The sequence below is a fragment of the Actinomyces johnsonii genome (assembly GCF_006546835.1).
In the GTDB taxonomy this organism is placed as follows: Bacteria; Actinomycetota; Actinomycetes; order Actinomycetales; family Actinomycetaceae; genus Actinomyces; species Actinomyces johnsonii.
The window spans coordinates 1-115,343 of sequence record NZ_VICB01000003.1 but is presented as its reverse complement, the minus strand read 5'-3'; the positions used below and the strand labels follow the sequence as shown (position 1 = coordinate 115,343).

The window sequence follows — 115,343 nt, the reverse complement described above, 5'->3', positions numbered from 1 at the left end:
TCCTTGAGGGTGGCTCCGGAGCCGGTCTTGGTGCACTCGTAGACCTGGAACTGGGCGCCGTTGTACTTGGTCTTGTCGGCCAGCTCATCCGTACCGGTCTTGGTGACGACCACCTTGCCGTACTTGGAGAGCACGGGGGTGGTGGGGATGCCGGGGACGTCCGTGGTGGTGCCGGGGTTGCTGGGGTCCCAGGTGAAGTTGGGGCTGTCGTTGGGGATGAGCCCTGCAGTGTTGGACAGCACGCCCTCGAGGTCAACGGTCTTGGGGTCGAAGGTGGCGGTGAGGGTCGCCTGAACCTTGGTCTCGCCGTTGCCGTTGTGGCGCGCCTCGGCGGCCTTGCGGCGTCCCTCCTCGGTGAGTTGGATGGTCGCCCAGTTGTAGTCAGTGCCCTCGGCGATGATGACGGTGTAGTCGGTCGTCTCCACCAGAGGCGTCGCCTGCTGACCGTTGACGATCTTGACCACCGGGGCGAGGGCGTCCTTGTTGATGCGCTTGTCGAGCCGGTCGACGACCTCGTAGCGCTTGATGCGGGCTCCGCCCGGGTAGTCGACCTTCGGGATGGAAGTGGTGATGGTGTAGGTGATGTTCTGGCCGGAACCGGGGGCCGGCTTGTCCGTCACCTGCTTGTCCACACCTGAGAGGGTGTTCTTGGGGTAGACGTGGACGTTGTAGTTCCACTTGGTGGTGTCCTGCGGGTTGGTCATCGGCAGGGTGACGACGAAGTCCTCGGCCGGGATGACCTTATCCGGGGTCTTGGTCTCGCTGACGAGGTAGGCGCCGACCTCGGTCTGAGCGTCGGTGAAGGAGGCCAGACCGTTGGCGTCAGTGGTGATCTTCTGGGTGGTAGCGGACTTGAGATTCTTGGCCTGGGAGACGTCGCCCTTGAGCTTGGCCAGGGTCGCCCAGCCCTCGGGCGTGGTCAGGTCCACGTTCAGCTTGGTGATGGTGAACTCGACACCGGACACGGCCTTGCACTCGGCTGCGGGGTCCTCGTTACCGTCACCCTCCTTGACGCCGTTGGTGTCGGTCTGCTCGCACTTGTGGACGGTCAGCGACGTGGCCGCGTCGGGGTCGATCGTGGAGCCATTGGGGTCAGCGGGTGCCGCCGCGCCGGTCGGGGCGATGAGCGCGCCGGCGGCGAGCGTCATCGCAGCGGCGAAGCCGAGGCCTCGACGCATGGTGAGGGAGTGCATTACTGATCTCTCCTGTGTTGTGGGACTACTTAGGGATATGAGGTGACCCGCGCGCGACGGAGCGGAGTCGGGGTTCTCCCCGCGATCAGGCCGAGCGCCTGGACGAGGAAGCTTTTCTGGAGCGCAGTGCCAGCAGGGCGGCACCAGTGATGGCCGTGATACCGACGGCGACGTTCATCCCGATGCCGCGTCCACCGGACAGCGGCAGGGTGCCGATCTGGACGTCACGGACGGTGATCGTGTCGTCGGCCTTACCGGCTCCGCTACGCGAGACCGTCAGGGCCGAGCCGCCCGGATCGGGGTTGATGAGCTCGATTCCGGAGTCGGTCACCTTGAAGCGGGCGGGCTTGGCCATGAGCTGGTGCCCGGCCGGGGCCTTGGTCTCCACCAGCCAGTACTCGCGGTTGATAGCCAGACCGGTCGTGGTGAAGGTTCCGGTGCCCTTGCCGCCGGTGAAGGTCACGCCGTCGGTCAGGGGCTTGGCGCCCGGGGTGGCGGGATCCATTGGGTAGATGTCGAAGGCTGCGTCATCCAGGGGGCCCTGGCTGCCGGTCTTGACGATGGACAGGATGCGTTTACCGGCGTCGGGGGCGACGTTGGCGCAGGCGACGTCGTGGTCCGGACGGGTGTCGGAATCCTTGCCCTCCTGGGGCACGACCTTGTTGTAGAGGCCGTGGCCGGGAACGAGCCTGCCGCTCTCCGTGGTGCAGGACAGCAGGTCATCGCTGTAGCCCTCGACCGACGGATCGATTCTGACGGTGAAGGTCACCGTGTAGCGGATCCGCAGGCCCGAGTAGAGCCGCTCGTCGTCGGACAGGCGGTAGGAGCCATCGGGCTGTTGAGCGACCGTCCGGGTCGGTCCCATCTCGCGCTGGACCTTGACGGTCGTGGGGATGAGCCCGGGGGCGAAAGACGGCTTGTCGTTGATCGGCCCGGTGGCCGCGGTCAGCGAGCCCTCGTTGACGACGCTGACGGTGTAGACGACGTCGAAGGTGGAACCGTTGCCCGGCTGGGTCTTGATCTCCTTGGAGAACTTCAGCTTGCCCTCGGTGGACAGGCAGCCGTGGTTGTTCTCCTCGCCGTCGGTGTCCCCCTCCATGGCGATGGTGTTGACCAGGCCGGAGGGCTTGCCGTCGGCGCGCAGGTGGCCGCACTGGAAGTCGGACTCGGTGAAGCCCGGGGTGTTCTCTCGAACGGTGAAGGTCATCTGCATCGTGAAGGTTCGGCTACCGCCCTCGCCCCCGGACCTGGGGGCGGCGGCGAGCGCCTCACCGGTACCGGCCTTGATGAGGGTGATCGGGCCGTTGAAGGTGCCGGTGGCGTCGTTCCTGCCGGGGAGGGTCACGCCCTGGGCATCGACTCCCTTCTCCAGGATCCGCACCTTGTGCAAGTAGGTACCGGTGGGCATCTGTGGGGTGTCGGTGAGGTCGGCGACCACCGGGCTGGCAACAAGGGAGGTGTTGGTGACCGTGACCGTGTAGCTGGAGGTAAAGGTGCCGTCGGCGTTGCGGACCACGTCGAGCGGGGTCTTGGAGGCCTTGAACCGGGGGTTGGGGGGCAAAGAGCCGCAGGCCGCCGCCTCCTTGGGCTGGTGATCGCCCTCGGTGGTCACCGAGGCCTTGTTGTAGATGGCCTTGCCCTGGCCGACCGCTCCCGGCTCACAGGTCCCCTGAACACCGGGCAGCCCGGCGTCGGGGCCGGAAACGTTGAGCACAACCGTATAGGTGTGCCGCTTGCCGGCGGGTAGGGTGATACCGGTCTTGGCATAGGGGATACCGGCCTGAGGGGTCTCGGTGCCGGTGATGGCGTCGCCGGAGACACTGACCTTGTGGACGGTGACACCGTTGGGGACCTGCCAGGCGTCGTTGAGGTCGTAGGTGAGATCCGCCTTGGCCGAGGGGTTGGTGACGGTAATGGTATAGGTCTGGTCGAAGGTGTTCTTGCCGTCGACCTTCTCCGTGCTCTTGGCGACCTTGGTGAACGTTTTGGCGATACCGGCGTGGGGGACGACGGAGTTGACCACCTTGATCCGGACGCCGCCCTCCGTGGAGTCGGGCACGGTGAAGGTGACGCCGCCCGCATTGCCCTTCGTCGGGGCCACCGCGGTGGAGGCGATCTCCTTCTCCTGACGCCCCGGGTTGGCGACGACCTTGAAGGCGGCCGGATCCTTCCAGCTGACGCTGCCGTCTGCGGGGGAGCCCGGCTGCTTGAGCCCCTTGGCATCACGAGCGTCCTCGGTGACGGTGCAGGTGGCGCCCACGCGCTGGGCGGGCAGGTCCGCGGCATTGCCCTTGGCGTCCACCGTGATCTTGCCGGTGGAGGAGCCCTTGCCGTCGGGGCCCGGGGTACAGGTGTAGCTCAGCGCATAGGAACCGGCCGTGGCGGCATCGGAGGCGCCGTCGACGGTCTTGACCGCGCTGATGGGAGTCTGTTGGGGCTTCTGGTGCACGACGCAGGTGACGTTCCTGCCCTCACGAAGCACGAACTGGTTGTCACCGTTGACGGGAACATCGCTGCGGTCGTCGTCGGTGCAGACCCATGGGCCGTTCTGCGCGTAGCCCTCGGGGCCATTGCCCGTGGACAGGGTGTAGGTGCCGCCGGCGGTGTAGACCTTGCTGACGGCGGCGGTACCGCTGGCGCCGGTGATGGTCCTCTGTCCGAAGAGCCCCTCGGTGGCGGGCGTGGCGGACATGGTCCACTGCTCGGGCTTGGCGCTGCCGGCGTCGACGACGGTCACCAGGGTGAGGCGCCCCCGGCCGACGACGTACTCGTTGTGCCAGACGCACTTGATGGCGACCTCGTCCTGGTTCTCGGCGAGCTGGGTCTCATCGAGACGGATCGTGCGCTTGTTGAGGTCCACCGAGTCGGACTCGTCCAGACGGGTGGTTCCGTCACGGCGCAGCAGAGGGGTCCCCTGAGTCCCCGCCGTGCAGGTGACGTTGCGAAGGAACCATCCGGATGTCCAGACCTCGCCGGAGGCACGGTCGACGGCGGCCTGCGGGCTGGTTCCCGCCTCCTGCACCGTGGCGGCGTCATTGGGCGCCAGCAGGGTGTATTTCTGAGGGTCGACGGCCTCGCCGCCCCAGGTGGGGGTGAGGCTGGTGGGAGTTCCCCAGTTGTCGTGGCCGTAGGTGCCTTGGGGCGAGGCATTGAGGTAGGTGAACTGGGGAATCGTCAACGACCCCTGGATCGAGGGATCGGCCTTGACGTCCTTGGCGAAAGTGACCGGGCGCTCCTGCTCGATGGAGCCGTAGAGGCAGCCGTAGGAGGTGGCGTTCTCGCGGGTGATGAAGCGCTCCTCCAGGGTGGAGGTCTCGCTCTTCTCCATCTCGGCGCGGCACTGCTGGCTCGCGCCGTTGTTGACGAATCCCCACAGCTTGAGCTTGTAGTTGATGCCGGTGTTGGGGTCGGTCCAGGAGGTGTCCGAACGGTCGGAGCGGATGTCGAGCAGGTCGTCGGAGCAGGACCTGCCCTGGTAGTCCTGATGGGTGCCGGTCATGTACCCGTTGAACCAGACCAGTGAGCCGTTCTGGTACATGTAGACGTAGTTTCCGCCGTAACGGCCGACATTCCCATACCTGTCATAGGCGTAGGGGGTGCTCATCGTTTGCTGGTTAGTGTCATAGTCGCCGATGATGAGCTTGCCGTTGGAGTCGAGCTTTCCGGTGCACGTGTTGATCGTGTCGAACTCCTTCCAGGGGAAGTTCGCCTCAATCGTGCCTGCGGTGCGAATGTTGAAACTGCCGTGGTAGGCGGTTCCGCCGTCGGAGGGATTCGTGACCCGACTGCTGTCGGTGTAGATCGGGCTGTTGACGTGCCGCATCCGGCCGACGAGGAAGACCTGACCGGCCTTGATGCTCGTGGTGTTGGAGGGCTGGAACCCCAGCGAGGTCTGGGACTTGTCAGCGGCCTCTCCCTTGTAGACGCTGGGGCAACTGCTCTGATCCCAGCTGGGGCGCCCGTAACCGACCGCCGCGTACTGTCCGCCGCTGCCGTAGACCACGTCGGTGGAGTAGTACTGCGAGCCGGGCGAGTAGCGGATGCAGGCGCGCGTCCGCCCCCACTCCCACGGGTATGAGGTGTAGGTATATCCATCGCCCGCAATGTCGGTAATGGGATCGGCACTTTCGACGGTGCGCACATAGGAGATCTGCACGGAGGTGTCGCCGAGGGGAACATTCAGATCACCGGTGGATGCGTCCGCGGGCGGCGCCGTCCACGGGAGCGACACCATGGTCACCAGGACAATGGCAAGGGAACCGACCACCGCAAAGAATCTGCGCAGGAATCCTTCACGCCCACACCGTGGGCGGATTGATGATAGGGGCATGCCGTTGGAATCCGATCATGAGGGATAAAGGCGCGGGGGGCGCGACAACTTGACTGCCCTCGAATGTATAGCTCCGCACCAGCCACCAACACCCGAGAAGGCCCTGATGGGGCAACAATCGCGCATCATCGCACGTCACTGCCACTTTTCCCCGAAATCTCGCCGACCGGGCTAGATTTCAATTACGCATCATCGATGACGGGAAGATAAAAATAATATAGAGACGGCTACGGAGAGGCGCCGAAGGTTTCAGACGGGCATCTTTTCGACCGCACATCCTGCGTGCATCTGGTGTGCCCGCCGTGTTATTCGGGACCGCGCAAGGCTCGTCATGATCAGCCCGCGGTGAGGAAGCCCGTGGCAAGGAGGTGGCGGGCCGCATCGATCATCTCTGTGCGCAGCGCGGCCGCATCCGAGCCGGTCAGCCCGCTCAGCGCGGCGACCGCGGAGGCGACCTGCCCGACGCTCAACTCGCCGTCGGCCACTCCGGCCAGGGCGGCCATCGCCGTCGTGGCGCGGATCGTGCGCCCCAGTCCGCCGCCCTGGCGCAGCAGGATGACGGTGGGTTCGGCGGCTCCTGGAACCAGGTGGCGCTCCTCGGTCACGTCGGGCGCCAGCACCGGGTGCACGGCGGCGACGGCCTCGTCGTCGAGCCCTGCGAGCAGCTCTCGGGCGGCCAGGACCTCCGCGACATGGGGGCCCGGGGCTCCCCGACCGGAGGTGGTCACCTCCTCCAGGAGGCGCCAGGGCTCGCGGGGGCGCTGCGGACGGTGAACGATGAGGAAGCCGAAGCCGATGCCCTCCACGCCGCGGGCCTCGAAGTCGCCGATCCATGCCCCCAGGGCGGCGTCGAAGCCGGCGGCGTCGCGCTCGGGGGTGAGGCCGCCGTCGCGCAGCCACATGGTCGCGTACTCCACCGGATCCTGGACCTCGCGCTCGATGACCCAGGCGTCGAGGCCCTCGGGGATCCAGGCGGCGACGGCCGCGCGCCAGGAGGAGTCGGCCGCGCCGGGGGCGGTGGTGGAGCCGATGGCGGGATCACTGGCGCAGTCGTGGGCGCCTGCGCCCTCCGGGGAGCCGGGGCGGTGCTCCCAGTTGCCGAGCATGACCGCGGTGCTACCGGGTTCGAGGTGCTCGCCGAGCCCGGCCACGAGGACCGGCAGGACGGGGCCGCCGGCGTCGCGGTATTCCATGAGGGGCAGGCCGGCCTCGCGCACCGCGGGCGGGGTAAGGACGAAGGGAGGGTTGGAGACGATGAGGTCGAAGCGGCGGCCGGCCACGGGTTCCAGGAGGGAGCCGTGCAGAAGCTCCAGGCGGCCGGTCCCGTCCCCGGAGCCGGCGTCGGGACCTCCGGTGACGCTCACACCGGCAAGGGCGGCGTTGAAGGCGGTGAAGGCCAGGGCGCGGGTCGAGATGTCGGTGGCGACGACGTGCTCGGCATGACGCAGCAGGTAGAGGGTCTGAATGCCGCAGCCGCAGCCCAGGTCCAGGGCGGTGCGGACCCGCGTGCGCGGGGTCAGGCCGGCCAGGGTGAGGCCGGCGCCGCCGATGCCCAGGACGTGGTCGGCGGCAAGGGCCCGGCCGGTGACGAGCTCGCCCAGGTCGGAGGCCACCCACCAGCGGACCTCGCCGGCGTCGTCGATGGCCTCGTGGGGGCGCAGGTCGACGCGGGCGCGGACCCGGCCGGTCTCATCGGGCTCGCCGACCAGGCCGATCCGGCCGGCGCCGGAGGCGCCGGTGCGGGGCAGGGCCGCGTCGAGCGCGGTGGCGGGGACCGGCTCGCCGAGCATGAACAAGGCGGTCAGGACGGCCACGGGATCGGGGGCGGAGGAGCCCGCCAGGGCGGCGCGCACGGAGCGCAGGGCGGGCAGGCGGATCTCGCGTCGCAGGGCGGCGTCGGCCGCCTTCCCCAGGAGTGCCGCCACCGCCTCCACGCCCCAGCCGGACTCGGACAGGTCCGCCCGCAGGTCCGCCGCCTGCTCACCGGACAGGGCCGGGGGCGGGAAGGGCGACAGCGTTACGGGCTTCGGGGCGGAGTCGGCCCGGGTTTCGGACCGGGTGCTCGCGGGGCTCATGGCACCGACCGTAGCGCGGGGCGCCTCTTACGGCGGGCACCCCGCCGCAAGAGGATTCGGCGGGTCCAGCCCTTCGGGATCGCGCCGGGAGGGACGCGGGGGCGCTAAGGGACAGGGCGGAGCGCTCCCACGCTCCCTTGGACGCGCCCGCCCTGGCTCCTGGGCGGCTCCTCACAGGAGGCGAGAGGCCAACTCGGCGTACTGGCGAACCTTGACCTCGACGTCGTCGATATAGCTGACGAGCATGACCTCCTCGGTGCCGTGGTTCTCGGCGAAGGCGGACAGGGCCTGGGCGACCTCGTCGTAGGCGCCCACGATGATGGCGGTGTCGCGGTCGAGGTAGCGCTCGACCTCGGCGCGGTAGGCGGCATCGAGGGTGGCCGGGTCGCGGAAGCGCATGGGGCGGCCGGTGCGCAGGCTGAAGCGGGCGTCGGCGGCCACGAGGGCCTGCTCGTGGGCTTCCTCGCGGGTGGCGGCGGCGCTGACGCACAGGGCGGAGAGGGTCCGCCCGCCGTGAATGCCAGCGTGGGCACCACCGTGGGACGCGCCGTCGGGGAGCGCTCCCGGGTTCTCGGGGAGGTGGGCGCGATAGTGGTCCATGATCTCGACCTGCTGGCGGCCGGTGAAGAACTGGGCATAGGCGTAGTTGAGGTCGTGGGCGCCGGCCCAGGCGGCCGACTGGCCCGAGGAGCCCAGGAGCCAGACCTCCGGCATCTGAGTCGGGCGGGGCTGGACCTCGATGGAGGCGTAGTGGTGGGAAACCGGCAGGTCGTCGCGCAGAAGGGCGACCGTCTCCTCGATGAGGGTGTTGATGGCGTCGGGGTCGATGACGCGGCCCTGGTTGAGGGCTCCCGCCGCGCGCATGTCGCCGCCAGGGGCACGGCCGAGCCCCATGTCGACGCGCCCCGGGTGCAGGGCGGCCAGGGTGGCGAAGCGCTCGGCCATCTGCAGCGACCCGTAGTGCATGGCCATGACACCGCCCGAGCCCACGCGGATGCGCCCGGTGGCGTCCAGGACGTGCATCATGAGCAGGTCTGGCGCCGAGGACAGGAAGGCGCCGGTGCTGTGGTGCTCGGCGAGCCAGAACCGGTGATATCCGGACTCCTCCAGACCGCGCCCCAGGATGACGAGGTCCTCCAGGGTCCGGCGGACGTCGCCTCCCTCGAAGATCGGGACCTGCTCGAGGACGCTGATGCGGTTGAGACGAGGGCTCATGGCTTCTCCTGACCTGGTGTGCGGCTGTGGGCGGGTCCGGCCCGGACGGCTCGACGACGCCGGCCGAGGTCGCATGGGCGAGCCGCTTGCGTCGGCTGGGCGCCGGGCGCGCGCCAACGGCTCGGCCGGGTCCGGATGGTCGGAGCAACACCGGTGGGCGGTGGCTCATTCCACTCGGGGCCCTCACCAGGAGATGAGCATCCGGGGCCGGACCGCACTGGTCCCGGCCGGGGACGTCCTGTCCGCGCGGGGACCGCGTTCCGTTGTAGACGACTGCGGTCGGGGCACGTCATCCTGGTTGAAGGGGCGTCACTGAGACGACATCAGATAAGGTATTCCTTCTTAAACATAGGATAAGTTTTAGTTGCGCCTATGTGCTTCTCGTCTTACGGTTGGACCGACGGAGCCGCCCGGCGCCGGCACCGCGAGGGTCGCCGCAGGTCCGCATCGGCTCGCACCACATCCCACCGCGATTCGCATGATTCAGGAGGCACCCCATGGCCGTTCTCTCCATCGGAGACCAGTTCCCCGCCTACGAGCTCACCGCCGTCGTCCCCGGCAACCTCAAGGAGGTTGAGGCCAACAAGCCCGAGGACTACTTCACCACCGTCTCCTCGCAGGTGCCCGCCGGAACCTGGCGCGTCGTCTTCTTCTGGCCCAAGGACTTCACCTTCGTGTGCCCCACCGAGATCGCCGCCTTCGGCGATCTCTACCAGGACTTCAAGGACCGCGACTGCGAGGTGGTGGGTGTTTCCGTGGACAACGAGTACACCCACTACGCCTGGCGCCGTAGCCATGACAAGCTCCAGGACCTGCCCTTCCCCATGGCCAGCGACCTGAACCGCGAGCTCACCGAGACCCTGGGCATCAAGCGCGCCACCGGCGAGGCCGACCGCGCCACCTTCATCATCGACCCCCACAACGTCATCCAGTCCGTCTCGGTGACCGCCGACTCCGTGGGCCGTAACACCGAGGAGGTCCTGCGCCAGCTCGATGCCCTCCAGTCCGACGAGCTGTGCGCCTGCAACTGGCAGGCCGGAGCCGCCACCATCGACGCCCTGGGGCAGATGAGCTGAGCGGCCCGAGCCGCTACCGCTTCCATTCCCCGCACCCGCACGAAGAAACGAGAAGACATGAGCATCGACAACCTGCGTTCCGCCCTGCCCGAGTGGGCCAAGGACCTCTCCTTGAACCTGTCCACCCTGTCCCGCTCCTCCTCACTGACCGAGCAGCAGCAGTGGGGCACCTTCGTGGCCGCGGCCGCCGCCACCCGCAATGAGTCCGTCCTGGTCCAGGTCATGGAGGACGCCCGCTCCCACCTGTCCGAGGAGGCCGTCAGCGCCGCCCTGGGCGCCGCCTCCATCATGGCGATGAACAATGTCGCCTACCGTACGCGCCATTTCCTGGGCTCGGCCTACGACAACGAGCGCATGGGCCTGCGCATGAACATCATCGGCACCTCCGGCGGTGTGGAGAAGGTCGACTTCGAGCTGTGGAGCCTGGCGGTGTCCACCATCAACGGCTGCGAGAAGTGTGTGACCGCCCACGAGGCCACGGTGCGCGGCGAGGGCCTGAGCACCGAGCAGGTCTGGGAGGCCGTGCGCATCGCCGCCACCCTGACCGGCGTGGCCCAGGCGATCAGCGTCGTCGAGACCCTCGACTGACCCGGCCCCGAACTCGACGCGATAACGACGGCGGCCGCCGGCTCCTCATTGGGAGCGGGCGGCCGCCGGCTCTTTCGTGTCTACGCGCCAGTGCCGATCAGCTGCGGGGGTCGGCGTCAATGGCGCCCTGGGTGTCGTCGAAGATCAGGTTGGAGATCTCGACCTGGACCATCTCGACATGGGGGACGTCGTGCAGGAGGAGAGGATCGTCCGCGGAGGTCTGCAGGGCGAGTGTCCCGCAGCCGAAGAGCCGGTCGGTGACGTCCTTGTCGAGCTGGATGTCGGAGATGCGGGTCAGGGGCAGGTCGTGGCCGACGCGGCTGATGATGCCGGAGCGGGTGATGATGCGCTTAGTGGTGACCGTGAAGGTGCGCATGTACCACTGCAGCCACGGCACGAGCAGTAGGGGGATGCTCACGACGAGGATCACCACCCAGATCGCCAAGATGCCCCAGGGCTGCCAGTCGGCAGGCGCCAGGACCGAGGCGACGACGCCGACCACGAGCAGGAGGATCTCGACGACGAACCGCCACAGGAGGACCTTGATGTGGGTGTGCATGTGCCGCACCACGACCTCGTCGCGGCTCAGGAGCTTCTTCGACAGTGCCATGGCTCCATCGTGCCAGGGCAGCGGGGGTCCGCGCACCTGAGCCGGTCAGATCGGGTCGCTTCAGGGGAGTGCTGCCCACCTCCCCTGAGGCGACCGGCCTCCCCGGGCGCCGTGGGAACCCGATGCCCTCGCGATGGGCGGGCGCCCGTCCTCAGCCGGCCAGCACGCCCATGCCCACCGAGGCGACGACCGGGGCGATCCCCAGGATGACGAAGGCCGGCAGGTGGAAGGCGCCCAGCGGCAGGACGAAGCGGACCGCGAGGCGCTCGGCGGCCTCCTCGTCGCGGGCGTGTCTGCCTGCGCGCAGGCCCGCCGCCGTCGCCGCCAGGAGGGCGGCCGGTGAGGCCCCGTCCTCCCAACCGGGGCGCAGACAGGCCTCCAGGCGGGTGCGCCGTCGTCTCCAGCGCTCGTCGTCGGGCGCCTCCCAGGCCTCCTCCCAAGGGGCGCCTAGCAATAGGGCCCGGCCCACGACGCCGGCGCTCTCCTCTCCCAGGGCCTGCCCCAGAGAAGTAAGCACTGCGGGCACAGAGGCGCCGGCGCTCAGCGCCGCGGCCGCCAGGTCCAGGACGAGGGCCTCATCGACAACGTCGCTTTCCGCTGTAGCGGCGCGCACGAGGCGCCCGGTGACCAGGTGGCCCGCCACCATGAGCAGGACGCCCAGCCCTCCCAGGGCGCTGCCCAGCCCGCCATCGAGCAGAAGGTCCGCGGGGTCGGCCCCCACGAGCATCCCCAGTCCCAGTCCCACCACGGGCAGGCAGGCCAGGAGCCGGGCGGTGGTGCGGGGACCGGCCAGCGCGGCCCGGCGGGAGGCCTCGGCATGCCCGGACTCGGCCACACCGCCCGCCACGGCCTCGAGGATGTCGGCCAGAGGAGCCCCCAGGGCGCTCGACAGGCGGCAGGAGGCGATGGCCCCAGGGACCCCGGCGGCGGTTGCCCGCCGTTGCCGGGCCCGCTGCCCCCTCGGAGGCGGGCGCCAGTGCAGGCGGCCCTCCCTCCACCGGGGCAGCCACGAGTCGTGCTGGAGGTCCGCGAGCGCGTGCAGGGCCGGTGGGACGCCGTCGTCGTCGGGCTCGACGCCCTCGGAGAGACCGGAGCGCTGCAGAGCGCGCGTCCAGGCCCTCTGTGAGGTGGCACCGGCGCGCAGGAGGCTGGCGACCTCGGTGAGCAGCAGGGCGAGGTCCGGTTCGGGCGCGTCCGTCCGCCGGGAGCGCAGGGCGCCGAGCATCTCCCGCAGGGCCGGTGCGCCCGTTGCGGTCGACGGGGCGCCCTGGAGCCGTCCGCGAGGAAGTCCGCGGCGGGCCGGCAGCAGGAGCACGGCGGTGGCCAGGGCGACCAGAACCGCCGCGATCCAGGCGCCCGCTCCCAGTGCCCCGTCTCCCGCTCCGGCCGCAGTACCGGCCGCCGGGGCGGCCAGTGGGTAGGCCTGAGTGAAGGCCTGAGTGGAGAGCGGGGCGGGTGCCATGAACGCGGCCGCCGGCATGAGAGCGGTCGGGCCGGTCATGTCGCACTCCCCTCCCCCACTCCGGCCGACATTCCGGGACCGAGGCGGGAGAAGGTTTGCGGGCCGAGCCGGGCGCGCAGCGACGGCGCAGCCGGGCCGGGACTGATCCGGTCGTCATCGTCCACGCGGAGCGCCTCCTCGCACACCAGCACCGCACCGGCCGGCGTCGCCTCGCGCCGCAGCACGCCGATGGAGGCTACGTAGCGGCGCGCACCGGATGTCCCCGTCCGCCGGCGCAGGTGGACGACGGCGTCGAGAGCGCTGGCCGCCTGGGCGGCCACGGCGGCCTCGTCGAGTCCCGCGAGTGCCCCCAGGGCGGTCAGGCGGGCGGGGACGTCGGCGGGCGAATTGGCGTGCAGGGTGGCCCAGCCGCCCTCGTGGCCGGTGTTGAGGGCGGTGAGGACGTCGCGCACCTCGGGGCCGCGGCACTCGCCCAGGACGATCCGGTCGGGCCGCATGCGCAGGGCGGTGCGCACCAGGGAGGTCATGGGGACCGCACCGACGCCCTGGACGTTGGCGCCGCGCTCCTGGAGGTGGACGACGTGGGGGTGGTCGGGGCGCAGCTCGCAGGCCTCCTCGATGCACACGATGCGCTCGTCGCCCGGGACGAGCCCGAGCAGGGCCGCCAGAAGGGTGGTCTTGCCGGTGCCGGTCGCACCGGTGACCAGGCAGCTGGCGCGTCGGGCCACGAGGGCGGCCAGGACGTCGTCGAGTCCGGGGGCGATGGTGCCGGCCTCGGCGAGCTCGGCCAGGGTAAAGCCGCGTCGCCTCTTGGTGCGCAGGCTGATGAGGGTGCCGTCGGCGCTCAGGGGCGGCAGGACCGCGTTGAGGCGGGTACCGTCGGGCAGGGTGGCGTCGACGACGGGGCAGGCGTCGTCGAGGCGCTTGTGGGCGGATGCCGCCATGCGCACGGCCAGCGCCCGCGCCTGGGGCTCCTCCATGGAGGCGGCGGGGACGGGTTCGAGGCCGTGTCCCCGGTCGATCCAGGTGCGCCCGCCGCTGACGAGGACGTCAGTGACGCCATCGGTTTCGATGAGGGGTTGAAGGAGTAATCCGGCGCCGTCGACGTCGGCACGCACCCGTTGGCCGAGGCGGGCCATGCCTTGCTGACCGGTGGAGGGGCCGGCGGCGTCGTCGAGGGCCTCATCCAGGCCGGCGCCGCGCGCCAGGGCACTGCGCACCCGGGCGAGCTCGAGGCTGTCGGTCTCCCGGGGCCCGGGGTCCGAGGGGTGGTCGGGGTTTACCGGGGCCATGGTTCGCTCCCCCGCTCGGCGGCGCTCGCGCTGCCCGGTTCCGCGATGCGCTCGGCAGCGACCGGCGCCGAAGCGAGCACCTCGGGGGTGAGGACCCGAGTCAGCAGCTCTCGGGCTAGGGCGGTGGCGGCGCGCCTGGCGGCCGAGCGGGCACGGACCGGGTCCTCCCCGAGGGCGAGGCGCTTGGCCAGGACCCGATCGGTGGGGACTCGCCCCAGGACCGGGCAGCCGGTGATGAGCTCGAGGTCCTCGGTGGCGACGTCCTCACCGACCTGGCGCACCACGAGCCATACCGGCGGCGAGCCCGGGCCGGGCAGGTCGCCGTCGTCGGGCGACGGCCCCCGCAGCCGCAGGGCTATGGCCTCAGCGGCGACGGCTGAGCGCAGGTCCAGGCCGGTCATGAGCAGGACCCGTGCACCCCGTGGCGGGGACGCTCCCCGGGGCAGGTCGACCAAGACGATGTCGTGCTCGGCGCGCATCGCCTCCAGGACCGCGTCGGCGCAGGCCAGCGGCCCGCCGCGGATGTCGCCGGTGAGCACCGGCATGGCATGCCACACGGGCAGGGCCCCGACCAGGCGCCCGGGTCTAAAGGCCGACTCCTCCGCCGGAAGATCCGCCCAGCGCAGGCCGTTCAGCACGGTCTCCCCGCACAGGAGGTCCAGGCCGCCGGCGGGATCCAGGTCCATCATCGCCACCCGACGGCCGGCTCGGCTCAGCGCCCACGCCAGGTGCAGCAGCAGGACGCTCACCCCCAGGCCGCCGCGAGCGCCGGTGACGGCCAGAACCTGGGCTGCCGGGTCGATCTGGGCGCTCAAGGCTTCCGGCGAGGGCGTCGGCGCCGACGGCGGCGGATTCTCCGGGGTTCCTGGCGCCGTTCCCATCTCGCCGGGGCGCGAACCGCCTATTCCGGGAGGTCTCAGTGGCGGGAAGGAGACGTTGAGGCCGTCCCATGTCTCCGCCGTTCCCCTCGTTCCCGCCGGCTCCATTGGCTCCGTTGGCTCTACTAGCCCCGTTGGCTCCACTGGCCCCGACTGACGCGGGCCCTGCCCCGGGCTCGTATCCACTGCCGATCCCGATCTCTTCACCGTCCTGTTCACCATCCTGGCCGGAATCTCCACGGCAGTCTCCAGTCCCGTCTTCATGGCGTCCCTCCGATCCCGTGTGCGGCGACACCTCAGCGCCGATCCCTCTTACCAGAGTGCGGGCTCGGGCCCGGCGGCGCCCGGAGACGTCATCGGGCCTGTGGAGACAGGTTGCAGAAACGGACCTGTGGCCCCGCGCCGCCCCCGGCGAGCCCACGATGCTTCCGCAAGGCGTCCGACTTTCGGGAACTCAGGCACCTGACACCGCGGCCCGGCTCATGATGAGATGGGCCCATGAGCGCGCAGGCCCGCGCAAGCGACCCCTCCCGACCGACAGCGACGTCACCGGTGGCCTTTCCCATCGCCCCACCGGCTGCGTCGCGCATCTCCGCTGCGCCAACTGCGGCCGCAGTCGCAGGTCCTCCGCGCACCGGGCGTCGTGCCGCGGCCTACTTCGACCTGGACAAGACGATCCTGGCGACGTCGTCGACCTGGGCGCTGGGGACCCCGATGCGACGCAGCGGCCTCATCTCCTCGCGGGCGCTGGCCTACGGGCTGATCGCCCAGATCCCCTACCTCCTAGTCGGCGCCGGCACCCGGCAGTCGACCAACCTCATGGAGCACCTGGCCCTCATGTCCGCCGGCATCAGCCGCCGAGACCTGGTGGAAGTCGTGGAGGGCGCGCTGGCCACGGCAATCGAGCCGGCCGTCTACGCCGAGGCCCTCGACCTCATCGAGGCCCACCACCGGGCCGGCCACGACGTCGTGGTCGTCTCGGCCTCCATCAGCGAGATGGTCGCCCCCATCGCCCACCTCGTGGGGGCCGACCGCGCCGTGGCCACCCACATGGAGGTCGGAGAGGACGGCCTGTTCACCGGGCGGATCGCCCGCTCCATGCTGCACTCGGAGAAGGTCGTCGCACTGCATGAGGACGCCGCCGCCCACGGCATCGACCCGGCCCGCTGCTGGGCCTACTCCGACTCCGTCTCCGATGAGCCGATGCTCAGCGCCGTCGGCCACCCCGTCGCGGTCAACCCCGATCGGGATCTACGTCGCATGGCCCAGGAGCGGGACTGGCCGGTGCGCGACTTCGCCCGCCCGGTGCGGCTGCGGCCGCGCTGGGAGCCCCCGAGCCTGTCGACCCGGGCCTCCCTGACCGTCGGGATGGCCGGTGTCCTCGCCGTTGCGGGCGCCGCCGCGTGGCTCGTCGCCCGCCGCGGCGGGCACAGCCGCGCTTGAGCGGACCGCCCACCGCCTGAGCTCACCCGGCCCGCCAGGTGCCCGCCTGCACCGCCAGGCACAGGCGCCGGGCCTCCTGCACCCCCACGAGCACCGCCTCGGCCTGCCACACCACCCAGGCCACGACCCCCTCCATCGTGCCGGAGGCGTAGGCAGCGGCGGCCTCGGCGTAGGCGGCCGGCACGCGTCCCGGGTACAGATCGCCGACCGCCGTGCCCGTCGGCTCGACCCCGTCGCGCACCAGCAGGTGGCGCACGAGCAGCCTGCCCACCGCGGCGTTACCCGCCGTGAAGGGTCGCGCCGAGAGCATCTCGGCGTGGACGATGGCGGCCCTCACCAGCGCCGGCGCCCGTTCCGCCTCGATGAGCTCCACCAGCCCCTCCAGCCGCCCGGCCAGTTCCTCCCCCTGCGGGGCCCTCCCCGGGCCGCCCTCCCGGGAGCGCACCTGCCCGGAGCGCGGCACGCCGACCTCCTCAAGATCCACCCGGCCGCCTGCAGCCAGGGGGCCGACGACGTCGCGGTGCAGCATGGCCAGCAACGAGCGCGCCGGAGGCACCGCGGGCCGTCCCCGCCCCACCAGGTCCGGCATCCAGCCGACCAGGCGGGTCCCGGCGCGCCACAGTCCGGCGACGGCGTCCAGGCCCGGGTCGCCCGTGGCGGCCTCGGTCAGGTGTCCCGCGGCCACCTGCTCGCGCAGCACCTCGGCCAGGACCACCGCCCCCTCCACCGCCCCCGAGGCGATAGCGCCCCGGATCGCAGCCTCGGCGCGGGCCTCGCGCCATCGGCGCCGCAGGGCCTCGTTCCAGCGCAGTTCGGCGCAGGCCTCACGCACTGCCGCCTCGGCGGCGCGCACTCGCTCGTCGGCGGCCACCGTCCTGAGCGCCTCCACCGCAGGGGACGTCGCAGATGCGGCAGACGGGGAGGTCGCGGCGGACGGCGCCCCGCAGATACCCACCCCACCGTCCGACCGATCGGCCGACACGCCGGGCGGGACCGACTCGCCCGCCGCGCCACGTCTCCTCGGCACCCCGGCCGAAGACGGCCCGATCCCTACAGTTACTCGCACCACGGGCCCACTGTGGCACACCGCGGCCCCCGCCGGCCACAGGCCTCCCACCGCGCTCCAGGACCCCGGCTCCCGGCGAAACCGACACGGACCGACACAGAGCGAACGCACCCCCTAGACTCGATCAGGTGAGTGACTCCCCCTCCCATGACACCCCGGGCTCCGCACCGCCCACATCTCCGGGCCCGCCAGGTCAACCGCCCCGCAGTCGCAGACCCGACTACGTGCTCACCGCCGTCGTCGGGGTGGTCTTCGCCCCGAGTGCCTCCTTCCTCCTCGGCCTGGCCGACGCCGTACCGTCGTCGACCCCGGGCCTGCGCACCGTCCTGCTGCTCGGAGCGATCCTGCTGATCTCCTCCGCCGCCACCGCGCTGTTCGCCGGCCGCTCCTCGATGGGCGCGCTCGCCACGGGACTGACCGCCCTGGCGGCCCAGTCGGCCGTCTTCATGGCCCCTATCCATGCAGCCTCCCTGCCTCACACGTGGCTGCAGAAGCTAATCAGCACCGGGTTCATGCTCATCCTGGCGGGGCTGTGGCTCGGCGGCTCCTGGGGAATGCGCCTGGCCCGCCGTGCCGGCCACGCCCAGGGGCAGGCCGCTTTCCGCCTCACCCAGGCCGACCGGACCGTGGGCTCCACGCCGGCCCCGCCCCCTTCGCGCCGACGCGACCACCTCCTGTCCCTGCCCTGGGTCGTGGCCGGGCTGGCGCTCGCGGCCTTCCTGCTGCCCCGCTCCTACCTGCGGGCGGTCGCCCCCGGAATCCAAACCGGGCCGCTGATGCTCGCCGCCGTCCTGGTGTCCTTCATCGCCCTGGCCGCGGCAGGCGCCTCGACGGCGCGCTCCACCCTCGGGGCGCGCGTCACCGGCCCGATCCTTATCCTTTTGGCGGTTCCGACGCTCAGTAACGATATGATCCCTGGCGGCCATCTGGTCTCCAGGCTCCTACCGTACGGCCCGGACGCCGTCGTGCTCGCCGCCATCGGCATCGAGCTCATGGCGATCGGCTGGGGAGCGCATATGGCCCGCCGTGCCGGCCGAGCCAACGCGCTGACCAAGTTGCGCTCCGGTGCCTGAGGGTCCCATGCCCGCAGTCATGTCCTGGGGACGACCGTATCCCCTCTTTCGGCGCCCCCGCCCCTACTACTAACGTGTGCATGCGTAAGGAGACCTCGTGAGCACCGACAACACAGACCGCATCGCCCCGCAGACGCCCGGCACGTCCGACGGCGTCGGCTCAGCCTCCCCGACGGCGCCTACTCCCGCCACAGAATCGTCGACGTCGGATGCTCACCCCGAGGAGATGAAAGCCACGGTGACCGCTGCGGCCCTCTTCTCCAGCAAGAGCCCGGCCAGCAAGGTCACCCAGGCGTCTCAGCCTGTCTCCTCCGCAGCGATCGCACCGGCGACGGCGGCGGGCGACGTGGGCGGTTCGACCGGTGGCACCGAAGACGACACTGCGGGCGGCGCCGCGGATGATGACGTCGACACCATGAAGATCCGCAAGAACAAGAACAGGCAGGAGAACGCCCGCGGCTCTGCCGGAGGCGAGGCCCCCGAGGTCACCGGCGCAGGCGCCGACTCTTCCGATGACGCCGCCGTTGAGGCTGCCGAGGAAGTCTCCGGCGAGACGCCTCCGATGCCGTCGGCTGCCGAGGAGGCCCAGGTCGGCACGTTCCCGGTCGGTCGCCCCGCCCAGGACCCGCTGCGACCGGACGATCCCTCACCCCATCCGGTGACCACTCAGGCTACGACGCCGTCCGAGCCCTCCGAGCCGGTCGAAGACACCACCACGGGGACGGACGCCGGCACCCCCGATATGCCGCCGTCCATTCCGCCGTCGTCGGCGCCGGGCGAGCCGCAGGCCGAGCCAGTGGAGTCCACGACTCTCACTGCGCCGCAAGCCCCCTCCGTAGACTCGACGACCGACACGCCCCCCACTGCCTCGGCGACCCCCGCCGTTCCCGCGGCCTCCTCCGATTCAGCCGGTCTCCCCGCACCCGCCTCGACCGGCTCTGTCAAGGATCCTTCGGACCCCGCTAGCCCGGAGCCAGCCCGTCCGGAGAGCCATGAGGATGAGAAGGGCGAGGAGGACCGAGAGGATACGGCCTCCATCGTCTCGACAGTCTCGACCGTCTCGACCGCCTCCTCTACAGCGGCGTCCTCGTCCGTCGAGCAAGCCGACGATGAGGACGAAGCACCGGCATCGGCCGGTGCGGCGTACGCCGTGGCCGCAGGCACGGCGGTCGACGTTCCCGTGCCCGGTACCCCTGAGGACTCCGCGGAATCAGACGATCCCGCAGATCCTTCGGCCCCTGAGGGACTCGAGGGCAAGGCCGCCGAGGACTCCCGGGAAACCAGCGATTCCCAGACCGTCGAGGACTCCCGGGCGGCCGAGGCCCCGACCACGTTCCCGGTCACCACCGGCTCTGAGGCTCCGGGCTCCGACGAAACCGCCGATTGCGCTTCCGCGGTCGAGACGGCCTCCACCGGCTCCGCCGGAGAGCCGACCGCATCCGCATCATCAGCACCATCGCCTGCCGCCACGACGTCGGCAGCATCGGCTGCCTCAGCGACCACCGCCGGTTCGGCGCCGTCCGCGTCATCCGCCGCGGGGGCGGCCAGGGCCGCGGCACCTACCGCGGCCTCCACGATGTCGGCGCCGGCAGCTGCGCCGGTGGCGGCTGCCGTGGCCAGCACCGCCGGCGCCGTTCGTCCCACCGATGGGGCCGGTGCCGACGGCAGCGACAGCGCCAACCGTCCTACCGACACCACCGGCTCCTCGGCGAGCGCACGGCCGGCGAGCCGGCCCTCCGCGACAACGGCCTTTTCCTCCGCGGCCTCACCTGCAGGCGCGCCATCGGCCCAGTCGATCGCTGAGCCTGCGGCGTCAGCGCCGTCACCGGCAGAGCCCGATGCCCCGGCGACAGCAGAACCGGCGACGGATGCGGCTGAGCCGGTCAAGCCTGCCGGTGCACCCGCCGACAGCTCGGTCGACAACCGGCCCTCGGCTCCCTCCTGGCCAGCGACCCCGGCGGCCCAGCTGGTCCGGACCTCCTCGGCGGCGAGCGCCTCCACGGCACGCTCGGCCGAGTCGACTCCTTCCGGACGCCCCGCATCCCCCGCGGACGGCGCCTCAACGGCCGGCTTGACCGCGGACGGGCCGTCGACGCTCCGATCCGCCTCGGCCCCGCCGTCCGGGCTTTCCGGCTTCCGCGACCAGGCCCCCACCGAGACGCCGACCGCCGCATCCACGACGTCGACGACTCCGCGACCGGCCGGAGCATCTCCGGCGGCGTCATCCCCTATCCCCGCGGCACCCCGGGACTACCGGCCCGCGCCCGCCGACCGACCCGTCCCGAGCACCTGGTCAACACCGACGACCGGCGCGGCCTCTTCCGCTCCTGCATCCGCGTCAGCGCCGACCGCCGCACCATCGGAGCCCTCCCCGAGGCAGACGCCCACCTGGCCGGCGACCTCCACGGCCCGGGGCTTCTCGGCGGTCGCCGACACCCTGGAGAGCGACGACCCCGAAGAGCGCGGCCGCTCGCGCGCCCGACAGGCAGCCATGGCCATGACCGGCTCCGCCGAGGATGACGACGACATCCTCCTCCAGGGCGCCAGCGTGCTGAGCTCCCCGAGCTCGCGCGCCGAGACCCACTGGGCCGGGGTGCTCATCGCCGTCGTCCTGTTCCCGGTGGCCTGGTTCCTCGTGCACGACGGCGCCGCGAACCTGACCGGCGGCAACCCCTCGGCCTGGCCGGCCGCGGGCTCCCCGGTGGGCGCCCTGGAGATCCTGGGCGGCACCGCGGCCTGCGCCACCGCCCTGTTCATGATCTCGCGCTCCTCCCTGGGGGCCTTCGTCGTCGGTGCCATCAGTACGGTGATCGGCCTGCCCTTCGTCGTGATGCCGGGGGTCGCCCGGTCGATCCTGGGCCCGACGGTCGACCGGCTCCAAGCCCACTCCGACCTGGGCAACGCTTTGTCCACCTACGTCATGGACGACGGCCTGTCCGGCCGATTCATCCTCATGGGCGTGCTCACGATCATGGTCGCCGTCGTCGCGCACCTGGCGCGCCGGGCCGGCAGGCGCGAGCAGGGGACGGACGACCGCGACCACCGTGACTGAGTCCGACGCCGCCCACCCTCCCTCCGGGGTACCCTCGCGGCAGGCTCCGCAGCCGACCCCGCGGATGCAGACGGCCCGCGACGCCGCCCGCGACGCGGCGCCCGTCGTCGTCGGCTACGTGACCCTGGGGCTAGCCGCGGGGATGCTGTTGGTCGCCGAGGGGCTGTCATGGTGGTGGGCGCCGGTATGGAGCCTGGTCATCTACTCCGGGACCATGCAGATGCTGCTGGTGCCGCTGGCCGGTGGCGGCGAGCCGCTGGCAGCCATCGCCCTGTCTACCGGATTCGTCTCGGGTCGTCACGTCTTCTACGGTCTGGGGTTCCCCCTGGAACGGGTGCGCGGCGGGGTGTTCACCCGCCTCTACGCCGTCCACGCGATCACCGACGAGGTCTACGCGCTGCTGGCGGCGCGCGACCGGAGGGCCATGAGCGGGCGCTACCTGGTGGGCGTGGAGGCGATCAGCCACGCCTCCTGGGTGGTGGGCACGACCGTCGGGGCGCTGGCCGGGACGGCGCTGGCCTCCGCGGTGGGTGAGCGCATCGAGCTGCTCGGCTTCGTGCTCACGTCCCTGTTCGTGGTCCTGGCCATCGAGAACTGGCGCAACCACCCCGATATTGGGGTGCTGTGCGTGGGGCTGGTGGCCGGCGGGATCGGCCTGGCGATCGGTGGTTCGGCGGCGCTGCTGACTGCGCTGGTAATCCTCGCCGTCGGCCTGGTGGGGCTGTACGCCTGGCGCGGCCGCCGCCCCGGGGCGAGCGCGCCGGAGCCGGGGCGGAGGGCCGACTGATGCTCACCAACCCGCAGATCGCGGTCGCCGTCGTGGTCGTTACCGTCATTACCTTCGTGTGCCGGATTGCGCCCTTCGTGCTGCTGCGCGGGCGCCAGGACAGTGCGCTGCTGGCCTTCCTGTCCCGGGCGATGCCCCTGGGCGTGATGATCGTCCTGGTGGCCTACACGCTAGACGGCGTGAGCCTGTCGCCGTCGACCTGGCTGCCGGCGGCCGGCGGCATCGGGACGACGGCGGGTCTGCACCTGTGGCGGCGCTCGATCGGCCTGTCGCTCATCGGCGGCACCGGCGTCTACGTCGCCCTCAGTCTCCTGCTGGCCTGACCCGCCGCGGCCGGTGGCCGGCCATGTAGAAGACGATGAGGGCCACGTAGGTGACCACGCTCAGCCAGGCACTGACCAGCCCGAGGAGTGCAGCCAGGGAGTAGAGCCACGGCCCCATCATGAACCGCTGAGTCATGGACCGTACCTCCGCCTGCGTCACCTCCGGCTGCAGGCGGCTCCGGTCCCGGATCGCCGCGCGCCACAGGGCGTTGAAGAACAGCCCGCCGACCACCATGACCACCCCGTAGAAGACAGCGCCCGTACGCTCGTCATGCCCCGACTCCAGGAAGCGCGTCAGCACCGAGGTTGCGAAGGGCAGGAAGGCGACATCGAGCAGAAGGAAGAGGTTGCAGATGAGCATCCACTGATCGACGCTGCGCACCCTCGCGAAGATGGCGTGATGATTGAGCCAGACCTGCCCCACCAGGAGGAAGCTGAGCACGAAGCCCACGTAGCTGGGCCATAGGGAGGCCAAGGAGCCCAGGAGGCGCCCGCCGTCCTCGGGCAGCTTGATCTCCAGACTCAGGAGCGTGATCGCGATGGCGATGACGCCGTCGCTGAAGGCCTCCAGGCGCCCGGGCGAGATCAGGGCCGGCTCATCGCCTCCTCCACCGCCGCCGGCTCCGGCAGAGGACTCGACCTCGGGCTCCTTGTCAGCAACGGCATCGAAGGCGGCAGTCTCATGGCGGCCATGAGAGTCCTCGTCTGTGTCATGGTGACGATCAGTGGTCATGCCGCTTCCCTCCGGCTGCTGGCGGAAACCTATGACGCGCGCGGGGCCATCCGTATCCACCTTACTGCCGCCGGGAGCGTTCCGCGCCAGCGGGGACCTTTCACCGCGGCTGGGGACGTCTCACGCCTGCAGGATTTCGGGACTTCTGCGCGTGAGATGTCCCCACCAGCGGTACCGAGCGCTGACCAGTAGGCTGCGGCCGTGCCTGTCGACGTCAACCGCCCCGGCCCCTGGGCCCACCGCGATCTCACCGCCCGCGGCACCCGTTTCCATGTCGCGCTGGCGGGTCCCGAGGCCCCGAGCGGCAGCGGGCCCCTCACGCTCCTGGTCCACGGCTTCCCCGAGTGCTGGTGGACCTGGCGCCACATCGTCCCCGCTCTGGCGCAGGCCGGCCACCGGGTGGCCGCCCTCGACCTGCGGGGCTTCGGCGGCTCGGACCGCCCGCCCTCGGGCTACGACCTGGTGACGCTGGCCCAGGATCTGGCCGCCGTGGTCCGTTCCCTGGGCCACGAGCGGGCCGTGGTCGTAGGTGCGGGGCTCGGCGGCCAGGTCGCCTGGGCGCTGCCGCATGTGGCCCCGGGCCTGACGACGGCGATCGTCCCGGTGGGCGCCCCCCATCCGCTCGCGCTGCGGTCGCTGCGGGCCCGGGCGCTGTCGGGGCCGGCGCTGCAATACGCGAGTCTGCAGATCCCGGGTCTGGCCGAACGCCGCCTGCGCAGCCGCAGTGCGCTGGAGGGCCTGCTGCGTTCCTGGGCCGGGCCGTACACCCGGGAGGCGGTGGCTGAGGAGGCCGCCTACTACGCCGAGCTCCTGTCCCGACCCGGTGCCGCCCACAGCGCCCTGGAACCGCTGCGCAACCTCATGCTGTCGCGAGCGGAGACGGCGGCGCTGGGCAAACCGGTGGCGATTCCCGTCCTGTCGGTCCAGGGCGAGCTCGACCCCGTCCAGCCCGCCCAGGCCTACGCGCGCGACACCCACCACGTGACCGGCAACCTACGCCAGGCGACGATCCGCCGCTCGGGCCACTTCCCGCAGGAGGAGGCTCCGGCCGAGCTCGTCCGGGCCCTCCTGACCTTCCTGGCAGACGTCGCCCCAGCAGTCTGACGCGCGGCGCCGGCTCACACGGGCTGGCGCAGATTCTCCATGAGAGGTCGGCGGTCGAGCTGTGCGGGCAGCCAGGTGGTCGCCACCGCCAGTGCCAGCGAGATCCCGCTGACGAGCGCCAGCAGCCCCACCGGGACCGAGGAGACCAGGACCGTCATCCCGCCCCCGGAGTACAGCGCGGCGTAGACGGCGCTGAAGGCGGTGGCCGCCAGCCCGAAGAGGATGCCGGTGACGGCGTAGATGACGCCCTCCAGCGCGGTGGACGCCAGGACCGTGCGGGTCCGCGCCCCGATGACCCCCAGCAGCGCACCCTCCTGGCGCCGGGCCCGCCCCACCATGGCGATATTGGCGATCCCGCCGACGCCGGCGATGAAGAAGATCGGCACCGCGACAGTGAGGAATCCGTTGACCGAGCCCTGCGCGCCAGTGGCCTGCCCGGCGCCGACGGCAGCGTAGACGGTCCCGGTCATGGCCACGGCGATGGCGAAGGGGACGATCGTCGTCATCGACAAAGAGGCGCGGTGGCGGGCATTGGCGCGGGCGGCGAACCAGGCGGGGCTGCGGCCCGGGATGAGCGCGGTCCACCAGGTCAACAGCGGCCGCAGGGTCCAGTTCGGCACGACCAGGGCAGCGATCGCGGCGATGAGCCCCATGGAGCCGCCGACGACCGCGCGCTCCCCCGGGTCGTTGAGGTTGGCACCGGCGGCGACCATCTCCGCCCTCTCCGCCTCATTGAGAGGCATGGCGCTGTCGAAGGGAACCAGCACCAGGGCCAGGACCAGGACACCGACGATCACCCACTGCCACCACCGGGTCCGGGTCTGCGGAGCCGTGGCCTCCCGCAGCGCCTGCATCTCGGGGACCAACGCCGCCCGCCGAGCCGCCCCCATCCCGCCCAGGACGCAGAAGAGCGTCGCCACGGCGATGGTCAACGGCACCCCGAAACCCGGCATGATGATAGGCAAATCCTGAGGAAAAACCTTGAACTCCCGCCAGGTGAGCAGGTAGACGCGGGCCAGTGGAAGGGAGGCCGCCACCCCGAGGGCGCCTCCGAGCAATCCGATCGCCCCGACCTGCGCCAGGATGATGCGGCGGATGCGGCTGCCGGGGATGCCCAGGACCTTCCACAGCGCGTGCGAGCGCTGCTGGGCCGAGACGGTCAGTCCCAGCGTCGTGGACAGGATGACGGCGGTGGCCAGCCCCGCGTAAGACACGAGGCTGGAGCCGATGATGTGGGCGGCGTTGATGAGCTCCGCCGATCCCTGGGACTGCGCCCAGCTCAGGGCGCTGTACCAGGCGGTGATAATGACGCCGATGATGGCGCCGCCGACCGTGGCGACGAGCAGCGACCACAGCCACTGGCGGGCGTGGTGGCTCAGGTCATTCCAGATGAGTGTGACCATGTTCTTCTTCTGCTCCTGTCTCACTCAGGCGGCGCGCGCGGCCCGGGCCGAGTGGACGAGCTCGGCGATCTGGCGGGCGTCACGGCAGCTGGTCCACTGCACCAGGTGCCCCTGGCTCATGACGGCAACAGCGTCGGCCTTGGCGGCGGCCTCGACGTCGTGCGTCACCATGACCACGGTGGTCCCCTGCTCGGTGAGCCGGCGCAGCCAGTCCAGGACGAGGGCGGCGGAGCTCAGATCGAGGGCGCCCGTGGGCTCATCGGCGAAGACGATCCGGGGACGGCTGGCCATGACGCGGGCGATCGCCACGCGCTGGCGCTCCCCGCCGGAGAGCTGGTGGGGCTTGAGACCGGCGCGGTGTGCGAGCCCGACGGCGTCGAGGGCCGCCCGGGTCTGGGCGTCGCTCAGGGGGCGTCCGGCCAGGCGCGAGGGCATGGAGACGTTGTCGGCGGCGCTTAAGGAGGCGATGAGGTTGTACTCCTGGAAGACGAAGCCGACGTGGCGGGCACGGAACCGGGCGCGCTCGGCCGGCCGCATCCCGGAGGTGATGGTGCCGAGCATGGTCACCTGGCCGTCGGTGGGCTCATCGAGGCCGGCCATGCAGTGCAGCAGCGTCGACTTGCCAGAGCCGGAGGCTCCGACGACGGCGGTGAAGCTGCCCTCGGGCAGGTCGGCGTCGACGTGGTCCAGAGCGGTGACGCGGGCGTCCTGGCGGCCCGGCACGTCGTAGACGCGGGTGAGGCCGCGCAGTCGGATGGCGACGGACGACGAGGCGGCCGTCCCGGGAGGCGGCGTGGATGGGGCGGAGGCAGCGGTCGGGTCGGAGGGCGTGAGCGGCGGGTGAGCAGTCATGCCCCCAGCCTGACGGCGCCGGCCCTCCCATCCCATCCTGCCATCTGGCGGACCGGGGGTGGGGCTAGCCCGACACCGGCCCGGGCCGCCTCCGCGAGCGCCGCTCTCAAACGCCTATCAAACGCCCACCTGTGGGCACAGCCCGGCCTCGAGCAGCGCGCACTCACCGCAGCGGGGCGAGCGGGCGGAGCACACCCGGCGCCCGTGCTCGATGAGCCGATGGCAGCCGTCGGTCCAGCGCCACGGCTCCCACAGGGCTGCGATGTCCCTCTCCACTCGCAGCGGGTCCTTCGACGTCGTCCACCCCAGTCGGCGCGAGAGCCGCCCGACGTGGGTGTCCACGGTGATGGCGGGCTGCCCGAAGGCGTTGCCGAGCACGACGTTGGCGGTCTTGCGCCCCACTCCCGGCAGGGAGACGAGGTCCTCGCGGCTGCGCGGGACCCGGCCGTCGAAACGCTCGTCGAGGGCCTGACCGATGCCCAGCAGGTGCCCGGCCTTGGCCCGCTGGAAGCCCAGGGGCCGCAGGATCGCCTCGAGGTCCTCGCACCGGGCGACTCCCAGAGCGGCGGCGTCGGGGTAGCGCGCAAAGAGCTCGGGCGTGACAGTGTTGACGCGCGCATCGGTGGTCTGGGCGGACAGGACGGTGGCGATGAGGAGCTGGAAAGGGCCGTCGTGGTCGAGGGCGCAGACGGCGTCGGGGTAGAGGGCCATGAGCTCGTCGTCGACGGCGCCCGCGCGCCCGGCCAGGTCCGGAATCGCCGAGACCTCGGGCACCGCGTCAGCCGATGCCGCTGCGATCTCACTACTCGCCGATCTGCGCACCTCGTCCTCTTTCCGCGCTCTCACCGACAGCCGGCACCGCCCGGAGTCCTTATTCAGGCCTGTGTCCATGAGACCGCTATTGCAATCGATCCCGTCATCCGTCCGCAACCGCACGCTGTTCAAGAGTGTCACAGGACGCACCCGATTTTGCTCACTCCCCTTTGACCTGCAACACACGGAAGCTACAATGCTCGACGGCGTGCCACAGGTCACAAGCCGTGGCAGGATAGACCCGAGGGCTCCCGCATGCGGGATGCCAGCCCCCTAACCACCAGGAGGATCTCCGTGGAAGACAGCATTATTTCCAGGATCCCGCTCTTCGAGGGCCTCAGCCCCGATGAGCAGGAGGAACTGCGCGCCATGATGACGCAGACGACTCTGCGCCGTGGCGAGACCCTCTTCAATGAGGGCGACTCAGGTGACCGCCTCTACATTCTCCTCTCCGGAAAAGTGAAGCTCGGCCACGCCAGTGCCGACGGCCGCGAGAACCTGCTCGCAGTGCTCGGCCCCGGCGAGATCGTCGGCGAGTTGACCCTGTTCGACCCAGGCCCGCGCTCCACCACCGCCACCGCTGTGGCCCCCACCGAGCTCCTGACGCTGGACCACAACCAGCTCATGACTTTCGTGGAGTCCCACCCGCAGCTGGCCAAGGACATGCTGCGCGCCCTGGCCCAGCGCCTGCGCCGCACCAACACGGCGCTGGCCGATCTCGTCTTCTCCGACGTGCCCGGCCGCGTGGCCAAGGCCCTGCTGGACCTGGCCGACCGCTTCGGCTCACCCACCGACGACGGCGTTCACGTCCCCCACGACCTCACCCAGGAGGAGCTCGCCCAGCTGGTGGGCGCCTCGCGCGAGACAGTCAACAAGTCGCTGGCGGAGTTCGTCTCCCGCGGCTGGATCCGCCTGGAGGGCCGGGCCGTCACACTGCTTGACGTCGACCGACTGCGCCGTCGCGCCCGCTGAGGGCCCGTTTCGGGTCACGAGAGCCCTCCGCGCAGCACGCCGGGCGATCTACCGAGCGCCGACAACCGCATCCACCGAACTGACGACGTTGCGTCCGCGGTCCACCACGACGGACCGCGGACGCAACGTCGAAACCGTTGAAGGGTCTGGGAGGCCGCACCGGGCGGGGCCGACCGGCTCGAGGCGGAGCGGCGCCGTCAGGCCCGGGGGCGCTTGAGGTAGGCGATGAGATTCTCCGTGCCGGACGGACCGGGCACGACCTGGACGAGCTCCCAGCCGTCGGCGCCCCACTGGTCGAGGATCTGCTTGGTGGCGTGGGTGATGAGGGGGACGGTGGCGTACTCCCAGGCGGTCGGAGCGCCGGATACGTGGTCGGAAGATGCAGTCATGGGGCTCAGCCTAGAGCCCGCCCCGGAGCACCGGAAGCCAGGCCGCAGGAGACTTCAGGAGGCGCAGCGCACCCGGGCCAGGATGCGGGGGGCGCGGCGGGCGTGGATCTCGGCGACGAGCTCGTCGTCCTCGCGCTGGAGCCACAGCCCCCAGTCGTCGACTTCAGGGAAGCGCCGCAGCAGTGCCCGCCTCTCCCGCTCAGTCAGTCCGCCCCAGACGCCGAAACTGGACTCGGAGTTGAGCGCCTCAGCCAGACACTCCATACGGACCGGACACGCGAAGCACAGCGACCTGGCGTCGCGTTGCTCAGCTCCCTTGCCGAAAAGCTGGTCGGGTTCGACGGTTGCGCAGGCCGCCTGGGCCGCCCAGGTCTGGTCGTCTTGAGTCATACTCACTCCCGATTCATTCAACGGCCGACGCCGTTGTCAGACACGTCACAGCCGTTACCGTATGGCAACCGAGCGCCGCGCACCAAATCCCATTCATGTGTTCCGGGCGGCTTCAGCACCCCCGACCCCGGCGAGATCGGCCCGCACCACCGCATTCAAGGGGAGTTCTCTGATAGCGAGCCATTTAAGTGGACTTCGAGTCCAACGGGATCTCACCTTTCGCAAGGTTGGGAAATCCGCTTCACACAGCCGGAGGGGATGCCTCATGGCCGTGGACGCCGTGGGCAAACCGTGATCCCACCGTGACCCAATCCTGGGCATTTCTTAAGAAATTACTGAGCATTCCGGGCCGTCTTACCATCCGGCCGGGCGACCGCGTCTGAGGTCCGCGCCGACGACGTCGGGCCTCCCCGCACCACAAGCCGGAAAGGGACCGGCCGGAGACCGACCGGAGACCAATCGAGGCGCTCTCCTAGGGTCTTCTCAGGCCGAAGAGGGCCTACGCCACTGCATCCTCCTATCGATTCCACGTAGGCTGGCGCTATGGCGAACTCCTCTGCGCGCGGACGCTCTCTGACACCACCCCAGGTCGTCTCGATGCTCGTGGTCTTTCTGGCACTGTCGGGCGTCGGCGGTGTCCTGTCCGCGGGCTTCGCCACCCCCTTCGTGGGCGTCACGGCGGCGCTGACCAAGGCCTCCGCCGAGCTCTTCGAGGAGCTCCCCAGCGACTTCAACGTCCAGCAGCCCAGCCAGATCTCGACCCTCCTGGCGTCCGATGGGACCGAGATCACCAAGTTCTACGCAGAGAACCGCATCGTGGTGCCCCTGAGCCAGATCTCGGTCAACATGCAGAACGCCATCGTCGCCGTGGAGGACCAGCGCTTCTACCAGCACCAGGGGGTCGACCCCACCGGCATGGTGCGCGCCCTGGTCTCCAACAACGCCGGCGGCTCGCGCCAGGGCGCCTCCACACTCACGCAGCAGTACGTGCGCAACACGCTCATCGAGACCGGTCTGAAGAACGATGACCACAAGATCATCCGGGACGCCACCGAGAGCACCGTGGCCCGCAAGCTGCGCGAGATGAAGTACGCCCTCAGCCTGGAGCAGAAGTACTCCAAGCAGCAGATTCTCGAGGGCTACCTCAACATCGCCGCCTTCAGCCCCTCCACCTACGGGGTTGAGGCCTCCGCCCGGCACTACTTCAGCAAATCGGCCAGTGAGCTGACAGTGGCCGAGGCGGCCCTCATGGCCGGCACCACCAACGCCCCCAGCGCCTACGACCCCGTCACCCAGCCGGAGCTGGCCAAGAACCGTATGGACTGGGTCCTGGCCAAGATGTTGGAGGAGAAGTTCATCACCCAGGAGCAGCACGACGAGGCCGTGGCCACCCCGATCGAGAGTATGCTCCATGTCTCGGATTCCCCGGCCGGCTGCGGTGCCGCGGGTACCGCCGCCTACTTCTGCACCTACGTGGTCAACGAGATCCTCGGGTCGGAGAACTTCGGCCCCGATGTCGCCTCGCGGCGCCAGCTGCTGACGCGCGGAGGCCTGAAGATCACCACCACCCTAGATCTCAAGCGGCAGGGCGCCGCGGACAACGTCATCCAGGCCAATGTCCCCACCGGCGACGAGTCGGGCACTGACACGACCATCGCCTCGATCGAGCCCGGCACGGGCCGGATCCAGGCGCTTGCCCAGAACAGCAACTACGGCTACGGCGACGGCGGCCCTGACAGCAGTGAAACCCAGCTCGTCTACGCCGCCGACGCCAAGCACGGCGGTATCGAGCTCAGTGACGGCACTGTCGGCTTCCAGCCTGGCTCGACCTTCAAGGCCCTCATCCTGGCCGAGTGGTTCAAGGACGGGAACTCGGCCGGCGCCAGTCTTAGCGCCGTCCCCAGGACCTTCCGGTGGAACATCCCCTGCGCCCCGGAGAACAACGACCCGACCTGGGCCCCGAAGAACGTCGACGGCTCCCTCAACCGCGCCACCAACGTCACCGAGGCAACGAAGCTGTCCATCAACGTCGCCTACGCCGAGATGCTCAGCCGCCTCAACGTCTGCGACGTCACCAACTTCGCTGCCTCCATCGGAGTGACGAAGGCTGATGGCACGCCGTTGGACCCGCGCCCCTCCATCGTGCTGGGATCGCAGAACGTGCCTCCCCTGAGCATGGCCAACGCCTATGCGACCTTCGCCTCCGGAGGCAAGTACTGCAAGCCGATCGCCATCGACCAGATCCTGGACGCCAGCGGCACCTCCATGGCGGTGCCCAGCGCTGACTGCACCCAGGCAATGGATCAGGGCGCCGCAGACCAAACCGCGACGACTTTGACCGCCACGTCGCAGAAGGGCGGAACGGCCTATGAGGCCGCCATCAACCGGCCGATCGCCGGAAAGACCGGAACCACGGATTACAACTATGACGCCTGGTTCGTCGGCTTCACCCCGCAACTGGCCACCGCGGTCTGGATCGGCCACGCCGGCAGCCCCAGGACCCTCAACGGCCAGCAGATCGGCCCGCACAGCGTCGGCATCATGTACGGAAACACGATCGCCGTGCCGATGTGGCGCGACTACATGTCCCAGGCGCTCGAGGGGGATCCGACTCTGCCAATCCCCTCCCACCAGTGAGCACCGGCCGGCCACCCACGAACAACTGAACAGAAGAGGACCCGACTCCCTATGACGCCATCCCCTGCCGGACGCTCGGCTCTGTCCGTCGTCGGGGCCACCGCCGCCCTGGGGGCGGCCACGTTGGCCTACAGCCTCATCGAGGCCCGGTGCCCCGTTCTGCGGCGCATCGACGTGCCGGTCCTCGCCGCCGATGAGGAGCCCCTCACGGTGCTGCACCTGTCCGATTTGCACCTGACCGACCGCACCGAAGCACGGGTGGCGTGGGTACAGCAGCTGGCGCAGCTGCGGCCCGACGTCGTCGTCAACACCGGCGACAACCTGTCCCTGGCCTGCGGGCTGGAGCCGTTGCAGCGGGCCCTCGAGCCGCTGACGGGGCTGCCCGGCGCCTTCGTCATGGGCGACCACGACTACCGCACCACCGTTTTCCGCCTGCCGACGCGCTACCTGCACCGCGATCCACGCAAGGCCTCCAGCCGCGTGCGCGACGAGGACATCGAGGCCCTGCCATGGGAGGAGGTCCGCGATCTGCAGGCCGCAGGCGGCTGGGCGAATCTGACCAACCGGCGCGACTCACTCACCGTGGGCGGTCGGCGCATCGAACTGGTGGGCGTCGACGACCCGCACGCCAACCGCGACGTCTTCCCCGCCCCCGGGGCGGGCGGCGATACGGCATCATCCGGGTCGGCGAACTCGGCCCTCTCCCTGCCGGCGATCCGCAACCGAGAGGGTCGTGCACTGCGACTGGGGCTCACGCACGCCCCCTACCGACGGGTCCTGGAGGCGATGTCGGCCGACGACGTCGACCTGGTCCTGGCCGGGCACACGCACGGGGGGCAGTTGTGCGTGCCCGGGGCGGGAGCGCTGGTGACCAACTGCGACCTGGACCGGGGCCGGGCCTCAGGGCTGTCGCAGTGGCCGGGCCGGCTCGGGGATCCGCGGGCCGCCGACCACATGTACCTGCACGTGTCCGCCGGGCTCGGTACGAGCCCCTACACACCCGTGCGCCTGGCCTGCCGGCCCGAGGCCGCGCTGCTGCGGCTGCTGCCGGCCTGAGGGATGGTGTGCGCCACCAACTTCGACCATAACTTCATGGATGACGCGGAGCCGTGTCGTTTATGAAGTTGTGGTCGATTTCGGGGTCTCGGCACGCCGTCAGCGGCGCCAGCGGGCGAAGCCTCCCTCGGAGCTGATGACCTGCCCGGTGATCCAGCGGGCCTCGTCGGTCAGCAGCCAGGTAATGAGGCGGGCAGGGTCGTCGGGCTCGCCCCAGCGCCCCTGGGGGAACATGACGGCCGTCGCCTCGCGGTCCGCCTCGGTGACGTAGCCGGTGTCGACGGGACCGGGGTTGACCGTGTTGACGGTGATGCCGGCGTCGATGAGCTCATCGGAGATGGTCAGAGTGACGCCCGCGATGGCGGCTTTGGCGGCCGCGTAGGCGATCTCCCCGGGCAGGGGTCCCAGGCCCTGGCCGGAGGTGAGGAACACGATGGCGCCGTGGCGGCGCCCGGCGTCCGGCGCAGCGGGCGGGACGAAGCCCTCCTGGGCGGCGAAGGCCTGCGCCAGGAGGATGGAGGCACGGGCGTCGACCGCCCAATGGGCATCCAGGACGGCCTCCGTCATCTCGGAGAGCGGGCCGTCAGGACTGCTCATGGCCTGATTGCACACGAGGGCATCGAGATGGCCCACGGCAGCCGTGGCCCGCTCGACGACGCGGGTGGGTTCCCCGGGGCAGGTCAGGTCGGCGGGGATGTCGATGAGCCGGGCCAGGCCGACCAGATGGGAACGGATGGAGGCCATGACGGCCTCGATGTCGTCGGCGCCCCAGGGCTGGGAGGCGTCGTGCGGGCGGTAGTGGTGGGCGACGATGCTCGCCCCGTAGTCCGCGGCGCGGCAGGCGATGGCGTGGCCGATGCCGATGCGGCGGCTGACGCCGGTGACCAGCACTGTGCGGCCGGCCAGGGGGAACGGGTCGCGGCCGCCGCAGTGGGCGTCACCGCCGGGGTGGTGCGGGTGCTGGGCGTCAGTGCTCATGACCGGCAGTTTAGAAGGACGCTCGCCACGGGGAGGCCTCCCCATGCGCTCACCGGTATTCCCCTCGAAGAGGGCCCATCGGCGTCACGGCCCTGACCTATCCTCGGCCTCATGAGCACACCGACCATCGCGCCCTGGAGCACCGAGCAGGTCACCGCGCTGGCGCCGGACAAGCAGGTCGCCTCAGCGGGTCTCAAGCTGGCCTCACCGGCCACCTGGTCGGACGCCGGCGTGCACGAGGCGCTGGTGTGGGGCAGTGCCGCGGGGTCGGGCAAGAGGCCCTATCGGGTGTGCGTGGATCTGTCCGGCCCGGCCTTCAAGTGTTCCTGCCCCAGCCGCAAGTTCCCCTGCAAACACGCCATCGGCCTGCTGCACCTGTGGAGCCGGGGGCAGGTGGCGGGTGGGGAGCCGGCCGCCTTCGCCGCCGAGTGGCTAAAGGGCCGCGTCAAGCGGGCCCGGCAGAAGGCCGCACGGCAGGAGGCCCCGGCCCGGCCCGACGACCCGGCCAGGGCGGCCGCCTCGGCCAAAAGCGCCGCCTCGCGCGCCCGCACCCGCGAACGGCGCATTACCGACGGACTGGCGGACCTGGACCGGTGGCTGACCGATCAGCTCCGCGAGGGGCTGGCCAACGGTTCGGCCCAGCGCCCCAAACAGCTGACCTCCTTCGCCTCCCGCATGGTTGACGCCCAGGCTCCCGGAGTCGCCCGCCGCCTGACTGCCCTGTCGAGGCTGAGCGATTCCTCCCCCGACTGGCCCGAGCGGCTGGTCGACGAGTTCGGGCTGCTCCACCTGCTCATCCGGTCCTGGACGCGCCGCGACCAGCTTCCCGACGATCTCATGGCCACTGTCCGCTCCCACCTGGGGCTCACGATGCGCACCGAGGACGTCCTGGCCGCGCCCGGCGTCGGAGACACCTGGGTGGTCGTCGCCGGGCGGGACTCCGTGGAGGGCAGGCTCACCGAGCGCCGCCTGTGGCTCTACGGCACGACGACGCGGCGCTGGGGGCTCGTTCTCCTCTTCGCCCCCGCCTCCAGCGGCTTCTCCACCGCTCTTGTTCCGGGAACCCGGCTCGACGCCGTCGCACACTTCTACCCGGGGCGCGGCCAGGTGCGCGTGGCCCTGTCCGACGAGCAGCCCCCGCAGCCGGTCACCGGATGGAAGCCCGATGTCGTGGGAACGGCTGCCGCTCGGGAGATCTGGAAGCGGGCAGTCGCCGCGGACCCGTGGGTGGAGGCCACACCCGTTCTGGTCTCCGGACGCTTCCGTCTGCTCGACGGCGATCGACTCGCGATCGGGGACGCGGACGGGGCACTGCCTCTCATCACGCCCGACGACGCCCGATGGGGCCTGCCGCTCCTGGCCGACGGGGATGAGACCGTCGTGGCCGGCGAGCTATCCCCCGAGGGCCTGCGAGCCCTGAGTGTCTTGACCGCCGGAGAGGTGCGTGCCCTGTGAGTGATCTGTCCCCACTGGCCCAGACCGCTGTCATCGGAACGAGTACGCGTCCCTTCTCCCCCGGGACGCTCCCCGGCGCCGTCGCGAGCGCCCTCCCGCCTCGTCGGAGGGGTGCGGAAGGCGCGGGGGTTGCAGAAGATGTGTCCGAGGGCACCGACGCGCTCCTGGATGCGGCCGCCGCCTACGGTGCGGTGCACCGCGCCACGATCCCGGCGATCCCCTCCTCCGCCGCGAGGGATACCGGTTGGGCGACCTCATCGCGTCCCCTGGCACCCGAGGGCCTGCGCCCAATCCTGGAGCAGATCCTGCTCAGCAGGCCTCAGCAGCACCTGCTCGCCACGGCGCTGGGCATGGTGGCCGAGTGCGGCTGGCGGCTGCCCGCCCCGCTCCTCATGCGCGTTCTCAATGAGACCGCCTACAGGCACGAGGACCGCGATGCGGTCCTGGCCGTTATCGACGAGCGCACCGCGGCAGTGCTCCGCGACCACCCGGTGTGGGGCAAGCGGGTCGCGCCCCTGGCGTTCCCGCACAGCGGCAGTCCCAATGGCGGGCCCAGGAGCAGCCCTGGCGATACCGGGGCCGACTCCGTGTGGCGGCTGGGGACCACCACCCAACGGCTCACCTATTTCAGACGGTTGCGCGCCCAGGACCCGATCGCCGCGCGGGCTCTTCTGGTAGCGGGGTGGGACAGGGAGAAGGCCGAGGCCCGCCGGGGGATCATCGAGGCGCTGGCCACCAGCCTGAGTGAGGCGGACCTGCCCCTCCTCGAGATGGCCCTGACGGACCGTTCCGGGGGCGTGCGCCAGGCGGCGGCGCAGGTGCTCCTCCTCCTGCCCGGATCGGGGCTGGTCCAGCGCGCCGAGGCCCTCGCCGCCTCCCACATGAGCGTCACCAAGCGGTTCCTGCGCACCGCCCAGGTGGTCTGCCGGCCGATTGAGGTGACCGACGACATCCTGCGCGACGAGTACCAGGAGTGGAACAACGGGGCCCCGGCACGGGCCGACGTCGGCGCCCAGTCCGCTGGAAGAGCTGCGGCCGGTGACCCGCACGAGCTGCTGAAGGAGGTGATCGGGCGTGTTCCGATCGACCGCTGGCCGGCCCTCATCGGTCTGTCCGCCAGCGAGCTCCTCGAGGCCGAGGTGACTTTCGAGGGCGAGCCGCTGGACGTGCGCGATGCCCTGTTCACCGCGGACGGTCGCGGCGGCGACGGCGCCCTTATCGAGGCGTTCACGGCCGACACCTTCAATCGGGGCGATCTTGACACCTTCACCCTCATGCGCGACTACTGGCGGCGGCCCTACTCCGCGGAGCACTCCCGCCGGACGGTCTCCTTTCTCCGGTCCGTTCTTGGCTCGCGTCAAACCGGGGACATCGGCTCCTGGGCGAACCAGGAGGCCATCGACCTACCCGTGATCTGCGACGCAACGGTCATTCCCCAGGCCCTGGCCATGCTGGAGGCCTCCTACAGCCCCGACTCGATGCCACCTTTCATAGCCGACGTCGTCGAGGGCCTGCGTCTGCGACTCCGGCTGGAGGCCCTGCGCACCTACACCGCCTAGCCGCGCCCGCCCGCACCCACCACGCTCTGTTTCTTCCCGACCACCCATCGACTACCCGCCCATCAGCCACCGAGGAGCACCCGTGACCAGCACTCAGACCAACAGCCACACCGGTACCGACAACGCGCCCCTGCTGCGCCCTCACGCCGAGCAGCGCTACGCTGAGGAGCTCGCTGCCCTGGCGCGTCTCGACGAGCGCACCCGGCCGGCGAGCTGGAGGCTGTCGCCCTGGGCGGTGGTCACCTACCTCATGGGCGGCACACTGGAAGACGGCACCGTCATCACTCCGAAGTACGTCGGCAACCGGCGTCTCATCGAGGTGGCCGTGGCGACTCTGGCCACGGACCGGGCTCTGCTCCTGCTGGGGGTGCCGGGCACGGCGAAGTCCTGGGTGAGCGAGCACCTGGCCGCCGCGATCTGCGGCACCTCCACGCTCCTGGTGCAGGGCACGGCGGGCACCTCCGAGGAGGCGGTGCGCTACGGCTGGAACTACGCCCGGCTCCTGGCCGAGGGGCCCTCGCAGGCGGCGCTCGTCCCCTCCCCCATCATGACGGCCATGGGGACGGGCAGGATCGCCCGGGTCGAGGAGCTCACCCGTATGCCCTCCGACGTCCAGGACGCCCTCATCACAGTGCTCAGCGAGAAGACTCTCCCGGTGCCGGAGCTGGGCACTGAGGTGCAGGCGCACGGGGGCTTCAACCTCATCGCCACCGCAAACGACCGCGACCGCGGTGTCAACGACCTCTCTGCGGCGCTGCGGCGCCGTTTCAACACGGTGGTCCTGCCGCTGCCGGCCTCGGCCGAGGAGGAGGTGAGCATCGTGGCCCGCCGCGTGGAGGACCTCGGTTCGGCGCTCCAGCTGCCGCCCGCCGAGGGCGCCCTGGAGGAGATCCGCCGCGTGGTCACCGTCTTCCGCGAGCTGCGCCAGGGCGCGACCGAGGACGGGCGCACGAGCCTGAAATCACCGTCGGGCACCTTGTCCACCGCGGAGGCGATCTCGGTGGTCACCAACGGCCTGGCCATGAGCGCCCACTTCGGCGACGGCGTCCTGCGGCCCTCGGACGTGGCCGCCGGCATCCTCGGGGCGGTGGTGAGCGACCCGGTGGCCGATCAGGTGGTGTGGTCGGAGTACCTGGAGGCCGTGGTCCGCGAGCGCCGCGACTGGTCGGACTTCTACCGCGCCTGCCGTGAGGTGGGGCAGTGACCGTCAGCGTAAGAGCCGTCGAGGGCACCGCTGAAGTCGCTGCCGAGAACGACGTCGTCGACGACGCCGAGGACGCGCGCCCGCCCGTGCGGGTTCTGGGGATCCGTCACCACGGCCCGGGCTCGGCACGGGCCCTGGCCGCGGCGCTGGAGGCCTACCGGCCCGACTGCGTCCTCATCGAGGGGCCGGCCGACGCCGATGGCCTCATCGAGTGGGCGGGCCGGGGCCTGGAGCCGCCGGTGGCCCTGCTCGCCTGGGACAACACCGATCCCTCGGAGGCCTCCTTCTGGCCGATGGCCGTCTTCTCCCCCGAATGGCAGGCGCTGTCCTGGGCGGTGGCGCACGGGGCCAAGGCCCATTTCATGGATCTGCCCGCGGCTGCCGTCCTGGCCGAACGGAAGGCCGAGCGCGAGCGGGCACGGGCCGGCACCAAGGCGGGGACCGAGGAGGACGTCGACGATGCGGACGACCCGGGTGACTCCAGCGACTTCGGCGACTCTGACGGTTCGGGGGAGACGGGCGGTTCGGGGGACGGTGGCGCCGCGGCTCAGGACGCCGCCCGCCCGGAGCGCACCGACCCAATCGCGGAACTGGCACGCCTGGCCGGCTACGAGGACCCGGAGGCCTGGTGGGAGGACGTCGTCGAGCTGCGCATGGAGGGCGACCCCTTCGACGCGCTGGCCGAGGCGATCGGTCTCCTGCGGGAAGCGTCCCCGGAGACCGACGAGTCCACGCTGCGCCGCGAAGCGCATATGCGCAAGGTCCTGCGGGCGGCCAGAAGGGCGGGCCACGAGCGGATCGCCGTCGTGTGCGGGGCTTGGCACGCCCCGGCGCTGGTCGGCAAGCCGCCGAAGGTCTCGCAGGACAACGCCCGGCTTAAGGGCATGGCGAAGGCGAGGACGTCCCTGACCTGGGTGCCGTGGACGCACCGGCGCCTGGCCGGGGGTAGCGGTTATCGAGCCGGGGTGGAGTCGCCGGGCTGGTACCACCTGCTCTTCACCGCCCCGGATCGACCGGTCGTGCGCTGGCTGACGCAGGTGGCCGCTTCCCTACGTCGCCAGGATCTGCCGGTCTCCTCGGCCCACATCATCGAGGCGGCGCGGCTGGCGCAGAGCCTCGCCGCCCTGCGCGGACGCCCCATGGCCGGCCTCGATGAGCTCGGCGAGGCGGTCCTGTCGGTCATGTGCGAGGGCAGTGCGGTGCGGGCCGCCGCCGCGACCCGTGAGGTGCTCATCGGCGAGGCCCTCGGCAGCGTGCCCGACGGCGTCCCCATGGTCCCCCTGGACGCCGATCTGCGCTCGGCCGCCAAGAGTCTGCGCATGGCCTTCGCGGCGGCCCCCAAGACGCTCACGCTGGACCTGCGCAAGCCCCGGGACCTGGCCAAGTCCCAGCTGCTGCTGCGCCTGGAGATCCTCGGGATCACCTGGGGGAAGCGGCAGCGGGTCTCATCGAGCGGCACCTTCAAGGAGGTCTGGGAGCTCGAGTGGGACCCGGAGATGTCCGTGCAGGTGGTGGAGGCGGCGGCCTTCGGCACCACCGTGGCCTCCGCTGCCGGTGGCGCCCTGCTGGCCGCCACCGACTCGCTGCCGCAGGTAACAGGGTCGGTGGAGAAGGCGCTGGCGGCAGGCCTGTCCGGGGTCGTGCCCGAGCTGCTGCGGATCCTCGATGAGCAGGCCGCGCGCGAGATGGATATCGTCCGGTTGCTGGGCTCGGTGCCGGCCCTGGCCCGCTCCCAGCGATACGGGGATGTGCGCGGCACGGAGGCCTCCAGCCTGGGGGCGGTGACCCGCGCCGTCCTAGTGCGAGGGTGCGCGGGGATGCCGGCGGCGGCCGCGAACGTGGACGCCCGGATGGCCCGCACGCTGCGCTCCACGATCGACGAGGTCCAGAGCGTCATCGGTCTTCTGGACGAACGGGCCGCGGCGCTGTGGAACGGCGCGCTGCGCTCCGCGCTGGCCACCCGCAGCCTGCCCGGTCTGCTGGCCGGACGCATCACCCGGATGCTCCTGGATGCCGGGGAGCTGACCCGCGACGCCGCCGCCCTGAGGCTGTCCCGGGCACTGTCGCAGGGCACGCAGCCTGAGGAGCAGGCCGAGTGGATCGAGGGGTTCCTCGCCGGGGACATCCTCCTGCTCAGCTATGACAATGTCCTGCTCGAGGTGCTCGACGAGTGGCTGCGGCGCATCGGGGATCGGGTCTTCGTCGACGTCCTGCCCGCGCTGCGACGGGCCTTCGGCCAGTGGCCGAGCCCCCAGAAGGTGGACCTGGCCCGGCAGATCCGCGACCTCGGCTCCCCCGCCCCGCACGGGAACGGCCCGACCGAGGAGCGATTCGACGACGTCGAGGCGGTTCTGGACACGGTGAGCATGATCCTTGGAGGTACCCGATGAGCGCGCGCGACCACTCCGACCAGGCGGGTCGGACGGTTCAGACGGACCGACCCGACGACGTCGAGCCCACCAGCATCGAGCAGCGCTGGCGCCTGGCCCTGGGCGTGGACCCGAGCGGGTACCCCACCTCGTTGTCCGACGGGCACAGGGCGATGGACACGGCCTTAGCGGACCTGTACGACGTCGGCCCGCAGGACAAGGGGCGCGGGGGCCTGGACGGTTCCGCCCCCAAGGTGGCGCGCTGGCTGGGGGACATCCGCAGGTACTTCCCCTCCCGGGTGGTACGGGTCATGCAGACCGACGCCATCAACCGCTTGGGGATCAAGACGCTCCTGCTGGAGCCGGAGGTGCTCCAGGGCGTGGAGCCCGACGTGCACCTGGCGGCGACGCTGGCCACCCTGTCGGAGATGATTCCGCAGGAGGCCAAGGCCACGGCGCGCACGGTCGTCGACAAGGTCGTCAAGGAGGTGGAGGAGCGGATCGCCGACCGACTCCAGCAGTCGGTGCGCGGCGCGCTGGACCGCTCCACGAGGACGTCTCGGCCTCTGCCGGCCGATATCGACTGGAACCGCACCATCGCCGCGAACCTCAAGAACTACGTGCCCGAGCTGGGCACGGTCGTCCCGGAGAGGCTCATCGGGCACGGCCGGCGCCATCGGGGCATCCAGAAGGAGTTCACCATCTGCATGGACCAGTCCGGGTCCATGTCCTCCTCGGTCGTCTACGCCTCCATCATGGCGGCGGTCATGGCCTCGATCCGTTCGCTTCGCACCACGCTCGTCGCCTACGACACCACCGTGACGGATCTGACGCCGCTGCTGTCAGACCCGGTCGACGTCATCTTCGGGACTCAGCTCGGCGGCGGCACGGACACCTCACCGGCCATCGAGTACTGCCGGCAGACGATCACGCAGCCCGCGGACTCGGTGTTCATCCTCATCAGCGACCTGTACGACTCCGACCCGAAGCGGATGCTGGCGCAGGTGGGGGAGCTGCTGGGAAGCGGGGTGCAGGTCGTCGTGCTGCTGGCCCTGAGCGACGACGGCGTCCCCGCCTACAACCATGATGTCGCCAAGCAGCTGGCAGGGATGGGGGTGCCGGCCTTCGGATGCACGCCGGACGCCTTCCCCGGCCTGCTGGCGGCCGCGATCCACGGCGAGGACCTGGGCAGGTGGGCCGACGAGCAGGCGGCCGCGGAGGCGAAGGGCGCTTGAGCAGGCCGGAGATCGTCCGGGCCGAGGGCGCTGATGCGGAGCACGGGCGGGCCGCTTCAGCCCGGGTCAGTGCTCGGCGCGCTCGAGGGCGTGGGCGAAGGCCTCGTGGTTGGCCTGCGAGGACAGGGCGAAGCGGATGAGCTCGAGGCGGCCGACGGCGTCGGGCTCAGTGCGGGAGCGCTGCTCAACGGCGCGGGCGCGGGCCACGGCGATCTCGGCGACCTGTGCGATGGGCCAGCCGTAGACGCCGGCGGAGACGGCCGGAAGGGCGATGGAGGAGCAGTCGAGGTCGATGGCGAGTGCCAGGGAGCTGTCGAAGCAGGCGCCCAGCAGGGCCGGGTCGTCCTCGCCCGCGTGACGGTTGGGGCCGACGGTGTGGATAACCCAGGTGGCGGGCAGGTCGAAGCCGGGCGTGGCGACGGCGCGGCCGACCGGAAGGCCGTCGGGCAGCTCGGTGTCGCGCAGCTTCCGGCAAGCCTCGAGCAGGCGGGGGCCAGCGGCGCGGTGGATGGCGCCGTCGACTCCTCCGCCTCCCAGGAGGGTGCTGTTGGCGGCGTTGACGATGGCATCGACCTCTTCGGTGGTGATGTCTGCGACGACGGCCTCGATGCGCATGGGGTTCCTCCTGTTCCGTGGCGGATACTCGGGCCGGTCGCCGGGTCGCGGGCTCGCGCAGGCGCCCCGGGGGCGCCGGTGACCGGGTCTGTCATCGGCAGCCTGTCATGGAGGCGGGCGGAAGCCAACCGCGGTCTGGAGGCCGGAGCGCCTACGTGACGGACGACTCAGCGGCTCCGATTTCCTCCCTGCGGTGGGTGGAGGCTATGCTGTCGCCTGCTGCACACGGGGTGTGGCGCAGTTTGGTAGCGCGCTTCGTTCGGGACGAAGAGGTCGTGGGTTCAAATCCCGCCACCCCGACCATTGAGTCAACACTCAAACCCACGTCATGGAAGCCCCATGACGTGGTTTTTTGCTTGTTTTTGCTGGGTTTTGGGGTAGGAAGGCCATCATCTGGCAGACCGTGCAAGCTCACGTCTTCTGGCCCCGAGACGACGATGTCACATTGCTGGCGCAATGTGACATCGTCGTCTCGAGGAGATGCAGGAGTGTCGCTGGCCACAGTCTTCGATTCGCCTGTCCCACTATCCGTCGCATCAAGGTCATCATCCATCTCCTCCACCGCACCCGCCGCATTGCCGCCTGCCCGCTGTAGTCCGTCGCCTGCCGTCGTCACATCTCTCACCCCCAGCACCCCATCAAACGGTGGCTGGTAGCGCACCATCGCCGTGAGCAGCCCAGTCTCGTCGTCTGGTGTGATGTACACCTTGTCGAAGAGCACGTGGTTGAGCATGCGCCGAATATGCTCAGGAGCCTGCCGGTAGGCGGTGGCCATATGCTGGGCAATATCTAACGCTTGCCCAACCAAGGCCTGCCGCTCTGTCATCTCACCCTCCAGCCCCGTCATCTGCCGCTCCACACCGCGCAGCTCACGGCTTATCCGGCCTTGCTCACGCTTAAGGACGTCAAGCGGAATAGCGTCGGCATAGTGAGCTTGGAGGAGCTTGTCTCGCTCCCGTTCGAGCCGTCGCCGCACGGTCTTCGCTTCCGTCAGCCGCTGAGTCGACTCTGCTACCAGCATGGCCAGCTGCCGCTGCAGGGCGGTTTCGAGGACAGCTCGCTGCCCAGGCCGCAACGCCACTCGGTCATAGAGCCGGACGATCTCATCCTCAATCTGCTCCGCCAACGTTGCCCGAAACGAGCACTGCGGCTGCTTCTTGGAGTGCCGCCCCAAGCAGACGAAGTACTCATACACCACACCGCGGGGCTTCACATTCGTCACGATGAGACGGGAACCACAGATCCCGCAGTAGATCGTCGACTTCAGGTAGTGGGCGTGCTTGACCGTCCGCTCACCGTTGACGCGGGTGGCCAGCAGCGTCTGCACCGTCTCGTACGTCGCCCGATCCACCAAGGGCTCGTGGCTCCCGGCATAGTGCACCCCTTGGTAGACCACCTCACCGACGTAGAAGGGATTGTGTAGCACCTTGCTGAGTAGCTGCACCGTCACCGGCTTCTCTGGCAGTGAGGCGGTCGGCACGGTGGTCAGGCCGCGCAGCGTCAACTCTTCGGCCAAGCGCCTGAGTGTCCACTCCCCACTGGCATATGCCGCAAAGGCCCAGGCCACCAGCGGCCCACGTACCTCATCCACCACCACGATGCGCGCCTCCCGGCCATTCTTCGTCGTGATGACGTTGCGGTAACCCAGCGGTGCCCGGCCGATGCAGCCGCCACCCCGCACTTTCTCGGCCATACCTTTCTTCACCTCATTGGAGAGGTTCTTGGAGTAGAACTCGGCGATGCTGGCCATAATGCCGTGCACCAGCAGCCCACCGGGCGTCTGATCGATATTCTCGCTGGTCGACACCAGCCGAACGCCGAGCTCATCGAAGCGTTTACCCAAGGTGGTGTCGTCGTAGCGGTTGCGCACCAGACGGTCGAGCTTGTGGACGATGACGTAGTCGACCGGCCGCCCCGCCCGAGCCTCCTCCTCCAGGTAGGTCAGCATCGCCTGGAGAGCCGGGCGCCGCGTGGTAGTGGCGCTGACCCCGCCCTCAGTGAACTCCTTGCCGATGATGGCGCCGATGCTCATCGCCTTGCGCTTGTTGGCCGCCCGCTGGGCCGGGATGGAGAAGCCCTCCTCACGGCCACCCCGCCGGGCCTGCTCACGGGTAGAGACGCGCAGGTAGGACACGGCGCGCCGGGGAGTCAGCTCCTGGGCCAGCTGCTCGGCCGAGTTTTGGATGGTGGGAGAAGGGGCGGTAGCGCGCCCTGTTGCTCCATGATTAGTTGGCAGTGTATTGCTCATTGTTTACTCCTTCCATAGTAGGTAATGTTGATTCACGCCACTATTTCTAGTAACGCTCCAAGTCGAGAAAATGTCCAGTCGTCACACCGATATCACCACACATTCACACGAGACACCGAGAGGGAGGCACTATAGGTAATTGACAGCCACCAACCCAAAAGATACACTTATAGTATGCGTGAATCTCATAGGTTACCCCAAGATGCTCGGCCATCATGTTCCTCTCGCCACGGTGAGTGCTATACCGAACAGTCAGAGATTGGTGCTACGATCGGGCGCCATGCCGTAGATCTCGCATCTCCAGGCAGTACAGGAGCGACAAGCACAGCCACAGAAGCAACCAAGGACGCTGTCACCACGATGGACGCTGAAGCAACGCCTTCCACCACCCCTGAGGAGTGGGGTAAACTAACCGAGGAATTCACGGTAACCCTGCACGGCAAGGTTATCCACGCTTTAGTGTACTCGCGCCCCTATGACGACAGATGGACTTTGTTCACAACCGTTGATGCAGCAACCAATCAGGTCATCAACGCCGAAGTCTCTCTAACGTAGCCATCCCATCTTTCTGGTGAGGCCTATGACGTCTCAAGATGATGCAATCGACAATGACCGCTCACCTTCTCCCACCCCCTATCTCGCCCTTGCCAACATCCTCGAATTCCTCGGATATTCATCTGCAATCCTGACGATTCTGGGCTATTTTGTTGGCCCATTTCCCGAGATTATCCCTCCTCCATGGCGAATCCCCTTAGTGATTGTCGGGCTCTTGGCTGTGTTGGTCGCCGCATCGATCACTTCCGCACGAGCCACAACTCGCTATCTATCGCATTTCGACGTTTCTCTCGCCAAGCATCTCGATGATTTCAAAAGCGATGTTGGCAACGCGCTTGAAGAAGCGACATCCGTGCAAGCGAACGCCGAGGCCATGTGTGCTGCCGCCAAAGAAGTTTCCTCGCTCACACACGACCTTCAGAAGTCAGCATTCAAGATCAGCAACTCCGACAATCCTCGCGAGTACGCTCGCAATCAGATCCACCAAGCACTCACTCGGTTCGCCCGCACCTATAGCCGGTTGAGCGGACACGAGATGAGAGCTTGCATCAAGATCATCAAGACCGACGACAAAGGCAAACGCGTCGCCGTCACGCTTGCGCGAAGCAACACCACCTTGCTGGACGATGACGAGTACAACCTCATCACGCACAACACCGACTTCAAAGCGATCAGTGCTGGCCAGCTGACGTGGCAGTCCTCCTCGGTCTCCACCGAGAACGACTACCAAAACTCCAGCCCGAACCGGCAGTACGAATCTGTTCTCGTCTGGGGGATACGCGATATCGGCAGGCCACCGCCTACAGATTCCCTTGTCGGCTTCCTCTGTCTCGACTCAGTCGACGCCGGCGCGATAGACCCAGACAGAGATGCACCTTTCGGCTGGTGGTTCATTGATGCCTTCCGGGCGTTGTGCACGAATGCTCCCGACTCTGTTTTGGACATCACGTTGTCAAAGAACGATTAACGGTACTTCATGTACTCACCGCCCCATTCCGTATCGTCTGCCCGATCTGTTGGTTAGTGATGACGGCAAAAAGCGCTGCGGGTAGGCGTTGGTCGCTGGCGATGACGCGGCGCAGTTGCTGGCGGCGCGCGACGTGGGGCACCACCCACAGCACGAGCGGGAAAACACCGCAGGCTCGCTGCTCGGCCCCACTGGCGTAGTAGGCGGCGTAGCGCTGGCAGGCGGCCAGAACGCGGGCGGGGTTCTCGGTGTCGCGGTCGACCTCGATGAAGTAGTGGTCGTCGTAGTGCGGGCTGACGACGACGGCGTGCAGGTCGGGCCGCAGAGTGAGCTGCTGCCCAGCCGGCCCCAGGTAGGAGCGCCAGCAGCCTGGCTCGGTTGTGATGGTGGCGCTGGCGTCCGTCATAGAGCGAGCGGTCTCGGTGATCTGCACACTGGTCTCGGTGATCGCCAGCAGATGAGCCAAGAAGCTGGTGGACAGGCTGCGCGGGCGCTGCCGGCTACGGCTGCCGGTTTGCACGCGGCGCCCACGAGTCGTGAGCGTCCAGACGGAGACAGTGGAGCCGCCCTGCCAGCCGCCAACCCGTCGCTCCAGACGGGTGACCAGGTCGTGCTCCTGCAGCCGTACCAGGTGGCGCAGCGTCTGGCGGTTAGCAGAGGACAGCGAGCCATAAGCCTCAGCCGTCAGGCGGGCCAGTTGTGTCGTCGTCGCGAAGCGGTAGGTGGCCAGCAGCGCCAGGAGCCGATGCGCCGCGGGGTGATCGCAGGCATGGGGAAGATGCTGTCTCATGGTGTCCTCCTCCATGGTTCGTCCTTCTCCCCCACGGGCCAGTGGTGACGCCAGAACGTGGGGTCAGTCACCGCCACTGCTCGGCCGTATGCCGCGCTATGGCGGGCATTGGTGGCTTGGCTCAGGCCAGCGATCCGTCTGCCGAACCGTCGTGCCAGGCGTCCTGCGAGGGTGGTGCGAAGCAGCGGCATCATCGCTGCCTCCGGCCGATTGGGCTGTCGTTATCCGTCGCTGATGTAGGTGCGCTGGTAGACGTCGACGAGGTGAGGGCGAGCAGCGCCTGCTCGGTCTGCTCTGCCGGTACGCCGTAGCGCGCGTGGCTGGCGGCATAGAGGGTGGCTGGGTCACGGCGCCGTGCGGCCGCCGGCTGGGTGGTGAGCGAGAACCAGTCGCTGCGCTGGCCGCGCTGCATCAGCTGGGCGTAGGCGTGGAAGGCTGGCAGCAGCTGGAAGTCGACCGCCTCCAGCTCGGGTGCCAGGCGGGCGGCCGCCGCGGCGTCGGTGCTTGAGAGGCCGAAGTACAGCTTGTTGCGCGCATTGCTCTCAATCGCCTGCACCATCGCGGGCGACAGCTGCGCGCGGTACTGATGCGCCAGGTGGAAGGCTCCGCCCAGCGAGCGGGCCTGGGCCAGCGCGTCGGACAGGTCATGCGGCAGGCCGCCGATGAACTCATGTGCCTCGTCGATGAAGATGCTGACGATGTGGCGCTGCTCTGGCGGCAGAGATTGGCGGGCCAGGAGGAGCGTCCACAGCCGCGACACTAGCAAGGTGCCCAGCAGCCGGGCCGCACCCGCCCCAAGCAGACCACGGTTGAGATTGACGACGACGATGCGCCGCCGAGTAAAGAGCTCTGCCAGGTCGAAGCGCGGCTGCGCTTGCCCCAGCACGGCGCGCAGATAGGGACGCAGGATGAGCTGGCGCAGTTTGTTGAGCACTGGCGCGATCTCCGTCGCTTGCGCCTCCGGTTTCTTGGCGTTGTAGGCCGCCCAGAAGGCGCCGGTGCCCAGTGGATCGTCCGGCACCTGAGCTAGAACCCACCGGCGAAAAGCCGGATCCGTCAGCAAGGGCGGCAGCCACAGCAGCGTCGCCTGCGGTAGGCGGGCCAAGGTCAGCAGCGCAGCAGATAGGACATCAGCGGTGCGAATGCCCCAGTGCTCGCGAAACAGCGCCTTGAAGGTGCTCAGCATCGCCTCCGCCGTGACAGGTGCCAACTGAGGCGGCCCGGTCAGCGGATTGAGGCCAACCGGTGCTGGGTTGCTTGGGTCGATCACCACCACGTCGCGCTGGCGCTGCTCGGGCAGGCGGGCGAGAAAGTCCGTCGCCAGGTCACCCTTGGGGTCAATCAGGAGCAAACCCCGGCCCTGCGCGGCGTCGGCCAGAGCCAAGGCCAGCATGACGGTGGACTTACCAGCTCCAGTCGGCCCCAGCAGGTGCGTGTGGTAGGCGGCATCGGCGATGGCGATCCCTACTGGCTGCGCCTGGCCAGGCGCGCTGGTCATACCCACCACGCGACGCCGCTCCAGCAGTGGTGTCGACGGCAGCAAACGGCGCGGATGCAGGTTGCCCAGCAGCGGCAGTGGCGCCTCACCGATCGGCCAACCAGTCAGTGCGGCCAACCGGCCAGAGCGCAGGCGCAGGGGCCAGCACCAGGGGCGACGGGCCTCATCGATCTTGTCTGTCGCCTCAGCCACCAGCCGGACCGACGACTGCGCGGTCTCCACCAGGCGCAGCGCCCCAAGCAGCTGAGCAAAGCGCTGGTGTGCCTCAGCACTCGGCCCGCGATAGCCGAGCCGGAGGCAGACGGCGGCACCATGCTGCTCATCGGCTGGTTTGCTGGCGCGGGCGGGCGACTGTGCCGCATCGTAGCCGACCAGCAGTTGCCGCCAGAGTGAGGGTGGTGGCGTCTCCGCCAAAGAGGCTGGACTGAGTCGGCGCCCCACCAGTAGTTGCAGCACTACCTGCTGCGAACCCGTCAGGCTAGACAGGGCAGCATAGAGGGCGCGCACCGCCGCAGTAACGCGCTCAGGCAGGTGGCTGACCTGCCGCCCCCGTACCATCACGCGCACCGCCCGTGTCATGGGCAGGCGCGGCTGCTCGGGTCGGTGCAAACGAACCGGCAGGTGATTGCTCAGCAGCGCCGCCAGGCCGGGCCGACCGGTTTGCGTTCCCACTACCCAGTGCGCACCACTGGCGTCGGCGCGCAGCTCCAGTACCAGTGGCCCCAACTCCGTCGCCGTCGTCAGGCGTTCCAATGCCGTAGTGGCCAGTGTTGGGCTGATTGGGCTATCCCAAGCCAGCTCCTGCCACTCCCACTGCCCGGTCATGACGCCCCTCCATCCGGCTGGTCGGCCGTGGCAGTGTCGAAGCCGTCGTTCGCATCAAGAGCGTCGTCGCCATCCTGCGGCGTTGGTTCCGCATCCCGTTGCTGCTCCAGCCGTTGCAGCATGAGCAGCAGCAAGACCCGCGCCAATGCATCGGCGTCCAGCTCGCTGCGCCAGGACGGCACCGCGCGGTAGTGCGGCCGCCCCTGGTCTCGTCGCTTGCGGCAGGTCATAGCCGCCTCCGATCCATCACCAGCGCTGGCGATACCAGCGCCCCACGGCGACCAGCAGCGCCACCACACCAGCCAGGGCCAGCACCCACCAGTAGCGGCAGAGCAGCTCGACCGCCCAGATCAGCAGCACCACGCCGCCAAAGACGTACACGCAGCTGCGGAAGAAGCGCGCCGCCAGCGACCCCGTGCCGATTCCATCTCGCATCAGTCAGTCCTCTCATCGCTCTCATGACGTGCCTTCCTCGCCAGCGGCATCCATAGCGTCTGTTGCTGCTTCATCGTCAGCCGGAGCCGGCGCCGCCTGCAGCCACTGCCGATCGCTCGGCACGCGGTAGCCCCAGCGGGCCAGCGAGATGGTCGAGGCGCACTCGTCGCCCCAGATGTCCCAGTGCTGGCGTGATGGTGCCGCCCGGCGGGCGAACAGCTCCACAAAGGGCCCGTTGCCCACCAGTCGCTCGACGATCTGGTGGATCTCCTCCGGCTTGTGCGAGTGCTCCTGCAACGGGTGGAAGCCCCAGTTGGGCTGGGCCCGAAAGGCCACCCGAGTACCCTGTCCCCGTACGCCCAGCAACAACAGCTCGCCGGCGTTACGGAAGGTGTGCCCCATGGAGAAGCGCGGCTTGGCCCAGAAGTAGAAGCTGGTGTAGCGGAAGCCCCAGGCCTCCAGCAGCTCGATCCCCTGCGGCACCGTCGCCGTGGTCACCCAGACGAAGCAGAACGAGCGCGGCGCCGTTATCTCCCGCACTGCCTCACCCATGGCACGCAGCCGCGGCAGCGGCATCAGGCGGTAGTGCTGCGCCGCCCCGTGACGCCCCGTCTGCTGGCTGCACCATGGCGGATCGGCCAGCACCGCTCGGAACGTCCCGCGCTGCGGCGCCCCGTCTGTCTGGTTATGCGCGGCGTGCGACTGGCTCGCCAGCGCGTGATTTGTCAGATTGCTCATTACGATCCCTCCTTTACGTGCTTATCTGCTATTTGTGTGCGCGTACAAAACGCGCTCACACTCCCCATTACGAACCGATTTGCTCGATTTGTGAACCCCTCGCCAGCCACAACTCCCACCGACGCGACACGCCACCAGCGATGTGCCGCTCTGTGGTGCACCACAGAGAACAAAATGGACACGACGGCCAAATAGTGGCGGCGAAAATACATGCTGTAGTTATTGCAACAGGCAGCCAGATCGGCCCACACATGGCAATGAGGAGCGCGAATCAGCTGGGCGGCTATGTCAGCACGAGCTGTTCGCGCCACCTGGCTCGTCCTTGCCGTTGGCGACCTCTTCAGACTCCGCAGCCGCCTCCTGCGCCCGCCTCGTCATCGCCACAGCGCTGTGGAAGGCGGCCAGATCGTGGGCCCGCTTGGTGGCGATGGCCTGCTGCCAGGCGTCGGCCTGGGCGCGAGTGGTTGTGGTGGGCGGGGTGTCGTCGCGCCAGACCGCCCAGATCAGCAGGGCGATGGCGATGAGCGTCAGGCAGCCGACGAAGGCCAGGCCGTTGATGATCCAACTCATGAGGGGTATGTCCTTTCTGGTGGTGTGCACGTTTGCTTAGTCACGCTGGGGGTGTCTCGGTGTGGCGCTACCAGTTCAGAACTGCGCGATGCCGCGGGCGGCCTTGATGCCGTAGGCGCGCAGGATGGCGTGGTAGTAGGTCGCTCCGGCGGGCGCGGTCTGGTAGCAGGACTCGGCCAGAGCGGACAAGGTGGCGACGTTGCCCATGGCGCTAGCGGCCAGGAAGGCGCGGGCTTGATCGGTGGCGTGAGCCAGTTGGCTGTCGGCGGCCAGCTCGTCCAGACGGCGCTGGGCAGTGCGGGCCAGGCTGCGCGACTGCGGCGCTCGCGGTGGGAGCAGGTCGGCGGCGAACAGCTCGGCGATCGGCAGGACGGGTGCAGCGGGCTGGGGGCCAGTGAGGTGGTCGGAGTGGTCGGTCGTGGGCATGAGGGATTCCTTTCAGCGTTCCGTCCGGCCGCCGGAGATGTCATCTGGCGTGTTCCCCTGATTGCTGATAACAGCCGGTTCGGACGTAACGAACATAAACCGTTGGAATCCCAAGGAAAAGCATAAGCGTGATAACATCGAGCAGGCTGCGAGATACTCCGGAACTGGGAACCTCGGAACCCGGCGCTGCGGTGCCGCCACCCTGGGCCCGGCGTCCTGGTCTCGTGGTGGTCGGCCTGGGGTGTGTCGTTGGGACCACTCCGAAAGAAGGGGCATCTTGCAAGGGGCCGAGAGTGCAGGAGTGTCTCAGCCTCTCCCTGCTCGTTTCGTTCAGGCACACGATGGCGGGGCTGGTCAGCAGCCATAGGCGGCAAGACGGACAGTCGGAGATGAGCTCGAGGAGGGCGATCGGGGATGGCTGCGGAGAAGATGACGAACGGTGAAGCCGAGAACGTCCCGGCGCAAGACCCGCCGGGTGCAGGACCAGTCGACGCTCATGAGCAGCGCTATCCCGACTACCTCATGGATTTTCCTCCCGACCTGTCTCCGGAGCAGGTTCAGCGCTGGCGGCGGTTCTTCGACCTGCGCGAGGACATCCTGCTGGACTACGGCTACCAGACGGCCCGGGCGTACTGGACCGACCTGCAGGACATCTTTGAGTGGGCCATCGCCCGCGACAAGGACGTCCTGACCCTCACCGATCGCGACCTGCGCCAGTACTGCGCCCTGCTGCGCAGGCGCAAGTACAGCGAAGCCACCATCCGACGCCGAATGGTGGCCTGGAGGAAGATGGAGGAGAAGATGAAGGAGGGGTGAGAGACGGAGTGTGACTGCGGTCTGAAGTCTTGCGTGTGGCACGTCGAGCGCTGTGGGACACGCCTGCCTGCAGGCCTGGCAGCTCACCAGCTGAGTGGTCACCACCACCACCTGGTGCGCCCGCAGACCGTCCGCCGTGCGCCGCCGAGATCAGCCTCGTCTGGCGCAACGACACCAGCAGCGTTAGGGAGGTAGTGCCGAGGCTGCATGACGGGCAGATGGGACCCATCTGATGAACGTCAGCAGCGACGAAGCGATGTGGCATACAACACGTACATTGCGATTACATTGCGTTTCAGTCGCCCCGCGTCCCTGCATCCCGTCCGAACGCCGTCACCTTGACGCAAACAGGACAGGCTCGATTCAATCCGAGTTGCATCCGGTCCAGCTGGCTGCAACTCGCCTGACAACGCCACACAACGAGGATCTGGCGTCCGTAGCATGGCGAGGTGTACCTTGTAAAGCCATCAAGACCCACGCTCAGGTCACGAGAGGGTGAACTTTTGTCAACACAAGAGAGGAGAACTCTGAACAGACAGATCCCGCTCTAGAGCCCCCACAACGAGCCCAGAGCTTGACGTCTCATTGAACACTCAAAAAAAGAGTACGTCGATTATTCGCCGACAAACCACAATTATCCTTGACTTATATTATTAAACAAATATAATTATTTCCAGATATGGAAATACCGAAATCATCCGCACCAGAATCCCGACCAGAAGGAGTCAGAATGAGCGAGAACGAAGTACTTGAGTATGCAGCCAGCACCCTCAAGTACCCCTACCCACAAACTGAGTATCGGACACGTCACCCAGATACAGTGACCCCCGCCGAGATAGCGGCAATGGACCCGTATGAGTTCTCGGATTATGCAACTGCTCAGAGTGTTATAGACGATTTTCGCACAATCCCCCGCAGTCGAGCCCAGTAACGAGACAAACTGTTATATTTTACCGAGTTTGGAAAGGTTCGCGAAGTGTACGACTCGGGGCACTTGTTGGTTAGTGAAAGAGCTTATAGCGCCACGCTGGAAACTCTTTTGAAGGCTAAAAGTGTGCTTATATATTGCGGAGCAGGAGTCTCGTACTCACTTACCGGACTAACGTGGAATGATCTCATCCTAGAGGTACTTTCACGTATGAAATCAGAGTTCGGTTTGCATGGCGACGATCGATACCAGCAACTTAAAACGCTAATTGCCGAACGATATTACGACCCTCAAGGTAACGCTACTACTTTGGCAGCGTATCTCGATGAGTTGGCGAACGAAGACGTAGTAACGTCGGACCCATATGAGACTTTGTCGAAAGCTATAGGAAGGTCTTTGTATCGTAAGTTACCACCGAAAAAAGATTGTGAGAATGGCTTCGACTCCCCGGAAATTCCCACCGAAGCAACACTGCCTCAGTATATTAAAGCCATAGTTGGACACCTTGTTCAGAAAAACGTCGAGGTTAGAGTAGTCACAACAAACTACGATACCCACTTAGAGCGATCGCTGCGTTTGATTCTGAAAATTATGAATAGCGATCGCCCTAAGATACGGAAAAAGTATTCTCTTAATGTGCTCGGGAACGACGATACGACGTTAACGCACTCAAAGTTACATCCAACGAATAAAAGTGTTCCGTTCATTTATCTTCACGGTCGGGTACCCGGAAACAATGAGGAGCCTGAGATCAACTGCGAAATCTCTCCCCGGCAACTCGTGTTCTCTGAACTAGACTATTTTCGCAACAAGAACAAAACCGCTAAAATAATGACGGCGGCCTCAAAAGACGTCGATTGCATGCTAATCGTTGGATCGTCGCTTAATGATCCTCCTCTACTCGACTGGATACAGTCAAATAAGTGCAATAAAGGTTCCCGAACGAGCGTGATAGTCGCTCAAGCAATAGATAAAGACTGTTACGACAAGGATTGCCGAACGGAAGAAGAGCGTAGAGAACTCGTTCGTACGACTTGGCTTCGCTACAATGCGCTTGGTGTCGATCATTTCGTGCCCGGACGATGTTTTGCAGATCTACCGATGATTCTCCGTGACGCCGTCATTCGGATGGAAAACGACAAAGACGATGCGCTTGGTATCACCATAACCCACGACGAGTTGAAGAGCTGGTCAAGTTCCGCCTCGGATAAGCTTGAAGACTCCTCAATCGTCCATAGCATTTTCAATGATCTGTTAGATCATAGCCATACTGCTGAGTCTATCCTCTCTGAACTAATAGAAAGTGATTTAGGCAAAGAAAAAAAGGTCGCGTTTCAAATTGCAGTAAGGCTAGAGTATTGGCTCCGTGGAATGGCCCCACATTGCGGGGATCCTGAGTATTTAGTCAAAATTGCAGATTCTTCCGGAGTACTGCTGGATACTTCTTCTCGCCGCAGCGATAGTTTTATGCGAAGGTTCCCATCGCGATCGGCGGCGTTGAGGTCAATTCAACTAGATTCCCCAGAGTTAATTACTCTCGACACCCTAGGGATGCGTAATTTTGCTTCACGGTGGCAAGCATTTTACTCCGTACCAATTCGCGGGACTGTCGGCGATTCAGGGCTTCCCTACCAAGTTTCACTCGGTGCTATAGTCGCATCTATACGACTATCCGAAGAGCATCATAAATTTAATTCCAGATTAGATCGAGAACTTTTTTCTCAAGTGGCTGCTCGTATTGCTCAAAAAATACGTTCCGGTGAGCTGACGAAGGAGCAAAACTTTACGCTAAGAAAAGTCAATAAAATAATGAGATCAGCCGCGATGCAATCCATGGGGCATATTGTGGGAAGGGCAGCCTCGGTGTCGTAGGTAGTTTAGAAGCTTACAGCCGAAGATGAGCGTTTTTGCGAAGAAAACTCTGTACTAATGCGCTGCGCGAATCTTCCATTCAAGTCTACAGAATGCAACTTTTTAAACAGTATAACGCTCGAAACCTTTGAAAGAGTTACCGTATGCAACGTCCAAGTCCTGACCATACTCTGTTGGTCGAGAATAAACTAAAGGAGGAAAGAGAAAGTTTCGGAAAAGAAGCGCGAGAACTGCATAAAATACTTGGCGAGCCTCACGATATCGCAACAGAACTGGCCGCGGAAGACGCCTTCACTCGTGACGAAAATGAGGAATGGCAGTTGTCAAACTCAGCATGGGAGAACTATGTATTCAAAAAAGACATGGCTTCGCGGCAACGAAGTGCTTCAGAAACCCAAGCAAAGAGTATTATTACCAGAATCATCGACTGGATTCGAAAATAGACGAAAGTTGCGGATTAATGCCGTTGTCCGGTAGTTAGACATATACACCAGTATGCAGTAAGTCTACATCGCCAACCACTCACAAGGAGTCCTGGACTTACTCTACCGCTCTTTCCATCGGTGGAGACGAATCCTCAACCTGACTGGTGCCACCACCGACTGGCTGGACACCAAGGAGCAGGGTGAGCAGCTTCTCGAGCAGGCCACCATGCTTACCCCCTCCTTCCATCCAGCCGCCCAGGACGAGCTACGCCGCTGGATTGCCGATGAAGCACGCACGCTGAGGGCGGTGTATGGGTGAGCGGAGCCCGCCGTGCGGTGTGTGAATGGACAATTGTACGGCATGATTGAGGCTAGTAACAGCCTTGAAAGTGTCGGGGAATCAAACTGGCACCGCTGCCATCAGATCAATGTAGCGTGTGGGTACGGGTTTGTTGTCTGACTCGATCTGGACGGTTGTAAGGAACGCGATTGCTGTGTCTGGTTCTGCTATTGGCTTGTTTGCTGGTCTTAATAGGGTCTCTCGGACAGCAAAAGCTCACCAAGATATTGAATGGATCAATGGCACGATCGACAAGGATACTGATAACGAGCCACGTCAGAAGATTCTCAAAGAACTAAGGTTGTCGCAGGAGGGACGTCTTATTGCGGCCCACTATGTGCCTTGGTGGAAATTCATGCTGATTCCAGCATGGGCAATTGGCTATGCCGCTCCAACGATACAATCTGCGAAACAAGGTGGCAGCTTAAATGGAATTGCATTGTTGTCCTCAATCTATTCGGTTGTTTGCTTTTACCTTAGTTGGCTGACAGTTGGGTGGTACGCAGAGAGGGTGCGAATCAACGAGCATTACAGGGCCAGTCGATCTATTGAAGCGCGCATACCGCTATGGAAAATGGACCTAAGGCCTTTCTGGAGCGCAGTATTCTGTTCATTCTGCCCAATATTTCTATATTTCGCTGCGATTCTGATAGTTATGAAGGCTTCTGCAGGGCCTACCGCAGGCTCGTTGTTGGTCGGATTCTATTCTCTTTGGTTTACAATGCCTTTTGCGAGAAGGTTCGCACACGAATGGTCGAAGGATGTTGCTTGTTGCTAAGGGCTCTATCTGGTATCATCCACTAACTCAGGAAGTCGCGCTTAAGGTGCAGGATTGGCTCGGAAATCCACCACAGGATTATGATTTCAAAGACGAAGTGGCAAACGACAGGTAAGTGTTTGCGCCCTACAGGTCGGAATGCCTATAATTTATGTATACACGCCCACCATCCATTCCCCTTCCTCCACCACCGCCTCTGCAAAACCAAAGCCGCCCTGTTGGCCGCCTCCCTGACGCTGGCCGACATTCTCCTCATGATGCTCAACGCTTGGGTGACCCCGCTGCGGCTGGGTGATTGGTAGTAGCTGCATGCGGTGCCGTTGGGAGAGTTGGGTGGGACGCTGTTTGGTGCGGGGCTGCTGTCGACGTTCTTCGAGTACGCCTTCCAGCGCGATCAGGAGCGGGCAGTGACGGAGCGCTTCCTCCTCCATCAGCCATGTGACGAGCAGTGGTGGCCCATCGCCCGCCAGCTCGGCCTGCGGCTGCAGCGCGCCCGTATCGCCAAGGGTCTCAGCCAGGAAGCCCTGGCCCACGCCGCCGGCATCTCCACCTACACCTACCAAAAGTTCGAAAAGGGCGAGTCCCGCCCCGGCACCCCCATGAACCCGCGCCTGCGTATCGTCATCGCCCTGGCGACGGTGCTGGACATACAGGTGGAGGAGTTGGTGGGAGGGATGAGTGAGTAGCTGTGTCTCCTAAGACAGCTGCAGCAACTCGTGGAACTGCTCATGTTGCAGTGGCAGATACGCTCCATCGTTCCACCTGCTCGTGAGAACAGACAGAGTCCACCTAGGTTCTTGATTCGTTAGTCGACCCTTCAGTCGAAAACTGCTACTTCTTCCGCTTCTTAGCTGTCAGTGAGAATGGCCCCCACGAGGACGGTACCTCTCTCCGCAAAGTCAAATTCCGATTCTTACGATCCCACTGCACCGAAAACTCGAACCTATTTATCCCATCATCTCCTTCGTCGTGGCTCCACGTGAATGAAGTGGGCATATTCTCGGTGTCCACATCTTCAGGAATACCTGAAGCAACATCAGTGCCATACTCAACAAACCTCGTATCCTCCCCCTGCTCCTTCACCGACACAGAGGTTCCCGACATGCTCCACACCCCCTGAGCAGCCTCTTTCTCACCCCCATCTCTCCGCTCAGCCTGCAATTCCCACTTTCCCTCACTTACTGTAAGAACTGCAGTCTTCCAACTATCCATATCATCAAAAGATATGTCCCAGGTGCCAGCGGCGAACTTCTTGAATGCCAAGGTGGAGCCGGAGCAGCCAGTCAGGGGAGCGATAGCCGTACCGACAGCCACGATCGACAGGTACTTGATCGTCTCACGACGACCAAGAGCATGGGTGAGAAAACGAATCTGCTGTCGCATGGCTCGAATCCTTCAAGGTAGGGTGGGGACCGGGCGTTGAGAGGCGCCCGTAACTACCCAAGAAGATCTACACCCGCCGTCGCGCCTTTCCCCAGTTGATTTATGTCAGCACCCTTCAGTTCTCCTATCCTTCTCACCAGCCCTGAGCATGTTTAGAAGTACCGCATCATCGAAGACTGCTGCTACCCCCGTACCCTCATCGCCCTGACAATGCGCTGGAAATGCAGGTAGAGGAGTCGGTGGGAGGGGTGGGATAACCACCCCTGGCTACAATGCCGCCATGAGCCAACGTGCACCCCTCCCCCAGGGTCATCCCACCGACAACGATCTGGCGCGGTGCGCCATACAATCATGAATATCGCGTCTTTCAGTGTCGACACTGCCGTCGGCGTTGTCACCGCACTGACTGGCCTGATCGCTGCCGCCGTGGCCGCCACACAGCTGTCCTACCGCCACCGCATGATGCGAACCGCCACCTGGGCACAGGAGCAGATTTCCTCAGCCACAGACGAGCGCAAGCAACACTTGGAGGACATGCAGCGCTGGGCGCAGTCTGAGGTGGTGGCAGCGACGATGATTCCGGCCTGGAAGTATGTTGAAGCGATCGTTGCTGCAACGGTCACCGTGGTGGTTCCCGTCCTGCGAGAGCAACCCTTGGTGCCGTTTCTGCTCATTATGTTCGGGCTCCAGATTTTGGAGTATCGGCGCACCATCCTCTTTTATCTCGAGCGCCGGCGCTGCGCACGTGTCTACTACAGGGGCCAGCCAGTGTTGCCTGCACGTATTGGTTTCTTACTTCCACTCAATAAGCAGACGTATAAGGCTTTCACCCCAGCCAGTCTTGCCGCTCTCGCGGTGACGATAACATCATTTGCGTTGGCAAACTTCGTCCACCACGGTGGTAGCGGCGCACTTATGTGCGCTATTGCTGTTGACATTGTGACCCTCAACTACATTGGAGATGTCCGCCGTTCCGCCATTCATCCTTTTCTCGAGCACTTAAAGAAGTACTAGCCAAGTCGAAGACATACTGGCGCCAGGCCGACCACATTCTACCTGTCACGATATCGTGGTTTACACCCGCGCACCAACATGCTTAAATAGAAGTATGACCGATAACGATTTTCAACGCATACAAGAGCTACTAACCACTAACTTCAACGCCATGGAAGAGCGTAACGCTGAGCGCTTCGACAAGATAGACAAGCGTCTCGACAAAGTTGATGAACGACTCGATAAGATAGATGGCCGTTTAGACAGTTTGGAAGGTCGTATAAACGGCGTAGAGAGTCGACTCGACACGCTTGAACATGAGATGAAAGAAATGCGTACAAGCATGGAAACGCGTTTTGACGCCATCGGTGCTCAGTTCAATGAGATCGACAACCGATTCACAGAACTGGACGAGAAGATCGATCGCAACCATCAGGAAGTGACCAAGCGGATCGACACACTCAGTAAAGATATCGAAACCCAGCATGAAGACGCTCTCCAGGCTCAAGGCGCACTCAAGCTACTCACCACCCAGCACGAACAGCTTGCGGGCCGGGTGGCGATTGTCGAGAGCCGGTTCCAGGCGGCGTAGCGGCGCAGGCACCTCGATCGCTCCGTTGGACGCCAGCTCGCCGGCGTCTACTGCTTCTTCTGTACTACGGAACTGGCGCCCACGAGCGCTAAGAGAGACGAGAAGAGTCCTCCCCCGCGCTCAGGCACGGGCACGGGTAGCCCGCAAGAACGCTCGGATTGCCCCTGGTAGCAGGGTGTGGGCCCGCACAGCGAAGTGCACCGCGTCTTGCCCACATCAGATCACGATTCAGCCGCAAACAGCCCGCCAGGACAGGAGACGGCTACTGGCTCGCCGTGCGACGCTCTACTATCGATTGCGGCAACGCAGCCCCGTCCCTGTTGGAGTCTTCCTCCAGCCCCTGTCACCCATGGCGACACCGGCGTCGCTCGGCCCTGCACTGCTGTATATCCCTCTCAATCCTGCGGTGGAGCCTCCCATGACCCTGACGACCCATCTCAACGACAAGCGATCTCCCTTTCGCAAGCTGGTGGAGGACTGTGCCCCAGCACTCGCTACCGCCGCAGGCCAATCCAAGGCAGGCAAGGAGTTCGCCACGCAGCTCGGCTTCTACGACCTAGTCAAGGCACCGTTGGTCGTTCCGCTGCCGGAGGAAGTACAGGACAAGCGACGGCACTCACCGACCGTCGGCACCGCTTTCGACATCCGCACCAGGATGATGCTCGACCAGTTTGAGCCCACCTACAGCGCGTCCGCCCTTGGCGTCAGGGCGTTCGCCCTCATGTACGCACGGCTCATGAAGGACGGTGAGCGTGTCACAGAAATGCTGGCAGATAGCTTCCGCGAAGCCGAGAACCTAATGATCCAAGGCACCGAAGAAGATAAAGATCGCGCTAGTATCATCTTCACCTGGTGTGAGGCGTTATATCGAGCGGGTCTGCGCGCGCTCTTCAGTTCCTTGGGAGAACGGTTGCACGCGAGCAAAACCGTCGATGATCTGTTTGCTTCGATTCCGCCCGCCATGCTTGCCGATGTCTCCAACTTACGCGCTGCCAATCAGGGGCAAGTCGAGCAGTGGCGCACAATGATCCGCAAGGGCGTCGAGTACACGGAGAATCCGCACTTTACCGGTGCCTCCTTGGTTGGTGGCGCTGATGGTGACTGGTTCATCGACGACACCCTCTTCGACTTCAAAGTCAAGGACACCATCACAGCACCATGGGTGCGCAAAACGCTCATGCAACTCCTGGGCTACCTCATCCTCGATCTCGACAACGACTACCAAGCCCAGCGCATCGGCATCTGGTTACCACGGCAGGCGACAGTCAGAACCTGGGAAATAGAAGAAATTCTTGGTAATGACGCCAGCACGATACTGGCGAAAGCGCGAGTGGATGTGCAGACCGTGATGGAGCGTGGAGTGGGGGCGGTGGCGTAACAGCACACGTAGCCACCTATCAAAGCCATGCAGCCTCAGATAGCCGTATCACGATCAGGTGCGCCGAACTATACAGCCCCATAGAAAACTGGAGACACAGCTAGCGATTGAATTATGAAGTATGTGCGTATCATATAACCAGAACTCAGCATACTATGCTTAACGAAAGCACTACAATGAGCCCGAAACGCGATAACATCTCATCCAGCAAAAACCCGCGCGACCTCCTGGTCGAGTGGGCAAACATAGCGCCAGAATGGGCGCGCTACATCGTACGAAATGTCATCGACAACAAGGCGCCGCTTAACGGCAAAAGTATAGCTACCGCGTACAAACTTTTCTTGCAGGAGAACGGACTTGAAGAACGAACACTCCCGGATGAGCCACTGCTTATCGCCTCCAACGCCGACACAGAGACAATCGCCCCACTGACAATAACATCATTGTCTGACGTCATTGGCGTCAACGCACTGGGTACAGGCAACGTTATCAAGCCGGATCCTCACCTCACTATCTTGTTTGGCGAGAACGGAACGGGTAAGACAGGATACTCGCGAATCTTTAAGGCGCTTGCGGACAGCCGCACAGTCGACAAAGAGATTCTCGGGAACATCGCACACACTCAGCCTGAGGCAATGTCAGCCACCATCAAGTACAGACTTGGCGATAATGATGAGCAGTGTCATGAATGGCACGGAGAAAAAGGCGTGCCGCCCTTCACAAGGATGTCAATATTTGACAGTCGTGCTGTCAAACTCCATGTCGATGATGACTTAGACTACACCTACACACCTGCCGTATTGGCCTTGTTTGAACATGTCACGACGGGTGTCAAGTCCGTGCAGGAAGCTGCAAAGAGGGAGGCTGGGACACCCTCAGCGGTGCCGCCTGACATCCTGTCTCGGTTCGACAAAAACACTAGTGTATATCAGCATATCGTTTCACTTAGTGCTGCCACAGACCTAGCGCACCTAAAATCAATGGCAGTCACCGACCCAGAGGTTAACACCCGTATCGAATCGCAAAGTACGAGGGTGGCCGAGCTGGAATCCAATACTATCAAAATCAGGATTCGAGAGCTGCAGCGCACTGAACAAGCATTAAGCCAAGCCTGTGAAGCCACCCGTGCGATAGAAGACTTTGACGTCGATACATACGAGCAAGAGCGCCAGAAACTTAAGCAACTCGAAGAGAACTATCGACTGTTCCGCGTTGCACTGTTTAAAGAAGCTGACTTGCCGATGACTCCAGATGATACTTGGATGATGTTCATCGAGTCTGCCGAGAGATATCGCCAGCATCTCGATGCAAATTCGGCGTACGATACCGGGCGCTGCCTGTATTGCCGGCAACCATTGCAGGATGCAGCTCGTACGCTCATCGAGAAGTATGCCGAACTCCTGGAAGATAAGATCTCTGCGGACATCAATAGCAGCAAAGAACGACTCAAGGAGCTCGTTGGGAGAGTAACGTCGACACAACTCTCTGATGCCAAAGCGCTTATACAGGAACATGCCGACTCCGACGACAAACCTGCCTATTATGCTAAGCTCGAGCGGATTATGAATGCGCTTGAAGTAGCAGCCGAGACTCTTTCCGCTTCTGAACAACTAGTGCTGTCGGTGATCAACACCGTAAGTGTTGATGGTATAGATCTGAAAACTGAATTCGAGAACGTAACACAAGAACGTGAACAACTCCAGGATCAAGACGCAAATCGCTCCGAGACGCTGCAAGAAGAGAAGCATCGCCTTTCTGAACTTGTTGCGGCGGTTGAGCTTGCCAAGTCGTGGGCCAGTATCGAAGAGTTTGTCAACAAGGCTCAGTGGGTTGCTGGGCTAAAAACCTGCAACAAACAGTTTCCTAGCCTTATCCGCAGACTGACGAACTGCTCCAAGCAAGCAAACAAGCAAATTGTCGACAACAATTTTGACGCTCTATTTTCGGAAGAATGTCGAGCACTCCGCGCCCCAGAAGTGAAGGTAAATCACATTGGACGACAAGGGCGCGCACAGCGAAATAGGCTATTAGTCGATAACTACAAGCCTTCGACAGTATTCTCCGAAGGTGAGCAGAAAGTACTCGCTATGGCAGATTTTCTTGCCGAAGCCCGACTTTCTGGAGTGACGGCGCCCGTAATTTTTGACGACCCCGTTTCGAGCCTTGATCACCGCAGGGTTGGCGAAGTCGCAGAACGAGTAGCAGCTTTGTCTGAAACAGCGCAGGTCATCGTGTTTACTCACGATATCTTCTTCACGACAACGCTCCTGCAAATCATCGAGGACGCGAAACGGACGTGCACATACTTCCAGATTTCGGACGAAAACGGAAAGGGCTTCATTATGCGAGGGAGTCACCCTCAATGGGACTCTATTTCGAAAATTACAAAGCTAATCAACTCGGTCGTGCAGAAAGCAAAGTCATCAAAGGACAGCGACGAGCGCAATGAGCTTGTTCAGAGGGGTTACAGCCTCATTCGTTCATGGTGCGAGGTGTTTGTTGAGACGGAAGTCTTTGCTGGAGTGACACTGCGATACCAGCCCAACGTACGTCTGAACTGCCTTTCGAAAGTCAAAGCGGATTCGTTGCCAGAAGTAATTGAGGTGGTCAGTCGAGTATTTAGGGACTCTTGCCGCTATATTGATAGTCATTCACAGCCATTGGTTACTCTAGGCACTAGGCCGACAGCCACCACGCTTGAAAACGATTGGGGTGAGCTACAGGCCGCCCGAAGTAATTACCGTAATGGTTAGGAATCACGAGCAGACGTATTGGATCGCATGGGGTGAGCACTCGGAGGAACGCCGACGGATACGAGTAACAGAGCAGTACAGCGCCGCTGACAGAACACGTTGAGCAATCAACATCCTGCATCGTGCCACTGTGCTCCTCCGGTCCACCTCAGCGCGCACTTGGATCGGGCTCAGCCCCAGGGGTAGCGCCTTCACCGGCACCTGTCACCCACCCCCACTTAGTGGGCCTCGAGTGACGGCTACATGCGGCAGTTCAGGGTGGTGCCGCATGGAACTGGTGGTCACTGCGATCTGACCATCCACTACTGCGGCGCAGGTGCGGACAGCTACACGCGGTCAGCGCTTAAGCATGCTCACCACATCGACTCGCCCTGGGAGAATGGACCCCACAGTCGCCAGCTCCCAGGGCGGCTTTTGCGCCGTTCCTCCAACGTTCACTCATCAGCATTGGCTGCAATCACACGAGTTGTTACGGTTTCATCACACTTCGTGACGTACACCACTACCGACCGCTCAGGCGGTATAGCCTCAAAGAGCAGGCAAGGACGTCTGCTGGAGTCAACAGCTCCATCGCCCTCAACCCCGAGGAGGATCACGATGAGCAAGGCGAGCAAGATGAAACGACTGATGACGCTCTGCATGAGCGTGCTACTGGTGATCGCTGGAGCGGTGTTTGCGACGCCGACAGCAAGTGCGGACGAATTCACTGCGACGGTGTTTTCGGCTCCTGGCTGGGATTACGCGAACCTTCGAGTTGGCCCAAGCCCCCAATTCGCCGTGAAAGGGACGATACCCGCAGGTTCCACCGTAAAGCTCGGTTGCTGGGTGCGGGGTGATGAAGCGGAGGGTCCCTATGGTTCTTCACGTATCTGGTATAGCGTGCCAGGCAGCGTAAATGACATCGGGACTACCAACTACATCAGCGATGCAATGGTGTACACCGGTAGCGACCAGCCAGTGACTGAGGTATGTCCGGGCGGCGATCAGGACACGATGCCACACTCGGGCCCCGCCCCGACGCCAGAGAACTACTTTCAACGAGACTTCCCAACCACCGTAATCAGCGCCCCTGGCGTCGATTACGTTAACGGAAGAATAGGTCCGACTGCACAGCATGAGATTATCACGACTTATTCCCCCGGGTCCGCTTTGACTCTTAAGTGCTATACGACAGGATCGCTGGTTGAAAACCCTCAGGATACAACCCGCAGCGATTCCATGTGGTACTACACCACGGACCATACATGGGTATCCGGAGTCTACCTTACTGAAGGAACCGCCATTGGGGCTATTCCGGATTGCAACTCTCCTGATGGAACAAGTCCTACAGCTGGAGTTAAGCCGCTAGGCCCACGAACTTGGCCGAACATCTGGGATGCATCTAATGCCGACAAGATGTCGATGTTTTCTTCATTATACAGCCACTACCATAAAGAAGACTCTTCCCCAGGAGTAGATGCTCGTATCGACTGGGCATTCTTCAAAGATTTGCCCATGCTTCGCCTTACAGCCTACAGTATCCCTGTCGGAGGATTCAAGAATATAGATGCACTAGGATCGCTTGCCAACGGCTATGACGTATACTTATCTTTGGGTCAGTTCACTATGTACCGTACGTCTGATGATTGCTTCATTATCTACGACTATTACGATTTTGACGAGGCTTACTATTATGGTGTATACAAAGGCCAGAAAGATGCCGCAAGGAGCGGGAAGGCACAGGAGTTTAACGTTTTTTCGACGGGCTGCTACCGGTAGGAAACGTGGTAGTAGTTGTCAGATGACAGCATATTTGGGTCGACATGAGGCGAATGATTGTGGTATTATCATAATTAAGTATGAGTTTCCCACATTCCCCATCTCCCTCCTGGTCTCGCATCACCAAAGTTTCAACCATCATCATCGACTGTCTCATTCTCTGGTATTGCTTCATCGTTTATAGTTTGCCAGCACTGCAGCCACACGACGCAATGCGCGGGCTATTCGAGCGTCGTGTCGCATCGGTCGTCACACACAACGCAACGATTGTCTATGATACTGGCTATACGAGAATCTCACTGCTTCGTGGCAACTACGATGGGTCACTTGTCGGGAGAATTGATAATATCGCGAAACGAAAGGAAATAGTGTCGCAGACGGTAGATACGATATTTTCAGACTGCGCGCACAAAAATAATCCACAGCGATGCATGCCATGGAACAAATTCTCTGCACTTGGCGCAGAAGCGCCTGGCGGCACAGAATCCTTCTTGCGTGAGATCAAGAGTACGGCGTCACTCTATGGCCCCAACTGGCCAATCCACCTGCCAACGCCAGCTCGCTCGACGGCATCGTCTTTGGCCGATCATGCTGTCTCTGCGCCACATGCCACATGCACGTTCAATGTCCGCAGAGATTTCTTGTGTCTCGATCCAGATAGTGGGGCGTTTGTCTATCGGTATTGGCGGAGGCATGGGTATCCGGAGAGAGATGGATAGGAATGTTTTTTCGACGTTGATCGCATCGATTAACTGCACTTGAAAGCGCCTGTAGAAGTATCTGTTTTATCTGATTAATGACACTATACGGTCGTTTCCGATCTTCCAGATACTTCGATACGATGGCTCGCGCTGATCTATATGCCATATTCGGCGTCGGCTCACTCACCCCGCACCACCTTCCTTACCGTATCCTTACTAACGCCCAGCTTTTGGGCGGTGTGTTTGACCGTTCCGAGTTCGGCGTAGGCCTCCCGCACCCGCTCTTGGAAGACGGGGTCGGCTGGGTCGGTGCGCAGCGTCTCCCCTGCCTGCTTGAGGTGCCGCGCCACCGTGGTGCGATGGAAGCCGAAGCGTGTGGCGATCTGCGCCACCGTCTGCCCCGCCTGGTGCAGCGCCACCATCTCTTCCACCAGCTGCGGACGCAGGTAGCGGTTGATCCGCCGCGGTTGGGTGGCCGTGTGCTGCTGTGTGTCCTGTGCTGCTCGGGCTGGGTGGATCGCACTTGCGGCTTCTGCGGAGGCGCTCGCCCGGTTGCCTTGCTCAGTGTCCGTTCTGCCAGCCACGTCTAGCGAACTGCCAGGTTCCTCCGCCGGTGAAGAGCCGCGCCCCGTCGGCACTACCGCAAGGTCAACGACGCCCATCACATACCGCCAACACGCCTCCCATTGTTTTGAGTGGGGTAGGGAGAGGGCGACGATGAGAAGGCCCATGAGCTTGCTCATGAGGCCTTCGAAGAGGAGGGGGTAAGAGGCCGCCAGGCCGAGTACCCCGACTATTGAGTCGACGCTCAATCCCGACTGGCCGAGGAGATGGGCCAGGCCGCCGCTCTGCGTTTCGATAATCGCCAGCAGGCCTGATGCCGTTCAAGCCGTTGCAGGAGAAATCTCTTCCGAATCTCAGGCCGGAGCGCCTCGTTCGCCTCCACTGGGTCATCGATTCGCGTATCTCACGACGTGTGCCCCGCCCGCCCATAGGAGCGGACGGGGCACACGTCTGAAGTCATCCGCGATGAGACGGAACTGCCACCGATAGTCGGCCGATCACTTCTTCTTCACGGCAATAATAGGCAGCGGGTTGTCATACGGATCCTGTCCCGTCAGAGTAAGAGTTTGGGAATCTTTATCCCACACCACAGGTACATCAAGACCACCGTTCTCAAAGGCCCACTGAATAGAGGATGGCATCTTCTCCTGGTCAACCGTCTCCGGAATCGACGAGACAGTACCTTTACCATCTGAGACCAGCACGAGCACCCGATCGCTCTCCTCAGTGATGGATAGGTTAGTACCCGCCAGCTTCCAGGTACCGTTAGCCTTCTCGGTCCTTGCAGGTTCCTTTTTATTCACCTTGCCGGTCACATCAGCCTTCCAAGTTCCCCCTTCCTCAATCGTCAGGGTGATTTTTCGTTCGTGCGAGTCCTGAGGAATGTTGATCTCCCAGGTCCCGGCGGCGAACTTCTTGAACGCTAAAGTGGATCCGGAGCAGCCGGTTAGAGGAGCGATAGCCGCACCAACAGCCGCGATCGACAGGTACTTGATCGTTTCACGACGGCCAAGGGCATGGGTGAGGAACCGAATCTGCTGTCGCATGACATACGTCCTTCGAGGTAGATCGGGGAACGAGCGCCGAGAGGCGCCCACAACCAACCAGCACAATGTACCCATTCCCCCGCCGCCCCGCAGGGGATTGATGCCCGAGCTATCCATTCATCCGCACACGCACCCCACCGCATTCATCAGACATCACACACGAGTGATCGAGAAAGTCGCACTCCGTTCACATCGCATCACCTCAACTCACCGAACTCGAGCATCCGTCGCGCATCCGAAACACCCCTCCCAGCCCACTCACCTCTCCCCCGTCCATCGTGACCTCGGCAGCAGGCTTCGGGCACGTCTGCTCCGTTCCGTCCACCCCACCTCGCGCGCCCCGCCCGACTCGTTTCCTCAGCCCGGACATATGCCGTCCACAGCCTCACCGACTAGGCTGCCTTCAGAACGATCACCCAGCAGAAAGGGCGAGATGAGCGCGAGCAGGCCCGCACGTGGCAGCGCCCCCTCTTCTCGCCCCCCATTGCGCCTGAAGTATGTCGAGGCCATCCTCTGCGTCGGATTCGCCCTGGCCTTCATCGTCTGGACCTACCTGAGCGCCCCGGGGCGGCTCGTCCCCTGCGCCGAACAGCACCCTCCCGCCATCGACGCACTCCTGCCGATCCCCGACACCCAGCCCCGGTCAGTCGCCGGACAGTTCGCAGAGGCCTTCGCCACCTTCACCCACCCCATCATCATCCTCGGGCTCATCGCGGCCTGGGTCGTCTACGCCTACACGGCCCGCATGCGCCGTCTGAGCGTCTCACTGGCCATCGCCGCCGCCGGCATTCCCACCCAGTTCCTCATCGCCCTGCACCTGGCTCACCCCGCCCCAGGCTCCGCCTTCTCCGACTCCATCGCCGCCTTCACCTACTCCTACCCCAACGCGCACATCACCGCCATAACGCTGGCCTCATGGGTCCTGGTGACCCTCGCGCGCGCCCACCACCGCAGCGCCATGGTCGCCACCGGCACCGTCCTGGGCTACGCCGCCGTCGCCGCGAGCGCCGTCGGCCAGTGGTATATGGGGCAGGCCACGCTCAGTGACCTCATCGGTGGATTCCTCCTGGGCGCCGCCTTCGCGAACCTGGCCCTGTGGGTCGGTGGCATCGACGCGATCCTCACCAGCTGGGTCAACCGCCGCCTATCGCGCTCCAGCAGCGAGAAGCGGGCCGCCGTCATCTACAACCCCACCAAGTTCGACGACCTCTCGCTCCTGCGCCGCAGGGTCGCCGCGGAGGTGCGCGCCTCCGGATGGCGCCCCACCGTCTGGTTGGAGACCACACCTGACGACCCCGGCCGCTCCATGGCCCGCCGAGCCCTAGAGGCCGGCGTCGACCTGGTCATGGTGGCCGGCGGCGACGGCACCGTGCGTGCCGTCTCCTCCCAGCTCGCCGGCACCGACATGCCCATGGCCCTCATCCCCGCCGGCACCGGCAACCTGCTGGCCCGCAACCTCTCCGTCCCCCTGGACACCGACGCCGCCATCCGTCTGGCCCTGCACGGCAGCCGGAAGGCCATCGACATGGTCACCTGCACCTTCGACGACGGCCAGGAGCGCTTCGTCGTCATGGCCGGCATGGGCCTGGACGCCCAAATCATGGAGTCCACCGACTCGGGCCTGAAGAAGGTCATCCGCTCGGGCGCCTACGCGGTGGCCGCTGTCCAGAACGCGGTCCCCGATCCCTTCACCGCCACCATCACGCTCGACGACGCGCCCCCCGTACGCCGCCAGATGGTCATGGCGCTCATGGGCAACGTCGGCACCATCACCGCCGGCATGACACTCTTCCCTCGGGCCACCCCCACCGACGGCATGGTCGACCTGCTCCTGGCCAACCCCGGCAAGGTCGTGGACTGGGCGCGCCTGGGCGCGCAGATCCTCACCGGCCAGGAGATGGAGGGCTTCACTCTCACCCGCGCCAGGACGGTCCTTATCGAGGCCGACCGTCCCGTCCCCTTCGAGCTCGACGGAGACACGGCCGGCTCTACCCGCACCCTGCGGGCCGAGGTCGATCAGGCCGCCCTGCACGTCATCGTCCCCCGGTGAGCCACCCCGGGCCCGCTCCGGCCTGCGGCCCACCCGCCCCCTTCCAAACCCGCACGAGCACGCGGGGTGTCCCCTGATCCCTCACACCTTCCACGTGAGCATCGTGACGCGTCCGTAACCGATCTGCTGCCCTAGACTGGCGCGCAGTTGGTGCCCATATGAGCACCAACGCCCCGTCCGCGCCCCTGGCGCGCCCCTCTTCAGTCGGCAGGAGTCCCATGCGTTCTCGACTCACGGTCACCCTCGGCCACGCGGCGCGGCTGGCGGCGCGTCTGCGCGGCGGCGGCAGCGGCGGCACCGCTTTCCCCGGCCTGGTCATGGAGCGCACCGACCCCGGTTTCCTGGAGCGCACGCTGAGCCGCCTGCCCCGCGGCGTCATCGTGGTCTCGGGCACCAACGGCAAGACCACGACCACCAAGATGGTCGTCCAGCTCCTGCGCGAGCAGGGCCTCAAGGTCTTCACCAACCGGACCGGCTCGAACTTCGTGCGCGGCGTGCTCGCCTCCCTGCTGACCGAGGTCGACGCCGCCGGCCGCCTCGACGCCGACATCGCGGTCCTCGAGCTCGACGAGGCCCACGCCGTGCACTTCGTGGCCAGGGTCCGCCCGCGCGCCTGCCTGCTGCTCAACGTCATGCGCGATCAGCTCGACCGCTTCGGCGAGATCGACTACACGGCCTCCCTCCTGCACTCCATCGCCAAGGCCACCAGCGACGTCGTCGTCCTCAACGGCGACGACCCGCGCCTGGCCGCGCCCGCATTCCTCGAGGGCGTCTCCGCCCGCGTCGTCTCCTTCGGCACCGGCGAGGACCTGCGCTCCCTGTTCCTGTCCGACGACGATCTGCGCACCGGCCAGACCGGCCCCCGGGCGCACCAGGACGAATCCCAAATCCCCGGCCCGCGCGTCACTCTGGAGGCCATTGACGGTCAGCGCGCTACCGTGCGCGTCGATGGAGCCTCCCACGAGGTCGACTTCGCCATTCCTGGCGTCCACAACCTACTCAACGCCTGCGCCGCCCTCGGGGTGGTCCTGGAGGTGCTGGGCGAGGACGCCGACCTGCCCGGACTGCTCGCCACCCTGGGCACCGTACAGGCCGCCTTCGGCCGCGGCGAGGTCCTCACCCTGGATGGCCGCCCCGTCCAGCTCTCCCTGGTCAAAAACCCGGCCGGCTTCCGCATGGGCCTGCTTTCAGCGGCCGCCCAGGCGCAGTCCGGTGAGGTCGTGGTCGTGGCCATCAACGACGAGTACGCCGACGGACGGGACATGTCCTGGCTGTGGGACGTCGATTTCGCCGCCCTGCGCCCCGGCGGGGTCGCCGTCGTCACCGGCGTACGCGCCTGGGACATGGCGCTGCGGCTGCGCTACGACGACGTCGAAGTCACCGACGTCGAGCCCGACCTACGCAAAGCTGTGGCCCTCATGCGCAGGGTCGCCGCCGACACCGACCGCCCGATGCGGATCTTCACCACCTACACCGCCATGCTGGCACTGCGCTCGATCTTGGGCGAGATGACAGACGTTGAGGAGGTCATGTCATGACCGCGCGCTACGAGCACACCACCGACGGCCCCGCCCGCGGCAGCCTGCGCCTGCTCCAGCTCTATCCGCGGGACATGAACATCTACGGCGACTGGGGCAACACGCTCGTGCTGGCGCGGCGCGCCCAGTGGCAGGGCTACGACGTCGAACTCCTCTCCTACGATCCGGGCGACGAGCTGCCGAGCGACGTCGACATCCTCGTGGGCGGCGGCGGCCAGGACTCCGGTCAGGACCGCATCAAGGAGGACCTGGTCAAGGTCGGACCTGCGCTCAAGGCGTGGGCGGCCGACGGCGTCCCGATGCTGGCGATCTGCGGCCTCTACCAGCTCTTCGGACACGGCTTCACCACCGCCAAAGGCCAGGAGATTCCCGGTATCAGTCTCATGGACACCCACACGGTGGCCGGAGACACCCGCCTCATCGGCAACATCACCCTGGACACCAAGGACTTCGGCGCGGTGGTCGGCTACGAGAACCACTCTGGCCTGACCACCCTGGGGTCGGGCGCGCGCCCTTTCGGCACCGTGCGCGTGGGCGACGGCAACAACGGCAAGGACTCCACCGAGGGCGGGCGCGTCCACCACGTCATCGGCACCTACCTGCACGGCTCCCTGCTGCCCAAGAACCCGGCCGTGGCCGACTGGCTGCTAGCCAGGGCCGTCGAGCACAGCGGCGCCACCTGGGAACCCGAACCGCTCGACGACGCCTGGGCCGAGCGCGCCCGCACGGTGGCCATGTCCCGACCCCGCTGAGTCCCCTGATGACAGCGCAGGCCGCCGGGGGAAGTGAGCCCTCGTCGCGAATAAACATAGGCTCACCTAATCTATTTTAGTAAGTCGCAGCAAACCTAATATGCGAGAGCATAAAGAGAGCCTCATCACGCTTATTGGATGCGGAGTATTTTTCGAGGTCGACCACATAGAAACCGTAGAAAACCGGAAGAACACTTCTGCTCCCGACTTTCGTCGAAATCTCGCACCACACCCGCCCGACACGCCGCCACCCCCTTATTGGACATTGATTTATTCAGGGTGGAACCACAATGTGACATCAGGGCTCAGGCATTGCAGAATATCTGCCATGACAGCACAGAATTCTTCTGGTTTCGATTGGCCCGCACGTTCTAACGACAAGGTCTGGCTCGGCGTTTGCGGAGGCCTTGCCGACAAGTGGAACATCAACGCCTGGGTGGTTCGTATCACCTTCTTCATCTTCGTCGTGCCGCTCGGCTACGTCTACTACCTGGGCGCCCAGAACATGCCCAGCCCCACCGTCCGCTAACCACTCCCCACCTCGCCAGATACCCCTGAGCGCCCCACACATCCCAAAGAAGGCTCTGGGCGGCGAGACAGCTCCCGACTTCCGATCGGAATATTCCGACACAACCACTCCGAAATATCATCTACCGACCATTTCCCGTCGCCGCAAGCGCGATATCTTGCAGTGACGGGAAATGGTCATGAAGTATTTTATACGTCTTCTCCCATTGTCAACCGTCCACCTCGGAACAACTGGATAGTCGAACACCAGAGCTCCGGCGCACGGCATACCCAATTCCCTGCTCATTCCCCGTAACATCTCCGGAGTGACCTGTCGACACTGACACAGAGTCTGTCCTGATTTCCTGCGAGGTAGAGAAGCATCGCCTTACACTCCCAATGACGAAGTTCCCTTCATGCCGAGCTGAGGACACCATGGCTTTTGATGTTCCACGACACCGCGCCCCCGCCGGTACCGCCCGCCTTCCCGATCCCGGAACCCCCACGTTCGCGCTGTCGGACCTCAGCCCCGGAACCAGCGGACGCATCATCCGGCTGCTCGATGACGGCGTCGGCGGAGTCCTCATCAGGCGGCTGCGCAACCTGGGCTTCGTCCCCGGACGAATCGCCACGCCCCTGCGCCGTGCCCCCATGGGTGACCCGGTGGTCTACCGTGTCTCCGACTACGAGCTGTGCCTGCGCCGCCACGAGGCCCGACTCATCCAGGTCACCACCATCGAGGCCGAGAACCGCATCATCCTTCATCCCAGACCGGCCGGGAGGCACGCGGCCGCGGACACGGCACAAGCAGGAGGGACCCTGTGAGCACCCACGACACCATGCAGCACGCCACCGGTCAGCCGCCCCGCGGCGATCACCACTATGACGGCGCCGACTGCCACAACGGCTCGGGCAGCTCCAAGACCCTCACGGCCGGAGCCCCGCGCATCGCCCTTGCCGGCGCCCCCAACGCCGGCAAGACCTCCATCTACAACGCCCTGACCGGCCTGCACGCCAAGACCGGCAACTATCCCGGCGTCACCGTCCAGCGGTCCCTAGGCACCTGCAAGATCGGGGGCAAGACCCTGACGGTCGAGGATCTGCCGGGCGCCTACTCCCTGGACCCGATCAGCCCCGACGAGGAGATCGTCCACGACGTCCTCACCGGGACCTCGACCACGGTCAGCGCCCCAGATGCCCTGGTCATCGTCGTCGACGCCACGACGCTGCAGCGGGGGATGAATTTCATCGCCGAGGCCCTCGCCCTGGACCTGCCCACCTGCCTGGTGGTCACCATGACCGACGAACTCAGCCGCCGCACCGGCCGCCTCAACGTGGCGGCGCTGGGCCAGGCGCTGGGCGTCCCGGCCGTACGAGTCATCGGGCACCGGGGCATCGGCATGCCCGACCTGCGCGCCCAGCTCGCCCAGGTGGCTACCTGGCAGCGCACCCCCCTGCCACCGCCCACCGACCCCGACGAGATCACCTCCTGGGCCGACTCGGTGCTCGCGGCCGCCGACTACCAGCCGCCCCAGAGCGACCAAATCACCTCGGCGATCGACAAGGTCCTGCTGCGCCCCATCCCGGGAACGATCGTGTTCTTCACGATCATGTTCCTCTTCTTCCAGGCCATCTTCACCTGGGCCGAGCCCTTCAAGGGCGCCATCGAGGACGGCTTCGGGGCGCTGGGAACCATGGTTCACAACTGGCTCGACGCATCCCACCCGCTCATCGCTGGGCTCCTGGGTGACGGCCTCATCGGGGGCGTGGGGGCGGTGCTCACCTTCATCCCCCAGATCATCATCATGTTCCTCATCATTGCCGTCCTGGAGGGCGTGGGGTACATGTCGCGAGCAGCTTTCCTCATGGACAAGGTCATGAGCATCGCCGGATTGGAGGGACGGGCTTTCGTGGCGCTGCTGTCCTCGCTGGCCTGCGCGATCCCCGGGATCATGGCGACCCGCACGTTGCCCTCCACCAAGGACCGGGTGGCCACGATGCTGGGCGCCCCGCTCATGACCTGCTCGGCGAGACTGCCCGTCTACGTCATCATGATCTCGTTGACGGTCGATGGCGGTGCCAGAGTCGGGCCTTTCGGGGCGCGCGGCGTCATCATGTTCGCCCTCTACCTACTGGGGGCTGTCTCGGCGATGGCGGCCGCGTGGGTGGTCAAGCAGCTCACGGACCGCGGCCATATCCTGCTGCCCTTCTACATGGAGATGCCGCCTTACCGCATGCCCCGCGTGCACACGATCGCCATCATGGTGTGGGATGCCTGCAAGGGCTTCTTGAAGAAGGCCGGCACGATCATCACCCTGACCACCATCATCCTGTGGGTGCTGCTCAACGTCCCCATGCGCTCCGACGCCCAGTTCGAGACCTACTGCGCCTCCGATACCCAGTGTGCAGCCGTCTCTGCGGCCGTGGATGACCCGGCATCATCCACGGTCAAGGGCGACGATGGCGAGATCGTCACCGACCCCGAGGAGCTGGGCAAACTGCTGGACGCCCAGAAGACCTCCTACACGATGGACAACTCCTGGGCGGCCAAGGGGGGCAAAGCGGTCCAACCGGTCTTCGAACCGCTGGGCTTCGACTGGCGCATCAACGTCGCCATCCTGTCCTCACTGGCCGCGCGCGAAACCTTCGTGGCCACACTCGGCCAGATCGCCGCCGCCGAGGACCCTGAGGAGCCCAGCGCCCACCTGGCCACCATGACCTACCAGCAGGACACACTGACCAACAAGGCCGGCGACCAGCTGTTCAACCCGGCCACCGTCATCGCGGTCCTCGTGTTCTTCGTCTACGCCCTCCAGTGCATGGCCACGGCAGGAGCCATGCGCCGCGAGACCGGCACCTGGAAGTGGCCGATCATCGCCTTCGTCTACATGTTCGCCACGGCCTGGATCATGGCGGCGGTGTCTCACGCGCTCGTCACCTTGTTCATATGATCTCGATGAGGGTCACAATGGTAAGCAGACGGATAACAGGACGTTCAGGAGAGGTGCGGTAGTCATGCCCGTCGTTCCCACGCACCCGGTGACCACGCCGGATCCCGACGTGCTGCGGTGGGTCGTCCCCGACGGCCTGCTGCCCTTCACCGGGGAGGTGGCCCAGGCGCCAGCGATGCTCCAATCGCTCATCGACGACGGCACTCTGGGCTCGGTGAGGGTCGACGGCGGGGCCGTGCTCACACTCCTGGGTCCCGGCCGCAGCTGGCGGCAGGAGGGCGCCCGCGTGCGCAGCGCGCTGGTGGACGCCCTGGGAGCCCCGGATTCCTGGGAGGGCGGGGAGACCGCCCACGCCGCCGGGCCCGACGATGCCCTGGAGGCGGCCGCGCGGCAGATCGCCGACGGCTCGCTGGGGTCCTTCGTCAACAGCCACGGCGGTTCACTGATCGTGCGCTCGGTGCGCGACGGCGTCGTCGAGATCTCCATGGAGGGCGCCTGCGACGACTGCCCCGCCGCCGAGATCACGATGCACGCGCGCTTCGAGCACCTGCTGCGGCGCCGCTGCCCCTGGCTGGTCGAGGTCCGCCGGGTCGACGAGTAGCCGGCCCATTCTCCTTTCGCCGAGCCGGGCGTTTTTCGCGTAGCCCTACCGTCTTTCCGTTGGGCGACGCGAAAAATGCCCGGCTCGAGGCTGCGAACACCGCGAACACGTTCCGATCTGTGTCAGGGGCGCCACGAAAACCTGAACATAGAGAAGGCTCACCTTAGACTGGCATAGACGATGCGCCTCTTCCGCATCGAGACCGAGGACGGAACAGGACTCTGAGGAACCCCGACGATATTCGAGGACATCATGACGACAGCAGTCTCACAGCACAGCACATCGGCTTCCACAGGCACCACGGGCACCCCACCTCCGGCGGAAAGCTCCCTCTCCGACCTGCGCCTGGGCGCCACGGGCCGCGTGGTCGGCCTTGTGGAGGACACGGCCAGCGCCCCCATCATCAGACGGCTGAGCAACCTGGGCTTCGTCCCCGGAAGGGTCGTCACCCCGTTGCGCCGGGCCCCGCTGGGCGATCCGGTGGTCTACCGCGTTGCCGACTACGAGCTGTGCCTGCGCCGCCACGAGGCCCGCATCGTCCGGGTCGAAACCATCGCCGAGACCGACGACGACGCCTCGGCCGCGGCGGAGTCCGCCACAGCGGCCGAGGCGGAGGTGGAAGAGGAGACCTCCTCCACCGAGCCGGTCGCCCAGCCTCTGGGAGAGGAACAGCACCTATGAGCGACCACTGCGCTGCCCATGAGGTCCCCGGCGCCCCAGACTGCCACTGCGGTTCCTCCAGCTCCAAGACACTGGTGGTCGGGGCCCGGCGCATCGCCCTGGCCGGGGCCCCCAACGCCGGCAAGACCTCCATCTACAACGCCCTGACCGGCCTGCACGCCAAGACCGGCAACTATCCCGGTGTCACCGTCACCCGATCGCTGGGGACGTGCCGGATCGGCGAGACCGACCTGACGATCGAGGACCTGCCGGGTGCCTACTCCCTGGACCCGATCAGCCCCGACGAGCAGGTGGTGCGCGATGTGCTCACCGACTCCTCGCAGACCGTCTCCGTCCCCGATGCCCTGGTGGTCGTCGTCGATGCCACGACGCTGCGGCGGGGGTTGAACTTCGTGGCCGAGGCCCTCGCCCTGGACCTGCCCACCTGCCTGGTGGTCACTATGACCGACGAGCTCACCCGGCGCTCCGGGCACCTCGACGTGGCGGCCCTGGGCCAGGCCCTGGGGATTCCGGCCGTGCGGGTGGTCGGCAACCGGGGCATCGGCATACCCGATCTGCGCGAGCGTCTTACCAAGGTCGCCGACTGGCAGCGCCCACCGTTGGCTCCACCGACGACGCCCGGCGAAGTCGCCTCCTGGGCCGACTCGATCCTGGCCGCCGCCGCATACGAGGCACCCCAGCAGGACCGCGTCACGACTGCCATCGACCGGGTGCTCCTCCACCCGATCCTAGGCTCCCTGGTGTTCTTCGCCATCATGTACGCCTTCTTCCAGGCCATCTTCACCTGGGCCGCGCCCCTCCAGGATGCCGTCGAGGGAGGATTCAGCGCGCTGGGGCAGCTGGTTCACGGCTGGCTGGACGACTCCCACCCGCTCATCGCCGGTCTTCTGGGCGACGGCCTCATCGGGGGCGTGGGCTCGGTGCTCACCTTCATCCCCCAGATCATCATCATGTTCCTCATCATCGCCGTCCTGGAGGGCGTGGGGTACATGTCAAGGGCGGCTTTCCTCATGGACAAGATCATGAGTCGGGCCGGGCTGGAGGGACGGGCCTTCGTGGCGCTGCTGTCCTCGCTGGCCTGCGCGATCCCCGGAATCATGGCCACCCGCACACTTCCCAGCGCCAAGGACCGCGTGGCCACGATGCTGGCCGCCCCACTCATGACCTGCTCGGCGAGACTGCCTGTCTACGTCCTGCTCACCTCCATCATGGTGCCCGGCGACGCGAAGATCGGGCCCCTGGGAGCACGCGGCACCGTCATGTTCGCCCTCTACCTGTTGGGGGCCGTCTCGGCGATGGCGGCCGCCTGGGTGGTCAAACAGCTCACCGACCGCGGCGGGGTGCTCCTGCCCTTCTACATGGAGATGCCGCCCTACCGGCTGCCGCGGCCACGCGCCGTCGCGCTCATGGTGTGGGATGCCTGCAAGGGCTTCGTGAAGAAGGCCGGCACGATCATCACCCTGACCACCATCATCCTGTGGGTGCTGCTCAACGTGCCTATGCGCTCCGAGGAGCAGTTCAATGCCCACTGCGCCACTGACGCCGAGTGCGCAGCCGTGGCAGCAGCCGTGGATGACCCGTCGTCGTCCACGGTCAAGGGCGACGATGGCGAGATCATCACTGACCCCGAGGAGCTGGACAAGCTGCTGGAGGCCCAGAAGACCTCCTACACGATGGACAACTCCTGGGCGGCCAAGGGGGGCAAGGCGGTCCAACCGGTCTTCGAGCCACTGGGCTTCGACTGGCGCATCAACGTCGCGGTGCTCTCCTCGCTGGCCGCGCGCGAGACCTTCGTGGCCACACTCGGCCAGATCGCCGCCGCCGAGGACCCCGAGGAGCCCAGCGCCCACCTGGCCACCATGACCTACCAGCAGGACACGCTGACCAACAAGGCCGGCGACATGTTGTTCAACCCGGCCACGATCGCGGCGATCCTCGTGTTCTTCGTCTACGCCCTCCAGTGCATGGCCACGGCAGGAGCCATGCGCCGCGAGACCGGCACCTGGAAGTGGCCGATCATCGCCTACACCTACATGTTCGCCACGGCCTGGATCATGGCCACGCTCACCCGGTTCATCGTCGCCATGCTCGTGTAGGCGGCCCAGCCGGGCCCGGGCCGGACTGCACCCACCCACTTCGACAGAATCTTCATAGGCGACGCGGAGCCGTGTCGTTTATGAAGATTTTGTTGTGCTGAGTGCGTGCAAGCACCCCGCGCCTGCCGGGCTCATCCGTGGCGAGCGATCGTCTAGGCTCGCGGCATGGCAACTCCTGAGTTCATCGTCTCCCTGCGGCAGAAGATCGGGCACGACATGCTGTGGCTGCCGGGGGTGAGCATCGTCGTCGTCGACGAGGCCGGCCGGCTCCTGCTGGGACGGCGGGCAGACAACGGGAGGTGGGCGGTCGTCTCCGGCATCCCCGAGCCCGGCGAACAGCCCGCGGTGGCGATCCGGCGCGAGTGCCTGGAGGAGACCGGCGTGGACGTGGAGGTGCTGGCGCTCACGGACGTGACCGCGGGCGAGCCCTTCGCCTTCCCCAACGGGGACAACTGCGTGTTCATGGACATCAACTTCGTGGGGCGGGCGCGGCCCGGCACCGCGGCCCGGGCCCATGTGGCCGACGACGAGTCGACGCACGTGGGCTGGTTCGAACCCGACGCGCTGCCCGAGCCACTGCTGAGCTCGACTCCCGGGCGCATTGAGGCGGCGCTGGCATGGCTGGCCGATCCGTCCGCCGGCGCGCGTTTCCATCCCGCGCCCTGACCCCGCGCCATCTTCCGGCCGGAGGCATTCCACGCGTTGAATGCCTCCGGCTGCGACAGGGGTGAGACGGCAGCGGTCAGGCCTCGGGCACCTCGATGCCGACGCGCCGCAAGTTGTCGGCCTGCTCGCTGTCAGGGTCCAGGGGCCTGGCGGCGGTGAGGACGACGCGCACGCCCTCGGGGGTGGTGACCTCGACCTCGGAGGAGTTCCACGGCGTGATGCGAGGGCCGGTGACGCTGCCCGGTCGGCGCTGCTCGCAGGCCGCGGCGATCTCGTCGATCTGGGACAGGACGCAGGCGAAGCTGACGCTCATCGCGGGGCCAGGGACCGGGGAGGGCTCCTGCGGGGCCGGCACCAGAAGGACGTCCTGGAAGGCCCAGCGGCGCAGATGCACGAGCCGGCCGGGAATGCTGAACAGGGGGAAGAAGCCGAGCGCCTCCGTCCAGAAGTCCACCGAGGCGTCCAGGTCCGACGTCGGAACGGTGACGAACATCGGCATCCCGTAGATGCCGTGGAAGGGCTCGGGCGGCTGGGCGTCCTCGCTGGGTGTGGGGACCGGACTCATCTCGAATGCGTTGAAGGTGCTCATGCGCGCAGCCTCATTCCTCACGCTACGTGAGGGTCAAGGCCGGCCCGGGCCACTTCTCCGTCTCCTCCCGGCCGACGGGCGGGGGCGGGGGCGGGAAGAAGCGATGCATCACAATGGCGCGATCGCGGAGACGACGAGGTTGCTGCGCGGCAGCGGCTCGTCACGAGTCAGCGCCCGGCACCAGTCATCGGTGGTGGCCACCGCCGCCCAGTTGGAGTGCAGCAGCGCCATGAGCGTGGTGTGCACCGTGCGAGCATTCGCCTTTCCGGCGCGGTTGCGCAGGTTGATGGTGCCGACGGCGTCGGAGAGCACCTCCGTCGTCAGGCCGATCGTCTCACCCCAGGCCGCCGAGGCCAGGATGCAGTTATTCGCTATGAATCCGACGAGCGTCACAGTGTCGACGCCCCGCTCACTCAGCCACGCCGCCAGGTCCGTGTCCGCGTAGATCGAACCGCGGTGCTTAATGACACGCTTCCACTGCGGGGTTCGCCTGCGCTCGATGCTCGGGCAGAGCGCGAAGCCTTTTCCTTCGGGGTCGAAGATCGCACCGCCGGGCCGGCCGGCGTGCTGCACGCAGACCACTGGGAGTCCGGCGTTCTCGGCGGCGTCGAGCACTCGCTCGATCCGCTCCAGGCAGTCGCCCAGGCGCGGGTAGCGGATGCGCAGCGGCAGGCGGGCGTACTCGTTCTGCACGTCGACGAGGACGAGAGCCCGGCGAGGACCCGACGGGATCTTGGTCTGGGACCCGGGCCGCGGCCGTGACCCGGCGTGAAGGGGTTGAAGGGTCTGTCGGGATTCGTCCTGTGAAGCGGGCACAGTGCCTCCAGAAGTACGCGCGTCGGCGCGGCGATTACATTGTCCCGCTCAGGATGCGAGGACAGAGCATCACCCACCAGTGGCGCATATGCTATTCACCGATGAATTCACGCCAATCGGCTCGAAGCGTGCCCGACGTCGAGCCGGACCGAGATCGCCCAGGGAGGCCGTATGCACATCGCCGTCTACGCCTTCGACGGCATCACCATGTTCCACCTGTCGATCCCCCAGATAGTTTTCAGAACCGTGCAACAAATGGGTCTGGCCGACTGGCGGGTCTCACTGTTCACCCTCGATTCAGGGCAGACGGCGCCCGCCGGGAGCACTGCGGACTATACGGAGAGCACGAGCCCGATGCCGTCCGCCCCATCGTCGTTCTCCGCTTCTATTCGCACCTCGGAGGGCTACGTCCTCGGCGGTCTGGGCGGTCCAGACCTGGCAAGGGAGGCCGACGTCGTCGTGGTACCGGCGTGGTTCGCTGACGGGCGCCCCGCAGGACGAGGCCTGTGCTCGCTGCTGGAGGCGGCGCACGCTCGGGGCGCTGGCATCGTCGGCCTGTGCCTGGGGGCGCTTCCGCTGGCCGAGGCCGGTCTCATCGGCGGGCGCCGGGCCGTGACGCACTGGCGGGCTTTCGAACCGCTGGCGCGCGAGCACCCGGAGATCACGCTGGACGAGTCGGTCCTGTACGTGGATCACGGCGACGTCCTGACCTCGGCGGGTGCGGCGTCGGGCCTGGACGCCTGCCTCCACCTGGTGCGTACACGGTTGGGGGCGCAGGCGGCCAACGAGGTCGCACGCCAGCTTGTCATCGCGCCGCACCGGGAGGGCGGCCAGGCCCAATACATCGAGCATCCGGTGCCGCAGCGCCCGGATGACGACCCGATCGGCCGCACCGCTACCTGGGCGCTGGAGCACCTGGGCGAGCCGCTGCCGGTGGAGCGACTGGCGAGAACGGCGCAGATGAGCACCCGTTCCTTCATCCGCATCTTCCGGGAGACGACCGGCGCGGCGCCGGCCGCCTGGGTGCGCGCCCAGCGTGTGCGCGAAGCGCAGCGCCTGCTGGAGAGCACGGACCTGGCGGTCGAGCAGGTGGCCACGACCTGCGGCTTCGGCAGCGCCATTACCTTGCGGCAGGTTTTCGCCCGGGCGCTCGGCACGACGCCGTCGGCCTACCGACGCCGGTTCCGCACCGCTTGTCCCGACCCCACCGACGTCTGAGGCCGCACCGACGGGGACATCCTGCGCGGCGGGGCGTCGAACTGGTCATTTCTCGCATAGCCCTACAGAAATTCTGCCCGGCTACGCGAAATCCGCCCGGCTCGGCACAGGGGAGACGGAGACCGGACGGGGTCACTCCGCGGGCGGCTCGACGATGATCGGAGCCTCGCCGGGGGCGCGGACCTCGGCTCGGGGGGCCGGATCCAGGGTCAGGCTCACGTGCAGCCTCTGGCCCTGCTCACCCACGGCGTCGTAGGCCAGCCGCGGGTTGTCCAGTTCGGTGACCTCGGTGCGGGCGCGCACCAGCCAGGGGTGGCGCCGCCGCAGTCCGATGAGGTCCTGGTGGAGTCGCAGCATCCAGGCGCCCTGCGGCGCGAGCTCGGACGGCGCGGCCGGCAGGGCGGGGCGGACCTCGTCGTCGCCGCCGAGGGTCTCGGTCTTCACCCCCCGGAAGGCCTGCTCGTCCCCGTAGTAGACGCTGGGCACGCCGCCGACGGTCATGAGCAGGACGACGGCGAGCGCGGCCTTGGCGGCCCCGACCTTGCTGGCGATGCGGGTGACGTCGTGGTTGCCGACGAAGGTGGCCGGGATGAAGCGATCCAGCAGCTCGTTGTGGCGCTTCAGGCACCAGTCGAGCTCGTAGAAGTTGACGTCGGCCAGCGAGCTCCAGGTGGCCTTCCACAGCTCGTACTGGGTGACGGTGTCAACGGTGGAGGCCTCCACGAATCCGGCGTAGTCGCCGTGGATGACCTCACCCATGAACCAGGCGTCGGGGTGGTGCTCGCGCACGGCGGGCAGGACGCTCGCCCAAAAGGCGGGGTCGATGCCGTAGGCGGCGTCCAGGCGCCAAGCGTTCGCGCCGCGGTTGAGCCAGTGGATCAGGACCCGCACGGCCAGGTCGCGCACCTCGGTGGAGCCGTGGTTGAGGGCGGGCAGGGCCTCGTGGCCCTCGAAGGTGGCGTAGCCGGGTCCGGCCTGCCCGTGGTCCTCCCCGCCGGCCGCGTCGTCGAAGTGGAAGAGGCTGCGCTCCTCTCCCCCGGCGCGGGCGGATTGGAAGAGGGGGTGCTCGGTGCCGACGTGCCCGAGGACGCCGTCGAGCATGAGGGCAAGGCCGCGGGCGCGGCAGCCCTCGGCGAGGCGGTCGAAGGCGGCGTCGTCCCCCAGGCGGGGGTCGACGCGCAGGTGGTCGGTGGTGTCATAGCCGTGAGTGGATGAGGCGAAGATGGGGCCGAGGGACAGGCCGTTGGCGCCGAGCTCGACGGCGTAGTCGAGCCAGGGCTCCAGGCGGTCCAGGCGCGCGGGGGCGCCGGGCTCGGTCAGCGGCTCGCCGGGTTCGGGGCGGATGGGGGCGCCGGTGGCGCCGAGGGGATAGACCTGCCACCAGATGGCGTGATCGATCCAGGCAGGGGTTGCAGGGCGGCTTATTCCAGTTGACTCACTAGTCATGCCTCTAAGGGTGCCGCCGGACCCGATAGCATGTCAAGATGCCGTCCCGCACCGACAAGCGCCCACGCCTGCGTATGGACCCCGCCGAGCGCCGCGAGCTCATCCTGTCCGCCGCGAGTCGCGCCTTCGCGAGCCGCCCCTACGAGGAGGTCTCGCTGGCCGAGATCGCCGAGGAGGCGCAGGCCTCCGAGGCACTGGTGCACAAGTACTTCGTGGGAAAGGCCGGCATCTACGCCCAGGTGCTCCAGGGCGCCGTCGACGAGCTCGCCGAGCGCACCCGTCAGGCCGACGCCGCCCTGCCGGAGGGGTCGTCGGCCCGGGACCGGGTGCGGGCCTCGGTGCTGACCTACCTGGACTTCATCGCCGAGCGCTCCCCCGGGTGGATGGCCTACCAGATTCTGGCCGGGCACGAGCCCGGTGAGGCTGCCCGGGTGAGGCAGGAGGCGCGCGAGGCAGCCGTGAGGGCACTGGCGGAGGTCGTCGGCGGCAGCCGGGGCCACCGCGACGACTTCGCCTTCTGGGGCTACCTGGGCTTCCTCGACGACGCTTGCCTACGCTGGGTGCGCGCCGGTTGCCCTGACGACCAGCGCCACAGCCTCATCGATGCCGCCCTGGGCTGCCTGGAGGGAGCCCTGGGCGACTGGAGAGCGTAGGAGCGTGCGTGCACTACGGGCAGCCGTACCGCTGTACGCGTTTGTGGCTCAGATGACTGATCGTCTTCGTCTGATTGTCTTCGCCGTCAGTACGGCTGCTCATGCGCCGCATCGTACGCAGACTCGTATGAATCAGACATGTTCTTATCGACGTTATTCAGTGCCCCATGATTCTCTGCCGGCAAGTTTTTGACCACCTGGATAAGCGCCTCCGACTGAGTTCCTTTCAACGGCCCCCCTGTGTGGACTTTTAATTCGCCGTCCGGCGTCAGCACTTCACCTACATCAACTCCTGGAATCTTGGCCACGGCCTTCAGTTCATCTTGAGAGTACAGTCCGCTTTTAAGAAGCGCCATCCCCGAGACTTGCCGATTGGCGTTCACTCCGGCGGCCTTTAGCGCCGAATTCTTATCCTTGGCTTTCAGTTGATGACTGCCATACAGTTTAGTTATCCCATTCTTGGCTCCTTCGGAGGCAGCACTCTTGCCCACGTTCGCCGCGAATTTGGAGCCGATCTCAAGAGTTTTGCCCAACTGATTAAATCCCGGTACTGGAATACCGCCAACTGCCATCGATGCCACGTTAGCCCAGGCAGCCGTTCTTGCATCGGCGTCCGCCTTATAGATCTCTGTTTGCCTAGCAATCGCCCCTTGCATGAACCCCCGCATACTACTTTGCGATGTTAAAGTGCTACTGAGATACTGACTGTTCCCTTGAGGAACATTTCCGGGACTTATCTGCATTTTGTTGAATGCCTCTTGAGATCCGGTTAGGCGGGCAAGCGCTGAATCATTCTGGCCGATCTGTCCAAGGACGTTGGTGAGTGCCTTGTTTGTCAGTAATGGTTGCCGGGGCAGATTCTTCGACCAGCCATACTTACCCATTTCGCCAGATACCATCGATTGAGGAGCGTCTGTTTCAGCCGACCGCTGTACACCATAGGGATATGCCGACATAGCGATGGAGGCAGCGTTTCTCGCCTTATCCGACAGCTCAATTTTAACATCATCTTCTCCAATAGCATTAAGGGCACCCGACACGATTCCAGCCTGAGCAGCTCCATGAGAGGGAGCATCGCTACTTGAAACTGCTTGCTGAGCTGCAAGTAGCGTCCAGTCATCCGTCCATTGGTTATCCCCGATGGAACTTTGTTCGACAAGTTTCTTGGTGCGGGCCGCTGTCTTTTCAGCGTCCACTTCGCCTTCAGACCCTTTGCCGCCGCTACTAGACTTCCTTACCGCAAGCCACTTTGTAGCGGCACTAGTGTTTCCAGTCATGGCATGGACAATACCAAATATCTTGCCTCCAGGCGATAGGCGCCATTGATCGGAAGAACCATCCCAATGTTCAAGTTTTTTTGCGACAGCTGCCAGCATAGTATCGTTATATTTTAAGCCAACTCGCTCTTTCTTTCCATCCCCATCAATATCAACATTTCGCGACGACAAGAAGATCTTATTAATGCCCAGCACACCTCTTCCATCTATACCCTCAGTAAGTCGGTCGGCATAATCCTTTGCTTTGCTTTTTGACCAGGTATTAGAAGCCGTAGAGATAAGCGGTCCGAGCACACCTGTAGCCTCATTTCTCTGTCGCTGCGATAATCCTTTTATAGGGACGACGTCCATCTTCCTGGCGTCTCGGTCTTTGAAACGATCAACAGGAATGTCGCGTAGAATCTTCGGACTGATGTTAGCTATAAACGCATTGGCGTACACAGGATCGTCCTGATTGGCTTTCATTCTCTTAATCAGACTCTTCCATTCTACGTCGGAAGGCATTCTCTCATTAGGGCGACTAAACTTCTTTCTAGTACGTGGAAAGGAATAGTCTTTGAGGTTCTGAGCATCCGCCCTGGCTTGTTTGACCGTTTCCACATGATTGTGCTTGAGTGCGTTTTTAATCGTGTCGTCCTCGCCATCAGGAATGAAGTAAGAAATCATCCCGTTCGCCCCCATCGGGGTGATACCGCTTTCATTGGCGGCTTTAGCTGAATCCAGACGAGCTTGGAGTTCCTTGGTTTTTTCTTCCAAGAAACCGACTGCGCTTGAAATTCTGTTATGAAATTGAGTGAGATCCGTCGGATAACATTGAAGTTCGTTGGCATGCTTCACGTATCCACGCTGTTTATATGAACTAGTCGCATAGCGGGTGAGATTGGTGATTAGATGCTGCAGTCGCTTAGGATCGAGTGAAATGTAAGTCATCGCTTACCCCATTCTGCTCTAGGATCGGTTTTGTCGACAAACTGAGGCTCGCTATTCCATTCAGATCTAACTTTCCCTTCTTCTGAAGAGATGCACGAACAAATATCGCTGATCACACCAGAAAAATCGGTGCGCAACTGGTCGGCAAGTGTCGATTTCCATGCACTACCGCTACCACCGAGACCATCTGTAAGGCTTTCAGATGGGGATTTCTTTCCGGCGGCAGCAAAATCTGCCTCTAACTCCGTCGCAGCTTTTTCAATCGTATCTAGAACATATCGCAGTGCCAGTTTCTTCTTATTAACAGCTTGCGACTTGTCATTTGGCAGTTCATAGGGAGCTGGCCCCGGTGTCGGATAAGGTTCTGGTTCACTCACGATGCGCTTTACCCCTTACAAGATCGAGTTCCAGGAATCCAATCGTTCATGTCGCTACATTCTGTGCTTGCGCCAATCAACATTTGAGTGATTGACGCTAATTCACGAGATAGAAATCACTCTCCTTTAAATTGAATGAGCATCGGAGATAACTGCGCTCGCAAATAACTTTCGTTGAGTTATATCAGCAAGAGTCGCTCTTGTTATATTACTGGTAACCTTCTCTCTTTTAGTCGATTTTCGGTGTCCGTATTCAGGACCGGCCGTCTACCGTCACCATCGCGTCCAGTCCCTTTAAGGCCGCACTCCGGTGGAGCGCAAATACCTCACCGACGGATATGTTCCATCCTCGGAGAACCTCAGTGCCAGAATGAGTCCCGTACGAGTCTTCGCCATTCGCCAGTAATGCCCGTTACTTCATCGATCTCGCACTGCAGCAGTCGGTCTGGCCTCCCAAACTGCCGTAGCGCAAGCCGATCAAGGCGACTCGGATGAGACGTTAGACGCGTGAAGCGACCGTGGCGGAAGCCGACCACAGCAACCGAGGCCACTGCGATGGATCCACCTTCCGAGAACATATGAAGGAATGTTCACGAACATCGTGGTCACCCGCGCTCGACCACGTCAATGGGAGTTCTCCCCATCCCGCAAACAGGCGTCTCGCAGCTCCCGACAACCCCCATCTGCGCCGGGAACGTTAGTCTCCACGGGTACGAACGGGGGCTATGCCTGTCGGGAGAGGGGCTGTAAGTCGGTCTGATCCGGGAGGAGACGGCTGTGTCTGGCACGACCGGGGACGGTGGATGAGACGATGATCGGTCCTGCGCCTGGAGGGGTCATTGATCAGGGGAGTCGCGCGGGCGGTTGCTCACCAGCGACGTGCTCGAAACAGCCTTGGAAGCGGCGATGACCGAGCACCTCGGTCATGAGCAAGGCCGCCCCTACAGGCACGAATACGTGCAACGGAGCGCAGGCCGATGACCATGCTCACCAAGATCAGCCCGATGGAGATCGAGGCCCGGAAGGGATCGGAATTATACGTTCGAGCTGGTGTTCGTGTCCAAGCCGAAGCGCTGGCTGGAGGGGAACAATCAGGTCGTGCTCTCAACCGGCCGCGCGCTGGCCGATCACGGGAAGTGCCTACGATCCGCAGACATCGACACAACTCCCCGCAGCCGCTTGATACACCATATAGACCTCTCCCGGCATCGGCTCATAGAGGTTCATCACTTCATGCCGCAGGCTCCTCGGAATGGCTCTTCCTAGCCATGCTCAGACCATCCCGCTCTCACCATCCCAAAGGCCGGAAATCAGCGCGTCCAAACAACAGGGGTAAGCCCCTCCGCGCCCACCCCTGAGGATTGGCCACGCACTAGTGTCTTGTGTTGTTAGTTTGTTTTTGGTTGGCATTTGGTGAGGGTCTCATCGGGGGTCTTGGTCCAGGTGAATGGGTGGCAGCGCTGGTTCCAGCCGTTGATGAAGGCGCGGATCTTGGTGTTGAGGTCCTTGACGGAGGTGAAGACTCCTCGGCGGATGGCCGCACGGTCGATGACGGAGAAGAAGATCTCGACCATGTTGAGCCAGGAGGCGCTGGTGGGGGTGAAGTGGACGTGGACGCGAGGGTTGGCCTCCAGCCAGGCGCGCACCTCGGGGGTCTTGTGGGTTGCGTAGTTGTCCATCACCAGGTGCAGCTCGTCGTCGGGGTAGGCGCGCGTGACCTGGCGCAGGAAGACGAGCAGCTCGGTACTGCGGTGGCGGGGCTTGCAGGCGGCTGTGACGCGGCCGGTGGCGACCTCCAGGGCGGCGAACAGGGTGGAGGTGGCGTGCCGGGTGTAGTCGTGGGTGCGCCGCTCGATCCTGCCCGGCGCCATGGGCAGCATCGGGGCGGTGCGGTCCAGGGCCTGGATCTGGGACTTCTCGTCGACGCACAGCACCACGGCGTTGTCCGGGGGTGCCAGGTACAGGCCCACCACGTCGGTGACCTTGGCGACCAGCTCGGGATCGGTGGAGTACTTGAAGGTCCCCGACCTCCAGGGCTGGATCCCATAGCTGCGCCACACCCGCGCCACGGTGGCGTTGCCGATGCCCAGGTGACGGGCCAGCAGCCGGCTCGACCAATGCGTGACCCCGTACCTCTTGGGAGGTGGCGCCAAGGTAGCGGCCACGACCCGCTCCCGAGGCACCTGCCTGGGACGCCCCGAGCGGGGCGCGTCCTCCAGCCCCCGCACACCCCCGGCCTGGTAACGGCGCCGCCAGGAGACCACCGTGGGGACGCTGACCCCCACCGCCTGCGCGATCCGACTGTTAGCCACCCCCTGAGCAGCCAGGAGCACGATCCGCGCCCGCCGCACCAAACCAGCCGGCACCGTCGTGGCACGCAGCCAGGACTCGAGCACCTCCAGGTCACCCTCACGCAGAACCAGTCCAGGAGCAGGCCTATTCGCCATACCCCCCATCATCCTAAACACCAACCACAAAACAACTAACAACACGCGACACCAGAGAGCGTGAGAGCGGGCACGAACACCGCGTTAAGTATCCGAGCTCGACTGACCACACTGGCCCTGCATCTTTAAGAGGGGAAGTTGTCCGACGTAGCGATCATTCAAATTCTCCCGAGTCAGAGACCGATCATTTTATTACGTGACTAAGGTTCACGATTTATCAATAACGATTCCTCGACTTCTAGCCTTTTCACCAAAGCGCTCCTTAAGATTCTCAGCCTCATCCCGAGTGGCCTTCACGCCTTGATTGAGTTCAGGATTGTTAATCTGATCCTTAAGTTCAGTGACCCCGTCACGGAAGGTAACATTATAACGCTCAGGTTGAACAACATGACCATTCTTATCGGTGATCTTCATGCCGCTATAATTCTCAGAAGGATCCTCGTTCCTTCTGTCATATTCCTCTCGGCTGATTAGCTGCCCCCTACTGTCATATAGGCTATCGACGGGGGCAGCTACGAAGCCTCGGTTGACTGCTTCCGTCACCTGCCTGGTCTCCAAATACTCTGCATCGGTAACTTCCGGTTGCACTGACACGTCCGTTCCCATTTCTTTACCCACCACATCTGCACTCAGAGACTTAACAAGTGCTGTTGTTCCAGCGTATGCAAGTGGAGCCGCAACTCCATCAGTAGCAACCCCGAGAGCAACCCCGCCTACAGCTATAGCAACAGAGCTGATCGTATTAGCTAATTTGTATTTTTCATTCTGTGTAGCATTGTTATCTATTGCTCGCTGATTCGAGATGTCTCTAAGAAAAGCCGTATCATTCGCAGCGGAAATATACTTTTCATTAAGTCCACCCATATTATCCGGATCGGGAACTATATTCAAAGCATAGTCTGAGACAGCCGCGGAAATAGTAGTAGCAGCATCTTGATTATCCATTACCCGATACAGAACCGTCGCCAATGTATTTCTACCATATTTATCTGGATTCGCTGGATCGGGGTTTCCGGGAAAACTCAGCCCCAATGTACCCTTTCCGTTGGCAACACTATGTATCTCTTCTCTGCAGTTCGCGAGTACAACCGAAAGATTTCTTTTCATATCATCAGTGTAGTCGTCTTTTTTCACACTTGCGCTATAATCAAGAGACTGGCCGGCCACCCAGGTCGCTCGAGCTTTCTCACCAGGGTCATTTGAAAGATTTCGATCCGGAACTGCACCAGCCATCGCGGCTGTAAAACCAGTCCGTCCGGCCGCATTCCATTCTCGATGTTTCAGTAGCTCCCATCGCTGCTTCATTTCGTCACTGGGTATCCATCCTCCATCGCTACCAATTCTTCCCTCACCACCTAAGTATTTTCTTGCCGCTTCATGATTCTTTCCCATAGCTTGAAGGACACCTCCAAGCACATCACAATTATACTCAGTGTGGTTAATATACTGTGAGTACTGTTTAAACCTGTTGGCGTCATCCTTCTCATACGCGCTAGCCAGATGTGTAAGGAAATCGGAGCCAAAAGGCGCCGAACATTCAGAGAGAGCAGCATTAAGGGAAAGTCGAGCCGCATAATCCGAGCTACTAGCTTGATAAATTTCCTCTGCAAACTCGGCTCCGCCATTTCCCCTTCGAGAGGCAGAAGCTAGGACGTGAGATAAGTTTTCAAATCCCGGGCTCAAGATCTCAGGAATATGCGATTCATTAACCATCTGCATAATCTCGAGAAATCGCTTAGATCCGCTCTTATTAAAATCTGCCTCCGTGAGAGGAGATTGTTTCCCTAGCACGGTTATCAGCCCCACAGAATATATAGGACTATCGCACAGCCTACTCATTCCTTCGAGAATTTCATTAAATGTTCGCCCATCGTCGGAACGTCCATTCAAAGAGTTCTTCGCCTGATAAAGCGCAGCAGCATCCGCCCTAGCTTGATTAACTATTTCGACGTGATTATACCGAAGCACAGTATCAGCTGTATCATTTAGTCCTTCTGGGATTACGTAAGAAATTGTCCCGTCCGCTCCCATCGGCGTAATTCCACTTTCGTTAGCCGCTTTGGCGGAATCTAGCCGAGCCTGGAGATCCTTGGCTTTGTCTTCCAAGGCGTCGGCTGAGCCTGAAATGATATCTAATGAGGAAGCGAGATCAGTTGGAGAATCGTTGCGGTCGTTAGTATTCTTTACGGACTCGCGACATTCCCGTGCTTTAGTCCCGTAGTTCGAGAGACCAGTAATTACTCTCTGCAGGCCCTCGGGATCAAGAGAAACATGGATCATTGTGTTCTCCATTTCCCTCTAGGGTCATTACCGTCGACGAGATCGGGTTCATTACTCCATTCACCAGAGACTTTCTCTTTTTCGGAAGAAAGACATGAAGTGATCTTTCTAACTATTCCCGTAATATCGGCGCGCATTTCTTCTGCTAGGGTGGACTTCCACACACTCCCATCACCGCCAAGACCATTTACAATACTTTCGGATGGGGACGCTGCTCCTGTATCTACAAAGTCTGCTCCTAGATCCTGTACGGCTTCAGAAATCGAATCAAGTACATATCGTAATGCGACCTTCTTCCTATTTTCACGTGACGGTAGTTCAGGCGACGGAAAATAGCTAGTAGACTCGGGAGGTTTTGGTTCGGGTGTTGCACTCATAAGATAGTTTGATCCTCGCGAAGAAGAATTCTATAGATGCATAGATATCGCATCGAGATCAACATTTATGTGAATTAAACGCCAGAGGCTGAGGTCTGCTGATAGTCGACGCTGTTACTCTTAGAATAGGTTTTCGTTAATTTTCTCCGATTCTATCAACTTCTGCAGTATTCCTGCCTACCCTCGTATTTCAATCGACAACGCTACACCGACGGCTACTTTGATTTTCCTAAAATTCTCCCATCGATTCAAGCAGTTACGAACTATTATTTGTTGCACTCTCCTTTCAGTCCTCTTCGTCGATTGTCGGCACTTGCGGAGTTATTCTAGAGATATGACGATCACCCACATTCACATATTCCAGGCAACATTCCCCTTACTTTGTGAATATGCTTGTCACTCCCCAGGACCAGCCGGCCGTCGTCACCATGACGCCCCGGCCCTTGGGAACCGCGCCCCCGGTGGAACGAGGCAACCTCGCCGACAGATACGTCCCATCCTCAGAAGACCTCGGCGCCAGAATCAGACCCGTACGGGTCTTGCGCACCTGGGCCACCACGCCCCGGTACATGCCCGCCACCTCATCGATTCCGCAGCCCACCAGGACACCGCCATTCGCATCCCGGCACGTCCTCAAATGCTCCTCAATCACGGGCCCAAGAGCATGATCGCCTCCCATAATCTCGAAATCGTCAATAACAATGAGCGTGTTCTCAGGCTCATCCTTCAAAAGACCCTTGAGATCATCAGGCTTAGACTCCAGCCCCACCCTCCTCACAGTACCATCACGCCTCTCCAGAACAACCAACAATGAACACTGCAGCAATACCGGCACACATACCCCGTCAGTCGGTTTGACATCCCAAATTGTCATGGCGCAAACCGAACAAATCAGCTCGGTTAAGACACGAGATGCACGAAGCCACCGTGACGGCACTGGCGAAGTTGTTGCGGTAGTCGGTGCCACCGCAACAACTTCACCTTCCGGAGTACCTGGAGGACTGCTCGCAAATATCGTCGCCACCCGCGCTCGCCCCGTCAAAGGCAGTTCTCCCCATCCTGCGATCAAACATCCAGGAGCTTCCCACCGGCCCCGCCCGCGCCGGACGTACCCGCCCGAGCGGGTACGAACGTGCGCAACGGGGTGCGGGCCAATGACCGTACTCATCGAGATCGCTCCGGCGGGTCCTGCGGGGATTGGGATGGCTCGTTCGATCCGGTGATCGTGCCCAAGCCGGAGCGGCAGCCCGGGGGCGTCGACCGGGTCGTACTATCACGTAAGCATGTGCCCTGGCCCCAGGGGAGGATCATCGTGCACTCCCACGGCATCCCGGTGCCTGGCAGGGATGCGATCAGCCGAACTCGCGCAGGAAGGGTGGCCGGCGGGTCGGCTTCAGCGGGCGAGCATGCCACCGGATGCGTTGAACCCGCCGCATCCGGTGGTCCTCCTCGATGCACTTGTGCTCAAAGGTCCGTCACGGGCGGGTGCGCCACGCCCCATCGCGTGTGTTTCCACGCGGTCATAGGCGTGAGCGTGGAAACGGGGGGAGGCAACATTCCGGGTCCTTCGGGCCGACGACGGTGCCGAGGGCACGGGGCCTCTTGCCCACCCCTGGGTGTTCTCCACGCCGAGGAGAGCCGGGCACCTTCCTGACTAAGCCATGGTTTTCATGGATACGTTCTCTGAACTAAGGGAAACCTAGGGCGCCGAGATGCGCTGATCACGGTCCGCGACGGCCCCGAAAGGGCCTGTGGGAGACGGATCGAGTATCATTGGGCGGCAGACGGTCGTCGGCAGTGCGTCGTGCCCGATCCACAACAGCCCCCGCTTATGCCGGCGGGAGGCATCACGACGCGATCGTAAGGTCCCTCCAGGCCGGTCTGCTCGGCCCCCGTCCGAGGGCCGCGGCCAAAGACCGCTTCGCCAAAGGTGTGCACCTCGGTAAGACGCTGTCCCAGTTCCACGATCGTGCAGCTGTCGAAGTCATCGTGGGCGCAAGCTCCTGCCATTCCCCGGAGCACGACGCCGAGACCCGCTGTGTCATTCGCACACGGATAACGCGATCGACCCGCTCAATACCCGCTACCACGAGACCGCTCGGGGCCCTTCCCCCCGACTAGCAAGCCACGCGGAAACACCCGTATCTGGTAACGCGTTCCCTTTACTTCACCCCGGGACGGTCGGGTCGCGCGCCTCGGCCGAGCCGTGGTTGAAAGCGATAAAAGACATTCCCCTCGACGATTGTGCAGCCAGGTCCGTCGACCACGCCTTTGAACTGGAAAGCGCCGCAATCATCTTCATCGCGCACTGAAGCGCCAACCAGGCTCAGACCGATGACGCCCGCCATCACCACTGCTCTCCTGGTGCACCAGAGAGCCGGACTCAGCCAGGAGCGCTCCCGGCTGGAGCAAACAAGGGTCGCCGATGGCACCGACACTTCACCGGACAAGACCAATCTCAACACCCAGCTACCACAGTCCACGACCGACGAGCTCGCCGAGCGCACCCGTCGGGCCGACGACGCCCTGCCGGAGGGATCGTCGGCCCGGGACCGGGTGCGGACCTCGGTGCTGACCTACTTGGACTTCATCGCCGAGCGCTCCCCCGGCTGGGTGACCTACCAGGTGCTGGCCGGTCACGACCCGGGAGACGAGGCAGCCCGGGTCAGGCGGGAGGCGCGAGAGGCGGCGGTGGCGGCACTGGCGGAAGTGGTCGGCGGCAGCCGGGGCCACCGCGACGACTTCGCCCTGTGGGGCTACCTCGGCTTCCTCGACGACGCCTGCCTGCGCTGGGTGCACGCAGGCTGCCCCGACGACCAGCGCCACAGCCTCATCGACGCGACCCTGGGCTGCCTGGAAGGAGCCCTGGGCGACTGGAGGAGATAAGGGCGGGCAGCCGATAATCGGGCTACCCTCCCCCGCTGCCCCACGTAGCACTGAAAAAGTATCCGGATCTAAGGTATGCGGCGAGTGGTCCAGTTGATGAGCGGAACCTGACTATCTTGCAAGTGGAGCCTGCAAGACGGTTAGGTAGGTAGCGTTGCGACCACCCCCAGACCGCCGTTCAGGTACGACAGCCGGCTGGCACGTCGACCACGGCCAGCGACAGGATCGTGGCCCGACTGTGACACATATACCGCCAATCCCTGAGACCGGCCACGTCCTTGAGGACCCGAGCCACAGCCTGCCATGACAAGGCGATCGCGCTGGAAGACGACATCGACGCCATGACTTCGCCGTTAATGGGAATAACTTAGACACCTTCATCATCGCCGCACGGATTCTTTGTGCAGTTGGATCACGCCAAGCCCCGACGTGCACTCCTCTTCTCACCGCAGCAACCCATCAACCATTATCTTCCTTTTGAAATCACGATCCCTCCAGCATTGACATCATTCCCCGCAGCAAACCTCTTCTTGGCACCGTCCGATCCCTCATCGACGTCATCAATAGCATTAGACAACTTTTTTTCCGACCCTTCTAACTTCGTTTTAAAACTATCGAGAGCAGCGCCATATGTCGGATCATATTCGTTTGGTATGATGACTCTACCTTCACTATCGGTAATATTTACAGTTACAGTCGAAGTTTCAACCCCATCTTCTTCCTTGCTAATTGTTTGCGGAACTGAGACGTTTGGTTCAGCTTTCATCAGTCCGGTATTGACGGCTTCTGTAATTGCTAGGTTTTTTAGATACTCCTCATTCGAGATAGGAGGAACATTGTCTACATCAATCTTATTGCCATTTTTGTCTTTAAGATTGTTCGCGTCCACAGCATCAGCAATAGAAGTTCCTATGCTCCATGCAATATCGAAGCCTTTCGGCAATAGTGAGCCAATGACTGTTCGAAATGCCCCCCCAACAGCATCCGAAGTATTTTTAGCATTCTGTTTGTCCTCCTTATTATCATTAAAACGCATGTTAGCAATATGTTCTAAGTAACCAAGATCTGCCCCAGCCTCTCTATACTTAGCCTCCAACCCGTCAATGGTACCCATATTACTTTTGTTATCAATCGCATGGTGGCCAACTACCGACGAAATAGTGACTGCAGCATCTTTGTTATCTATGACGTTATATATCACAGTTGAAATGGTGTTTCTGTTAACTTTCATCTGAGCTTCCGCACCTTCCGAACCTTCAGGCATCGGGATTTGCAGGGACGATTTGATTTGTTGACCGTTAGCAATATTATGAACCTCCTCAGGGCAGTTAGCAACCATAACGGAGACATTCTTTTTAACCTGATCAGTATATTGCGATTTTGGAATATTATCTGCCGCATATTTCAACGATAGCGCAGTCACTCTAGTTGCCTGTTCACCATAATCCTTATCCGTCCTAAGCGTGGACGCGGCCTTCATTGCAGAAGTAGCGTCTTCCTGATCGAGCGTTTCTCGATTTTTAAGTCCGCCCCATCTTGCTTTCGCTAATTCCTTATTATATACTCCATTGTGATCTACTCCATATAGATACTTCGTAGCCGCTACAGGGTTACGCCCCATGGCGCTTAGTACTCCATTATGTACATCAAAATTAAGTGGCGAGTGATACTCTTGCGAAGGGTATTTGCTCGCATCTTTGGGATAAGCAAATCTAGTATTGTCACCCATATTTATCAGGAAATTTGTACCAAACTTGGTTGTTTCATCGTGAAGCATCTCATTCAGTGTGGCCAGGTTCTCGAACTGATCGCTATTACTTGGGTTACCAATTTGGAGACCGTTAGTGAATGTCGTAGCCAGATCAAGGCCATTCTCTTCAATTTGACTAGCGCTCGCTAGAATGTGGGAAAATATCGATTTAGTCTTTGGGTATATGACCTTTTGAGTTTTATACAAGCGTATAAATTTATCAGGCTGAATGCTTTTCAAAAATACGTTTCCGTACACTGGATTGTCTTTGTTTTCTTCCATATCATCAATAATTTCCCCGCTCGTGCGGTGCCGCCCCCGTGATGAGCGCCCTCCAGGTCTATCGATATCTCCGAGCTCCTCGGCATGTTGTTTAGCCTTTTTCGCTGCTTCCGTATTGTTTTTTTCGACGTTAGCAGCCGTATCCTCCGCGTCATCTGGAAGAAAATAGGTGAGTCTACCTTCGGGAGTCTTGGTCAAGATACCGTCAGAGTTCATTTGCTGCGCTTCCTTGCAGCGCCTTTTGAGATCTGTTGCAATAATTCTACTTAGATAGTCTCCTAGTGATCGCACTGATGCCAGTCCACTTGCATCTCCGGATGTTGGGTCGCCCGGGTTTGTATCCGATCCGATACTCTTTACGGCTGGAGGATCCCAATGTTCGTTAAGTTTTTTGATCTCGTCACTTTCCTGCATCGCTTTATCTCCCCAGCCCTGCAATGACGACACGAACTTCAGAAGCTTTTCCACATCCAGACTTACATAAACCATTCTTTTGCTCCTCGATATTTTTGCGGTTTAGCAGATCACTGCGCTGCTGTACGTGCACTACTCGTCCCACTTAGGCAATGATTCATCGCTACCCTCCTCGACCTCCGGCCTCAAATTCTGCTCTTCGGAAAGAGCTTTTGCGACCTGATCCTGAACGGAGACGATAATTTCGCGAGCTTTACCAACTTTAGACTCAATCTCTTCAGCCTCCTTTTTCGCGGCAGATGACGACCACGCGTCGGACAGTGTCGCCGTGAACTGCCCTATACTAGAAATGTGTCCCTTCGAGCGCTGAGAACCTCCTCCAGGTAAACCGACTCCCAGTTGAGGGTTTTTGGCTATAACTTCTACCGCTTGGTCGACTCTGGCTTTTACTTTTGAAATTGCGTTGATCTTTCTATTTGGAACTAACTTCTTCTCACCACTTTTATCAGAAGCATCATTGGGGAGCATTGATTTCTATCCTTTCATTAACTATCGATTTTCGGCACCTGCACCCACAACCAGCCACCGGCCGTCACCATGATGCCCCGTCCCTTGGGAACCGGACCTCCGATGGAACGCGGCAGCCTCGCCGAAAGGTTCGAGCCATCCTCAGAAGACCTGGGCGCCAAGATGAGACCCGTTCGGGTCTTGCGCACCTGGGCCACCACGCCCCGGTACATACCCGCCACCTCATCGATTCCGCAGCCCACCAGGACACCGCCATTCGCATCCCGGCACGTCCTCAAATGCTCCTCAATCACGGGCCCAAGAGCATGATCGCCTCCCATAATCTCAAAGTCGTCAATAACAATGAGCGTGTTGTCAGGCTCATCCTTCAAAAGAGCCTTGAGATCATCGGGCTTGGACTCCAGACCCAACCGTCCCAGGACCCCGTCACGTCTCTCCAGGGCGATCAGCGGCGAGCGCCGCGGCAGCACCAGCACCACGCGCGTCCCACCGTCCAGCGCCCTTTGCGCACCGAACATGAGCGCCGTCGAGCGCCCGGAGCGCCGCGGCCCGGCCACCAACACCCCGTTGCCGATCTCGTCCATGGACACGGGGATGAGCCCCAGGTCGTCGCCGCCCACGGCCAGGGCGATATTCCCCGGCGCCAGCGGCGGCCCGAGCTCGAGTGCCTTCTCCTCGGAGATCGCCACCGGGAGCTCGTCCACGTGGCCCGCGGACAGCGCGCGGGGGATCTCTCCCCATTTCTTGTGGCTGAGCCGCCCCGCCTCCTGGATCGCCTCCACCTGGGCGGTTCCGTCGACGTCGGCCGTCAGAAGCGCCAGCTGCACCTCGCGGGGCCTGGGCCCGCTGCGGAAGGCCCGGCCCTGCGGCATGGTCAGCGGCACCTCGCGTGCCCTCATGCCCACCAGGTCGAAGTCGTCCGGAGATGGCATCCGCAACAGCAGCCGGTCCTCCAACAGCATCCCGAACCGGCCCCGGAACACGGTCCTGTCCCCGGCGACCACCACGCGCAACCCCACGGCGGGCCCCTCGCGCATGAGGCTCTCCACGCCCTCGATGACGGCCCCGCCATCGACATTGTCGAAGGTGGCCGTGAAGTTGTCCCATCGGTCGATGAGCAGCAGCAGGTAGGGCAGCCGCTCCGGTTCGGCCGCCTTGGCCCGCTGCTCGGACAGCGAGGCGAAGCCCTGGGTGGCCAGCAGCTGCTGGCGGCGCGCCACCTCCCGGCCCAGCAGTCCCAGCAGGCGCCGGACCCGGTCCGGCTGGTCGCGGGTCGTCACCGCCCCCACGTGCGGCAACGCCAGGCACGGCAGCAGCGCCCCGTTGCCGGCGTCGATCCCGTACATGTGGACCTCCGCGGCCGAGGCCGCGCGAGCCACCGCCACCGCGATCCCCCGCAGGACGCTGGAGCGCCCCGCCCTGGGGCCACCAGCGATCCCCAGGTGCCCGGCACGCGTGTAGTCCCAGGTCATGGGCCGCTGATCCTGCTCTGCGGGCAGATCCTCCAGCCCCAGGGGCAGGGCCGGCAGGAAGCCCTCTGCGCGCGAGTCCGCCCCGGGCTCCTCCATCCGCTGCTCCACCTCATCCAGGGTGAGCAGCCCGGGCAGCGGCGGCAGCCACGGACTGTGCGGCTTCTCCTTGCCCATCGCCCGGTAGGCGGCCCCCATGGCGTCCACGAGCGTGGCCAGGTCCGTGGGGATCGCGGCGTCCTCCTCCACCTCCGGGGGCGCCTCCTCCGGCCGGGAAAGCTCGTCCAGGGTCAGGGTCGCCGAGCGCAGCGCGGCCCGGGGCAGGGCGCCCCGCGGCCGTCCCCCCACCCGGGAGGACTGGAACTGGCGCAGGCTCGCGTGCCCCAGCCGAGCGTAGGCGCGTCCCGGGATCGACGGCGGGATGAAGGCCGAAGCGGCCGCCTCGATCACGTCCTGGGAGTCGCTCTCATCCGTGACCCGCAGGGCGATGCGCAGGTTCGTGTTCGACTTGATCTCCGCCGAGACCACGCCAGCGGGCCGCTGCGTGGCCAGCACCAGGTGTACCCCCAGGGATCGCCCGCGCCGTGCGATATCCACCAAGCCCGTCACGAAGTCCGGCAGCTCGGACACCAGTGCGGCGAACTCGTCGATGATGATCATCAGCCGCGGCATCGGCTCGTCACCCGGGGCCATGGCGGCCACGTAGTCCTCGATGTCCTTGGCATCGGCCCCGGCCAGCTGGTGCTCGCGCCTGCGCAGCTCGGCGCCCAGCGACTCCAGGGCCCGGGAGGTCAAGTGTCCGTCGAGGTCGGTGACCATCCCCACCGTGTGCGGCAGGCGCGCGCAGTCCTTGAAGGCCGCCCCGCCCTTATAGTCCACGAGCACGAAGGTCATGGCCTCGGGCGTGTTGCCCACGCACAGCGAGGCGATGAGCGTCTGCAGCAGCTCGGACTTACCCGAGCCGGTCGTCCCGGCCACCAGGGCGTGGGGACCGTCGGCGCGCACGTCCAGCCAGAAGTCCCCTTCGGCGTCCTCCCCGATGACCGCCCGCGTCGTGCGGCTGCACCGCTGCCAGGCCGCCAGGACGGCGTCGGAGCCCGGCTCGGGCATAGGCAGGACGTCCAGCAGCCGCGAGGCGGTGGGGATCGTGGAGTCCGCCCCGGAGGCGGAGACGTCGTGGACCGGGGCCAGGGCGCGGGCCACCCGCTCGCACCACCCGTCCGGCACCATGTCCAGGGTGACCCGCTCCACCTCCTCCACGTCGGTCTGGGAGACCGACGGCGCGGCGGGCCCTGTGGCCACCACGGCCCGGCACTCCTCGGGCAGGGCCGTGCGCTCCCGGTCGATGCACACCAGGCGCACACCGACTTCGGGGCCGCGGCGCAGCACCGGGATGAGGCCCGGGCGCAGTCGCAGGGCGTGCCCGCCGTCGAGCACCACCAGGACCTGCTCGTTCTCCGAGCGCCCGCTGCCGCGGTTGTCGGAGGCCTCCAGGCGCCGTTGCACCAGGTCAGCGAGCTCGCTGATGCGGCGGCCGACGCTCTCATCATCGACGCCGACCCGGGCCCGGGCTCCCGTCCCCTCCAGGTTGCGCAGGTGCGGCAGCCACCTCGCCCAAGCCCAGCGCCCCGCGGGGTTCTCGCCGCGCACCGGCTCCACCAGGAGCACCATCTGCAGCTCGGCCGGCGAGTGCAGCACCGCGGCCTGGGCCGCCAACCAGGTCGCCACCTCGTGGCACCTGTCCCCGCACACGCCGACGACGCCGAGCTCCCCCAGGTGCACGGTCACGGGAACGTCCGGGGCCGTCCATCGCAGCGGCTCCTCGTGCTTGGCGCGAGCGGGATCGTCCACCTCGACGTCGCTGGGCAGGTCCGCCACCCCCACCCGCAGATCCAGCCAGTCGGGGTCGGCGGGGCGCCTCTCCCACAGCTCCGCCCGCGGCCCGGTGGCGCGCAGCAGGAGCTCGGCCGGGTCCGGGGCGTCCGAACGCCGCAGCCCCCGTTCCTCGGTGAGCGCCTTGAAGGCCGCGTCCTCGGCCTGATCCCGCTGATCCTCGTACTTGCGCAGGTTGTCCTTGTAAGTCTTCTTGTTGTAGGAGCGCCCCTGGATCTGGTTGGCGATCATCATGACCGGTGAGAGCACCATGAACAAGAGCGAGTAGATGCGCTTGGTGAGCAGGTACATCCCGGCTCCCATGACCAGCGGGGAGAGCATCATGGCGAACGGGAAGGGCGGCTTGCGCGGCTGCTCGGGCTCACGGGGCAGCGTGAACTTGGTGACCCGGATCGGGCGGGCCAGGCGCGGGGGACGGTTGAAGTTGATCGTCGGCGCACCCGGGGTGGGTGAGGTCACGGCGTCGGCGGCGGGCACCGGGCTCAGGACCAGCAGGCTCTCCCCCACTGTGAGGACCGCCTTCTCCGGCCAGAAGGTCGCGCCCTTGAGCGGGCGTCGGTCCAGTTCCAGGAAGTGGCGCTGGCCATCGGGTTCCAGAACCTCGCGTCCGCTGAGAATCGGCTCCGGCGCCTTCCCCTTGCGCTTGCGGCGCTTCTGGCGGCGCCTCCGCTTGGAGGGCTTCTCGTCCTCCTTGGCGGCCAGGACAAGCGGTCCGGGCAGAGGACGACGGCGCGGAAGCGGGAGCGGCACCGTGCGCTCGGCCACGCCCGGCACCGGGCTCAGGAATACCTGTCCGCCCTGGGAGACCGTCAGGTCGGCGATCTTCTCCCGCCCGGCCTCGCCCTCCAGGGCGATGTCCCCCTCGGGCCCGCCCAGGGTGTAGCCGCCCAGGCTCAGGCGGTGGACCGCGCCGGCCCCGCGTCCTGCGATGACGCGCAGCTCGACGACGCCGACCGGCTCGACGTCGTCGAGCACGGCAGCGCCCAGCCCCAACAGCATGCCATTGCGGATCGAGCCCGAGCCGATGGGGGCCTGCGGGTCGAGGCGACGGGGACCGTGCCATAGCGACGATGGCGGGGCATCGACCGGTTCGCCGGCGCTGACCACCAGGCGGAGGGACTGCCCCGGTGCGCTGGCGGGCAGGGCGCGGTCCAGGGCGGCGGCCAGATCGCCGACCACGGCGTCCTCTGGGACCACGATGATGAGGTCGCGGGCGTCTGAAGCCTCCTCGAGGGGGCGCAGGACACTGATGAACAACTGCATGGTCGACTCCTCAGGCGGGGCGACGGCCCAAAGAGAGCCCCGGTGAGAGGTCCTCGACGAGCGCCGCCGTGGCGGGGTCGATCTGGTCAAGGTCATCGGCACCCGCGGCGTCGAGGAGAATGCGGATCTCCTGCTCGAGCTCGCCGCGGCCGCGGCGCGAGGCCAGGCGCAGACGGTCGCGCCACAGCCCCTGGTCGAGCTCGACCACCTGCAGGCCCGTGGCGATCGCCGTGGCGGCGCCGTCGGGATCGGTGTCCCCGATGAGCTCGACCAGCCGATGGGCGGCATCCACCACGAGTGCATCGAACTGCCGGGCGGCACGGACCCGGGCCAGCCAGGTGTAGTGCCCCTCGGCGGCGTCGGAGACCATCGGGCCCCGCACCAGACGCAAGGCCTCGGTGAGAAGCTCGACCTCCTGCTGCGGCGCGCACCTGCGGGAGGAGTCCAGCAGAGAGCGCAGCACGTCCCAGTCCAGGACCACCCCGGGCCCCAGCACCAGGCGGCCCTCGGCGTCCTCGCGCAGATGCGGCGCCCCCTGGGAGTCCTGGCCGAGCCAGCTGCGCAACCGCTCCACGGTCGCCCCCACGACGTCCGCGGTGGCCCCCAGCGGCCAGAGCATCGCGCCCAGGATGGAGGGGCGGATGCCCTCGGGGTGGAGGGCCACGCAGACGGCGGCCTCGGTGAGGATGGAGCGGCGCGCCTGGTCCACCGCCCCCGCCGTCTCCACGAGCGTGTTGCCCAGGACCTGGATGCGCACCGAGGCGGCGCGCAGGGCGGCGGTGGCCAGGGGCGGCATCGGCGGGTCCGGCACCGGCGGGCGGCCGTCGTCGTGGGTCTCCTCGACCGGGGCGAACAGGCCCTCGAGCGCGGCGATCTCCGCCTCGGTAGCGCGCGAGGCCGTGACCATGATGCCCAGGGGGAAGATGCGGGCGGTGCCGGAGGCATCGATCTCGATCGTCCAGCGCCCCTGCCGGTTGGAGTCCGTGCGCACCAGGGCGTAGCTGCGTCCCGGTGGGAGCGGAGGAGGCGTCGCCCCGTTGCCGATGAGCATGAAGGTCGTCTGCGTCTCCGGGCGGCGCCCGGTCAGGACCCCGCCGACGCCGGGCAGGGCGGCCTGCCCCATGAGACTCTCGGGGGTCTGCAGGCGCTGGCCGGCGACCCCGTGCAGGGTGGCGGACAGGCCCGTCCCGACGACGTCGGCGTCCCGCGACCAGGGGTTGGTGCACAGCTCCAGGGCGAGGGCGGAGACGACCTCGGCCGCCATGGCGGGGTCCCCGGTGACGATCACGTCTCCATCCGCGAAGGCCAGGTCGATGAGGATGTCCGCGCCCTCAGGGGTGCGGCCGACCGTCACCAGCCCGGGCAGGGGGCAGGGCCGGTCCTTCAGCGGCGGTTCCTGGCCTGCGCGCAGCGCCCAGGTCATCCCCTCCTGCTGCGCCCGCCACGGGGCGGGTGCGTCCGGCAGGGGACGCGCCATGCGCAGGTAGCAGGCATCGTCGTCGATGGCGACGGCGTACGGGCGGGGGCTTCCGGGCAGATCGTCCAGAGAGCGCAGGACGGCGTCGAGGCGCCGCGAGCGGCTCTCATCGGCGCCGACACGCAGGAGGCGCTCAAGCTCGGCGGAGTCCTCGTTGAAGGCGCCCGCCAGCCACCGGCGCCTGGCGACGAGCCCCGAGACCAGGGAGGCGGCCAGCAACGAGCCGATCGCCGGCATCTGGACGGGGGCGATGTCCCGCAGGTCCTGCCCGAGTCCGGCGGGAATGTGGTTGCCCTCCTCCTGCTGCTGCGGTGTCGGCGCAGCCGGGGCCGGGGCGGGGGTCGTGGGGATGGCCTCGACCCGGGCCACGGAGGTGGCGGACTCGGGCATCACCAGGAGCCAGCCGGGCTGGATGAGCCGGGCCAGCTCGAGGGAGCCGCCGTCGGGCTGCGCCCTGCCCGCGTTGAGGTCGTAGATCTGGGAGTAGGCGCGGCCCTCACCGAGGTTGCGCTCGGCGATGTCCCAGAGATTGTCGTGGTAGCGGCCTTCCGGGGGCTGGACGATGTACACCCGCTGCCCCACGAGCTGGGCGCCGATCTCCTGGTCGAGCTCGACCCCGTTGACCATGTAGCGCATGTACTGGTGGTCGCTGTCGGCGCCCTGCGAGGCGGTGGCGGCTCCGTCGGCCTGGGAGTCGTCGGCGGTGGCGGGCTGCTGGGAGGAGACGTCCTGGCTCACCGCTACGGCCGGCGTCGGCTCCTCCACGACGGGGGCGGCGGCCGCGGCGACCGGTCCGCTGACGGCGCCCAGGAGCAGGACCGAGGCGATGAGTCGGCGCACCAGCGACTGCATACCGCCCGAGAGCGGGACATGTCCGGGAACGCCGTGCCCCTTGATGGCCGAGGCGGCCTCCACCAGGGCGCACACCGTGAACTGCAGCCAGGCCAGGTAGAGCACCCAGATGAGGACACCCACGACGACGTCGAAGGAGACGGCCTGTGTGAACAACACGCTCATGTCCACGCCGGTCGGCAGGGGCGGTGGGCCCACTGTGGCCAGCAGGGCGGCGGGCAAGCCGATGATGACGGCCGCGAGGACGAGGCCAGAGAGCAGGGATCGCCATACCGGGGGCCGGGCGCTGCGCACGGGCGCTTGGAACCGCTGGGGGCCGGCGGCCTGGGCGCGGCGTCGTCTCGATGCGGTGGTCATGGGTTCTGCCTCCCCTCGAGGCCGATGGCGTTGCCAGTCTTCGGCAATCTGGGCCTCCTTCTCTCCTCTGGGCCGAAGGCGTTGCGGGCCTCTCCGGTCACGGTGACGTGGATGGATGTGACGCCGACCAGTCGCAGCATCGTGGTGGGGACGTCGCGTTCGACGGTGACCGAGACCCGGTCGGAGGAGGCCTTGACTGTCGCGGTCTTGGCGGCGCCGCTGCGGGCCAGGTAGCTCCGGGCCGCAGACGAGGCCGCTGCCGGGTCCGTCGAGGCCACACCGGAGTCGCGCAGCTTCGCCATGCTCAGCTGCTGGACCCCGGCGCGGGCCGCCTGCTCGGCCTGATCCGCCATGGTGGCACGCGCGTTGAGGACGCGTCCCCCCTCGATGCACAGTCCCGCTACGAGCATGAGAACCGCCGCGATGATGACGACGTAGACGGATATCGAGCCCCGCTCCGGGTGCTCTCGGAGCCTCTTGAAGATCGTGGTCCCGCTCATCGCGTCCCCCTCCACTGGTCCACCGGCGCACTCGACTCCGCCTTGACCACGGTGGTGCCGGGCAGGAAGACCAGTCCCAGGTCGGAGAGCTTGACGCGGCAGCTGACCGAGACCGTGACGGCTCCGCCGCGGCGGAAGCCGCCGACGTCGACGCCGGCCGAGCAGCTGGCGTTGGCGGTGTCCGCCTGGGACAGGCTCCGGTTGGCGGCCGTGCTGGCGGCGCCCACGGAGCGCTCCATGGAGGCGGCCCGAGCGGCGTCGCGCGACGCGGCCTCGACCATCCCCTGGGCGGAGACGATGCGCCCCCCGGCGACGGCCACCATGGTGATGAGCAGCAGCACCGGGACGAGGACCACCATCTCAATGGACATGGTCCCCCTCTCCGAGCCGGCCGCCTCGATGGCGCTACGCCGGGCCTGCTTCTTTCTGAGGTGTTTCATCTGTCGCTCCGGAAGGTCTCCCGCTCTGAGGTCACCGAGGCCTTGACGCGCGGCGACAGGCCAGCCACGACGTCCAGGGACTTCCCGGAGACGCGCACCGTGACCTGGTCGCTCGTGGTGGAGACGTCGATTTCGACGTCGGTAAGCGCCTTGCCGCCCACCTTGCGGGCGTAGGCGGCGCCGTTGCTCTTGGCGGCGGCGGATAGGTCGCCCCCCTTGGAGTTCGCGCGCGCCTCCCGGGCCACCTCGCGAGCGGTGGCGATGGCGACCTCGTTGCCGTACCAGGTCAGGGCCACCTGCACCGTGATCAGTACGACCAGCAGGAGCAGCGGGAAGAAGATGATCAGCTCGACGCTGGAGGCTCCCACCTCCTGGCCCAAGCGGCTCATGACGCGCCTCCTCCACGTTCTCACGAGGGCACCGACCTTGCGCTAGTTGCCGAGGGTGGGCGCTTTGAGGCCGTCAGAGGCATTGGATACCAAGCCGTAAATGGCGCGGCCGACGAGCGCGGCCAGGACGATGAGGAAGCCGGTGATGATGACCCACTCCACGGTGGAGGCGCCCTTCTCCTCGGCAAGGCGGCGCCCCACCTTGTCGCGCACGTCGCCGGCGAGTATTTGAAGGGTGACGAGTAGGGACAGCATGGTGTTTCTTCTTTCTTCTTCGAGGTGTGAGTCGGAACTGGATACGGATGACTGCTGGACCTAAAACGAGCCCATGATTCCGGTCAGGGCCGGATAGACGAGGAACACGATGAATCCCATGGCGACGACGAGCTGGGCCACGAGCATCGACTCGGAGTTCTCTCCGGCCTTGCCCTCGGCGTCGGCCAAGTCGCGGCGGCGCATGCTGGAGGCCCTGGCGCCGAGGGACTCTCGGATCTTGGCGCCGTCCTCGGCCACGAGGGCCAGGGCGGCAGACAGGTCGCGCAGCTCGTCGATGCGCAGCTGGGTGCCCAGCTGTCCCAGGGCGGTCCACGGGGTGTCGCCGCGCAGGCGAGCCACATCGAGGGCGTTGCGGATGCGCACCATGGCGGGGTCGTCGGAGAGGCTGGAGGCGGCGTCGAGCGCCTCGGGGACGCCGCGACCGGCTGACAGGGACATGGCCACCAGGTCCAGGTAGGAGCCGACGACGTGGCGGAAGTCCCGACGGGCGTCGTCGGCCTCCCGGCGCAGGCGGGCCGTTGGCAGGAGCAGGCCCAGCGCCCCCAGGACCATGCTGACCAGGAGCGGCATGGACCAGCCCAGGGGAGCCCCCATGACCTGCATGAGTCCGACAACGGCCATCGGAGCCATGAAGACGCCCATCCCGAGGAACAGGGAGGTGAGAAGATGCCGTTCGAGGGAACGCCCCACCACGGACAGGTCCGCGGTCAGGAAGGTGAGGTCGGCTCCCGTCCGTCGAGCCAGCGCGGCGATCCTGAGGCTGAGGTCATCAGCCCACTGGGGCACCTCCGCCTCTGAGGGGTTGACCCTGCGCGCATCCTGCCGCATGCGTCCCTCGTTGCGGCGAGTATCCAGCTCGGCCAGTGCGGCGGCGGGCTGGGTGACAGGCGGGGCGACGATGAGGATGAGGAAGAGGACGCCTGCGCCGCTGATCGCCCCTCCGAGGAGGATCCAGGTGATCATGCTTCCTCACCTCCGGCCTGCGCGGTGGCGATCAGGAAGCGCCGTGGCAGCCGCACGCCCGCGAGCCGCCGCATCCAGAGCATGCCTATTGCGAAGAGCGCCACAACGACCACCAGCACCAACTGCCCCTGCACACTGGAATAGGGGGCCACGAAGCTGCGATTGAAGATCGCCAGACCCAGCATGATGGCGATCGAGAAGATGACGACAATCTGGGCCGAGCGCCGGGTGCCGGCGCGGGAGGCGGAGACGCGCTGGCGCATGTCGAGCTCGGAGCGGGCGGTATCCGCCAGAGCGCCTAGGAGCTGACGCAGGCCGGGGCCGCGCAGGCGCGCGTTCATGATGAGGGCGGAGACGATGAGATCCGCCGTCGGATCGTTGAGGCCATCGGCAAACTGGCGCAGCGCCAGCGGCAGGGGCACGCGCACGCGCATGCGATCGGACAGGAGGGCCAGGTCCTCGCGGATGACCGGGGCGGCGGCGTAGGCGGTCGCGGGGATCGCCTGCTCCAGGCCCACCGCACCGGCGATCGTGTCCCGCAGGGACTCGGCCCAGGTGGCCAGGGCCTCGATCTTGGCCGCCGCGTGCTTCTCCTCCTTCGCGCCGCCGAACAGCAACGGCCAGACGAGCACCAGGGCGATCCCGGCTCCGGCGAGGACGATCCAGCGCGTGACGATCAGCAGCACCACCCCAGTGCCAAGGCTGATGATGAGCCGCCCCGAGAGCCCCTTGAGGTGCTCGCGCAGCGAGGCCGAGGCCCCCGCAGCCGGGGTGGGGAGCAGGTCGACCCCTATGAAGAAGCCGATCAGGAGGAAGATCCCTCCCCCGATGAGCGCTCCGGATAAGAAGGCCGTCATGGCCGTTGACTCGTTCATGCCGCCCCCCTCTGATAAGAGGCGGCCGGGTCGTAACCAGCTGCCATGAGGTCCCTGACGCAGGCGATCGGTGCGGCGGGCTGGGCGATGCCGGAGCCGTCGTCGGCGAAGACCTCACTGGACAGGACCCTCCCGTCGACGCCGTTGACCTCGCGCACGGAGGCGACGAAGCGGCGCAGTCCCCCGCCCTGGGAGAAACGGTTCTCCCGGGTCAGGAAGATGACGAAGTCGACCGCGCCGGCAATGAGGAGGTTGGTGGCGTCCTGGGGCAGGTGCTCGGCGGACTGGATGGCGTAAGTGGCGATCCGGTTAAACACCTCGGAGGAGGAATTGGCGTGGATGGTGGACAGCGAGCCGTCGTTGCCCTGGCTCATGGCGTTGAGCATGGTGACGATCTCGTCGCCGAGGACCTCGCCGACGATGACGCGCGAGGGGTTCATGCGCAGTGAGCGCCGCACCAGGTCCGCCATGGAGATCGCCCCAGAGCCCTCGGAGTTGGGCAGGCGCTCCTCGAAGGCGACGACGTTGGGGTGCAGGTCGGCGAACTCTCCCAGGCCCAGCTCCAGGGCGCGCTCCACCGTGATGAGGCGCTCCTCGGGCGGGATTTCGTTGGCCAGGGCGCGCAGGAAGGTGGTCTTGCCCGCGTTCGTGGCGCCGGCGATCATGATGTTCTTGCGGGCGCGCACGGCCGCCGAGCAGAAGGCGGCGAGTCGGGGGGTGAGCGATCCGAGCCCCACCAGCTCCTCCAGGCCCACCCGGTCCAGGCGGGCGCGGCGCACCGAAATCGACGGCCGCGAGCAGACCTCCATAACCGCGGACAGACGCGAGCCGTCCGGCAGGCGCAGGTCCAGCTGCGGGTTGGCGGAGTCGAAGGGGCGCGAGGCCAGACCGGAGTAGGAGCCGAGCACCTGGACGAGCTCGATGAGCTCCTCGTCGGACTCGGCCACCGGTGCGCCGCGCTCTTCTCGGCCGTCGGCGTACTGGATGAAGACGTTGTCGCAGCCGTTAATGTCGATGTTCTCGACATCCTTGTTGTCCAGCAGCGGCTGGAGGCGACCGACGCCGAACAGAGCTGCGTGGATGCCCTGGGAGACCTCTTCCTCCTCCTGGGCGGTCATCGGACTGCGACCGGCGGCGATCTCGGCGCGGGCGTGCTGCTCGAGTACGCGGCCGATGAGGGCGCGCGCGAATTGGCGCTCATCCTCGGGGGACATCGGGGGGATGCCGGAGCCGGCGTCGTCGCGCCGCTGCTGGGCCAGGAGGTCGGCAACCTCCTCGCGCATGTCGCGGACGAGTCCCTGGTCAACGCTCATGCTGCACCTCCATTGACGGCGACTCCGGCCAGGGCGGTGGCGACGGTTCGTGCGGATCGCACCAGGAGAGTGCGCCCCAGGGGGCGGGAGCGGCGTCCAGCGAGGGAGTCGGCGGCACTCTGGTCGAAGGCCAGAGCCCCGACGATGGGAATCTCCAGGCCGCTGCCGCGCAGCAGCCGGCTGAGGTCATCGGCCTCGTGGCGGGCCTTCCACGGGGCGATGAGCAGAATGCCGAGCCGGGCCTGCTCGGAGCGCCGGGAGGTCTCGGCAACGATCCAGGACAGGCGCTCGCGCAGGTGGCCGTAGTTCTCCACACCGGGGCGCACGGTCACCAGGGCGATGTCGGATGCCAGGGCCACACCCAGGCTCGGAGCGCCGGGAGCCAGCCGGCCGACGTCGGCGATGACGTCTCCCTGCTGGTGCAGACTGGTGGCCAGTCCGAGCCAGCCCGCCCCGATGGCCGTCGCCTGGTCCGGGCGGGATAAACCCACGAGGACCGGCAGGTCGCCCTCGATGAGGGTCAGGTGGTCCTGCAGCGGGGCGTCGGGGTCCCGACGGATAGCGGCGGCCAGGGAGACGACACCCCGGTCGCTGTCCAGCGGGAGGCCGTCACGGGAGCGAGCGCGGTAGACCAGGTCGGATCCGGCCGGATCGAGCTCGGCCAGGACGGCAGGACGGGGCCAGACCGCGGCGAGCACATGGGCGCTCGTCGAGGCGCCGGGAGACCCCTTCGCGGAGGCGATCGAGATGAGCATCAGCTGTCCTTGATCGGCTGGTTGGTCGCGGTCTGGACCACGGCGATGGTGCCGTTGGCCGAGGCGCTCGCGAGCTTGGCGGCGTCCTTCTTGTCGACGATGAGGGAGATGACGGCGCCCGAGGTCCAGTCGTTGTCCGTACCGGAGGAAGGAACAGCCTTGAGGACCTGCGCGTCATCGACGGAGACCGACTGGGTACCGACATCCACGACGTTGACAACGTCCCCGGAGCCGAGGCCCCCGGCGGGGAAACGGCCGGAGGCGACCGAGATGCCGACGACCTGCTTGTCCCCACCGGGCATCGGGGTCGTCGCGATCTGGGAGGTATCCAGGAGCTGGCCCTTGGAGACCTCGACCCGCGCCGTACGCCCAACCACCTGATCGATCTGGTCGGCGCGGATCAGCGTGCGCAGATCGGAGGAGACCGAGGCACTCATCAGGTCCTCCTTCGTAATGACCTCTCCGGCTTGAATCGTGTCCCCCGCGGCCAGCACCTGGACCCGCTGGTCCATCTGATTGGCCAACAAGCCCGCTAGCAGTGCACCGCCGACGATGAGAAGCACGGCGAGAGCGGCCAGCAAGGGCCGCCGCTCGCGCGGCGCCGAAGGAAGACGTGCGCCATCCACGCCCTGACGAGAACGAGTCGATTTCTTCTCATCAGAGTTGCGATCACGACGCTCGGAAGAGCGCCCAGACAAACGGGGCGACATAGGGAATACCTCGTACAAGTCGGGATTCGATTAGGTCATTCAGTCGAGGCTTACGCAGCACATTCTTCTGAATCACGCAGAAGACAGCATGGGTGTTAACCTCTCTCCATGCCATGGGGATCTATCCCCACATTAAGACAACGGGTAGTTTTCCCCTTGACTCCCCAATACTTGCCGTAGAAGGTTGTACCCAGGCGCCCTACCAATGGCGACCTGATTCCGCGGACCCACTCGGAATATACGAATTCATCCAGACAAGGAGATCGGCATGCCCAAGATTCAGGCAGAATTCGATTCGCTCAAGGCACTGTACGACGCCCTGAAGAATGACGTGCAGTACGCCAATGACATCCAGAAGCAGACTGACAGTGCTTTGGCGAATGCGGTGTGGGAGAGCACGAACGCGACCAACTTCCGCGCCGCCTGGGAAGAGTTCAAGCCGAAGCTGATGGCGTTTGAGCAGACATTCGCTGACGGCGCCAACGACGTCGCGAACAACTACAACAACCTCATCATCGCAAACGGAGAGAGCCTGGAGCCCCTCCCGCCCGTCACCGCCATCGAGTAAGCGGACACGAGGTCGGCAGTCAGAAGTGGTCTGGGAGCAGCAATGCTCCCAGACCACTTCTTCTCGTATGGCTTGTACCCAAAGGCCGGTTGGGAGGAGAATAGGTTCTCCTCCCAACCGGCCTCGGTGTCATTTTTGATCGTCGGTGTTGAGGCTCTGCGCCTCCCCCACCTTGATGGACAGGGTCCCAGAGGTGGACACCGAGGGCAGATCCCCCTGACTACCATCGGTGGCCGTATAGGAAGCGCTGTAGGACACCCCCACATTGACCGTGCTGGTCCCACCCAGGTGCTCGGAACTGCGAGTGAAAGTCATGGTGCACGGGCTACTCCCCTCAGCCATCCCGGACTGCCACGGCGTGCCGAAACCCTGGCAGGAGATCTCGCTGTCGGGGGCCGACAACGTCAACCCGGTCGAACTCGCCGTCACGGTGGCCGTCACCGGCCCGGCAGTCGCCGTCGCCGTCACCGACTGAGGAGTGTCCTCACTCGCCCACACCCAGTTCTCCACACCAACCAACGTCTGCACACCACCATCCATCCGCGGATTCGTCTCCACCACCGGAGGAGGAATCTCCACCGCCTTCCAAGCCGCCTTGGCCAAAGTCCCACCATCTATCACCGGCGCAGGAGGCTGACCACCTGCAGGAATAAACACCGAGTCATTCTTGGCATGATAATCTGCAGACAACTTGTCAAATTCCTCAGCACTCATTCCATCCGGTTTGCTGCAGGATGGAACATACCAATAGCCTTCATTATCGTTCACGTGACTCTCCCAACCTTGAAACTCAGGAGCGGTTGCCTCGAAGAGAGGAAACGTACCGAACATTTTGCTGTCCTTCCATACATTAAACACCGCCCCCAGCTCTGCACCAGAAGAAAATTTCGCATAATCACACACCGGTTTCGCCTTCGTCGCAATCTGTCGACTGGACGTGGTTGTCCTCCCAGAGCCTCTCGATCCCGGATTGGCGGAGTTATAGGAGACCGATACGGAGATGGTGACTCCGCCGTCAGTGTTCGAGGAGGAGTGCCCTGAGACACCGCCACCCTCCGCAAAGGCCGGAGACGAGGGCAGCAGGCCGAGCGGAGCGATCACCGCACACGCCGCCGCCACCAGGCCGGCGCGATTCACCATTGCCTTCAACACTGATCCACACCTTCCACCGAGGAGGAGTTGACAACCCACCCGTCCTGATTTCTGATGAGTCTCACCACGAGGGAAATCGTATGGCCGAGGTCATCCGAGGGCACCTCCGCACCATCCCGAGCAACCAGGCGAATCTTCGTCTCATCGGCACACACCGTCATCGTTGACGACAATCCATCGGGATTCAATTGAACGAAGTTAATGGTGGTACTGGCCTCACCCTCAACGTGCTGCCCAGCGGTGGCCCGCTCGTCATAGACCTTCTTGAAGGCCTGATACTGATCCCCGGTGGTAACGGACTCGACCTTGGTAGTTCCCTTCATGTCCCGATAGGCCTCCCAGGTCGCCCGATCGTAGGCGACATAGGCCTTGACCACCTGGGACTGTTCCGCATCCAGATCGTCCGGAATGGATACGACCGTATACGAGGTCTTCGAATCCGACAGCGAGTCCTCAGTCACGGGGACATCACTGCCCGAGGCGCTTGCCGTCGCAGATTTCGCAGCGCCCGAATCTTTCATGGGTGGAATGGTGGATTCCGGCTTCCCATTGTTCGAGGAACAGCCTGCGAGTGCGCATGAAGCGGCCAGGAGCAGCCCACTCCACACAGATAAATGACGATGACGGTGAAACACGGCCAACCTCCATACCCCGACACGATCAGCATCCACGCGGTCACGAGTAAATCGACCATACCTTTCCCGCACGGTTTCGTCACTACCGACCAACAATTTTTTCATGGGGATCTCGCCCCATGGCCACCACTGACCTCCGCGTCTTCGGAGCCCGCCCCGCGGTGAGCCGATACACGAAAGACTGTGGGCGGCTCCGGATCATCCGGAGCCGCCCACAGTCGTCGGCTATGGAACCGCCGTCCTCAGCGCACGGGCTTGCGGATCTCGGAGGAGAGGAACCATGCCTGCTGCTCGAGCTTGCCGATGAGGTCCTCGACGATGCCAGCGGAGGTGGGGTCCTCGCCGTCGACGTCCTCGTCCACACCGCGCAGGGTGCCGACAACGGCCTCAATGGCGGAGACGATGTAGGCCACTCCCTCGCTGGTGAGGATCTCCCCCTCGGGGGCGGCCGGGACGGTGGTGGCGGCAGAGACGGTGGCCGGGCGGCCGTCGGGGACGGCGTTGATGGCGCGCATGCGCTCGGCGACCTCGTCGGAACCCTCGCGGGCGATGTCGACGACGTCATCCAGGTTGAGGTGGATGTCGCGGAAGTTCGGGCCGACGACGTTCCAGTGGATCTGCTTGCCCACGAGCTCGAGGGCGATGAGGTCGGTCAGGACGCGCTGGAGGTTGTCGCTCAGGGCGGCGGAGGCGGTGAAGGAGAGGTTGATGGACGGGGTGGTGACAGTGTCTGCGTTCATGGCCATTACTTTACTACTTCGCCAGCCTCCGTGGGTGTTACTTATGATTCACAGGCAAGCCAAGCCTCACTTGAAACAGGGGCTCACCTGTGTGAACGCGCTTCGCCTCGTCAGCCGACCGAGCAGGAGTTCGGCTCGCCGGTCTCCTCCTCCTCGGAGGCGAGCCAGCGCCCGTCGCTGCCGGGAACCATCGTGTTCTTCGCCGGGATCTGGGCCTTGTTGGCGGGGTCGGTGACGTCTTTGCCCTGCGCGTCGATGAAGCTCACCTGCGTCATGTCCACGCAGTAGGAGACGGTGGCGCTCTGGCCGTCGGCGCTCATGACGATTTCGGAGACCGCGACCCTGACCGGGGTCCGGACCTTCTGCCCCTTGCTCCTCATGTCGGCGGCATCGTTGGTGAGCTGCTGCTGGAGGTTGCCGGTGGTCACCGTCGTCACCTTGCTGATGTCCTGGCCGCCGCCGACCCATAGCGTCCAGGACATCTGGTCGTAGGCCACGAAGTCCTGGAGGATCTTGACCTGGCTGACGTCCAGGCCGGCGGGGATGGTGGTGACGGTGTAACCCAGCTGGGGGTCGGAGAGGGAGTCCGCCGTGACGGGACCGGCGCTGCCCGACGCCGTGGCGACGCCTGAGGGCTCCGGCGTCGAGCTGCTCACGGTGCCCGAACCGCTCGCGGAGGCCTTTGCACCGGGCTTGGGGCTGTTCGATGAGCAGCCGGCGAAGGCGAGCGAGCCGGCCAGCAACAGGCAGCCCAGGACAGTGGCCCGGCGGCCGGCTCCGGTCCAGTCGGCGGGGCGAATCGCGGCGTTCTTCACGGGGGCTCCTCCCAGTCGGCCGGATCCACCCCGGCGGAAACCAACCCGTCGACATTACCGCGAAAGTCACGGACATGTCTCAGCGTTCGTCGCCGGAGTTCCGCCTTTCAGAGCTCCGACACGATGGGGACATATCACGCGTACGGGAATGGTGGGGTCTGGGGTGGGGTCTGGTGGTGGATG

General features: G+C 65.2%; 94 protein-coding genes, 1 tRNA gene and 3 pseudogenes (1 of these 98 running past the window's edge). 43 read left to right on the top strand and 55 right to left on the bottom strand.

Going from position 1 to position 115,343, the window contains the following annotated elements:
• The 4 genes from FK256_RS01195 to FK256_RS01180 all read right to left on the bottom strand — a co-directional run.
• A protein-coding gene (locus FK256_RS01195) for a SpaH/EbpB family LPXTG-anchored major pilin (RefSeq protein WP_141423396.1) crosses the window boundary here: on the bottom strand, positions 1 to 1,193 show its 5' portion. 415 nt of this gene lie to the left of the window's left edge; only the first 1,193 of its 1,608 coding nucleotides appear in the window; it begins with the start codon at positions 1,191 to 1,193; its stop codon lies off the left edge, out of view.
• 85 nt (positions 1,194 to 1,278) lie between these two features.
• Positions 1,279 to 5,460 carry a SpaA isopeptide-forming pilin-related protein gene (locus FK256_RS01190; RefSeq protein ID WP_244936092.1) on the bottom strand — a complete coding sequence of 1,394 codons (4,182 nt, stop codon included), beginning with the start codon at positions 5,458 to 5,460 and terminating at the stop codon, positions 1,279 to 1,281.
• A 398-nt stretch (positions 5,461 to 5,858) separates the two neighbouring features.
• Positions 5,859 to 7,598, bottom strand: coding sequence for a DUF7059 domain-containing protein (locus FK256_RS01185; RefSeq protein ID WP_141423394.1), 1,740 nt, complete (start codon positions 7,596 to 7,598; stop codon positions 5,859 to 5,861).
• 171 nt (positions 7,599 to 7,769) lie between these two features.
• Positions 7,770 to 8,813 carry an MsnO8 family LLM class oxidoreductase gene (locus FK256_RS01180; protein ID WP_141423393.1) on the bottom strand — a complete coding sequence of 348 codons (1,044 nt, stop codon included), beginning with the start codon at positions 8,811 to 8,813 and terminating at the stop codon, positions 7,770 to 7,772.
• Between the two features lie 497 nt (positions 8,814 to 9,310).
• Here FK256_RS01180 and FK256_RS01175 point away from each other — a divergent pair, with 497 nt between their 5' ends.
• A complete protein-coding gene (locus tag FK256_RS01175; RefSeq protein ID WP_141423392.1) occupies positions 9,311 to 9,889 on the top strand; it encodes a peroxiredoxin in 579 nt (192 codons plus the stop codon).
• 57 nt (positions 9,890 to 9,946) lie between these two features.
• The gene (gene ahpD, locus FK256_RS01170; protein ID WP_009234473.1) at positions 9,947 to 10,477 is read left to right on the top strand and encodes an alkylhydroperoxidase, AhpD family; all 531 of its coding nucleotides are present in this window, start codon (positions 9,947 to 9,949) and stop codon (positions 10,475 to 10,477) included.
• Between the two features lie 97 nt (positions 10,478 to 10,574).
• Here the strand turns inward: ahpD and FK256_RS01165 are convergent, their stop codons facing one another.
• The 4 genes from FK256_RS01165 to FK256_RS01150 all read right to left on the bottom strand — a co-directional run bounded on the left by FK256_RS01165 (position 10,575) and on the right by FK256_RS01150 (position 14,722).
• Positions 10,575 to 11,087 carry a PH domain-containing protein gene (locus tag FK256_RS01165; RefSeq protein ID WP_021607669.1) on the bottom strand — a complete coding sequence of 171 codons (513 nt, stop codon included), beginning with the start codon at positions 11,085 to 11,087 and terminating at the stop codon, positions 10,575 to 10,577.
• A 151-nt stretch (positions 11,088 to 11,238) separates the two neighbouring features.
• Positions 11,239 to 12,588, bottom strand: a complete 1,350-nt coding sequence (locus tag FK256_RS14715; RefSeq protein WP_280525772.1) for a hypothetical protein — start codon at positions 12,586 to 12,588, stop codon at positions 11,239 to 11,241.
• Entirely contained in the window at positions 12,585 to 13,841 is a 1,257-nt protein-coding gene (locus FK256_RS01155; protein WP_211343503.1) for a TadA family conjugal transfer-associated ATPase, read from the bottom strand. Before FK256_RS01155 ends, FK256_RS14715 begins: the two co-directional genes overlap by 4 nt.
• Positions 13,829 to 14,722: a cellulose synthase operon protein YhjQ/BcsQ gene (locus FK256_RS01150; RefSeq protein ID WP_244936089.1), complete on the bottom strand. Its 894-nt coding sequence runs from the start codon at positions 14,720 to 14,722 to the stop codon at positions 13,829 to 13,831. The genes FK256_RS01155 and FK256_RS01150 overlap by 13 nt, the downstream gene beginning before the upstream one ends.
• Before the next feature lie 495 nt (positions 14,723 to 15,217).
• Between FK256_RS01150 and FK256_RS01145 the strand changes: the two genes are divergently transcribed.
• A complete protein-coding gene (locus FK256_RS01145; RefSeq protein WP_141423390.1) occupies positions 15,218 to 16,162 on the top strand; it encodes an HAD family hydrolase in 945 nt (314 codons plus the stop codon).
• Positions 16,163 to 16,184: 22 nt separating this feature from the next.
• Here FK256_RS01145 and FK256_RS01140 read toward each other — a convergent pair whose 3' ends face one another.
• Positions 16,185 to 17,231 carry a Fic family protein gene (locus tag FK256_RS01140; protein WP_425321565.1) on the bottom strand — a complete coding sequence of 349 codons (1,047 nt, stop codon included), beginning with the start codon at positions 17,229 to 17,231 and terminating at the stop codon, positions 16,185 to 16,187.
• Between the two features lie 125 nt (positions 17,232 to 17,356).
• Between FK256_RS01140 and FK256_RS01135 the strand changes: the two genes are divergently transcribed.
• The 4 genes from FK256_RS01135 to FK256_RS01120 all read left to right on the top strand — a co-directional run bounded on the left by FK256_RS01135 (position 17,357) and on the right by FK256_RS01120 (position 22,463).
• On the top strand, positions 17,357 to 18,301 hold the full coding sequence (locus FK256_RS01135; RefSeq protein WP_244936088.1) for a hypothetical protein: 945 nt from the start codon (positions 17,357 to 17,359) through the stop codon (positions 18,299 to 18,301).
• Positions 18,302 to 18,398: 97 nt separating this feature from the next.
• Entirely contained in the window at positions 18,399 to 21,353 is a 2,955-nt protein-coding gene (locus FK256_RS14505) for a hypothetical protein (RefSeq protein ID WP_244936087.1), read from the top strand.
• Positions 21,354 to 21,417: 64 nt separating this feature from the next.
• Positions 21,418 to 22,140 carry an AzlC family ABC transporter permease gene (locus FK256_RS01125; RefSeq protein ID WP_141423612.1) on the top strand — a complete coding sequence of 241 codons (723 nt, stop codon included), beginning with the start codon at positions 21,418 to 21,420 and terminating at the stop codon, positions 22,138 to 22,140.
• A complete protein-coding gene (locus FK256_RS01120; RefSeq protein WP_141423389.1) occupies positions 22,140 to 22,463 on the top strand; it encodes a branched-chain amino acid transporter permease in 324 nt (107 codons plus the stop codon). Before FK256_RS01125 ends, FK256_RS01120 begins: the two co-directional genes overlap by 1 nt.
• On the opposite strand, the gene FK256_RS01115 is transcribed toward FK256_RS01120, so the two are convergent.
• Positions 22,444 to 23,196, bottom strand: coding sequence for a TMEM175 family protein (locus tag FK256_RS01115; protein WP_141423388.1), 753 nt, complete (start codon positions 23,194 to 23,196; stop codon positions 22,444 to 22,446). The genes FK256_RS01120 and FK256_RS01115 overlap by 20 nt on opposite strands.
• Positions 23,197 to 23,397: 201 nt before the next feature.
• Between FK256_RS01115 and FK256_RS01110 the strand changes: the two genes are divergently transcribed.
• A complete protein-coding gene (locus FK256_RS01110; protein ID WP_021608808.1) occupies positions 23,398 to 24,300 on the top strand; it encodes an alpha/beta fold hydrolase in 903 nt (300 codons plus the stop codon).
• 14 nt (positions 24,301 to 24,314) lie between these two features.
• Here the strand turns inward: FK256_RS01110 and FK256_RS01105 are convergent, their stop codons facing one another.
• The 3 genes from FK256_RS01105 to nth all read right to left on the bottom strand — a co-directional run bounded on the left by FK256_RS01105 (position 24,315) and on the right by nth (position 27,446).
• Entirely contained in the window at positions 24,315 to 25,703 is a 1,389-nt protein-coding gene (locus tag FK256_RS01105) for an FtsX-like permease family protein (protein ID WP_141423387.1), read from the bottom strand.
• A gap of 24 nt (positions 25,704 to 25,727) precedes the next feature.
• A complete protein-coding gene (locus FK256_RS01100; RefSeq protein ID WP_021606322.1) occupies positions 25,728 to 26,555 on the bottom strand; it encodes an ABC transporter ATP-binding protein in 828 nt (275 codons plus the stop codon).
• A 117-nt stretch (positions 26,556 to 26,672) separates the two neighbouring features.
• Positions 26,673 to 27,446 (bottom strand): endonuclease III, encoded by a 774-nt coding sequence (gene nth, locus FK256_RS01095; protein ID WP_141423386.1) that lies wholly within the window; start codon positions 27,444 to 27,446, stop codon positions 26,673 to 26,675.
• 216 nt (positions 27,447 to 27,662) lie between these two features.
• Between nth and FK256_RS01090 the strand changes: the two genes are divergently transcribed.
• Positions 27,663 to 28,340 (top strand): Crp/Fnr family transcriptional regulator, encoded by a 678-nt coding sequence (locus FK256_RS01090; RefSeq protein WP_003779318.1) that lies wholly within the window; start codon positions 27,663 to 27,665, stop codon positions 28,338 to 28,340.
• 197 nt (positions 28,341 to 28,537) lie between these two features.
• Here FK256_RS01090 and sp36 read toward each other — a convergent pair whose 3' ends face one another.
• Positions 28,538 to 28,729: a Sp36 family protein gene (gene sp36, locus FK256_RS01085; RefSeq protein WP_009233774.1), complete on the bottom strand. Its 192-nt coding sequence runs from the start codon at positions 28,727 to 28,729 to the stop codon at positions 28,538 to 28,540.
• Positions 28,730 to 28,783: 54 nt separating this feature from the next.
• Positions 28,784 to 29,119 (bottom strand): WhiB family transcriptional regulator, encoded by a 336-nt coding sequence (locus FK256_RS01080; protein WP_009233775.1) that lies wholly within the window; start codon positions 29,117 to 29,119, stop codon positions 28,784 to 28,786.
• A 543-nt stretch (positions 29,120 to 29,662) separates the two neighbouring features.
• Between FK256_RS01080 and FK256_RS01075 the strand changes: the two genes are divergently transcribed.
• Together FK256_RS01075 and FK256_RS01070 are read left to right on the top strand one after the other, a co-directional pair.
• Entirely contained in the window at positions 29,663 to 31,756 is a 2,094-nt protein-coding gene (locus FK256_RS01075) for a transglycosylase domain-containing protein (RefSeq protein WP_141423385.1), read from the top strand.
• Positions 31,757 to 31,807: 51 nt separating this feature from the next.
• On the top strand, positions 31,808 to 32,812 hold the full coding sequence (locus FK256_RS01070; RefSeq protein WP_141423384.1) for a metallophosphoesterase: 1,005 nt from the start codon (positions 31,808 to 31,810) through the stop codon (positions 32,810 to 32,812).
• Between the two features lie 99 nt (positions 32,813 to 32,911).
• Here FK256_RS01070 and FK256_RS01065 read toward each other — a convergent pair whose 3' ends face one another.
• Positions 32,912 to 33,790: an SDR family oxidoreductase gene (locus tag FK256_RS01065; RefSeq protein WP_141423383.1), complete on the bottom strand. Its 879-nt coding sequence runs from the start codon at positions 33,788 to 33,790 to the stop codon at positions 32,912 to 32,914.
• Between the two features lie 111 nt (positions 33,791 to 33,901).
• On the opposite strand from FK256_RS01065, the gene FK256_RS01060 reads away from it, so the two are divergent.
• The 5 genes from FK256_RS01060 (at position 33,902) to FK256_RS01040 (ending at position 41,612) form a co-directional block, all read left to right on the top strand.
• Positions 33,902 to 35,245, top strand: coding sequence for an SWIM zinc finger family protein (locus FK256_RS01060; RefSeq protein ID WP_141423382.1), 1,344 nt, complete (start codon positions 33,902 to 33,904; stop codon positions 35,243 to 35,245).
• Positions 35,242 to 36,804 carry a DUF5691 domain-containing protein gene (locus FK256_RS01055; RefSeq protein WP_141423381.1) on the top strand — a complete coding sequence of 521 codons (1,563 nt, stop codon included), beginning with the start codon at positions 35,242 to 35,244 and terminating at the stop codon, positions 36,802 to 36,804. The genes FK256_RS01060 and FK256_RS01055 overlap by 4 nt, the downstream gene beginning before the upstream one ends.
• An 82-nt stretch (positions 36,805 to 36,886) precedes the next feature.
• A complete protein-coding gene (locus FK256_RS01050) occupies positions 36,887 to 38,008 on the top strand; it encodes an ATP-binding protein (protein WP_009233781.1) in 1,122 nt (373 codons plus the stop codon).
• Positions 38,005 to 40,398, top strand: coding sequence for a DUF5682 family protein (locus tag FK256_RS01045; RefSeq protein ID WP_141423380.1), 2,394 nt, complete (start codon positions 38,005 to 38,007; stop codon positions 40,396 to 40,398). Before FK256_RS01050 ends, FK256_RS01045 begins: the two co-directional genes overlap by 4 nt.
• Positions 40,395 to 41,612: a VWA domain-containing protein gene (locus tag FK256_RS01040; RefSeq protein WP_009233783.1), complete on the top strand. Its 1,218-nt coding sequence runs from the start codon at positions 40,395 to 40,397 to the stop codon at positions 41,610 to 41,612. The genes FK256_RS01045 and FK256_RS01040 overlap by 4 nt, the downstream gene beginning before the upstream one ends.
• A 66-nt stretch (positions 41,613 to 41,678) precedes the next feature.
• Here the strand turns inward: FK256_RS01040 and FK256_RS01035 are convergent, their stop codons facing one another.
• Positions 41,679 to 42,227: an O-acetyl-ADP-ribose deacetylase gene (locus FK256_RS01035; protein ID WP_021604732.1), complete on the bottom strand. Its 549-nt coding sequence runs from the start codon at positions 42,225 to 42,227 to the stop codon at positions 41,679 to 41,681.
• A 226-nt stretch (positions 42,228 to 42,453) separates the two neighbouring features.
• Between FK256_RS01035 and FK256_RS01030 the strand changes: the two genes are divergently transcribed.
• A tRNA-Pro gene (locus FK256_RS01030) sits at positions 42,454 to 42,530 on the top strand.
• 850 nt (positions 42,531 to 43,380) lie between these two features.
• Here FK256_RS01030 and FK256_RS14850 read toward each other — a convergent pair.
• Positions 43,381 to 43,743: pseudogene (locus tag FK256_RS14850) on the bottom strand (recombinase family protein); the annotation flags it as partial.
• Here FK256_RS14850 and FK256_RS01020 point away from each other — a divergent pair.
• Positions 43,655 to 43,870, top strand: coding sequence for a hypothetical protein (locus tag FK256_RS01020; protein ID WP_141423379.1), 216 nt, complete (start codon positions 43,655 to 43,657; stop codon positions 43,868 to 43,870). The pseudogene FK256_RS14850 and the gene FK256_RS01020 sit on opposite strands and share 89 nt — an antisense overlap.
• A gap of 38 nt (positions 43,871 to 43,908) precedes the next feature.
• Here the strand turns inward: FK256_RS01020 and FK256_RS14845 are convergent.
• A pseudogene (locus FK256_RS14845) lies at positions 43,909 to 44,475 on the bottom strand (recombinase family protein); the annotation flags it as partial.
• A 360-nt stretch (positions 44,476 to 44,835) separates the two neighbouring features.
• Here FK256_RS14845 and FK256_RS01010 point away from each other — a divergent pair.
• Positions 44,836 to 45,030: a hypothetical protein gene (locus FK256_RS01010; protein ID WP_141423378.1), complete on the top strand. Its 195-nt coding sequence runs from the start codon at positions 44,836 to 44,838 to the stop codon at positions 45,028 to 45,030.
• Between the two features lie 25 nt (positions 45,031 to 45,055).
• On the top strand, positions 45,056 to 45,997 hold the full coding sequence (locus FK256_RS01005; protein WP_141423377.1) for a hypothetical protein: 942 nt from the start codon (positions 45,056 to 45,058) through the stop codon (positions 45,995 to 45,997).
• Positions 45,998 to 46,004: 7 nt separating this feature from the next.
• Here the strand turns inward: FK256_RS01005 and FK256_RS01000 are convergent, their stop codons facing one another.
• From FK256_RS01000 to FK256_RS00970, 7 genes are all read right to left on the bottom strand, one after another.
• Positions 46,005 to 46,787 (bottom strand): replication-relaxation family protein, encoded by a 783-nt coding sequence (locus tag FK256_RS01000; protein WP_170197882.1) that lies wholly within the window; start codon positions 46,785 to 46,787, stop codon positions 46,005 to 46,007.
• A 190-nt stretch (positions 46,788 to 46,977) separates the two neighbouring features.
• Positions 46,978 to 49,110 carry a type IV secretory system conjugative DNA transfer family protein gene (locus FK256_RS00995; protein WP_141423375.1) on the bottom strand — a complete coding sequence of 711 codons (2,133 nt, stop codon included), beginning with the start codon at positions 49,108 to 49,110 and terminating at the stop codon, positions 46,978 to 46,980.
• Positions 49,107 to 49,340 carry a hypothetical protein gene (locus FK256_RS00990; RefSeq protein ID WP_141423374.1) on the bottom strand — a complete coding sequence of 78 codons (234 nt, stop codon included), beginning with the start codon at positions 49,338 to 49,340 and terminating at the stop codon, positions 49,107 to 49,109. The genes FK256_RS00995 and FK256_RS00990 overlap by 4 nt, the downstream gene beginning before the upstream one ends.
• A 16-nt stretch (positions 49,341 to 49,356) precedes the next feature.
• Positions 49,357 to 49,545: a hypothetical protein gene (locus FK256_RS00985; protein ID WP_141423373.1), complete on the bottom strand. Its 189-nt coding sequence runs from the start codon at positions 49,543 to 49,545 to the stop codon at positions 49,357 to 49,359.
• Between the two features lie 21 nt (positions 49,546 to 49,566).
• A complete protein-coding gene (locus FK256_RS00980; RefSeq protein ID WP_141423372.1) occupies positions 49,567 to 50,283 on the bottom strand; it encodes an MT-A70 family methyltransferase in 717 nt (238 codons plus the stop codon).
• A 288-nt stretch (positions 50,284 to 50,571) separates the two neighbouring features.
• The gene (locus FK256_RS00975; protein WP_141423371.1) at positions 50,572 to 50,853 is read right to left on the bottom strand and encodes a peptide synthetase; all 282 of its coding nucleotides are present in this window, start codon (positions 50,851 to 50,853) and stop codon (positions 50,572 to 50,574) included.
• A gap of 75 nt (positions 50,854 to 50,928) precedes the next feature.
• Positions 50,929 to 51,279: a classical arabinogalactan protein 9 gene (locus tag FK256_RS00970; RefSeq protein WP_141423370.1), complete on the bottom strand. Its 351-nt coding sequence runs from the start codon at positions 51,277 to 51,279 to the stop codon at positions 50,929 to 50,931.
• A 414-nt stretch (positions 51,280 to 51,693) separates the two neighbouring features.
• Between FK256_RS00970 and FK256_RS00965 the strand changes: the two genes are divergently transcribed.
• From FK256_RS00965 to FK256_RS00940, 4 genes are all read left to right on the top strand, one after another.
• Entirely contained in the window at positions 51,694 to 52,095 is a 402-nt protein-coding gene (locus tag FK256_RS00965; RefSeq protein ID WP_141423369.1) for a site-specific integrase, read from the top strand.
• 1,138 nt (positions 52,096 to 53,233) lie between these two features.
• Positions 53,234 to 54,895 (top strand): SIR2 family protein, encoded by a 1,662-nt coding sequence (locus FK256_RS00960; RefSeq protein ID WP_141423368.1) that lies wholly within the window; start codon positions 53,234 to 53,236, stop codon positions 54,893 to 54,895.
• Positions 54,896 to 55,038: 143 nt separating this feature from the next.
• On the top strand, positions 55,039 to 55,338 hold the full coding sequence (locus FK256_RS00955; protein ID WP_141423367.1) for a hypothetical protein: 300 nt from the start codon (positions 55,039 to 55,041) through the stop codon (positions 55,336 to 55,338).
• A gap of 1,507 nt (positions 55,339 to 56,845) precedes the next feature.
• Entirely contained in the window at positions 56,846 to 57,124 is a 279-nt protein-coding gene (locus FK256_RS00940; protein WP_141423610.1) for a helix-turn-helix domain-containing protein, read from the top strand.
• 145 nt (positions 57,125 to 57,269) lie between these two features.
• Here the strand turns inward: FK256_RS00940 and FK256_RS00935 are convergent, their stop codons facing one another.
• Positions 57,270 to 57,821: a hypothetical protein gene (locus FK256_RS00935; protein WP_141423366.1), complete on the bottom strand. Its 552-nt coding sequence runs from the start codon at positions 57,819 to 57,821 to the stop codon at positions 57,270 to 57,272.
• A 351-nt stretch (positions 57,822 to 58,172) separates the two neighbouring features.
• Between FK256_RS00935 and FK256_RS00930 the strand changes: the two genes are divergently transcribed.
• From FK256_RS00930 to FK256_RS00910, 5 genes are all read left to right on the top strand, one after another.
• Complete coding sequence (locus FK256_RS00930) at positions 58,173 to 58,835, top strand: hypothetical protein (protein ID WP_141423365.1); 663 nt, start codon at positions 58,173 to 58,175, stop codon at positions 58,833 to 58,835.
• A 94-nt stretch (positions 58,836 to 58,929) separates the two neighbouring features.
• Entirely contained in the window at positions 58,930 to 59,406 is a 477-nt protein-coding gene (locus FK256_RS00925; RefSeq protein ID WP_141423364.1) for a hypothetical protein, read from the top strand.
• Positions 59,407 to 59,824: 418 nt separating this feature from the next.
• A complete protein-coding gene (locus FK256_RS00920) occupies positions 59,825 to 60,784 on the top strand; it encodes a hypothetical protein (RefSeq protein WP_244936085.1) in 960 nt (319 codons plus the stop codon).
• 176 nt (positions 60,785 to 60,960) lie between these two features.
• Positions 60,961 to 63,537 (top strand): AAA family ATPase, encoded by a 2,577-nt coding sequence (locus tag FK256_RS00915; protein ID WP_141423362.1) that lies wholly within the window; start codon positions 60,961 to 60,963, stop codon positions 63,535 to 63,537.
• Positions 63,538 to 64,134: 597 nt separating this feature from the next.
• Positions 64,135 to 65,295, top strand: coding sequence for a hypothetical protein (locus FK256_RS00910; protein ID WP_141423361.1), 1,161 nt, complete (start codon positions 64,135 to 64,137; stop codon positions 65,293 to 65,295).
• A gap of 880 nt (positions 65,296 to 66,175) precedes the next feature.
• Here FK256_RS00910 and FK256_RS00905 read toward each other — a convergent pair.
• Both FK256_RS00905 and FK256_RS00900 read right to left on the bottom strand, forming a co-directional pair.
• Positions 66,176 to 66,739 carry a helix-turn-helix domain-containing protein gene (locus FK256_RS00905; RefSeq protein WP_211343502.1) on the bottom strand — a complete coding sequence of 188 codons (564 nt, stop codon included), beginning with the start codon at positions 66,737 to 66,739 and terminating at the stop codon, positions 66,176 to 66,178.
• Positions 66,740 to 67,057: 318 nt separating this feature from the next.
• Positions 67,058 to 67,606 (bottom strand): hypothetical protein, encoded by a 549-nt coding sequence (locus FK256_RS00900; protein ID WP_141423360.1) that lies wholly within the window; start codon positions 67,604 to 67,606, stop codon positions 67,058 to 67,060.
• Between the two features lie 433 nt (positions 67,607 to 68,039).
• On the opposite strand from FK256_RS00900, the gene FK256_RS00895 reads away from it, so the two are divergent.
• The 10 genes from FK256_RS00895 (at position 68,040) to FK256_RS00850 (ending at position 79,448) form a co-directional block, all read left to right on the top strand.
• Complete coding sequence (locus tag FK256_RS00895) at positions 68,040 to 69,656, top strand: bifunctional phosphatase PAP2/diacylglycerol kinase family protein (RefSeq protein ID WP_141423359.1); 1,617 nt, start codon at positions 68,040 to 68,042, stop codon at positions 69,654 to 69,656.
• Positions 69,657 to 69,874: 218 nt separating this feature from the next.
• Positions 69,875 to 71,194 carry a Mur ligase family protein gene (locus FK256_RS00890; protein WP_021604736.1) on the top strand — a complete coding sequence of 440 codons (1,320 nt, stop codon included), beginning with the start codon at positions 69,875 to 69,877 and terminating at the stop codon, positions 71,192 to 71,194.
• The gene (locus tag FK256_RS00885) at positions 71,191 to 71,946 is read left to right on the top strand and encodes a type 1 glutamine amidotransferase (RefSeq protein ID WP_141423358.1); all 756 of its coding nucleotides are present in this window, start codon (positions 71,191 to 71,193) and stop codon (positions 71,944 to 71,946) included. Before FK256_RS00890 ends, FK256_RS00885 begins: the two co-directional genes overlap by 4 nt.
• 328 nt (positions 71,947 to 72,274) lie before the next feature.
• On the top strand, positions 72,275 to 72,475 hold the full coding sequence (locus FK256_RS00880; protein WP_009233793.1) for a PspC domain-containing protein: 201 nt from the start codon (positions 72,275 to 72,277) through the stop codon (positions 72,473 to 72,475).
• Between the two features lie 413 nt (positions 72,476 to 72,888).
• Positions 72,889 to 73,278, top strand: coding sequence for a FeoA family protein (locus FK256_RS00875; protein ID WP_141423357.1), 390 nt, complete (start codon positions 72,889 to 72,891; stop codon positions 73,276 to 73,278).
• Positions 73,275 to 75,404 (top strand): ferrous iron transporter B, encoded by a 2,130-nt coding sequence (gene feoB / locus FK256_RS00870; RefSeq protein WP_141423356.1) that lies wholly within the window; start codon positions 73,275 to 73,277, stop codon positions 75,402 to 75,404. The genes FK256_RS00875 and feoB (FK256_RS00870) overlap by 4 nt, the downstream gene beginning before the upstream one ends.
• A 64-nt stretch (positions 75,405 to 75,468) precedes the next feature.
• Positions 75,469 to 76,005 (top strand): NifU family protein, encoded by a 537-nt coding sequence (locus FK256_RS00865; protein WP_021610129.1) that lies wholly within the window; start codon positions 75,469 to 75,471, stop codon positions 76,003 to 76,005.
• A gap of 252 nt (positions 76,006 to 76,257) precedes the next feature.
• The gene (locus FK256_RS00860; protein WP_039892342.1) at positions 76,258 to 76,686 is read left to right on the top strand and encodes a FeoA family protein; all 429 of its coding nucleotides are present in this window, start codon (positions 76,258 to 76,260) and stop codon (positions 76,684 to 76,686) included.
• Positions 76,683 to 78,782: a ferrous iron transporter B gene (gene feoB / locus FK256_RS00855; RefSeq protein WP_141423355.1), complete on the top strand. Its 2,100-nt coding sequence runs from the start codon at positions 76,683 to 76,685 to the stop codon at positions 78,780 to 78,782. Before FK256_RS00860 ends, feoB (FK256_RS00855) begins: the two co-directional genes overlap by 4 nt.
• Positions 78,783 to 78,947: 165 nt before the next feature.
• Positions 78,948 to 79,448: an NUDIX hydrolase gene (locus tag FK256_RS00850; protein WP_021604747.1), complete on the top strand. Its 501-nt coding sequence runs from the start codon at positions 78,948 to 78,950 to the stop codon at positions 79,446 to 79,448.
• A gap of 76 nt (positions 79,449 to 79,524) precedes the next feature.
• Here the strand turns inward: FK256_RS00850 and FK256_RS00845 are convergent, their stop codons facing one another.
• Positions 79,525 to 80,037, bottom strand: a complete 513-nt coding sequence (locus FK256_RS00845; protein ID WP_141423354.1) for a VOC family protein — start codon at positions 80,035 to 80,037, stop codon at positions 79,525 to 79,527.
• A 108-nt stretch (positions 80,038 to 80,145) separates the two neighbouring features.
• Complete coding sequence (locus FK256_RS00840; protein ID WP_141423608.1) at positions 80,146 to 80,769, bottom strand: isochorismatase family protein; 624 nt, start codon at positions 80,767 to 80,769, stop codon at positions 80,146 to 80,148.
• 255 nt (positions 80,770 to 81,024) lie between these two features.
• Here FK256_RS00840 and FK256_RS00835 point away from each other — a divergent pair, with 255 nt between their 5' ends.
• Positions 81,025 to 82,071, top strand: a complete 1,047-nt coding sequence (locus tag FK256_RS00835) for a GlxA family transcriptional regulator (RefSeq protein ID WP_141423353.1) — start codon at positions 81,025 to 81,027, stop codon at positions 82,069 to 82,071.
• Between the two features lie 132 nt (positions 82,072 to 82,203).
• On the opposite strand, the gene FK256_RS00830 is transcribed toward FK256_RS00835, so the two are convergent.
• Entirely contained in the window at positions 82,204 to 83,517 is a 1,314-nt protein-coding gene (locus FK256_RS00830) for an alpha-amylase family protein (RefSeq protein ID WP_009233804.1), read from the bottom strand.
• A 38-nt stretch (positions 83,518 to 83,555) separates the two neighbouring features.
• On the opposite strand from FK256_RS00830, the gene FK256_RS00825 reads away from it, so the two are divergent.
• Entirely contained in the window at positions 83,556 to 84,170 is a 615-nt protein-coding gene (locus FK256_RS00825; RefSeq protein WP_141423352.1) for a TetR/AcrR family transcriptional regulator, read from the top strand.
• A gap of 86 nt (positions 84,171 to 84,256) precedes the next feature.
• On the opposite strand, the gene FK256_RS00820 is transcribed toward FK256_RS00825, so the two are convergent.
• The 6 genes and pseudogenes from FK256_RS00820 to FK256_RS00795 all read right to left on the bottom strand — a co-directional run bounded on the left by FK256_RS00820 (position 84,257) and on the right by FK256_RS00795 (position 92,666).
• Positions 84,257 to 86,377, bottom strand: coding sequence for a DUF6571 family protein (locus tag FK256_RS00820; protein ID WP_141423351.1), 2,121 nt, complete (start codon positions 86,375 to 86,377; stop codon positions 84,257 to 84,259).
• Complete coding sequence (locus tag FK256_RS00815; protein ID WP_141423350.1) at positions 86,374 to 86,754, bottom strand: hypothetical protein; 381 nt, start codon at positions 86,752 to 86,754, stop codon at positions 86,374 to 86,376. The genes FK256_RS00820 and FK256_RS00815 overlap by 4 nt, the downstream gene beginning before the upstream one ends.
• 1,372 nt (positions 86,755 to 88,126) lie before the next feature.
• A pseudogene (locus FK256_RS00810) lies at positions 88,127 to 89,201 on the bottom strand (IS630 family transposase).
• Positions 89,202 to 89,408: 207 nt separating this feature from the next.
• Positions 89,409 to 91,481, bottom strand: a complete 2,073-nt coding sequence (locus tag FK256_RS00805; protein ID WP_141423348.1) for a DUF6571 family protein — start codon at positions 91,479 to 91,481, stop codon at positions 89,409 to 89,411.
• Complete coding sequence (locus FK256_RS00800) at positions 91,478 to 91,858, bottom strand: hypothetical protein (RefSeq protein ID WP_141423347.1); 381 nt, start codon at positions 91,856 to 91,858, stop codon at positions 91,478 to 91,480. Before FK256_RS00800 ends, FK256_RS00805 begins: the two co-directional genes overlap by 4 nt.
• 376 nt (positions 91,859 to 92,234) lie before the next feature.
• Positions 92,235 to 92,666, bottom strand: a complete 432-nt coding sequence (locus FK256_RS00795; RefSeq protein WP_141423346.1) for a hypothetical protein — start codon at positions 92,664 to 92,666, stop codon at positions 92,235 to 92,237.
• 1,526 nt (positions 92,667 to 94,192) lie between these two features.
• Here FK256_RS00795 and FK256_RS00790 point away from each other — a divergent pair.
• On the top strand, positions 94,193 to 94,744 hold the full coding sequence (locus FK256_RS00790) for a TetR/AcrR family transcriptional regulator (protein WP_141423345.1): 552 nt from the start codon (positions 94,193 to 94,195) through the stop codon (positions 94,742 to 94,744).
• 466 nt (positions 94,745 to 95,210) lie between these two features.
• Here FK256_RS00790 and FK256_RS00785 read toward each other — a convergent pair whose 3' ends face one another.
• The 13 genes from FK256_RS00785 to FK256_RS00725 are packed head-to-tail and all read right to left on the bottom strand — an operon-like array spanning position 95,211 to position 111,250.
• Positions 95,211 to 97,265, bottom strand: a complete 2,055-nt coding sequence (locus FK256_RS00785) for a DUF6571 family protein (protein ID WP_141423344.1) — start codon at positions 97,263 to 97,265, stop codon at positions 95,211 to 95,213.
• Between the two features lie 57 nt (positions 97,266 to 97,322).
• Positions 97,323 to 97,718: a hypothetical protein gene (locus FK256_RS00780; RefSeq protein WP_141423343.1), complete on the bottom strand. Its 396-nt coding sequence runs from the start codon at positions 97,716 to 97,718 to the stop codon at positions 97,323 to 97,325.
• Positions 97,719 to 97,735: 17 nt separating this feature from the next.
• Positions 97,736 to 102,343 (bottom strand): FtsK/SpoIIIE domain-containing protein, encoded by a 4,608-nt coding sequence (locus FK256_RS00775; RefSeq protein ID WP_141423342.1) that lies wholly within the window; start codon positions 102,341 to 102,343, stop codon positions 97,736 to 97,738.
• Between the two features lie 10 nt (positions 102,344 to 102,353).
• Entirely contained in the window at positions 102,354 to 105,029 is a 2,676-nt protein-coding gene (locus tag FK256_RS00770) for an AfsR/SARP family transcriptional regulator (RefSeq protein ID WP_141423341.1), read from the bottom strand.
• The gene (locus FK256_RS00765; RefSeq protein ID WP_141423340.1) at positions 105,026 to 105,529 is read right to left on the bottom strand and encodes a TadE/TadG family type IV pilus assembly protein; all 504 of its coding nucleotides are present in this window, start codon (positions 105,527 to 105,529) and stop codon (positions 105,026 to 105,028) included. Before FK256_RS00765 ends, FK256_RS00770 begins: the two co-directional genes overlap by 4 nt.
• Positions 105,526 to 105,969 carry a TadE/TadG family type IV pilus assembly protein gene (locus tag FK256_RS00760; protein WP_009234825.1) on the bottom strand — a complete coding sequence of 148 codons (444 nt, stop codon included), beginning with the start codon at positions 105,967 to 105,969 and terminating at the stop codon, positions 105,526 to 105,528. Before FK256_RS00760 ends, FK256_RS00765 begins: the two co-directional genes overlap by 4 nt.
• Complete coding sequence (locus tag FK256_RS00755) at positions 105,966 to 106,358, bottom strand: TadE/TadG family type IV pilus assembly protein (protein ID WP_141423339.1); 393 nt, start codon at positions 106,356 to 106,358, stop codon at positions 105,966 to 105,968. The genes FK256_RS00760 and FK256_RS00755 overlap by 4 nt, the downstream gene beginning before the upstream one ends.
• A gap of 42 nt (positions 106,359 to 106,400) precedes the next feature.
• Positions 106,401 to 106,613, bottom strand: a complete 213-nt coding sequence (locus FK256_RS00750) for a hypothetical protein (protein WP_021605965.1) — start codon at positions 106,611 to 106,613, stop codon at positions 106,401 to 106,403.
• A gap of 60 nt (positions 106,614 to 106,673) precedes the next feature.
• Positions 106,674 to 107,597, bottom strand: a complete 924-nt coding sequence (locus tag FK256_RS00745; protein ID WP_021605966.1) for a type II secretion system F family protein — start codon at positions 107,595 to 107,597, stop codon at positions 106,674 to 106,676.
• Positions 107,594 to 108,472, bottom strand: a complete 879-nt coding sequence (locus FK256_RS00740) for a type II secretion system F family protein (protein ID WP_141423338.1) — start codon at positions 108,470 to 108,472, stop codon at positions 107,594 to 107,596. The genes FK256_RS00745 and FK256_RS00740 overlap by 4 nt, the downstream gene beginning before the upstream one ends.
• A complete protein-coding gene (locus FK256_RS00735; RefSeq protein WP_009234820.1) occupies positions 108,469 to 109,785 on the bottom strand; it encodes a TadA family conjugal transfer-associated ATPase in 1,317 nt (438 codons plus the stop codon). Before FK256_RS00735 ends, FK256_RS00740 begins: the two co-directional genes overlap by 4 nt.
• Positions 109,782 to 110,540: a CpaE/TadZ family protein gene (locus tag FK256_RS00730; protein WP_141423337.1), complete on the bottom strand. Its 759-nt coding sequence runs from the start codon at positions 110,538 to 110,540 to the stop codon at positions 109,782 to 109,784. The genes FK256_RS00735 and FK256_RS00730 overlap by 4 nt, the downstream gene beginning before the upstream one ends.
• On the bottom strand, positions 110,540 to 111,250 hold the full coding sequence (locus FK256_RS00725; protein ID WP_141423336.1) for an SAF domain-containing protein: 711 nt from the start codon (positions 111,248 to 111,250) through the stop codon (positions 110,540 to 110,542). Before FK256_RS00725 ends, FK256_RS00730 begins: the two co-directional genes overlap by 1 nt.
• A 268-nt stretch (positions 111,251 to 111,518) precedes the next feature.
• On the opposite strand from FK256_RS00725, the gene FK256_RS00720 reads away from it, so the two are divergent.
• Positions 111,519 to 111,818, top strand: a complete 300-nt coding sequence (locus FK256_RS00720; protein ID WP_021605968.1) for a hypothetical protein — start codon at positions 111,519 to 111,521, stop codon at positions 111,816 to 111,818.
• Between the two features lie 129 nt (positions 111,819 to 111,947).
• Here FK256_RS00720 and FK256_RS14495 read toward each other — a convergent pair whose 3' ends face one another.
• The 4 genes from FK256_RS14495 to FK256_RS00700 form a co-directional block, all read right to left on the bottom strand.
• Positions 111,948 to 112,970: a hypothetical protein gene (locus FK256_RS14495; protein ID WP_244936083.1), complete on the bottom strand. Its 1,023-nt coding sequence runs from the start codon at positions 112,968 to 112,970 to the stop codon at positions 111,948 to 111,950.
• Complete coding sequence (locus tag FK256_RS00710) at positions 112,964 to 113,491, bottom strand: hypothetical protein (RefSeq protein WP_141423335.1); 528 nt, start codon at positions 113,489 to 113,491, stop codon at positions 112,964 to 112,966. The genes FK256_RS14495 and FK256_RS00710 overlap by 7 nt, the downstream gene beginning before the upstream one ends.
• Before the next feature lie 356 nt (positions 113,492 to 113,847).
• On the bottom strand, positions 113,848 to 114,345 hold the full coding sequence (locus FK256_RS00705) for a Dps family protein (protein WP_211343501.1): 498 nt from the start codon (positions 114,343 to 114,345) through the stop codon (positions 113,848 to 113,850).
• Between the two features lie 110 nt (positions 114,346 to 114,455).
• Positions 114,456 to 115,160 carry a hypothetical protein gene (locus tag FK256_RS00700; RefSeq protein ID WP_141423333.1) on the bottom strand — a complete coding sequence of 235 codons (705 nt, stop codon included), beginning with the start codon at positions 115,158 to 115,160 and terminating at the stop codon, positions 114,456 to 114,458.
• Positions 115,161 to 115,343: the final 183 nt, after the last annotated feature.

Coding starts and splice junctions, on each gene's coding strand:
- FK256_RS01185 (WP_141423394.1), bottom strand. CDS start 7,598: ATGAGCCCCGCGAGCACCCGGTCCGAAACCCGGGCCGACTCCGCCCCG.
- FK256_RS01180 (WP_141423393.1), bottom strand. CDS start 8,813: ATGAGCCCTCGTCTCAACCGCATCAGCGTCCTCGAGCAGGTCCCGATC.
- FK256_RS01175 (WP_141423392.1), top strand. CDS start 9,311: ATGGCCGTTCTCTCCATCGGAGACCAGTTCCCCGCCTACGAGCTCACC.
- ahpD (WP_009234473.1), top strand. CDS start 9,947: ATGAGCATCGACAACCTGCGTTCCGCCCTGCCCGAGTGGGCCAAGGAC.
- FK256_RS01165 (WP_021607669.1), bottom strand. CDS start 11,087: ATGGCACTGTCGAAGAAGCTCCTGAGCCGCGACGAGGTCGTGGTGCGG.
- FK256_RS14715 (WP_280525772.1), bottom strand. CDS start 12,588: ATGACCGGCCCGACCGCTCTCATGCCGGCGGCCGCGTTCATGGCACCC.
- FK256_RS01155 (WP_211343503.1), bottom strand. CDS start 13,841: ATGGCCCCGGTAAACCCCGACCACCCCTCGGACCCCGGGCCCCGGGAG.
- FK256_RS01150 (WP_244936089.1), bottom strand. CDS start 14,722: ATGGGAACGGCGCCAGGAACCCCGGAGAATCCGCCGCCGTCGGCGCCG.
- FK256_RS01145 (WP_141423390.1), top strand. CDS start 15,218: ATGAGCGCGCAGGCCCGCGCAAGCGACCCCTCCCGACCGACAGCGACG.
- FK256_RS01125 (WP_141423612.1), top strand. CDS start 21,418: ATGCAGACGGCCCGCGACGCCGCCCGCGACGCGGCGCCCGTCGTCGTC.
- FK256_RS01120 (WP_141423389.1), top strand. CDS start 22,140: ATGCTCACCAACCCGCAGATCGCGGTCGCCGTCGTGGTCGTTACCGTC.
- FK256_RS01115 (WP_141423388.1), bottom strand. CDS start 23,196: ATGACCACTGATCGTCACCATGACACAGACGAGGACTCTCATGGCCGC.
- FK256_RS01105 (WP_141423387.1), bottom strand. CDS start 25,703: ATGGTCACACTCATCTGGAATGACCTGAGCCACCACGCCCGCCAGTGG.
- FK256_RS01100 (WP_021606322.1), bottom strand. CDS start 26,555: ATGACTGCTCACCCGCCGCTCACGCCCTCCGACCCGACCGCTGCCTCC.
- nth (WP_141423386.1), bottom strand. CDS start 27,446: ATGGACACAGGCCTGAATAAGGACTCCGGGCGGTGCCGGCTGTCGGTG.
- sp36 (WP_009233774.1), bottom strand. CDS start 28,729: ATGACTGCATCTTCCGACCACGTATCCGGCGCTCCGACCGCCTGGGAG.
- FK256_RS01080 (WP_009233775.1), bottom strand. CDS start 29,119: ATGACTCAAGACGACCAGACCTGGGCGGCCCAGGCGGCCTGCGCAACC.
- FK256_RS01075 (WP_141423385.1), top strand. CDS start 29,663: ATGGCGAACTCCTCTGCGCGCGGACGCTCTCTGACACCACCCCAGGTC.
- FK256_RS01070 (WP_141423384.1), top strand. CDS start 31,808: ATGACGCCATCCCCTGCCGGACGCTCGGCTCTGTCCGTCGTCGGGGCC.
- FK256_RS01065 (WP_141423383.1), bottom strand. CDS start 33,790: ATGAGCACTGACGCCCAGCACCCGCACCACCCCGGCGGTGACGCCCAC.
- FK256_RS01060 (WP_141423382.1), top strand. CDS start 33,902: ATGAGCACACCGACCATCGCGCCCTGGAGCACCGAGCAGGTCACCGCG.
- FK256_RS01040 (WP_009233783.1), top strand. CDS start 40,395: ATGAGCGCGCGCGACCACTCCGACCAGGCGGGTCGGACGGTTCAGACG.
- FK256_RS01035 (WP_021604732.1), bottom strand. CDS start 42,227: ATGCGCATCGAGGCCGTCGTCGCAGACATCACCACCGAAGAGGTCGAT.
- FK256_RS01010 (WP_141423378.1), top strand. CDS start 44,836: ATGGACGCTGAAGCAACGCCTTCCACCACCCCTGAGGAGTGGGGTAAA.
- FK256_RS01005 (WP_141423377.1), top strand. CDS start 45,056: ATGACGTCTCAAGATGATGCAATCGACAATGACCGCTCACCTTCTCCC.
- FK256_RS01000 (WP_170197882.1), bottom strand. CDS start 46,787: ATGAGACAGCATCTTCCCCATGCCTGCGATCACCCCGCGGCGCATCGG.
- FK256_RS00995 (WP_141423375.1), bottom strand. CDS start 49,110: ATGACCGGGCAGTGGGAGTGGCAGGAGCTGGCTTGGGATAGCCCAATC.
- FK256_RS00990 (WP_141423374.1), bottom strand. CDS start 49,340: ATGACCTGCCGCAAGCGACGAGACCAGGGGCGGCCGCACTACCGCGCG.
- FK256_RS00985 (WP_141423373.1), bottom strand. CDS start 49,545: ATGCGAGATGGAATCGGCACGGGGTCGCTGGCGGCGCGCTTCTTCCGC.
- FK256_RS00980 (WP_141423372.1), bottom strand. CDS start 50,283: ATGAGCAATCTGACAAATCACGCGCTGGCGAGCCAGTCGCACGCCGCG.
- FK256_RS00975 (WP_141423371.1), bottom strand. CDS start 50,853: ATGAGTTGGATCATCAACGGCCTGGCCTTCGTCGGCTGCCTGACGCTC.
- FK256_RS00970 (WP_141423370.1), bottom strand. CDS start 51,279: ATGCCCACGACCGACCACTCCGACCACCTCACTGGCCCCCAGCCCGCT.
- FK256_RS00965 (WP_141423369.1), top strand. CDS start 51,694: ATGGCTGCGGAGAAGATGACGAACGGTGAAGCCGAGAACGTCCCGGCG.
- FK256_RS00960 (WP_141423368.1), top strand. CDS start 53,234: ATGAAATCAGAGTTCGGTTTGCATGGCGACGATCGATACCAGCAACTT.
- FK256_RS00955 (WP_141423367.1), top strand. CDS start 55,039: ATGCAACGTCCAAGTCCTGACCATACTCTGTTGGTCGAGAATAAACTA.
- FK256_RS00935 (WP_141423366.1), bottom strand. CDS start 57,821: ATGCGACAGCAGATTCGTTTTCTCACCCATGCTCTTGGTCGTCGTGAG.
- FK256_RS00930 (WP_141423365.1), top strand. CDS start 58,173: ATGAATATCGCGTCTTTCAGTGTCGACACTGCCGTCGGCGTTGTCACC.
- FK256_RS00925 (WP_141423364.1), top strand. CDS start 58,930: ATGACCGATAACGATTTTCAACGCATACAAGAGCTACTAACCACTAAC.
- FK256_RS00920 (WP_244936085.1), top strand. CDS start 59,825: ATGACCCTGACGACCCATCTCAACGACAAGCGATCTCCCTTTCGCAAG.
- FK256_RS00915 (WP_141423362.1), top strand. CDS start 60,961: ATGAGCCCGAAACGCGATAACATCTCATCCAGCAAAAACCCGCGCGAC.
- FK256_RS00910 (WP_141423361.1), top strand. CDS start 64,135: ATGAGCAAGGCGAGCAAGATGAAACGACTGATGACGCTCTGCATGAGC.
- FK256_RS00905 (WP_211343502.1), bottom strand. CDS start 66,739: ATGAGCAAGCTCATGGGCCTTCTCATCGTCGCCCTCTCCCTACCCCAC.
- FK256_RS00900 (WP_141423360.1), bottom strand. CDS start 67,606: ATGCGACAGCAGATTCGGTTCCTCACCCATGCCCTTGGCCGTCGTGAA.
- FK256_RS00895 (WP_141423359.1), top strand. CDS start 68,040: ATGAGCGCGAGCAGGCCCGCACGTGGCAGCGCCCCCTCTTCTCGCCCC.
- FK256_RS00890 (WP_021604736.1), top strand. CDS start 69,875: ATGCGTTCTCGACTCACGGTCACCCTCGGCCACGCGGCGCGGCTGGCG.
- FK256_RS00885 (WP_141423358.1), top strand. CDS start 71,191: ATGACCGCGCGCTACGAGCACACCACCGACGGCCCCGCCCGCGGCAGC.
- FK256_RS00880 (WP_009233793.1), top strand. CDS start 72,275: ATGACAGCACAGAATTCTTCTGGTTTCGATTGGCCCGCACGTTCTAAC.
- FK256_RS00875 (WP_141423357.1), top strand. CDS start 72,889: ATGGCTTTTGATGTTCCACGACACCGCGCCCCCGCCGGTACCGCCCGC.
- FK256_RS00865 (WP_021610129.1), top strand. CDS start 75,469: ATGCCCGTCGTTCCCACGCACCCGGTGACCACGCCGGATCCCGACGTG.
- FK256_RS00860 (WP_039892342.1), top strand. CDS start 76,258: ATGACGACAGCAGTCTCACAGCACAGCACATCGGCTTCCACAGGCACC.
- feoB (WP_141423355.1), top strand. CDS start 76,683: ATGAGCGACCACTGCGCTGCCCATGAGGTCCCCGGCGCCCCAGACTGC.
- FK256_RS00850 (WP_021604747.1), top strand. CDS start 78,948: ATGGCAACTCCTGAGTTCATCGTCTCCCTGCGGCAGAAGATCGGGCAC.
- FK256_RS00845 (WP_141423354.1), bottom strand. CDS start 80,037: ATGAGCACCTTCAACGCATTCGAGATGAGTCCGGTCCCCACACCCAGC.
- FK256_RS00835 (WP_141423353.1), top strand. CDS start 81,025: ATGCACATCGCCGTCTACGCCTTCGACGGCATCACCATGTTCCACCTG.
- FK256_RS00830 (WP_009233804.1), bottom strand. CDS start 83,517: ATGACTAGTGAGTCAACTGGAATAAGCCGCCCTGCAACCCCTGCCTGG.
- FK256_RS00825 (WP_141423352.1), top strand. CDS start 83,556: ATGCCGTCCCGCACCGACAAGCGCCCACGCCTGCGTATGGACCCCGCC.
- FK256_RS00820 (WP_141423351.1), bottom strand. CDS start 86,377: ATGACTTACATTTCACTCGATCCTAAGCGACTGCAGCATCTAATCACC.
- FK256_RS00805 (WP_141423348.1), bottom strand. CDS start 91,481: ATGATCCATGTTTCTCTTGATCCCGAGGGCCTGCAGAGAGTAATTACT.
- FK256_RS00800 (WP_141423347.1), bottom strand. CDS start 91,858: ATGAGTGCAACACCCGAACCAAAACCTCCCGAGTCTACTAGCTATTTT.
- FK256_RS00790 (WP_141423345.1), top strand. CDS start 94,193: ATGACGCCCGCCATCACCACTGCTCTCCTGGTGCACCAGAGAGCCGGA.
- FK256_RS00785 (WP_141423344.1), bottom strand. CDS start 97,265: ATGGTTTATGTAAGTCTGGATGTGGAAAAGCTTCTGAAGTTCGTGTCG.
- FK256_RS00780 (WP_141423343.1), bottom strand. CDS start 97,718: ATGCTCCCCAATGATGCTTCTGATAAAAGTGGTGAGAAGAAGTTAGTT.
- FK256_RS00775 (WP_141423342.1), bottom strand. CDS start 102,343: ATGCAGTTGTTCATCAGTGTCCTGCGCCCCCTCGAGGAGGCTTCAGAC.
- FK256_RS00770 (WP_141423341.1), bottom strand. CDS start 105,029: ATGACCACCGCATCGAGACGACGCCGCGCCCAGGCCGCCGGCCCCCAG.
- FK256_RS00765 (WP_141423340.1), bottom strand. CDS start 105,529: ATGAGCGGGACCACGATCTTCAAGAGGCTCCGAGAGCACCCGGAGCGG.
- FK256_RS00760 (WP_009234825.1), bottom strand. CDS start 105,969: ATGAAACACCTCAGAAAGAAGCAGGCCCGGCGTAGCGCCATCGAGGCG.
- FK256_RS00755 (WP_141423339.1), bottom strand. CDS start 106,358: ATGAGCCGCTTGGGCCAGGAGGTGGGAGCCTCCAGCGTCGAGCTGATC.
- FK256_RS00750 (WP_021605965.1), bottom strand. CDS start 106,613: ATGCTGTCCCTACTCGTCACCCTTCAAATACTCGCCGGCGACGTGCGC.
- FK256_RS00745 (WP_021605966.1), bottom strand. CDS start 107,597: ATGATCACCTGGATCCTCCTCGGAGGGGCGATCAGCGGCGCAGGCGTC.
- FK256_RS00740 (WP_141423338.1), bottom strand. CDS start 108,472: ATGAACGAGTCAACGGCCATGACGGCCTTCTTATCCGGAGCGCTCATC.
- FK256_RS00735 (WP_009234820.1), bottom strand. CDS start 109,785: ATGAGCGTTGACCAGGGACTCGTCCGCGACATGCGCGAGGAGGTTGCC.
- FK256_RS00730 (WP_141423337.1), bottom strand. CDS start 110,540: ATGCTCATCTCGATCGCCTCCGCGAAGGGGTCTCCCGGCGCCTCGACG.
- FK256_RS00725 (WP_141423336.1), bottom strand. CDS start 111,250: ATGTCGCCCCGTTTGTCTGGGCGCTCTTCCGAGCGTCGTGATCGCAAC.
- FK256_RS00720 (WP_021605968.1), top strand. CDS start 111,519: ATGCCCAAGATTCAGGCAGAATTCGATTCGCTCAAGGCACTGTACGAC.
- FK256_RS00710 (WP_141423335.1), bottom strand. CDS start 113,491: ATGAAAGATTCGGGCGCTGCGAAATCTGCGACGGCAAGCGCCTCGGGC.
- FK256_RS00705 (WP_211343501.1), bottom strand. CDS start 114,345: ATGAACGCAGACACTGTCACCACCCCGTCCATCAACCTCTCCTTCACC.